This window comes from Phaeobacter sp. G2, from assembly GCA_025163595.1.
In the GTDB taxonomy this organism is placed as follows: Bacteria; Pseudomonadota; Alphaproteobacteria; order Rhodobacterales; family Rhodobacteraceae; genus Pseudophaeobacter.
Genome location: CP104100.1, coordinates 3321341 through 3433158, shown reverse-complemented (window position 1 = coordinate 3433158; position 111818 = coordinate 3321341). Strand labels below are relative to the sequence as shown.

Below are 111818 nucleotides of genomic sequence, written 5' to 3'. Positions count from 1 at the left end.
ACTCCGCTGAAGTTGCACAGGTTGGCACCATCTCCGCCAACGGTGAAGCCGCCATCGGCCAGCAGATCGCAGACGCGATGCAAAAAGTTGGCAACGAAGGTGTGATCACCGTCGAAGAAAACAAAGGCCTGGAAACAGAGACCGATGTTGTCGAAGGCATGCAGTTCGACCGTGGCTACCTGTCGCCTTACTTCGTGACCAACGCTGACAAGATGATTGCAGATCTCGACGACTGCATGATCCTGCTGCACGAGAAAAAACTGTCTTCGCTGCAGTCCATGGTTCCGCTGCTCGAGCAGGTGATCCAGTCGCAGAAGCCTCTGCTGATCATTGCTGAGGACGTTGAAGGCGAAGCGCTGGCAACTCTGGTTGTCAACAAACTGCGCGGCGGCCTGAAAATTGCTGCTGTCAAAGCACCTGGTTTCGGCGATCGCCGTAAAGCCATGCTGCAGGATCTGGCCATTCTGACCGGTGGTCAGGTGATTTCTGAAGATCTGGGCATGAAGCTTGAGTCCGTCACCATGGACATGCTGGGTACCGCCAAGAAGGTCGAAATCACCAAAGACGAAACCACCATCGTTGACGGTGCCGGCTCCAAGGCCGAAATCGAAGCCCGTGTTGGTCAAATCCGCGCTCAGATCGAAGAAACCACTTCCGATTATGACCGTGAAAAACTGCAAGAGCGCGTTGCCAAACTGGCCGGCGGTGTTGCTGTTATCCGCGTTGGCGGCATGACCGAAGTCGAAGTGAAAGAGCGCAAAGACCGCGTTGACGATGCCCTGAACGCAACCCGTGCGGCTGTGCAAGAAGGCGTCATCGTTGGTGGTGGTGTTGCTCTGGTTCAGGCCGGCAAAGCACTCTACGGCATGGAAGGTGCAAACACCGACCAAACCGCAGGTATCGTGATCGTGCGTAAAGCAATCGAAGCGCCTCTGCGTCAGATCGCTGAAAACGCTGGTGTTGACGGTGCTGTGGTTGCTGGCAAAGTGCGCGAAAGCGAAGACAAGAACTTTGGCTTCAACGCTCAGACCGAAGAATATGGCGACATGTTTGCCTTTGGTGTGATCGATCCTGCCAAAGTGGCACGGACTGCTCTGGAAGACGCGGCCTCGATTGCGGGTCTGCTGATCACCACCGAAGCCATGGTTGCGGACAAACCGTCGAAAGACGGCGGCGCAGCTGGCGGCGGCATGCCCGACATGGGCGGCATGGGCGGCATGGGCGGCATGATGTAATCATTGCCATCCTACCGGATGATTTTGGGGTCGCCTTTGGGCGGCCCCTTTTCTTTTGGTATCTACATACAGCACGGCAGCTGGACGACAGCGCCATTAGCGCGCTTTTGCTAGTGGACTGGCACCCAAAACCGATCCTGGCGCCATTGTGAAAAGGACAGCAGCTGTGGTCCCTGTGAGGAAAACAATATGAGCTCCGCGCGGCCGATCAGGGCGTCGCGTGGCACAAAACCTATGCCACCGGCCGCCTGAGCAATGCGGCTGTCGCTGGAATTGTCACGGTTGTCGCCAAGAAAGAAGTAATACCCTTTGGGCACTTGAAAAATTCCGGTGTGATCCAGGGCTTGATCTGCAATGTCCAGAACCGGGTATTCCCTGCCGTTGGGGAGGGTTTCGAGCCACTGGGATTTGATGCAGACATTCCCGGTTTCTCCGGGGGCATTTTGACAGCGAGGGTATTGCCCGTTGGCCCAAGTCGGCGCCATAGGTTCTTCAAATGGTGCGCGAGCGCTGTAGTCTGCCCAGGTCCCATTTATGGATACTTTGCCATTCGAAATTTGGACTTCATCACCGGGAAGACCAATCAACCGTTTTATAAATGCGGTGCCGTGGACAGGGTGCCGAAAAACCAGGACATCGCCATGTTGTGGATTTTGGGTTTTCCCATAGTGGGATACAATGAGGTAGTCTCCTATCAGTAGGGCGGGTTTCATGCTGCCGGCAGGGATCCAGTAGGGAGACCAATATGCCCGACTGAGACTGACACAAACGAGCAGCAAGAGCAGCGCTTGCCCAACTCGGTGTGAGGCTTTTGAAGGCCATGCATCGACAGGTTGATGCTTAGGCCGGCGAATTCCAAGCCACAGAAAAACCGGGATAAAAAGAAAGGGTACAACTAACAGGATGGTCCAGTACCCGCTGCGTCCCATCGCATGCAGGCGTTTTACGAATATGGGCCAGAGCGTAAATTGTAGGCAGCATAATACGGATAGCGGAACCCACGGCTCGACCTCAAATGACATGGTAATCAGGACCAAGCTGCCAAGGACACCAAGAGCGACCAGAAGAGAAAGCCAGAATTGTCGGCGTGATGCGGTGCCGCTCCAGTCGAAGGGGCATAGGAAAAAGCGGGTCATTCAGGCTCCAGGGTATGTGTTCATCTATGTACCGGGACCTAACAGATCCGTTATGTTATGTACTCTAAGGTTGTGGGAAATTGGAAGCGGAACACTCTATGGTATTTACATGCCCACGAGGCGAGTGCTGCCAGGGCTTGTCGCCTTCTCATAATTGTGACGTCGAAGTTCTGCAAAGCGGGGCTGGGGATGGTTGCTCTGCAGCGGAGCTTGCGGTAGCGGTCGCAGGGAAACTCCACTCTGCGCCGGGACTGTCGGCCTGACCGAGGCCCAGTGATGCAGCTTGTCGTATTTGTTCTTCTTGTATTGATCGCTTTTGCAGCCAATTCGGTTTTGGGCCGGATGGCGATCAGCTGGGGCTATATGGATGCGCTGGGCTTTGGGCTTTTGCGGCTGGCCTCGGGGGCGGCCATGTTGGGGCTCCTCTGTGCCTTGCGGGGGCGGAGCCTGCGCCAACCGCTGCTGCCCAGTGTAAAAGGTGGCGCAGCGCTGACGCTCTATATGATTGGCTTTTGTCTCGCCTATCAAGGGCTTGATGCCGGGATTGGCGCGCTTATCCTGTTTGGTGTGGTGCAGATTGCCATGTTTGGCTGGGGGGCTCTGCGGGGCAGTGACCCCAGTATCGGGCAGATGGTTGGCGCCGGGGTGGCCTTTGCTGGGCTGGCCTATGTGGTCTGGCCGGACCAGAACCTGCAGGTCACGCTGTGGGATGCGGTGCTCATGGGGCTCAGCGGGCTGGGCTGGGCCGCCTATAGTCTGCTTGGGCGCGGGGTGCGCGATCCCTTGGCCTCGAGCGCAGTGAACTTCATCTGGGCCACGGCGATGATACTGCCCTTTGTTTGGGCCGCGTGGGGCAGCGGTCTGATCACCGGGCTTATTACCGGACCGGGTATTGTTCTGGCGGTCCTTTCTGGCGCGGTGACCTCGGGGCTTGGCTATGCGCTGTGGTACCGGGTGTTGCCCCAGTTGCAACCAGCGGTCGCTGCAACCATCCAATTGAGCGTGCCGGTGCTGGCGATCCTGGGCGGTGTGCTCTTCCTTGCGGAACCTGTAGGAGCGCGGTTGATCCTGGGCACGCTGGTGGTTCTGGCAGGTATTGCCCTGGTGATCTGGACCCCAAAACGCCGGTAAACAAGGCGCCAGTAAAAAGGGGTTTTCTCGCGCCGCCGCAAACCCTATCTCAGGGGAATGAAAAACCTGATCAAACCTCTCATTCTGACCGCTTTGGGCATTGTCCCAGGCCAGGCGCTGGCCGATTGCGTGGTGCTGCTGCATGGGCTGGCGCGATCAGAGAGCTCATTTGTGGTGATGGAGCAGGTTTTTGAAGCCCGCGGCTATCAGGTGGTGCGACCGGGATATGAGTCGACGACCTTTCCTGTCGCTGCGCTTGCCGAGCAGACCCTGCCTGCTGCAATTGCTGAGTGTCATGCGAATGCGCCCATCCATTTTGTGACCCACTCCATGGGGGGGATCTTGTTGCGGCAGTATTTTCAGGTTGCGGCGCATCAGCCGCCAAACCTGGGGGCTACGGTTATGCTGGGGCCACCCAATCAGGGCAGCGAAGTGGTGGATGAGCTGGGGGATTGGGCGGTTTTTGACCTGATCAACGGCCCCGCAGGCGAGAGCCTAGGCACTGGGGCAGAGAGCCTGCCCAAGAAGTTGCCGCCAGTGGATTTTTTACTGGGTGTTATTGCGGGCGATCAATCCATCAGCCCGGTGTTTTCGGCGATTATTCCGGGGGAGGATGACGGGAAGGTCTCGGTCGCAAGCACCCGGGTTGAGGGGATGCAGGATCACATAGTCCTGCCCGTCACCCATACCTTTATGATGAATGACCCACTGGTCATTGCCCAGGTGATCGCCTTTCTGCAACAGGGGCGGTTTGATCCGGATATCACTTGGCTGGATGCCCTGAATGATGTGATCGCAGGCACCTGTATTGGGGCGGACTGCGGCTATGGTTTGACGCCAATTAAGTAGGAGCCCCCGGGCCAATGCCAATGACGATGCTAGAATTGACCCTTCAGGGGGCGGATGTGCTGACACCAGCGGGGCTGGACCAGGCGGGGGAAATTGCGCTTTCGGGTGGCGCAATTACCGCGCAGCCCTGCGGGCGCCGGGTGGATCTGACCGGGTATCTGGTGCTGCCGGGTATAATTGATCCCCATGGGGATGGGTTTGAACGGCATCTGGCGCCCCGGCGTGGGGCGATGAAACAAATGGCCGAAGGGGTGGTCGCCACCGAAGCAGAGCTGGCCGCCAATGGCATCACCACTGCCGTTTTGGCGCAGTTTTACAGCTGGGAGGGGGGCTTGCGCGGCCCGGACTATGCCGGCCAGGTTTTTGATGCCGTGGCGGAGGTGCGCGCAGATCTGGTGACGGATCTGCTGCCGCAGCTCAGGTTTGAAACCCATATGTTGGACGACTACGCCGCGCTGCCAGAGTTGATCGCGAAATGGGGTCTGTCTTATATCGTCTTTAACGATCATCTGCCCCATGACCGTCTGGCCCAGGGCAAAAAGCCACCTCGGCTGACCGGCCAGGCGCTCAAGGCCGGGCGCAATCCCGACAGGCATTTTGAAATGCTGCTGGATATGCATGGCCGTAGTGCCGAAGTGCCTGCTGCACTTGATGCACTGTGCATACAGCTGCGCAGCGCAGGGCTGCGCATTGGCAGCCATGACGATCAAACAGCAGTTGATCGCGCCACTTGGCGGGCGCGCGGGGCTGAGATCAGCGAATTCCCCGAAACGCTGGAGGCCGCCGAAGCGGCGCGGGCAGGGGGGGATCACATTATTTTGGGCGCGCCCAATGTGGTGCGGGGCGGTTCGCACAAGGGCAATGCCTCGGCGCTGGATCTGATTGCCATGGGGCTGTGTGATGCGCTGGCCTCGGATTATCACTATCCCAGCCCGCGCCGCGCCGCGCTGATGCTGGCACGCGCGGGCCTGTTGGATCTGTCTGCGGCCTGGGGGCTGGTATCCTCTGGTCCGGCAGGTCTGTTGGGGCTGGCGGATCGCGGCGATTTTGCGCCCGGGAAACGCGCCGATATGGTGATCCTCGACAAGGCGAGCGAACGGGTTGCTGCCACCCTGTCCGGCGGGCGGGTGAGCTATATGTCCGGCGAAATTGCCACCCGGTTCATGGGGTGAAGGGGGAGGAAAGCCCTGGAGAAGGTAACAAAAGTGCCCGCTCTTAGATCAGGGCGGACACTTGAGGTTTGTGCTGTGTATGCAGATTATTTCTGTGGCCGGGTAATCCGGTTTACATGGGCCATCTTACGGCCGGGCTTGGCTTCGGCCTTGCCATAAAGATGCAGGGCGCAGTCGCGCTCTTTGGCTAGCTCGGGCAGGCGGTCCATATCGTCACCGATGAGGTTTTCCATCACCACGTCCGAATGGCGCTGTCCATCGCCCAGGGGCCAGCCTGCTACCGCGCGGATGTGCTGTTCAAACTGGTCAACGGCGCAGCCATTTTGAGTCCAGTGGCCTGAGTTGTGGACGCGTGGGGCGATCTCATTCACCACCAGCCCCTGTGGAGTGACAAACAGCTCAACCCCAAGAACGCCAACATAATCAAGCGCGTTCAGCACTTTGGCCGCCAACAGAACCGCATCCATGCGCTGGCTGGCGCTGAGGCGGGCCGGCACTGTGGTGGTGTGCAAAATGCCGTCGCGGTGGACGTTTTCACCGGGGTCATAGCAGGCAACCTCGCCGGTGATGCCACGGGCCGCAATAACTGACACTTCATGGCTGAAATTGACAAAGCCCTCCAGCACCGACGGCGCACCTGCCATGGCGTTGAGGGCCTCATCGGCCTGATCTGGCGACATGATGCGGGCCTGGCCCTTGCCATCGTAGCCAAAACGCCGGGTTTTCAGGATCGCAGGGGTGCCAATCTCGGCAAGGGCAGCCTCTAGGCTGGCGGCATCGGTGATATCGGCGAAGGGGGCGATGTGCAGGTCTAGGCCTTGCAGGAAGGTCTTTTCGGTCAGGCGGTCCTGTGAAATCCGCAGGGCCTCGCGGCCGGGGCGAATGGGGCCATGGGACTCGATAATGTCCAGGGCCGCGGTGGGGATGTTTTCAAACTCATAGGTGATCACATCGACTGCATTGGCAAAAGCTAGCAGGGCGGCGCTGTCCTCATAGCCGGCGGTGGTGACCTGGTCTGCCACCTGGCCAGCGGGGGGATTGGCGCCGGGGTCAAAGATATGGGTCTTAAAGCCAAGGCGGGAGGCCGCAACCGACAGCATGCGGCCCAGTTGCCCGCCGCCCAGGATGCCGATGGTGGCACCGGGTTTCAGTGCATCAGTCATCGATGGGCTCCTCAGGGATCGAGGCAGACAGCGCCGCGCGCCAGGCGTCCAGACGCTCGGCGAGGGCGGGGTCCTGCAGGGCCAGGATACCGGCGGCCATGAGCCCGGCATTGGCAGCCCCGGCGGCGCCAATGGCCATGGTGGCAACGGGGAAGCCCTTGGGCATCTGGACGATGGAATAAAGCGAGTCGACACCGGAGAGCGCCCGGGTCTGAACCGGCACGCCCACAACCGGCACGCGTGTTTTGGAAGCCACCATACCCGGCAGATGGGCTGCGCCGCCAGCACCAGCGATGATCACCTGCAAGCCGCGCTCCGCTGCCGATTTGCCGTAGGACCACAGCCGGTCAGGGGTGCGGTGGGCCGAGACGATCTTGGCTTCATAGGGAACGGCGAGCTCATCCAGGAGCGTGGCGGCTTCTTTCATTGTTGGCCAATCAGATTGGCTGCCCATGATGATGCCCACTTTGATGTCGCTGGGGGTGTTTGGCATGTGATCTGTCCTGTCATGCCGCAGTCTCCACGGTGGAGAGCTGCTGGGGTGGAAGGAAGCCGCACTATAGTCAAACTTGCCTGTGGTGCAATGCGACAATGCTACGAGTGGGGGCTGCGCGTTTCGGGCTTTTGATTAAGGTTCTGATAGTGCGCCAAGGTGGCGCTAATGCCTGGGGAAGAAGGGGCGCTCCCGTTTGGGCAAGAAACAAGAAAAAAGGGGGGCTCCCGCCCAGGCAAAATGGCAGCAAGCTGCCATATGCCCGGTTGGGCATGGCACCGCGCGTTGCGCGGTGCGGCGCGATGAATAATCGCGCCAAGGCAGCGCGCCGACAGGCGCGCTGCCGGGCCCAAGGGGCGTGTGGGGTGGCTTTGCCGCCACTGCCGCCACGCGGGAGAGCTGGCTTGGCGGGGCCAATCAGGCGGGGTATCGCGATAGTACGGGGGAGGGTTAGGCAATAATATCAGGGGTCAGCCGGTCTTCGATTTGGGAAATTTTATCCTTCAGCCCCAGCTTTTGCTTTTTCAGTCGCCGTATCGTCAGCTGATCGCTGGTGCCGCGCTCTTGCAGTGCGGTGATTGCCTCGTCCAGATCCCGGTGCTGCCTGCGAAACACTTCCAGCTCCACTTTGAGAACCTCATCGGTTTTCATGGAAATATCGGCTGATTCATTCATTGGCGACTCAAAATACAGAAGGGCTCGGGTAGAGGACAAGATACTTCTTTAACGTCTTTTCCGCTAGACCTTGTCGCCATAGTCTTGAGAATTCGAGAGAACTTACCATATTCTATGCAAGCAGTTGCCGCCATGGGACTGCTGATTAACGTCGCTTTGAAGCAAAAGGACGATACACGTGTCGAAACTCACTCTGGGGTCTTACCCGCATATGCTGGGGTTTGAGCAGTTGGAACGCCTTCTGGAACGCTCAGCCAAATCCGGTAACGAAGGCTATCCGCCTTACAACATTGAACAAACTTCCGACTTTTCTTATCGCATCACCCTCGCGGTGGCTGGCTTTGCCGAGCAGGACCTGGCCATAACAGTTGAGGATCGCCAGTTGGTGATCCGGGGCCGTCAGGGCGAAGACAGTGACGGGCGGGTCTTCCTGCACCGTGGAATCGCTGCCCGGCAGTTTCAGCGCATGTTTGTGCTGGCCGATGGGGTCGACGTTGGCGAGGCCGTGATGGAAAACGGGCTTTTGCACGTGGATCTTACGCGATCGCGTCCGGAAACCGTGGTTCAGACAATCAATATCAAGAAGGGTTAAGAAACATGCATACTCCTTTTGACAACTCTACTTCCGACGCGTCTGGCGCGCGCATTGTCTATGTAAAAACGGTTGCCGTTGGTGATCTGCCAAAAGACATGCAGGCCAGTGCCGAAGGTCGCGAACAGCTTTATGCGGTGCATGATGCCGAAGGTGAACAGCTCGCCGTGGTGACCGACCGCAAGCTGGCCTTTGTTCTGGCCCGGCAAAACGATTTCTCGCCGGTTGCGGTGCACTAAGGCGCAGATCGCGACTGTCGTGCCTGAACTGAGCTGATCCCGGGCGATTGGCTTGGCTCTTGCGGGAGGTTTAACCTCAGCCCAATCTTGGCTAGGCTTCCCGCAAATGAATCAAGCAGATAGGGGCGGCTCGATGAGCAGATTTGATTTTGACTGGGTCGATGCCTTTTCGGACCGGGCCTTTGGCGGCAATGGCTGCGCTGTTGTACATGGTGGCGCCCATTTGCCAGTGGAGACCTGCACTGCCTATGTGCGTGAAACGTCTTTGGTTGAATGTACATTTACCGGCCCGTCTGATCTGGCCGACATTCGGGTGCGCTATTTTCTTGCCAGCCGCGAGATCCCCTTTGCGGGTCACCCCACAATTGCCACCGTGGCCGCGATGCGTGACCGTGGGTTGATTGGCGAGGGTCAGATCCGGCTGGAGACCGGCGCCGGCATCGTGCCGGTGACCATTGCGGGCGATCAGATTGAAATGACCCAGATTGCGCCAGAGTTCGGGCCAAAACCTGATCCCGCTCTGGTGGCAGCGGCAATTTCATTGCCGGTTGAGGCGATTTTGGGCGCGCCGCAAAAGGTATCAACCGGATTGCCCTTCTGCATAACGGTGCTCAAAGATCAGACCGCCTTGGCGCAGGCGCAGCTTGATCTTCCGGCGCTGGCCAGGCTGGGCCAGGCGCTGGGGGCGGATGGCATTGATATGATGGAGCCGTTTCTGGTGACCCTGCAGGGGGCAACCGATTTGGGGGATACCTATTCGCGGCTGTTGATGGCGCCGCCCAGCCCGCCCGAAGATCCCTTTACCGGCTCTGCTACCGGGGCGATGGCGGCCTATCTGTGGCGCAATGGCCTTATGCAACAGGACAGTTTTGTTGCGGAACAGGGCCACGGAATGGGGCGACCGGGCATGGCGCGGGTCACCCGGCTGGGCCCTTGTGATGCCTTGCAGGGCATAAAGGTGTCCGGCACCGGCTTCGTTTTGATGCGCGGCTCTGTTGACCTGCCGGATCAAACCTGATCTCAGATCCTGAACTGACGGGAACCGATGACTATGACAGGCCCAGAGACAGCCCATGTCGCGCCGCCGGCGATTGCAGTGATGCCCTATGGTGGCAAACTGGGCAAAGCCCTGGCCGAACGCCCGCTCAGCGAGATGGAGTGGCCTTTGGGCTGCCCTGATCGGCTGGTTGGAAAACAGGTCAAACACATGGCGCCGCAGGATCACCTGATCGTCTTTGCCAAGCGGGCCATGCATATCCAGTCGCATCGCTGCTGCCCGGCGCGGATTTCGATGATTGTGGCAGAACCCAAGATCATGTCTGCGGATCACCACCGCATATTGCGGCTAAGTGCGCGGCGCTTTTTCCGTGTCTTTACCTATGACCCCCAGCTCTTGGCGCGGTTGCCAAATGGGCTGATGCTGCCCTTTGGCACCACCTGGGTGCCGGAGTGGCAAGAGCTGCAGATCGCCAAAACCAAAGAGTTGTCGCTGATCGCGTCGGCCAAGAATGATCACCCTGGCCATAAGCTGCGCCATCAGATTGTGGCCTACCTGCAGGCGCAGATGCCCGAGGCGGAGATTCTGGGCCGTGGCTACAAGGCCTTTGAGGATAAATCGGAAGGGCTGGCACCTTATCGCTATTCCGTGGTGATCGAAAATGTGCGCGAGCAAAACTGCTTCACGGAAAAACTGATTGATGCGATTCTTTGTGAAACGGTGCCGCTGTATTGGGGCTGTCCGAATATCAGTGATTTCTTTGAGGGCGAGGGAATCATTCTTTGCCGCAACCAAGCGGAGTTCGAGGCTGCGTTTCAGCAGATCGGCCCAGAGGACTATGCCCGGCGATTGCCTGCTTTGCGGCGCCTGAAACAGGCCGCAGCAGACTATGGCGACCTGTCGTTGCGCGCCGCCCGTGCCCTGCGTGACAGTCTGTAGCTGCGGTCTGTTTCAGGCAGGGCTTTCGCAATTAACTGAAGTTTACTCAGGTCCGCCGGGGCGCGCCGTAATCGCGGAAAACCACGGTGAGACTGAGACTGACAAATAAACGGCCCGTCCTTGGGAAGGACGGGCCGTTTATCTGTTCAGGGCGATTGCCCAGGCTGCTCGGGTTGGCAGTTCGGGCAGGCGGCTTAGCCTGCGATCAGCCCCATGTTTTCCAACTTGAGCAGAACCTGATGGGCGCAGTTGTCCACATCAACATTTTCGGTTTCTACGCTCAGCTCTGGGTTGACTGGCACATCATAGGGGTCGGAGATCCCGGTGAACTCTTTGATCTTGCCTTCGCGAGCCAGCTTATACAGACCCTTGCGGTCGCGGCGCTCGCATTCTTCCAGCGAGGTGGCGACATGCACTTCAACAAAGGCGCCAAAGGCTTCCACGTCTTCGCGCACGGCGCGGCGGGTGGTTGCATAGGGGGCAATGGGCGCACAGATGGCGATACCGCCGTTCTTGGTGATTTCCGACGCGACATAACCGATGCGGCGGATGTTGAGATCGCGGTGCTCTTTGGAGAAGCCCAGCTCGGAGCTGAGGTTTTTACGCACGATATCCCCATCCAGCAAGGTCACCGGACGACCACCCATTTCCATCAGCTTGACCATCAGCGCGTTGGCGATGGTGGATTTACCCGACCCAGACAACCCGGTCAGGAAAACGGTGAAGCCCTGCTTGGAGCGCGGTGGCTTGGTGCGGCGCAGTTCTTTGACCACCTCGGGGAAGGAGAACCACTCGGGGATTTCCAAACCTTCGGCCAGACGGCGGCGCAGTTCGGTGCCCGAGATGTTGAGGATGGTCACATCATCCTTGTCTTCGATCTCGTCGATGGCCTCATACTGCGCGCGTTCCGATACCCAAACCATATGTTTGAAATCGACCATTTCGATGCCCATTTCTTCTTGATGGGTGCGGAAGAGTTCCTGCGCATCATAGGGGCCGTAGAAATCTTCACCGGCAGAGTTTTTGCCGGGGCCGGCGTGGTCGCGGCCAACGATGAAATGGGTGCAACCGTGGTTTTTGCGGATCAGCCCGTGCCAGACGGCTTCCCGTGGGCCGGCCATACGCATTGCCAGGTTCAGCAGGCTCATCGCAGTGGTCGAGGCTGGGTATTTGTCCAGAACGGCCTCGTAGCAGCGCACGCGGGTAAAGTGATCAACGTCGCCGGGCTTGGTCATGCCGACAACCGGATGGATCAGCAGGTTGGCCTGAGCTTCGCGGGCGGCGCGGAAGGTCAGTTCCTGGTGGGCGCGGTGCAGCGGGTTGCGGGTCTGAAAGGCGACAACCTTGCGCCAGCCCAGTTTGCGGAAATAGGCGCGCAGCTCATTTGGGGTGTCGCGGCGGGCGCGGAAATCATAGTGCACCGGCTGCTGGATGCCGGTGACAGGGCCGCCCAGATAGATGCTGCCAGCCTGGTTGTGCAGGTAGTTGACCGCGGGATGTGCGTCATCGTCGGCGCCAAATACCATTTCGGCCTCGCGGGCCTTGTTTGGCGTCCAGCGGTCGGTGACGGTCATGGTGGCGAGGATCACGCCTTCCTGGTCGCGCAGGGCGATATCTTCGCCCACTTCCAGGGTCTCGGCAAACTCTTCGGAGACATCCAGGTTGATCGGCATCGGCCAGAGCGACCCATCGGCCAGCCGCATGTTTTCCACAACGCCGTTGTAGTCATCCTCGGTCAGGAAGCCTTTGAGCGGGTTGAAGCCGCCATTCATTAGAAGCTCAAGATCGCAGATCTGGCGCGGTGTCAGGTCGTGGCTTTTCAGTTCGCCTGCGTCAATTTTCAGCTTTTGAGCAGAGTCATAAGAGACATAGAGCTCGGGGATAGGAGCCAGATTGTTCTGCATTGGATGAGTCCTGTGTTTAATGGGAGGCAAGCCGCTGGCTGTGCCAGTGAGTTCCGCATAAAGCGCGTTGTATTCAGCGAGCTTGCGGGAGAGGAATTGATCGGTCAGGCGACGTTTTTCGGAGGCGCCAGCCCTGGTCAATGTGTAGGTATAGCGCTGCCGTTTGTCGGGGCCGGGGCGGTCGCTGATTGCGATCAATCCGGCATCCGCAGCCGCGCGCAGCTGGGTGTTCAACCCGCCCAGGGACATACCCAAAGCCGAGGCCGTCGCGCGCTGCGAGGCCTCCGGCGCCAGGTCCAGCTGGCGCAGGAGTCGGAAGAGCAGGTCTTCCTCATCCGGGGTAAGATTTGAGTTGGCTGCAGTCATGGTGTCTTGATCAGTGTATGTTCACGCGTGAACGCATCGCATAAATTGCTGCAGCTGCAAAGGGGGAAAATCTCACAAATTGGTGCAAACGGCCCGCGTTGCAGGGCTGCAACGCAGTCTGGTTTGATTTATCGGGTGTTCTGGGGGCGCTGTTCCTGGTGGGCTCCCCAGAGGGGGACACAGGACCGCACCGGGGCAAAAGTTTGGAACGATAAGTTTGGCCTGTTTGCGCGTTTGGTGTTGGGGGGGCAACGCAAGGGCGGGGAGGCGAAGGTCAGCGCCCCTGGTCGGTTGCGACAGCAAATGTGGTTGCCTCTGGATCTGTGAGGGGAGACAGCAGTTGTTCCAGGGTGGAGGCCTGTGCAACCGGCAGGGCGCGGACGGGATGGTCGACGCCGCGCAGGGAAAAGTCCTGCAACATCGCTTGTGGCGCGACCATGCCCGCCGCCTGCACCACAGAGTCCGAGATCAGCAGCTCGACCCCCAGCTCTTTGGTTTTGGCCTCCAGCCGACTGGCGGCATTTACTGCGGAGCCGATCAACGTGCGGGGGGCGTTGTCGGTGGTGCCAATTTCCCCCAATACAACGGTTCCGGTATGTAGCCCCATGCCGATACGCACCGGGTCTTCGCCCTCTGAGGCCAGCATCATGTTAAAGCGGGCCAATGCGACGCCAATATTGCCCGCCGCAGTGATACCTGCTTGGGCCGACTGTTCCGGGCTGTTCATTTCAAACAGGGCCAACAGCCCATCGCCCATGTATTTGTCGACGGTGCCTCCGGCCATGGTGATTTCAGGCACAATAGCATCAAAGAAGCGGTTCAGCAGAAAGACAATGTCATAGGGCAGCAACCCGGCCGAGCGTGCGGTAAAGCCGCGAATATCTAAAAACAGGACCGCGATGGTTTTTTCCACGCCCTGGGCTGAATGGACCTGGCGGCGTCCTTTTGCCTGGTAGACACGCTGGATCGACAGCGAGGCAGTTGGCCTGATCTGGCAGGCCAGCCGCACATTATCACGGGCTTTGATCGCTTTCAGCGTCCGCGCCTCGGCGCTGCTGGGTGGGGCGAGGTTTTCCAGCCCCTTGGTCACTTCGATCCGGCAAGTGGTGCAGCGCCCCTTGCCACCACAAAGCGAGGTATGCGGCAAGCCGTTGAGCTGGGAAATCTCCAGCAGGGTAAGCCCGTGTTCGATGGTGATCTGGGTGCCATTTTCATAGCGGATCTGCAGGGATTTCCGTTTGCGGATAAAGCGGCGCAGATAAAAGATCAGCACGGCGGCGCTGAGCAGGGCAATGAACAGCCAAAAGGCAAAATCATAGATCTCATATAGGCGGGCAAAAGCCGTGTTATTCGGCCAGTTAAAACTGTCGCGGATCACCGAGGCATTGCCGGGGCGGATAAAGACTGACCAGATGCGACGGCCTTCGGTCAGCAGTCCGGCCAGGGCCAGAGAGGGCACAAGAACGGCCAGGCCGATCATGTAGGGCAACAGCCGGGACCACCAGTCGGTGATCCGCAGCCACATATGCAGCCCAATGCAGCCATGCACCCAGACCACCAGCAGCAGCAGATACTGTTGCCAGATCTCTGGGGAATTCCACATCAATAATATGATCGAGGGCATGTCGTCATCTAGCCCATAGGCGCTGGATGCATAGCTGGTGAAGATCAGGTGCTGGATCAATTGCAGAGGGATCAAAAGCCCCAGGATCAACTGCAGTGCTTGTGCCGGGCTCATCCGTAGGGTTCTGCGGCTGGCAACCTGCCACAGGGCCAGGGAGAAATGCGTGAAAAGCGCGGAAAACAACAGTATCTGGCCAGGTGGGTGGCCGGTGAGCAGGCGACGGAATTCCTGCACCTGAAACATGAAATCAGCAGAGACCAGCCCGGCGGCAATATTCAGGAAATGCAGCAAAGCATAGGTAAGCAGAAACACACCGCTAACGGTGCGGCTGCGTTGAATGAGATCCCCACGCCAGAGTACATGTGTCACGCGAACGGCCCCTTCAATTGCACCACGTCAAGGTGTTGGAACTCCCTGGGCAGGTCAAGGTATTTTGGCAGTCTGCAAAAGGGGCAGGGCAGACCGGTCCCGCGGTCTGATGCTCTGGTCGACCAAAAAAGCTATTGGTCGACCAGCAAACGCGCAGCTGTGTCCCCCGGCCTGTCGCAGGCTTCACTGGGGGATTGGGTTTAGTCTTCCTGTTCGGCCAGGAACCGTTCTGCATCCAGCGCCGCCATGCACCCCATACCGGCTGAGGTCACCGCCTGGCGGTATTTGTGATCGGTCAGATCACCGGCGGCAAAGACACCGGGCACCGAGGTTTCAGTGGTGCCGGGTTTAACCGAGACATAGCCGCCATTGTGCAGCTCCAGGGTGTCTTTCACCAGCTCATTGGCGGGCGCGTGGCCGATGGCCACAAAGACGCCCTTGCAGGGGATATCGGTGATTTCACCCGTCTTTACGTTTTTGACCTTGATGCCCTCGACGCCCAGAGGGCTGTCGGTGCCATAGACTTCTTCCAGCTGATGAAACCACAGGGGCTCGATCTTTTTGTTCTTGAACAGGCGGTCCTGCAGGATCTTTTCCGAGCGCAGCTCGTCGCGGCGGTGCACCAGGGTGACCTTGGAGGCAAAGTTGGTCAAAAACAGCGCTTCTTCAACGGCGGTGTTGCCGCCGCCGATGACCACGATCTCCTGACCGCGATAGAAGAACCCGTCGCAGGTGGCGCAGGCCGAGACGCCAAAGCCTTTGAATTTTTCTTCGGTTTCCAGCCCCAGCCATTTGGCACGGGCGCCGGTGGCCAGGATCACCGCATCAGCGGTATAGGTGGTGCCGCTATCGCCTTTGGCCACAAAGGGGCGCTGGGAGGTGTCCAACGAAGTAATGATGTCGCCAATGATGTCGCAGCCCATGGCCTTTGCGTGGTCCTGCATGCGGATCATCAAATCCGGCCCCTGCACCTCACTATCACCGGGCCAGTTTTCCACCTCGGTGGTGGTGGTCAGCTGACCGCCGGGCTCGATGCCCTGAACCAGAACCGGCTCCAGCATGGCGCGGGACGCATAGACGCCGGCGGTATAGCCTGCCGGGCCGGAGCCAATGATCAGAACCTTGGTGTGACGCGTGTCGCTCATCTCGTATCCCCAAATTTGCAAGCTAGGCTGCACATGATGCTGTAAGTGGTGGCTGCGGCCACCGTCGCCATAGCATATAGCGGCAGGGCTGCGGCTCTTAAACCCCTGATGACGCGCCAGGGGCACGGCAGGAGCCCGCAGGGATCACGCTTTTGCGATTTTGGCACTGCCCCGTTTGCCGCCCTTATTGGCGCTTGTATCTGGCTGTTGCAAAGATTAGGTCGCCTCTGTGAAATAATATTGCGTGGCCCTGCGGCGGTGCTATAAGAAACGAAAATCGACAGGAGCTTTACACATGGTCACAACCCGTCTTGATCCGATTGATCGCAAGATACTCTCGGAATTGCAGGCCGATGGGCGCATGACCAATGTCGAACTGGCCAAGCGGGTCGGCATTTCGGCCCCGCCCTGTCTGCGACGCGTCCGTGCGCTGGAAGAGGCCGGCCTGATAGGCGGCTACCACGCAGAGGTCAACGCCCGGGAGCTGGGCTTTGAGGTGCAGGTTTTTGCCATGGTCGGGCTGGAAAGCCAGGCCGAAGCAGAGCTTTCCGCCTTTGAGGAACAGTGCCGCAGCTGGCCGCTGGTGCGCGAATGTCATATGCTGAACGGGGAGGTGGATTTCATTTTGAAATGTGTCTCGCCAGATCTCAGTACCTTTCAGAGCTTCCTGACCTCAGAGCTGTTGACCACGCCCAATGTGGCCAGCGTCAAGACATCGCTGGTTATTCGCGGCGCCAAGGATGAACCAGGTGTTCCCTTTGATGTGCTGGAAGAGCGCCTGCAACGAGAAGCCTGAGGGCGGATAAGCCCCCAACCTGGTCCCAGACCGCAGCCTGGTATCGGCGCAGTGGTGCTTTATGCTTTAGGGCGCAAAAGCACAGGCTCCCCCGGCATCCCCCGAGTGCGCGCACTAGCCCCGCAGCGGGCTATCTGTTGCTTCGGCTGCCCGCGCGTAGGCCAGTGGGCCAAATCCGCTCAGCGAATCCACATGGCTAAAGAGATTGAAGTAGAGCGTCTTGATCGCATAACTCACCAGCTTTAGCGCCTCCGGGCCGGGGTGATAGGTCTCAAACTCTAGCCCGCCGACTTTGATCACCGCATGTTTTGGCAGACAAAGGTGGAACAGGTCCACCACGGTGGGGGGCGCGGTTTCAAAGATGTTCATGCCATCGCGGAATTCTTCTGCCAGGGTCAGCAGCAGCGGTGTGCCGGTGGTGCCGCGCATCTGCGGCGGCATGCGCAGCAGCCGTGCCGCCGGTCCGGCCACAACGCAGGAGGCGGGCTTTTGCAGCCCCAGACTGTCGGGCATGAAACTGGTCAGCCGATGGCAGCGCCCCTTGGCATCACTGCGGGAAGGAACCAGACTGGTGGAGCCTTTCCAGATCAGCGGCTGGCTGCCGCCACCCTGGGTGAGGATTTCGTCGCCGGGCAGCAGGTCTTCAACCGCAATGGGCCCTTGCGTGGTTTCCACCAGAGAGCCCCGTGTAAAGGCGCAAAAAGCATCCTCAAAGATCGGCAGGGCGGGGGCGATGTGGCGGGTCTCAGCGATGCCGCCATTGGGCAGCAGGCTGCTGACCTCATAGCGCCGCAACTGCGGTTTGTTGGGCAGGCGCAGCGCGGCAGGATCTTGCAAAAGTGCGCTGCTTTCTGCGGCCTTGGCAGCGGCTTGTTGCAGGGAATGCGGAAGTGTCATTGGCTTAAGACCTTTCTGGCAAAACACGTCAGGGGCGCGCGCCCTCCATCGGCAGAAAATGGAGAGACCTGGCGCCGGGGAGGCAGGCCAGGGATGGGGGCCTGAAACTGGCCAGAGAAGTGCGCTGTGTTCTGCATCGTAAAAATGTGCACGACGGTGCCTTGTATGTAATGTCTCAACGGCCCAGAAGGTGCTGCAAGGGAGCTGACCTGGAGGTTGGTTCCGTAAAGACTGTGGCGGGTATTGACTAAAAAAGGGTCACCGCAAACGGAGGGCCTTGGCGGGATCCGGGGGCTGCAGCGGGCTCATATAAAATTCCATGAGACAGTCTGACTTGGTCTGCGCGGATCTTTGGCCACAGGAATCCGCGCTTAGGCGCGTTTCAACCGCGCTGCAGCAGGCAGGTCTTTTTGCGATGTTCGACGCTGGACCAGATGCGCCTCACGGACCGATCCTCGGCTCCAGGGCATTTTCGTAGTCTCTGATTTTGCAGTCGAAATTACCGATTTCAAAAACCGTTCTCTGGCTTTCATTGGGCGTCTCCTACCTGGGATGAGCGGTGCTGTCGCGGCTCTGTTGGTCCCTTTATCGGTAATCATTACGCCCAGAATGTGGCTCATCGGTGGAATTGTGTGACTGCCCGCCAGGCAGAGCCGCACCAGACGCAGGTCAGGCGTGCGCGGCGTCAAGTCATTATGTTTTATATAAAATTCTTGGCGCTTTTAGGATAATCCCGGCTGGAAAACCGGGGGATTTGGGCAGAAATGGCGCAGCACTGCCCAGATCTGCCCTCACAGGGTGATGCAGGATATTAACCTTCCGTAGTCGGCTTCCCCAGCATGGGTGGTGCGGCGGTAGGAGTAAAACAGCTCTGCATTGCTATAGGTACAGTGGCGTGTCCATTCGGCCTGACCAATGCCCGCCTGGCGCAGCAGGTGCAGCCCCAGGCCAGGCAGGTCAAACTGATAGCGCCCCTCCCGGCCCTGGGCAAAGAAACGGCTATGATCCGGGTCTTTTTGCAGAAAATCGTCAAAGAACTCAGGGCCGACCTCATAGGCGCGTTGCGAGATCGAGGGGCCAATGACCGCGCAGGTCTTGGCCCGGTCTGCGCCCAGACCCTCCATCGCCTGCAATGTTGCCTCCAACACCCCGTCAAGCGCCCCGCGCCAGCCGGCATGGGCGGCGCCAATGACCCCGGCCTCTGCGTCGGCAAACAGCACGGGCTGGCAATCTGCTGTCAGAATACCCAGCGCCACACCGGGGGTGTTTGTGACCATTGCGTCAGCGCGGGGGCGCGCTGCGGTGGGGCCGGTGATGACGGCCACATCCGGGGAATGAATTTGATGCACGCCAACCAGCGCCGTGGGGGCCACATTCATTGCCTCGGCGACACGGGCGCGGTTGAGCGTCACTGCCCCACGTTGGTCGCTGGAGCCAACGCCGCAGTTCAACCCCTGAAAAATTCCCGAGGAGGCACCGCCGCGACGGGTGAAAAACCCGTGGTGCACAGTATCCAACAGCTCAGAGGTGAGTATTTCCAGCGTCATGCATTTAATCCTGGTGGTGGGGCGATATTGGCCGGGGTCAGACCCAGTACTTTGAACAGGTTTCCCATTTCCGTCGGATGCGTCAACCGTCGATGTGCCGCGATCAGGCTTTCCAGCGCCGCGCCCTCCAGCCCTGCGGCCAGCGCGCGGGCGCGATCGGTGATGCCGAGCCGTTCCAGAAACACGCCCTGCGGGGTAAGTTTGCTATAGGTGCAGCCCGCTCCTGCCGCGACAGAGCAGAGCACCTCAAAATCAACATGGGCGGTCAGGTCTGCCTCGCCGGGGGTTTGCAGCGGGTCGATGGGCGCATGGGCTTTCAGCGCCTGTAGAGTATCGCCCAAAGAGCGCCAATCGCCGTAGTCGATGATCAAGGCGCCGCCGCCCTGGCTGGCAATGCGCTGGGCCAAAGCGGCGGTGATGGGGGCGGTTGCCGGGCTCAGCTCGACCAGGTCATCGGCTTTGGTGTCCTGCAGACGATGCTCCAACGCAGGTTGCGGCGCTTCTGGTCCCAGTCCAAAGCTCAGAGTATTAGCAACCAGGCCGACACGTTTTTCGCGCCAGCCGTCGCTGTCGCGGACAAATTGGCGGATGGGCAGGGCGTCGAAGAACTCATTGGCGACCAGAAACAGCGGCTGATGTGGCAGCGCGTCCACGCTATCGACCCAGGTGACGTCATAGCCTGCCAGCGCCTGTGCCTGCTGCTGTTTCAGGGCGGGCGAGGCCTCAACCAGATGCAGCCTGAGCCCTGCGTGAAAGCCGGGCACACCGCGGGTGGCCCGCAGCAGATCCGCCATCAGGGTGCCGCGTCCGGGGCCGAGCTCTGCCAGGGTAAAGGGGGCGGGCGCGCCCTGATCCAACCAGCACTGGGCCAGGGACAGGCCGATGAGCTCGCCAAACATCTGGCTGATTTCCGGCGCGGTGGTGAAATCCCCCTGAGCGCCAAAGGGGGTTTGGCTGGTGTAATAGCCCAGGTCGGGGTGCAGCAGGCATTCGCTCATATAGTCGGCCAGGCTGATGGGGCCGTCGCTGCTGATCCGGGCTATTAACTGGTCTTTTAGCGTGCTCATGGGGCCGGATCCGGGCTGGGTTTGCGCCGCAGTGCAAAATAAAGCCCCAGCGCGATCATCGGCACGGAAAGGGCTTGCCCCATGGTGAGCCCATAGCCCCCCAGCTGCCAGGCCAGGCCCAGGGGATTGCCGGGGGTGACAAACTGCGCATCGGGCTGGCGAAAGAATTCGACAATAAACCGGGCCAGGCCATAGCCGGCCAGAAACACGCCCAGGTTCAAGCCGGGCCGCAGCAGGCTTTGGCGTCGCCAGGTCAGCCAGATCAGCACCGCGCCGAGCAGCAGCCCCTCCATCGCGGCTTCATAGAGCTGCGAGGGGTGGCGGGCGCAGAGCTCTCCCAGGGCCTGACCACAGGCCTGAGCCGCCTGTCCGGGAAAGGCGACGCCCCAGGGCAGATCGGTGGGGCGGCCCCAGAGCTCGGCATTGATGAAATTGGCCAGACGCCCCAGCAGCAGCCCGGCCGGAACCGTATAGGCCACCAGATCAGCCATCTGCAGTTTGGAAACCCCGTGGCGGTGAGCATAGGCCCAGGCCGCGACAATGACCCCGAGCAGGCCACCATGAAAGGCCATGCCGCCCTGCCAGATTCGCAGGATCTCGCTGGGATGCGACAGGTAGTAGCCGGGCTGGTAGAACAGCACAAACCCTAGACGCCCGCCGAGAATCACCCCCAGAATGATCCAGGTCAGCAGATCTTCGACCTGTTCGGGGCGCATCGGTGGCTTTTGCCCCGGCCAGAGCGCAGGTGATTTGAGTGCGCTGACAGCGAGGCGCCAGGCAATCACAATGCCTGCGATATAGGCCAAAGCGTACCAACGCAGGGCAAACTCCATGCCAAACAGGGGAATCGAGAAAATCTCGGGCGAAATATCGGGGAAGTGGATCATGGCCTGCATGTGGTCCTGAATGCCTTTGCGCGCAATTGAAAGTCAACGGCTTGCCCGCGACCCTTTGCGCCCCCATATAGGGGGAATGAGTGATACGGAGAAGATGATGCAGAGCCGAAACAAGATCATGGACGACATTTCGCAGCTGATGACCAATGCAATGGGCGTGGCCCAGGGTGCAAAGGACGAGGCAGAAACCGCGATGAAGAGCCTGATGGACCGCTGGCTGGCGGATCACGATTTTGTCACCCGTGAGGAATTTGATGCTGTGCGCGCTATGGCTCAGAAAGCACGGGAAGAGAATGAAGCCCTGAAGGCGCGCCTGGATGCGCTTGAGAATAAAGCCTGACAGTCCTGTGTATCCTGCCTGGCGTTCTGGCGGGAGAACGGCGGAGCTTTCAGTTTGAAATAGTTCCGGCTGGAGAAGACCGTGTTGTGACAAGTCGGGCCTGCGGGGCACCAGGAGGTGCCTGTCTTGCTGCAGAAGCTGCCTGTGCCGCTTCAGAGCTGTTGGCCGCATCAAGCCGAGATCTGGGTTGCCTCCGGCGGAGGTATTTTTAGAAAGATGAAACACAAGTCTCTGTAGAGGTCTCCGTTTCGGTGTTGACCAGTCTTGTTGTTGACCAGTCTTGTTGTTGACCAGTCTTGTTGTTGACCTGCGGTTGATGTGGCCTGTCCCCACGCGGGACCTGCTTGGGGGCTGGTGCAAAGCGCTGCGGCGCGTCACCGGGTGGGCGGCTGCCGATCAGAGCAGGGTAGGGGCCATTGGCCGGCCTGCCGCGCCCGTTACGTTAAGTGGCGTAATCTGGAACCAGGCGCTGGAGTTTCTCCAAACAGCATATTTCGCGCGCAATAGTGCCGATATCTTGCGGCCCACAGTTATTCGTCCACAACTTATTGAAGATATCCCCAAATAAAGGGTTGCCAGAGTCTACACCCCTTGCCACCATATCTAGTATGGAGACGGGGATGCTCCCCGGTCCGTTGACCAGAAACCTAGCTGTAGGGGGCAAAATCGGTCCCAACGGCTAGAGACCTGAGAGGTGAGACATGGCCCTTTCCGAATTTCATCTGGACGACGATATTCACCCGATTGATATTGTCGAAAACCTGGCGGCCCATCACGACTGGGATTTTGATCGTATCGGGGATGACCAGATTGCCATGGCGGTAGAAGGCCAGTGGCGTACCTATTCTCTCACCCTGGCCTGGTCGGCCTATGAGGAAACGCTGCGACTGGTTTGTAGCTACGAGATGGAACCGCCTGCGCCCAAGATCCCGCAGCTATATGAGTTGATCAATCTGATGAATGATCAATGCTGGGCGGGGGGCTTTACCTATTGGGCTGATCACAAGGTGATGCTGTATCGCTATGGGTTGGTTCTGGCCGGTGGACAGTCTGCCAGCCCGGAGCAGGTTGATGCGATGATCCATGCGGCTGTGTCCAATTGCGAGCGCTACTATCCGGCGATTCAGCTTACTACCTGGGCAGACAAATCCCCGCATGAGGCAATACAGGTTGCCATTGCAGAGGCCTATGGTCGGGCGTAAGTCTCTGTGCTGAGAAGACAATTGAGTGGCAAAGGGTGAGCGGATGATCACAAGTGATATTGAAACACGTGGGTTGGTGCTGCTGGGCTGTGGCAAGATGGGCTCTGCCATGCTGGCGGGCTGGCTGAAGGGGGGGTTGCCTGCCTCTTCGGTCTGGGTGCTGGATCCCAACCCGTCAGACTGGCTGCAGGCCACAGGTGTACATATCAATGTCGATCTGCCGGCAATGCCTGCCCTGGTTCTGGTTGCTGTCAAACCGCAGATGATGGGCGACGCCCTGCCAAAATTGCAGGCGCTGGGCAATGGCGAGACGTTGTTTGTTTCGGTTGCGGCGGGGACATCAATCACCAGTTTTGAGGAGACCCTGGGGGCGCAGACCCCCATTGTCCGCGCCATGCCCAATACTCCGGCGGCCATTGGTCAGGGGATCACGGCGATCATCGGCAATGACCATGCTTCGGCAGCAAATCTGGATATGGCTGAGGCCCTGCTGGCGGCGATTGGCCAGACTGTGCGGTTGGACAGTGAGGCGCAGATGGATGCCGTCACCGGGGTCAGTGGCTCTGGTCCGGCCTATGTGTTTCATTTGATTGAGACCCTTGCCGCCGCTGGCGAAGCACAGGGGCTGCCCGCAGATCTGGCGATGCAATTGGCCAAGGCGACGGTCGCCGGGGCCGGGGCACTGGCGCAGGCGGCCGAGGAAACCCCCAGCCAGCTGCGCGTCAATGTCACCAGCCCCAATGGCACCACCCAGGCGGCGCTTGAGGTGCTGATGAATGAAGAGAGCGGCTTTCCCGATCTGCTGACCCACGCGGTGGCGGCGGCAACCCAGCGCTCCAAGGAGCTGTCCCGTGGCTGAGATTACATTTGACGACTTTCTGCAGGTGGATATTCGCGTCGGCGAGGTGATCCGGGCCGAGGCCTACCCGGAGGCGCGCAAACCGGCGATCAAGATCTGGATCGACTTTGGGCCCGAGATTGGCGAGAAAAAGACCTCGGCCCAGGTGACGGCGCATTACACGCCGGAGGGGCTGATTGGCAAACAGGTGATGGCGGTGGTGAATTTTCCGCCGCGCCAGATCGGCAAATTCATGTCAGAGGTGCTGGTGCTGGGCCTGCCGGATGAGGCTGGCGAAATCCGGCTGGTCGGCCCCGATGGTCCGGTGCCTTTGGGTGGTAGGATGCATTGACGATGAAACTGTTGATTACCCGCCCGATGACTGCGGCGGTAGAGGCGCGGGCGCGGGCAGAGTTTGACGTGGTGATCCGTTCGGAGACCACGGTGCTAAGCCATGACGAGATGGTCAGCGCGCTGCGGGACTATGATTTGGTGATGCCAACGCTGGGCGATGGCTTTGATGCTGGGGTCTTTGCAGAGGTTGCAGAGCCGCGGTGCAGGCTTTTGGCCAATTTTGGCGTTGGATTTAACCACATAGATGTGGCGGCGGCCTCTGCTGCTGGGGTTTTGGTCAGCAATACGCCAGGTGCTGTGACCGATGCGACGGCGGATACCGCCCTGACCCTGCTCTTGATGTCTGCGCGTCGCGCCGCTGAGGGCGAACGTATGGTGCGCAGTGGCGACTGGCCGGGATGGCATCCGACGCAGATGCTGGGGCAGCATGTGACCGGCAAGACGTTGGGTGTGATCGGCATGGGGCGCATTGGTGCGGCTATTGCCCGGCGCTGCCACTTTGGTTTTGGCATGCAGGTATTTTACACCGCGCGCAGTGACAAATCCCCAGAATTCCCTGTCACGCGACTGCCGGATTTGCAGCAGCTGGCGGCGGCGGTGGATTTTCTCGTGGTGGCGGTCCCCGGCGGCGCAGAGACGCGGCATCTGGTGGATGAGCAGGTACTGGCAGCGATGCAGCCCCACGCCCATCTGATCAACATCGCGCGCGGCGAAGTGGTGCAGCAGCAGGCCTTGGTTGCCGCCTTGCAAGAGCAGCGTATCGCCGGAGCGGGCCTGGATGTCTATGAGTTCGAGCCAGAGGTGCCGCAGGCGCTGCGGGATCTTGATAATGTGACGCTGCTGCCGCATCTGGGCACCGCAACCGAAGAGGTGCGGAGCGACATGGGACATATGGCCTTGGACAATGTCGCCGCCTTTGTGGCAGGAGCGCCCCTGCCAAACGCGGTCTAGTTCTCAGCAGCGACAGCGGCGCGCCAGTGGCGGCGGCACAAAGAGACATAGCTTTCATTGCCGCCGATCTGGACCTGATCGCCCTTGGTGATGGCGCGGCCGGTGGCATCCTGACGGATCACCATGGTCGCCTTCTTGCCGCAATGGCAGATTGTGCGCACCTCGCGCATTTCATCGGCCAGCGCCAAAAGGGCAGCTGAGCCGGGAAACAACTGCCCCTGGAAATCCACGCGTAGCCCGTAGCACAGCACCGGCACCCGAAGATCGTCCACCACCCGGGCCAGCTGCCAGACTTGATCGCTGGTCAGAAACTGGGCTTCATCCACAAAGATACTGGCGAGGTCACTTTCAGCAAGACGTGCTTTGATTTTGGCAAACAGGTCTTCGCCGGGGGCAAAGGTGTCGGCGGCTTCGCTGATGCCAATGCGCGAAGCGATTCTCCCTTCGCCCGCACGCGAGTCGATCTGCGCCGTCAGCAGATAGGTATCCATGTGGTTTTCGCGGTAGTTATGAGACGCCTGCAACAGAACCGCCGATTTTCCGGCGTTCATGGTCGAGTAGTTGAAATAGAGCTTTGCCATGCCGTCCCTTTACTGCGTCACAGACAGCGGGAGCAAGAGGCAGGCGCGGGACAATTGCGAAAATCTCATAGTAGATGACCGCTGCAGCTGGGGGACTTTGGCAGGGTGAAAATCCCAGACCAAAAGGATCTGAACCTCTGGAGGATTTAGAATAATGTCACTTATTATTAATGTGTTAAGCGGATTTCAAATCGTTCTCCTGGCGTGATTTTGTAGGCGGCGCGCGATGGTCATACCCTCCCTGACACCCAGGACCTGCTGTCCAAGGCTTGGTCGGCATATGATGCCGACACATCAGGAAGGGTACTTAGGCGAATAACGTTGCCCACTCTAAAAGCACGGGGAAATGTATCCCGTGTCATAACCAAACCCACTCACTAAGTTGGCTCTGAAACACCTTGGCGGGCCAGAATATACCCACCGTTACTTGCTAAATCCCTGAAAACCTTAGGGATGGTGAAATATTAGCAAATACTTTACAACATCATCATGGGAAATTATTCCCGACCTTCCCCTTTTGGCACGGCATGGCTGGTGAGAATTTATGGCAGAGATTGGTACCTACCTGAAAAAGCATACTGAGGCCCTGGTAAAGGATGTTGGGATCGAGGCAGCCTGCCAGATCACCGGTAAGTCCAAGGCGACTTTGGGACGATATTATTCCGACAATTCAGAACATACGGACCGGTTTATGCCGGTTGATGCCGTGGCCAAGCTGGAGAAAGAGGCCTCCTATCCGCATGTGACCTCTGCGCTGGCGGATCTGAAAAACATCACGCTGTCCTATGGCACCACAGCCGGCAGCAACAGCGATGGCAGCAACACCGCCCGTAGCGGTGGGGTGAATGCCGATGTGATCGCGCTGAGCCAGCGATTTGCTTTTTTGATGAGCGAGTATCAAACCGCCATCGAAGACGGGATTATCACAGTGAATGAGGCCAAGAGGCTGCTGCGGGAAACAGTCATGCTGCAACATGTGCTGCTCGACATGAAGCTCCACCTCGAAGAAGAAAGCACCTAGACCAGTAGGGTTGAATGCTTTGCAGCAGGTTTTCTGCGCGCCAGTGGCGCGCAGTTTTTGTTTACGGGCAATCCTGTCTTAGGCGCTGTGGCGGCGCAGAATTACCGACCCGACGGAGTAGCCCGCACCAAAGGAACAGATCAGCCCCAGATCGCCTTCGCCGAGATCTTCGGAGTATTTTGAGAAGGCAATAATCGAGCCTGCAGAAGAGGTATTTGCATAGTCTTGCAAGATATTGGGCTGCTCATCCGCAGCAGGCGTCCGCCCCAGGGTCTTTTTGCCAATGAAGTCATTCATGGATTTATTGGCCTGATGCAGCCAGAGCCGTTTCAGCGCATCGCGCTGGATGCCTTCATCCGCCATATGGTTGGCAATATGCTGGCTGACCATAGGCAGCACTTCCTTGAACACCTTGCGGCCATTCTGCATGAACTGCATATCGCGCCGGTCTTCCACGCCATCGGGACGCGAGCGACGCAGAAAGCCATTATTGTTGCGGATATTGTTGGAGAACTCAGTGGCACAGCGGGTTGAGATCACCTCGAAATGGTCGCCTTTGGCATTCTCGATCCGTTCCACCAGGGTGGCGGTTGCCACATCGCCAAAAATGAAATGGCAATCGCGGTCGCGCCACTCCAGATGGCCGGAACAGATCTCTGGGTTGACCACCAGGGCGGCGCGAATGCTGCCCGAGCGGATCATATCAACGGCGGTCTGAATGCCGAAGGTGGCAGAGGAGCAGGCAACATTCATGTCAAAGGCAAAGCCCTTGATTCCCAACAGGTCCTGGATTTCGATGGCAACCGCAGGGTAGGCGCGTTCCATATTGGAGGCGGCACAGATCACCAGATCAACGTCCTCGGCGGTCTTTCCAGCCTGTTTCAGCGCCTTTTTGGCCGCGTCCAGAGCAATTTCTGCCATAATGCCGGGTTCTGAATCATCACGTTGGCGCAGCTGCGGGTACATGATTTCGGGGTCGAGAATACCCTTTTTATCAAGCACATAGCGCTGTTCGATGCCAGAGGCCTTAAAGATGAACTCCTCCGAGGACTGCGGCAGGGCGGTAAAGCTGCCTGCAGCGATGGCCTCGGCGTTTTCGGCGTTTATCCTGTCGGCATAGGCGTTATAGGCCTCGACCAGCTCAGCATTGGTGATGGTTTCGGAGGGGGTGAAGACCCCAGTGCCGGTAATTGCGGCTGTGTACATGACAGAGACCCTATGGGGAAGAAACGCTACATTTGTGGCGCTTTTTTTACCCAAAGGTCAAGGTTTACGACGGGGCTGGCTGCCGGGTTTTGGCAACAGAAGTGTGATGTTCATCACATGAAAGGTTCAGCGACTGAAGTATAGCATGGGAATCACCAGAAATTGATCCGGTCCAAAATGTCAAAAACCGCACCGCCCACCACTGTTGACCAACAGGCCAGCCCTGAAATGAGGGTATTGCTTGCGATGTTCGCGCTATACTGGCGTATGGAAGATGCCCTGGGAAAACAGGAAATCATCAGCGGCCTGGGACGGGCGGAATGCTATCTTTTGCTGCAGCTGGACCACCCGCGTCGCCTGGGAGAGCTGGCAAAGACATTGATGCTGGTGCCCTCTAGCGTGACCATGGCCGCCGACCGGCTTGAACAGGATGGCCTGGCAGTGCGGTTGCGTGATGCCCAGGACCGACGTGCCTTTTTGCTGCAGCTCACCGCCAAGGGCCGCAGCCTGCGCGCGGCGCTGGAAAAGCGGGCAGAGCAGGCCTTTCGCGAGATTTGTGACCTTAATGACGACGATATACAGAAATTTTCTGTGTTATCGGATAAACTACAAAAGACGTTTTTGGGGGCTGCCAACCGCTGTCCCGGCAAGGAGAGATAAGACATGCCCCTATTGCAAAAGATAGCCGTGGCTCTGATGCCGGTATTGGCCGGTCCAGCGTTGCTGGTGGCTGGGATCACTGCGCCCGCAGCTGTGCAGGCGGAAGAGGTGCTCAAGCCGGTGAAACTGATGACAACGCAATCTGGCACCCGCTTGCTGGAACGGCAGTTCTTTGGCCAGGTGGCGGCCAAACAGACGGTTGATCTGGCCTTTCAGGTGCCCGGGCAGGTGATGCGCTTTCCGGTTGCCGAAGGCTATATTGTGCCACAGGGGCAGCTGATCGCTGAATTGGATCTGGAACCTTTTGAACTGAACCTGGAACAGGCGCGGTTGCAAAAAGAACAGGCTGACAGAACTGTCAGCCGTCTGGAGCAGTTGAAAGGCACCGTGAGTGCGGTCTCGATTGAAGATGCCCAAACCCAGGCTGGGCTGGCGCAGGTGGCCCTGCGAAATGCGGAATATGAACTGCGCCATGCGACCCTGAACGCCCCGTTTGAGGCCCTGGTCTCTACCCGCGAAGTGGAGAATTTCACCACCGTTGCGGCGGGGGCGCCAATTGTGCGCCTGCACGACATGTCAGAGCTGCATATCGAAGTGGATGTGCCGGAGGTGCTGTTTCAGCGCGCCGATCGCGGTGACAATGTTGAAACCATCGCCATCTTTCCCGGCAGCGACGAAAGCTTTCCGCTTCAGATCCTCGAATTCACCGCGGAGGCCAGCAATATTGGCCAGACGTTTCGGGTGACCTTTAGCATGCAGCCCCCCGAGGGCCGCCAGATCCTGCCGGGGGCCTCTGCCTCGGTGCGGGTCAAGGTTGATACCGGTGAACAGGGAATTCTGGTGCCTTCCACCGCGATTGTGACCACACCGGAAGGCGACACCGGCGTTATGGTCTTTACCCCCAAAGGCGGCGAGACCGGCGAGGTGACTTGGGTCAAGGTTGAGCTGGTGGCAACCCAACATGGCGATTTTGCCATTTCTTCCGGTCTGCAAGGTGGGGAGGAAATTGTCTCTACCGGTGGCAGTGCCCTGATCGACGGACAAAAGGTCCGCCGGTTCAGCGGCTTTACGAACTGAGGCTAAGAACATGGATATCGCACGCGCCTCAATTGACCGGCCGCTTTACACCTGGATCATCATGCTGGTGGCCTTGCTGGGCGGCATCTGGGGGTTTTTGAACCTCGGACGGCTGGAAGACCCGGCCTTTACTATCAAACAGGCGGTGGTGGTTACCCACTACCCCGGGGCCAGCGCCGAACAGGTGGCGCGCGAAGTCACCGAGCCGCTGGAATCCGCCATTCAGAAAATGGGGGAAGTTAAAACCATCACCTCGATCAACCGCCCCGGCAACTCGTTGATCGAAGTGGAGATGCAAGACACCTATGATGGCACCGAGTTGCCAGCCATCTGGACCGATCTGCGCGCCAAGATCCGCGATGCCGCGCGGGGGCTGCCGGATGGGGTGTCACAGCCCTATGTCAACGACAGCTTTGGCGATGTGTTTGGCCTGTTTTATGCGGTCACCGCCGAAGGCTACACCGATGCGGAACGCCACGAGCTCGCCACCTTCCTGCGCCGTGAGCTGCTGGCAGTGGACGGTGTCGCCGATGTCGAGATCTCAGGCCTGCCGGATGAGGCGGTTTTTGTTGAGCCTGACATGGCGATTTCGGTCAATCAGAATATCTCGATTGCGGCCATTGCCAACTCTATTGCCACCTCCAATACGGTGCGCTCCGGTGGGTATCTGGACGGTGACGCCGCCGAAAACCGCATCAGCGCCCCGGAAGGCTCGGATACCGTGTCCGAGATTGCGGGTCTGTCTATTGGCGCCCAGGGGGAGGTGATCAATGTTGTCGACATGGCAAAGGTTTACCGGGGGCGAACCAGCAACCCCGACCTGATGATCCGCTTTAACGGCGTCGAAGCCTTCACGCTTGGGATCGCGGGTCTGGCCAGCGAAAACATCGTTGAGGTGGGCAACCGGGTCGATGCGCGTCTGGCAGAGCTGGATACACAAATTCCCTTTGGGGTGGCGCTTTTGCCGATTTACCAGCAGCACCTGGTGGTGGATCAGGCCTCCAATGACTTTTTGGTCAACCTGGCGACCTCGGTTGCAATTGTTGTGGCGGTTCTGGCCCTGTTCATGGGCTGGCGGGCGGCTGTGGTCGTTGGCGCCACGCTGTTGTTGACGGTTGTTGGCACACTTTTGTTCATGAACCTGTTTTCCATTGAAATGGAACGGATTTCCCTGGGCGCACTGATCATTGCTATGGGGATGCTGGTGGATAACGCCATTGTTGTTGCGGAAGGTATGCAAATATCCATGCAGCGCGGGCGCAATTCACGCGATGCGGCGCATGATGCCGCGGCCAAGACCCAGATCCCACTATTGGGGGCGACGGTGATTGGCATCATGGCCTTTGCCGGCATCGGGCTCAGCCCGGATTCGGCTGGTGAATTCCTGTTCTCGCTGTTTGCGGTGATTGCCATTTCGCTGCTGCTGAGCTGGGTTCTGGCCCTGACGGCGACGCCGATCCTGGGTCATTACTTCTTCAAACAGGGGAAAGAGGGGGGCGCCGATGCCTATGGTGGGCTGCTGTTTCGCGCCTATGGCGGCTTGCTGCGGATCTCGCTCAAGCTGCGCTGGCTGGTGGTGGCCGGGCTCATCGGCCTGACGGTTGTCTGTTTTGCAGCCTTTGGCACCGTCAAACAGCAGTTCTTTCCGAACTCCAATACGCCTTTGTTCTTTGTGCACTACAAGCTGCCACAGGGCAGCAAGATCGAGACGACCTCAGCCCATTTGAAGATTGTTGAGGACTGGCTGTCCAACCGTGACGATGTGGTGGATTTCTCAACCTATATCGGTCAGGGGGCCTCGCGCTTTTTGTTGACCTATAATGCGCAAAAACCAAACCCGAGCTATGGCCACTTGATCATTCGCACGGCGGATATTGCTGCAATTCCCCCCCTTCAGGCCGATCTCGAAGCCTTTGGGCAGGCACAGTTGCCGGAGGGCGAATTCCGTACCAAACGTCTGGTCTTTGGACCCGGTGGCGGTGATCCGATCCAGGTGCGCTTTTCTGGTCCCGACTCAACTGTGTTGCGGCAGCTGGGAGAAGAGGCGATGCGTCGCCTCGAGGCAGCCTCGCCCAATATCCTCAACACCCGGCAGAACTGGCGGGAGCGCGAGTTTGTCCTGACGCCGCGCTATGCCACTGACCGGGCACAGACCGCAGGCATTGCCCGCGAAGATATTGCCGATACGCTGTTGTTTTCGACCGATGGGTTGCAGGCGGGCGTGTTTCGCGAGCAGGACCGGCTGATCCCGATCGTGATCCGCCGTCACCAGGGGGACACCTACAACTTCATGGACCAGGTGGTCTATTCCACTACCGCCCAGAAGTTTCTGCCGATGGAGCAGATGATCGACGGGGTGGATCTGGAGCTGGAGGATACCCTGTTGCACCGCCGCGACCGGGTTCCAACCCTCACGGTCGGGGCTGATATCCCTGTCGATTTGACTGCGGCGTCGGTCTTTTCCGAGATCCAGTCCACCATCGAGGAGATGCAGCTGCCGCCGGGCTACACCATGGAATGGGGCGGCGACCATGAAAGCTCGGGCGACGCCAACAAGAGTCTGGGCAAGCAGCTACCGGTGACGGCGCTGATTATGGTGATGATCTCGGTGTTTCTGTTCAATGCCATTCGCCAGCCGATCATCATCTGGCTCTTGGTGCCGATGTCGGTAAACGGCGTGGCCATGGGGCTGTTGGGGACCGGACTGCCCTTTACCTTCACCGCACTTCTGGGGCTGCTCAGCCTGTCCGGCATGTTGATCAAGAACGGTATCGTCCTGGTCGAGGAAATCGACCTGGTGCGCGAAGAGGGTAAGCCCCTGCGCGAGGCCATTGTCGAAGCCTCGGTGTCGCGTCTGCGCCCGGTGATGCTGGCGGCGGTCACCACCATTCTGGGGATGATCCCGCTGCTGTGGGACGCCTTCTTTGTCTCCATGGCGGTGACGATCATGGGCGGCTTGGCCTTTGCCACCGTGCTGACCCTGGTGGCGGCGCCGGTGTTCTACCTGATATTCTTTGCCCGCGACGAAAAGCGCAGGTTGGCAAAGGCCTGAGAATAAAGGCCTGAGAATATTGATCAAAAAAACAAAAGGCCCCGTAGATCGGGGCCTTTTTCGGGTCAGGACCAGTGTGAAAGAGCTGAGCCAAGGTAAGGCGGATCAGTGGAACCCCAGCCTGATCAGCAGGTGAAAAGAGTGGCATAACCTACGCCAGATCCTGTTCTACGGACAGGGAGCAGCTCAGTCTGCGATACAGAGAGTTGCTGAAGCAGGTGCATAAAATAATCCAAGAAACTGGCAATAATACGAAAATTTAAGAGCCTAGGGATATACTGGCGGGCAGGCTATTTACGTCATAAGCCTCAGTATCCGGTCAGGGGACGCGCTATGCACAAAACGACATCTTTGATTTCCGCGACACTCGTCACGATGGCAGTTTGGAGTGGGGGGGCGTTGGCCGCGTCTGACGGGCATGGCGCAGAGGCGGAAGAGGTGCCGAACGCAGTTGTGGAAACACAGCGGGCACATCTGTTGGAAAACACGCTTTTTGCAGGTTTTGGCCCCCAGTCCCCGCGTGATATCGACAGCCCGGCCGGGAGTAACCGCGTGGAGTTTGAAGCTGCCCCTCCCTACACAGAGATGAACCTGTGCAACATCCACTTCCATGAGAATGCGGAACATCGCGGGGGGGAGTTCACCACATATGCCGGCAATGGGGACGGGCATGGTTATGGCAGTGGCTACAAATACTCAGGCACGCTGAGCCAGGCTGAACTCATGCCGCTGGAGCAGGACGTCGGGGTCACCGAACATGGCAGCCTGGTGCCCGGAGACACCATTGAGGTGCACTATGTCCATACCACGGCGCGGGTTGATCCAGGCCCGACCCTTGGGTCCTGTCTCAGCGATGCGATCAAGAACCCACAACTGCGCGTCGAGGCCCAGGTCTATGTGCTGGTCAACGACGAAGCCGCGCTGGATTTCACCAAACTCACCCGGCTGCAAAAGCAAAACGGCCTGACCCAGGCCATCAATATTCCCACAGATACCGGTCGGGTGGTGGAGTATTCCGGCTCAACAACCGGTCCCGGCTACAATGAAAAGGGCTCGCCCTTTCAGGTGACCTGGGGCGTGCGGCCCAAGGTCGCCAAGGTCAGCATCCAGTCCGTTGCCAAATGGCTGTCCTACAACAGGTTTGACGAAGACCATGCCCATGGGGTGCGCAATCTGGTGATCAACCGTGACCTGCTGTCTGTGATCGAGCACTAGCCCCCAGACTGATCCGCGCCCCAGTCAGATCCGGCCATTGGGTCTGACCAAGGCAAACACGGGTCTGACCAAGGCAAACACGCGTCTGACCAAAGCAAACATGCGTCTGACCAAGGTAAAACCGGCGGGCGTTGTTTCTTTGTGCAGCGAGGTTAGTATCTTGGCCTGTAAGACTGATGGACGCAGGAGTTCCCCCATGAGGCCAGAGAAAAAACCACTGTTTCGGCGGGTGAACACCAAAACTCACCGGGTTGAGCATGGTGATGGTGGAAAGTCCCGCTGGGAGCGCAACACCAAGGAGACCAAGAGAAATGCCTCCTCGCGCGGGTCGATGCATAAGAAACACCGCCACGGGTTGGACTACACGCCGCTGTATAGGTTCTTGCTGTCAAAGGTGGGGCAGGACTGGGATGATGTCTATAGCGAAGCGGTGGCGCGGCTTGACACGGAAGACCCCATTTTCAGGATGGTTGCGCTGCAGCCAGAGGATGGCGAACGCTACGTGCGCACGGGGGAAAGCACCTATTTCAGCGGCCTGTTTGTCGATGAGGACAATCGCCTCGCGCTGGTCGATCCCGAATTGACGGTGGATCAGATGAAGCCCTGGTGCCCCTGCTGCACCCATACATTTAACGGCGCGCGATTTACACAAAGCTTTGAAGGCCAGGATTGGGACCAGCCAAAAAACGAAACCCCGGCTCAATGAACCGGGGTTTGATAGTCTTGCTTGGTAGTGGTGCCGGTTAGCCCTGTAGGCTCTTCACTTCCACATCGCCTTCGGCCTGGGCCTTGATCGCCAGCGCAGCCGCATTCGAGGCGGCGGCGGTGGTGAAGTAGGGGATCTTGTCATACAGCGCGACTGAACGCATTTCCTTGCTGTCTTCCACAGCCTGGGCGCCCTCGGTGGTGTTCATCAACAGCTGCACATGGCCGTCTTTCAGCAGGTCCACCACATGGGGGCGGCCTTCATAGACTTTGTTGACCAGCTCACAGGCGACGCCGTGACCGTCCAGCCATTTGTGGGTGCCACCAGTGGCCATCAGGGTAAAGCCTTGCTCGATCAGCACATTGGCCGCTTCCAGCATTGGTGCGCCCTTGTCGGCGTCCTTGATCGAGATAAAGGCACGGCCCTCGCTTGGCAGCACCATGCCGGCCCCCATCTGCGCCTTGAGGAAGGCCCGCGGGAAATCGCGGTCCCAGCCCATGACTTCACCCGTCGAGCGCATTTCTGGCCCCAACAGGGTGTCAACGCCGGGGAAGCGGGCAAAGGGCAGCACCGCCTCTTTGACCGAGAACCAGGGCATATCGGGATCGGCCAGGGTCATCGGATCCGCCATTGGGGTGTCCACATCATAGCCCGCATCGGGCTTGTAGGGGCCACGGTGCGGGAAGGCGGTGAGCTTTTCACCTGCCATGACGCGGGCCGCGATGGAGGCGATGGCGCTGTCGGTGGCCTTGGCCACAAAGGGCACGGTACGGCTGGCGCGGGGGTTGACCTCGATCAGGAAGATCACCCCGTCCTTGATTGCAAACTGGATGTTCATCAGGCCGACAACATTCAGCGCCTTGGCCAGCGCATAGGTCTGGGTCTTGATTTCTTCGATTACGTCCTTGGACAGGGAGTAGGGCGGCAGCGAGCAGGCACTATCACCCGAGTGCACGCCGGCCTCTTCAATGTGTTGCATGATGCCTGCCACATGCACGTCAGTGCCGTCGCAGATCGCATCCACGTCCAGTTCCACCGCGCCAGACAGGTAGCTGTCCAGCAGCACCGGGCTGTCACCGGACACCACCACCGCCTCGGCGATGTAGCGGCGCAGCTGATCCATGTCGCGCACGATTTCCATCGCCCGGCCCCCCAAAACATACGAGGGGCGAATGACCAGCGGGAAGCCGATTTCTTCCGCGATTTCCAGCGCTTGCGCATCTGTCGAGGCAATGCCGTTATGGGGCTGCTTGAGGCCGAGGTTGTTGACCAGCTCCTGGAAGCGCTCGCGGTCTTCTGCCAGGTCGATGGCGTCTGGGGTGGTGCCCAGGATCGGAATGCCCTCGTCCTGCAGCGCATTGGCCAGTTTCAGCGGCGTCTGACCGCCAAACTGGACGATGACCCCGTGCAGGGTGCCGTTTTCCTGCTCAACCCGCAGGATTTCCATCACATGTTCAAAGGTCAGCGGTTCAAAATACAAACGGTCCGAGGTGTCATAGTCGGTCGACACTGTTTCAGGGTTGCAGTTGACCATGATGGTTTCATAGCCCGCATCCGTCAGCGCATAGCAGGCGTGGCAGCAGCAGTAGTCAAACTCGATGCCCTGACCGATCCGGTTGGGACCACCGCCCAGAATGACGACCTTTTTGCGATCCGAAGGCCGCGCCTCACATTCCACTTCGCCCATCATCGGGGCCTCGTAGGTGGAATACATATAGGGGGTCTGGGCCTCGAACTCGGCGGCGCAGGTGTCGATGCGTTTGAACACAGCGGTGACGCCCTGGGCCACCCGCGCATCGCGCACGGATTTTTCCGAAGCTTCGGTCAGATTGGCTAGGCGGGCATCGGTAAAGCCAAGCATTTTGAGGTGACGCAGAGCTTTCTCACCTGCGGGCAGGCCGTTGCTGCGGACCTCTGCTTCGGCGTCAATGATTTCGCGGATACGGTCGAGGAACCAGGGGTCGAATTTGGTGACGCTGTGGATCTCGTCATTGGTCAGCCCATGGCGCATCGCCTGGGCGATGGTGCGCAGCCGGTCCGGGGTTTGCTGGCTGATCGCCTTGATCACCGCAGCCTTGTCGGTCGCAATGTCCCAGGTGCCAATGGTCAGGCCGGGGATTTCAACCTCATCAAAGCCGGTGAGACCCGATTCCATCGAGGCCAGCGCCTTTTGCATCGATTCGTGGATGGTGCGGCCAATAGACATGGCCTCGCCCACGGATTTCATCGCGGTGGTCAGATAGGGCTCGGAGCCGGGGAATTTCTCAAAGGCGAATTTTGGGATCTTGGTGACGACATAGTCGATCGAGGGCTCAAACGAGGCCGGTGTGACTTTGGTGATGTCGTTGTCCAGCTCGTCCAGGGTGTAGCCGACCGCCAGTTTGGCGGCGATCTTGGCAATCGGGAAGCCGGTGGCCTTGGAGGCCAGCGCAGAGGAGCGCGACACCCGTGGGTTCATTTCAATGACCACCATACGGCCATCAGCAGGGTTCACCGCCCATTGCACGTTGGAGCCGCCAGTTTCGACACCGATCTCACGCAGCACGTTGATCGAATGGGTCCGCATGATCTGGTATTCTTTATCCGTCAGCGTCAGCGCCGGGGCCACGGTGATCGAATCCCCGGTGTGCACGCCCATGGGGTCGATGTTTTCAATGGCGCAGACGATGATGGCGTTATCCGCCTTGTCGCGGACCACCTCCATCTCAAATTCTTTCCAGCCCAGCAGGCTCTCGTCGACCAGGATCTGATTGACCGGCGAGGCATCCATGCCGGTGCGGCAGAAGTGCTCGTAGTCTTCCCGGTTATAGGCAACGCCACCGCCAGTGCCCCCCATGGTAAAGGCGGGGCGGATGATTGCTGGCAAGCCGATATCTTCGAGCGTTTCCAAGGCGATGCGCACGCCCTCATTCAGGTCGGCTTTGCCGTCTTCCAGCTTTGGCGCGGTGACGATGGTGGCACGGGGGTTTTCAATGCCCAGACGGTCCATGGCATCGCGGAACAGTTTGCGATCCTCGGCCATCTCGATGGCTTCGCGGGTGGCGCCGATCATTTCGACGCCAAATTCTTCCAGCACGCCCATTTCTTCCAGCGCCAGCGAGGTGTTGAGGCCGGTTTGTCCGCCCATGGTGGGCAGCAGCGCGTCGGGGCGCTCTTTCTCGATGATCTTGGCGACCACCTCGGGGGTGATGGGTTCGATATAGGTGGCATCCGCCAGACCGGGGTCGGTCATGATGGTGGCGGGGTTCGAGTTCACCAGGATAACCCGGTAGCCCTCTTCCTTGAGGGCCTTACAGGCCTGGGCGCCGGAATAGTCGAATTCGCAGGCCTGCCCAATGATGATGGGCCCCGCACCAATGATCATGATCGACTGGATGTCGGTTCTTTTTGGCATGGGTAAGCTTCCTTCGTTATGTGCGAGCGGCAGGCCCAAGCGGTGTGCTCAGGTCGGTCAGAGATCGTTAGGCGAGTCGGGCAGCCCCAAGCGCCCAAATTGTCCTGCGTTATAGGGGTAGCGCAAAAAGGTGCAAGAGGGATCGGACACGCGCTTCGAATTGCCGCTTTTATGGCTTTTGTTCGCATAGCGAACGGATATATGCGGAGGCAAGAGAAATAACCGAAATTTGAGAGGTGATCTGTGCAGATCCGTTTTGATCAGGGACCAGATCAGTGGAAACACCTGGGGAATCCACGGGGGAAACGCCGGGGGCAGGGGGTGCAGTTTTGCAATCCCCTGCGGGTGATCCGCGCTGATTCTGCCCAGCAGGTGCCCGCAGCACTGGCCGCCCTGGAGGCGGTGCAGCAGCAGGGGCATTGGCTGGCAGGCTACGCCACCTATGAGCTGGGCTATGCGCTGGAGCCCAGCCTGGCGCAGCGGATGCCCGCGGACCGTCGCCTGCCACTGCTGTGTTTTGGTGTCTATACGCAGCCGCAGGTTGTTTCGCGCGCGAAACACCAGCCAGAGCCCCCCGCGCGCGGGGAATTTGCTGGCCTGGGGGGCTTGCGTAGTCTGGGCGAGCTGCGGCCCCGCTGGGGTTTTGCCACCTACGCCGAGGCCTTTGCCGTGGTGAAGGCGGCCATCGGGGCGGGGGATATCTATCAGGCCAATCTGACCTTCCCGATTGATGCAGTTGTCAGGGGCCGCACGGAAGATCTGTATGCGGCTTTGGCGGCACGCCAGCAGGTGGACCACGGTGCCCTGGTGCTGCAGGAGGGATTGCCAGATCTGCTGTCGCGCTCACCCGAGCTGTTTTTCCGCACCGATGCGGAGGGGCGGATTGAGACACGGCCGATGAAAGGCACCCAGCCGCGCAGCGCCGATCCGGTTGCGGATCAAAAAGCGCGGGATTTTTTGCGACAGGACGAAAAGAACCGCGCCGAAAATCTGATGATCGTGGATCTGTTGCGCAATGATATCTCGCGCATTGCCAAACTGGGCTCGGTCACTGTACCCGAACTCTTTGCGGTAGAGAGCTACGCCACGGTGCATCAGATGGTCTCGACGGTGCAGGCGCAGCTGCGCCCCGGTGTGGGGCTGGGACAGATCCTGCAGGCGCTGTTTCCCTGCGGTTCGATCACCGGGGCACCCAAAATCCGCGCGATGGAGATCCTGTCAGAGCTGGAGCCCTGGGCGCGCGACATCTATTGTGGCAGCATCGGCTGGATGGCTCCGGATGGGGCCAGCAGCTTTAACGTCGGCATTCGCACGCTGATGGTTGAGGAGGGACAGGCCAGATTGAATGTCGGTGGCGGTGTGGTCTGGGACAGTACCGCCCAATCGGAGTATGAGGAAGCCCTATGGAAAGCGCGTTTTGCCCAGCTGATGTCCTCGCAGCCCTCAAAGAAGATGCCAGTTTCCGCCTGATCGAGACCTTTGGCCATTATCCGGGGCAGGGGGCAATCCGCCAAAACCTGCACCTGGCGCGTATGGCGGCCTCGGCACAGGTATTTTCAATCGGCTTTGACCGGCAGCGGGCCGAGCAGCAGATTGCAGCGCTGGCGGATCATAGAACTGCGCTGCGTTGTCGTCTGACACTGGCGATGGATGGTAGTTTGGCCCTGGAAAGCGCAGCGATGCCCCCCAGCCCCGCACAGTGGCGATTTGCCATTGCTGCCAGTACACTCCGGTCGGATGATGTGTTTCTGCGCCATAAAACCACCTGTCGCGGGCTCTATGATCGGGTGCGGCAAGAGATGCCGCCCGGGCTTGATGAGCTGGTGTTTTTGAATGAGCGCGGCGAAATATGTGAAGGCACGATAACAAACCTCTTTGTAACTCTGCGCTCTGGCAGGCGCGTGACCCCACCGCTGTCTTCGGGGGTGCTGCCTGGGGTGTTGCGCCAGGACTTGCTGCACAGGGGGCAGGTCGTCGAACAGGTGGTCACCCTGGGTGATCTGCGGCAGGCCCAGGCGGTTACCTTGGGCAATTCCCTGCGTGGCGAGATTCCGGTAGCCTACCAACGGTCACCAGACCTGCTGGCCTAAGTGTTCACAAAAAAGGGGGGAGCTCCCGCGCGCAGGCCATGCCCGGCTGGCGCCGGACCAGGCCTGCGCTTTGGGGGTGGCAGCGCGCCTGTGGCGCGCTGCGGTTGCTCTGTGATCGCCAGTGGTATTGGAACGAAACAAAACTGTAAGGCGCCAACAGCGCCGCGCCCCAGGCGCGGCGCCGGGCCCAAAGCCCGACAGCGGTGCCGCCTTGGCGGCAGGGTTTCAGGGGCTGCGGGAGCGCTACCTTGCAAAGGGGATCCCATCTACGCTTGCTCTGGACCATCAATCTGTGCGCTCAATAGGGGGAAAACGTCGCACATTGCTTGACAACAGCGACACAACCCTGTGTATCGGCCCAGACGAATTCTGCGCCGAATTCAGCGTGCCAATGCGCATACTCCGAATGACGGCCCGCCCCACGACTAGACCCGCATACCGAAAGGTCACGCCATGCACGCCTATCGCAGCCATACCTGCGCCGAACTGAACAAATCCAACGTCGGCGACACTGTTCGCCTTTCCGGCTGGGTCCATCGTGTCCGCGATCATGGCGGTTTGCTGTTCATCGACCTGCGCGACCACTATGGCATTACCCAGGTGATGGCGGATCCCGACAGCCCGGTTTTTGCCGAGATCGAAAAGGTGCGCTCTGAGTGGTGTATCCGCATCGACGGCAACGTTTTGGCCCGCGACGCAAGCCTGGTGAACGACAAGCTGCCCACCGGTGAGATCGAGGTCTTTATCCGCGATATCGAGATCCTCGGCAAAGCCGAAGAGCTGCCGCTGATGGTCTTTGGCGAGCAGGAATACCCGGAAGAAACCCGCCTGCGCTATCGCTACCTCGACCTACGTCGCGAAAAGATGCAGCAGAACATGCTGTTGCGCTCCAACATGGTGCAATCCATCCGCAAGCGCATGTGGGACAAGGGCTTTAATGAGTACCAAACCCCGATCATTACCGCGTCCTCTCCCGAAGGCGCCCGTGATTTCCTGGTGCCCTCGCGTCTGCACCCGGGCAAGTTCTACGCGCTGCCGCAGGCGCCACAGCAGTTCAAACAGCTGATGATGGTCTCGGGCTTTGACAAATATTTCCAGATCGCGCCTTGCTTCCGCGACGAAGACCCGCGCGCCGACCGCTCGCCCACCGATTTTTACCAGCTCGACCTGGAAATGTCCTTTGTCACCCAGCAGGATGTCTTTGACACCATCCAGCCGGTGATGCAGGGCGTCTTTGAGGAGTTCGGCGGTGGTCGCAAGGTCGACACAGACTGGCCGCAGATTTCCTACCGCGACGCAGCGCTGTGGTATGGCTCGGACAAGCCCGACCTGCGCAACCCGATCAAGATGCAGGTGGTCTCAGAGCATTTTGCCGGCTCCGGCTTTGCCATCTTTGCCAAACTGCTGGAGCAGGACGGCACCGAAGTGCGCGCCATCCCAGCCCCCACAGGCGGCAGCCGCAAGTTCTGCGACCGGATGAACGCCTTTGCGCAAAAAGAAGGTCTGCCCGGCATGGGCTATATCTTCTGGCGTAAACAGTCGCCCGACAGCATTGCCCAGGAACGCGGCATCACCGTCAAAGAGGTCAACGCCCTGGTCAAATCCGGCGAGATCACCCTGGGCAACGAGGCCGCAGGCCCCCTGGCCAAGAACATCGGTCCCGAGCGCACCGAGGCGATCCGCCAGCAGCTGGGGCTTGACGTGGGCGATGCCGCCTTTTTCCTTGGCGGCAAACCCAAAGCCTTTGAAGGCGTTGCAGGACGTGCCCGTAACGTCATCGGCGAAGAACTGGGCCTCACCGACAAAGACCGCTTTGCCTTTGCCTGGGTCGTAGACTTCCCGATCTACGAGGCTGACGAGGAAACCGGCAAGATCGACTTTGAGCACAACCCCTTCTCGATGCCCCAGGGCGGTATGGAGGCGCTGGACGGCAACCCGCTTGAGGTGCTGGGCTATCAGTATGATCTGGCCTGCAATGGCTACGAGCTGGTCTCGGGCGCAATCCGGAACCACCGCCCTGAGATCATGTTCAAGGCCTTCGAAATTGCCGGCTATGGCAAGGACGAGGTCGAAAAACGTTTTGGCGGCATGGTCAACGCCTTCCAGTATGGCGCTCCGCCCCACGGTGGCTGCGCCGCCGGTATCGACCGGATGGTGATGCTGCTGGCGGATGAGGCCAACATCCGCGAGGTCATCATGTTCCCGATGAACCAGCGCGCCGAAGACCTGATGATGTCGGCCCCCTCCGAGCCGATGTCGGACCAGCTGATGGAACTCGGCCTGCGGGTGATCCCACAAGACCAGTAAGCCGCACCGAAATAGCTTTGACCCCGCCCTCCGATAGCGCCGCTTTCGGGGGGCTTTTTTTGCTCTTACCCTTCTACCTGCCTTTTGCCGCCTGTCCCGCAAGCCTGCGGGGGGGCAAAACCGCGTTGAACCAGACTGGTTGCCCTGTTCATTTGGCCCAAAGCATCCCCGGGCGCGCGCCCCTGGGCGCGGGGGCCGTGCCGCCCAATCTAAGGGCCGAGGAATGTGCCTGGAAACAACTACTGAGCTGGATCACGCGGATTACGACAAAACGTGGTGCCTATCTGACGGCAACAGCCTAGGGTGAGCTGAGATCCACAGGTGATCCGGGGACGGGTCGGGTCAAACAGGGGAGTAAGGCGATGGCATTTGATCCGCAGTTGGCTGAAATACGCTTTGGCAGCGGCTTGTCGCCAACACTGGCGCCCGTCCCTTCGGTGGATACGATGCTGGCCAGGCTGCAGGGGCCGGACAGGGCCGCAGATCACTTTCCGATCGCAAAAACCGATGAGACCCTGGCCTTGGTACGTGTCTTTGCCAAGCTGCGCAAACTCGACCGCAGCAAGCGTGGCACGCCAGAGGCAAAACTGGCGGCAAAGACTTTTAAACGCTTTCGGCGGGAGTATCTGCAGCAGCGCGATCTGTGGTTTCGACAGCTGGTGTTGCGACATGTGACAACACAAGACAGCTTGCGGGAGCGGCTGACCCTGTTCTGGGCGGATCATTTCACCGCAAAGGGCAAGAACAGGGCGATGCGACCGCTGGCCTATGGCTATGTCGAAAGCGCTATTCGGCCAAATATCACCGGCCGTTTTGAGGATCTGTTGATCGCGGCGCTCACCAACCCTTTGATGCTGCACTACCTTGATCAATTTCGCTCGCGCGGGGGAAATAGCGCTCTGTCGCGGCGGCAGGGCGGGCGTGGTGGCTTGAATGAAAACCTGGCCCGCGAGGTGCTGGAGCTGCACACCCTTGGTGTCGGTGGCCCCTATGGTCAAAAGGACGTGCGGCAACTGGCCGAATTGTTCACCGGGCTCAGCTACCGGATCGAAAAAGGCTTTGTCTTTGATGAACGGATGGCGGAGCCTGGTGCAGAAACCATTCTGGGCCGGGTATACGGCGGCGGTGAGCCAAAGCTGGAAGCGGTGCTGCAGGTGCTGCGGGATCTGGCGCGCCATCCGGCGACCGCCGATCATATTGCCTTGAAGCTGGCGGTGCATTTCACCCAAGATCAGCCCGATCCGGATCTGGTTGCGGCGCTGAGTGCGAGTTATCGCGACAGCGATGGCGATCTGCTTCAGGTCTACGCAGCGCTGCTGAATCATGGCTCATCCTGGATGCCAGAGCTGCGTAATGTGAAACCCCCCTTTGATTTTCTCGCCTCTGCCTGCCGGGGACTCGGGGTTGCTCCAGCGCATTTGGCGGGGTGGGAGCCAAAGCAGATCCGCCGCAGCTTTATCGCGCCGTTGAAACTCATGGGGCAGGACTGGCAATCGCCCGTGGGGCCGGATGGCTGGGAGGAGGCGGATACCGCCTGGATCACCCCGCAGGGGCTTTCGGCGCGGCTGCGCTGGGCCATGGCCGCGCCACAGCGACTGGTGAAGGACTTGCCGGATCCAGCAGGCTTTGCGCAACACTGTCTGGGGGCGCGGGCCAATGCACGGGTGCAGTTTGCGGCGTCTGCGGCCGAAACCCGGGGTGAGGCGATTGGGCTGGTGCTTTGCTCCCCCGCCTTTCAGCGGCGATGACTGGGTAACAACAGGGATCTGACATGGTACATAGGGCTCTTTCACGTAGAACATTCCTTACCCGCAGTGGACTGGTGGGCTGCTCGCTTGCCGCCAGCCCGTTGATCACCCCGGTGAGCCTTGCGGCTGCGCCCTGGGATCAACGGCTGGTGGTGATCATCCTGCGCGGCGGCATGGACGGGCTGGATGCGATCCGGCCCTATGGGGACCCGGACTTTGCCGGTCACCGCCCGGGCCTTGTGCGACAGGGCGGGTTGGAGGCCGGGCCTGACCTGGATCTTGACGGATTTTTTGCGTTGCACCCGGATCTCGCCGAGGTGATGCCGCTGTGGCAGCAGGGAGAGCTGGCCTTTGTGCAGGCGGTCTCTACCCCCTACCGGGACAGGCGCAGCCATTTTGATGGCCAGGACCTGCTGGAGGCCGGGACCATGGGCCTGGGGGAGCGACGCGATGGCTGGCTCAACCGGATGCTGCAGGTGCAAAACAGGCCGACCGACCGCACCGCCTTTGCCATTGGCCATGGGGAGTTGCAGCTGCTGCATGGGGCGGCACCGGTGTCTGACTGGGCGCCGGATGCGGAGCTGGCGCTCAGCCCGCAGGCGGAACAGCTGGCCGGGGTGTTGATGCAGGAGGATCCTCTGTTCTCCGCCGCCCTCTCGGAGGCGCTGGCCCTGTCGCGCAGCGATATGGCACCGGGCAGGACGGGGGGCGCCGGGGACATGACACAGGCCGCGAGCACAGGCGGCATGATGGAGATGCCGCGCGCCAGCCGAGGACAGGCCCATTTGAAACTGGCGGAGTTCGCTGCAAAACAGCTGCGCGGGGAAACCCGCGTTGCCTCGTTTTCACTCAATGGCTGGGATACCCATAGCCGCCAAAAACGCAACCTGGGGGCGGCTCTAAAGCGATTGAGCGGCTGTATCTTGGCCTTGAAACAGGGCGTGGGTCCCGCCGTGTGGGATAAGACAGCGGTTGTCGCAATGACGGAATTTGGCCGGACCGTGCGCGAAAATGGAACTGGTGGGACGGATCACGGTACCGGTGGTACCATGGTCTTGGCTGGTGGCGCCATTCGGGGTGGGCGTGTCTATGGGCGCTGGCCAGGGCTGAAGGAAGCGGCGCTGTATAATCGCCGCGATCTGATGCCGACGGGAGACGTTCGTGAGGTCTGTGCCTGGATCATGCGTGGGATCACAGGAACCGGGATAAGCGACCTTGAAACTAAGGTTTTTCCAGGAATTCAGATGGCGCAGGATCCCGGTGTTCTAAGATAAAGCCGCGCCGCAGCTGTCACGCGGGCACTGTCGCGAGGGCTGCCGAAACGCAATTGGGCAGCCGCCTTGGGGCTGTTGTTCACCATCACCTATTGCGAGGGCTCACCGGGTCGATCTGCATGGATCGCAGAGGTTCTGGGGCGTTGGCACGGTTGCGGCGAATGATCCGCGCACAATGGCGGGCTTGAAAATAGAGCACAATTGCCAGCGTGGCGGCCGTTGTCGAAAAGACTTCGAACATGATCAGATGGCAATCCTTCGTTCCAGACGTTCTTGCACCAGCCCGGCAATCACCGCTGCATCGCTGGCGACGGGACGGCCTTCGGACCGGGCACGAGCCAGGTTTTCCGCCGCCTTGGCAAGGGGGGTGTCTCCGGCACTGCGGGCCACGCCGCCGACAAATTGGGCCACATAGTCCAGGGATTTTTCTTCCTGAGTATCGTTCAGCACATCTGCCGCATGGGCCATATCATCGAGGAAGGCAATTGGATCCGGCTCAACCGTCTCATCGGTGATCTGGCGCGGGCCACTGGGTTGGCGGTCGTCTGGAAGACGCGACAGAATGGCGTTCTGAAAGGCAGCCAAAGAGGTAATCGGCTTGGCAAGAAAGCCGTCAGCACCGGCGGCAAGGGTCTCTTCTTGGACGTTTTCATCGCCTGAAATGGCCAGAATGATCCGCACCCTTGGGCGGGCTGCATTCATTTCTTTGATCAGGTCGAGCCCGGATCCATCCGGCAGACCAACATCCGCAATGACCACCGAGGGGCGATAGACCTGCAAATGGCGGCGTGCAGATTTCAGGCTGTCCGCGCGTCGAATACGGGCGCCACTTCGCAGGCACAAAAGGCGCAGGGCCTCGCAGGCAAAGCGGCTGTCTTCGATGACCAGAATGGTCAGGCCCAACAACGGGCGGCGGGCGCTTGGTAGTCTTTGGGCGGCTGCAAACAGTTCCGAATCGTCCATTACTCATACTCCTTACCGAATACAAACCGACGCTATGAATTCGAGGCTAATTCAAAGTTAACAGCCGCGTGAGCTGCGTTTGAGGCGGCGGTGTCTTGACGGAGGGCAGCAGGGGAAGCGCGGGGCGGCGAAGTTTTGGTGATCTGCTGGTCTGGGCGCATTGGCGCACTTGCGCCGGATTGCTGCAATTGAGCATAAGGCTGCAACAGAAGTTTTACCAAGGAGAAGCAGATCATGATTGGGCGCCTGAACCACGTAGCCATTGCCGTTCCCGACCTTGAGGCCGCATCGGCCCAGTACCGCAGCACGCTGGGCGCCAAGGTTGGCGCGCCGCAGGATGAGCCGGATCACGGGGTAACGGTCGTTTTTATCGAATTGCCAAATACCAAGATCGAGCTGCTCTACCCGCTGGGGGAAAACTCTCCGATCAATGGCTTCCTGGAAAAGAACCCGGCCGGTGGCATCCATCATATCTGCTATGAGGTAGATGATATTCTGGCCGCGCGCGACCATCTGCAAGCCGAGGGCGCCCGGGTTCTGGGCAGCGGTGAGCCAAAGATCGGGGCACATGGCAAGCCAGTCCTGTTCCTCCATCCAAAAGACTTCAACGGTTGTCTGGTGGAACTCGAACAGGTTTGAGGTTAAACTGCAGCGGCTGCGCAGCTGGCGCAGCCCGTTGCTTTTGAGAAAGAGACATACATGGCCATTACATCTGGGTTGGTTCTGTTTGCGGTGATCTGGTTCATGACCTTTCTGGTCATCATCCCGATCCGTATCGAGACACAGGGCGAAAAGGGCAGTATTGAACCCGGAACCCATGCTGGCGCGCCAGAGAACCACTACCTGAAGCAAAAGGCGCTGATCACAACTGGGGTTACCTGTCTGTTGTGGGTGGTGATTGCGGGAATCATTCTGTCTGGGGTGATCAGCGTCAATGATTTCGACTGGTTCGATCGGTTGCCGGATCGATCCTAGGGTCCTGGCCCTGGGGCTGGCCTGACATTTTCCCGACAGACCCGTTTCTAGATCATCTGGCCTAGGCCAAGTGGGGTGCACGCTGAGCCCGCCTGGTGAGTTTGGCCTAGTGAGTTTGGCCTTATGAGATCAGCCTGTGCTGTTGCATGGATATTAGTAGCGCGGGGGGCTCCCGCCCGTCGTTGGCCTTTTTACAAAAGGCACGGCCTCCCGTTGGGCCCGGCAGCGCACCTTTGGTGCGCTGCCGGGCCCAAGGCCGCAAAAGGGGGGCGGCGAAGCCGACGCAGCTGCGGGCGCGGGAGAGCTGGTCGGGGGTTAAGTATTTGCCGTTGATAGATAAAATAGGCAGGGATAAAATGCTGCGGCGCTCTGGTTAGCCCTGGCGCCAGAGGGCATGAAACAAATGCGTGTAGGTGGCAGCGCCCAGGATTGGGATCACCAGGTTCAGCAGCGGGATCGACAGGGGCATCGCCATCAAAATACCCGCCATCCAGATGGTGCCTGTATGTTTACGGCATAGTTTCCTGGCTTCGACCGGGCCGATGCGGCGGCTGGCGGCGAGGGTGAAATATTCACGCCCCAGGAGATAGCCATTCAACGCCCAAAAGATAAAGGGCGCCGCCGGGGGAAAGAGCGCATAGAGTATCAGCGCCAGAATATTGGCACCGACCAAGACGCCCAGAAAATTCACAGTGTCCTTTATCGCCGACCACAGCGGCACGGGCGCGACCTGTGGCAGATGGGGGAAGTGCTTGTCTTCAACAGCCTGTGCCACCTCATCCAGAAACATCGAAGTTATGGCCGAGGCGACCGGCACCATCAGAAAAATTGACAGGATCATCATCAACACAACGGACCCGGCGGAGAACAGATCGTCGAGCCAGGTGACCTCCCCAATAAGCGGTAGGGTGACCGAGGCCGAAGTGAGCCATTGAACCAGAGCCAGAAAGCCCACCGTGGCGCCTATCAACAGCGCCAGCGTCAAGCCGATGCCAAGAAATAACACCCGCAAAAAGCGCGGATCTGTAATCTGGTTCAGGGTTTTGAAAAAGGCGTCAAAAATCATTTCGGAATCCAGGTTGTCAGGTCTGATAGGTTGGGGCGCGGGCGCTCCGGTGGCACGGTTTTCTGGGTGGCGATATGTATGATCCCGGCCACGCGTTCATTGTTCTCAAGGGCAAAGGCCTGTTGGCAGAACTGACGGTCATGGCTGGCCCAGCCCGACAACCAGTTGGCTCCCCAACCAGAGGCCAGCGCAGCATTGAGCAGCGCAAGGCAGACCGCCCCGGCGCTGTAACTCTGCTCGATCGCGGGAATTTTTGCGCTTTCTTTTTGCACCTCGACAACCACTACGGCCAATTGGCCCAGGTCGAACTGGCTGCGCGCCTTGGAGATATCTTCCTCTGATTTACCCAATCGGGCGCCCGCCTGCACGGTCAGCGCCGCCAATCGCGCCATGGCAGCTTTCTCGATGACCACAAACCTCCAGGGTTCAAGCTTGCCATGGTCTGGGCTGCGGGCTGCTGCGGTGAGCAGCGGCATGAGCTCTGCGCGGGTGGGGGCCGGAGCAACCAGCGTTTTGGCGGGGCGTGAGCGGCGCGACAAGAGGAAGTCCAGCGCTGCGGCATTGGCCTGGGGCAGAGAATTTGTGGTCATATGTAAAGCCTTTTTACATCAATGGGGCTAATCTCAACACCCGGAGGTCACAATTCAAGGGGCAGAGCCTGGGTTTCAGGGGCTATTGGTGGATTTTTCTGTGGTCAATGGCAGGATCAGCAGGCATCAGGGGCAACATGGGCAAGCCAAAGAGAAAAAACCTGCCAGACCTTTCCGATCTGGCCGTCACCGGCGCAAAGATTGCGGTGAAAGTGACGCCAAAAGCAGCTGCCAATGGCATTATACAGTCTGAGACCGGATTAAAGGTGACAGTTACCTGTGTGCCCGAAAATGGCAAGGCGACCGAGGCTGTGTGCAGCCTTCTGGCCAAGGCCATGGGAGTGGCCAGCTCAAACCTGGAGCTGCACCAGGGGGCGACATCGCGCAACAAGGTCTTTGTCTACACTGGCCGCGGCTGAGATCTGTCTTGGGAGGGCTGGCCGCTAACTGATTGCCCCTGAGAAAGGGCAGCCACCTGGCGGTTAGGAAACCTGACTGCGAGGTCTCCAGGATCGGCTATGCCTCGTCCAGCCTGGCCCTGGGCGCGACAGGGAGTCTGGCGGTAGGGTTTTAGGCGGGGCCTTTTGCCGTTTCCGGCACCAGCCGATAGACGCCTTCGGGCAGATCCAGAGCCGCAGCGAGATCGCGAACCTGTGTATAGGAGAGGGTAATTTTCTGCACCTGATCGGTGCGTGTATCCAATTGTTCGATGGTCACGCATTCGGCAAAGGCATGCAGCGTGAGATCCTCCAACAGCGGTTGGTCCCCTTCGTCGACAAGGGTCACCGTGGTGCAGTCAAAATCATGTTCGATGCTAAACATATAGGTCAGACTGCCCTCATCAGTGGCGATTTGCAAGCGCTGGGGCGGCAAAACAGTCCTGGTGGACCACTGCAATTCCCGCCGGAACTCGGATCGTATTTGCTCGTATTGGCCTGTAGCGCCCGCATGGGGAAAGGCAGAATAACAACGCGCTTTCTGGTGCTATACCGCTGTCCTGCTGCCGCTGGCGCCGAGCTGAATTGCCCGATAAGAAGGGGGAGCTCTTGCCTTTGACCAACGGATCCTTGCCACGATGACCTCTTCCGATATGTCGGCCATTCCCCTGACACAGCTTGGTGTCGTGTTGACGGACCGTGGGTCGCGCTACGCCGTGAGTGGGGCCAGGGTCACCTCGCGGGCAGAGGTGGATCAGGTGCTGGCAAATCTGAAACGGGATCGCAGCTATGCCAAGGCCACCCATAACACCTGGGCGGCACTGCTGCCGACAGGGGGGCTAAAGGCGGATGACGGCGAAAGTGGCGCGGGTATGGTGATTTTGCGGATGCTGGAACGCGAGGGTTTGCGGGACCATGTCATTATCGTAACGCGCTGGTACGGTGGCAAAAAGCTGGGCGGCGACCGGTTTCGCCGGGTTCAGGATGCGGTGCGGGCCTATCTGGATCAACACGCGGACTGACCCGGCGTTGATTTGCATCAAGGCAGGCGCCCCTCTGCTTTCATAGCTTTTGCCCATCATCATTGGCAGGAGATCCTCTGTGCGCGCGCAATCTACCCTCAAGACACATGCAGCCCTGTTTGACCGCATGAGCCAGGCCCTGGGACTGGATCTGCAGGAACAGGCCATCGCAGGCCATTTGGCGTTTGATGAAATTTCCGAAGCAGTATTGCGCTGTAGTCGATGTGCACACCCGCGGCAGTGTTCGGCGCGGCTGGCTCAGCTGGAGGGCGGCGCGGCAGATCCGGCACTGGTTGACGCGCCGGACTATTGCCGCAACCGGGATTTGTTGGGCTATCTGAAGGAAGGTGGCGTTTAATTAATCGGCGGCGCCATAGTTCGCAAACGAAAGGAGCTTTCTCATGCACCCACTTGGGGACGCGATGCTGCACTTGCAGCTGATGGCCCGGATGGGCAAACATCTTGGCGCGGATCTGGCCGAGGCTTTTGCGACCGGCAAAATCAGTGCTGAGGACTGGGCGGAGATGATCACCTCCTGTCGCGGCTGCGATGCGCCAGAAAGCTGCAAACGCTTACTGGACCGGCAGGACAGGCAGCACGAGCAGGACGGGGCAGAGAGGCCGGAGGGATCGGTTGAGCCCCCGGTCTATTGCTGCAATGCAGCGCGCCTACTGCGCCTGCGGGCAGACTGTAACTAACGCGTGACCCCTCAGCCGCCGGGAGCATGCATCCACCGTCCAGGCAAAGCTCCCACGTGGGGCTTTAGGGCCATACGGGAGGTCTGGACCTAGAGTCCGGAGTGACTGCCATCACACAGCGGCTGTTTGGCTGAGTGTTTACAGCCGCAAAAGAACAGTTTTCCGGTCTTTTCCGCAGTGTATTTCACTGGTGCAAAGGTGCTGCCCTTATGGCTGCCATCGCAAAACGGCTGCTTTTGCGATTTGCCGCAGGAACACCAGAAATAGCTTTTTCCTTCGGTGACCTCGATGGCAAAGGGGCTTTTCTGGGCGATCTCGGGGATTTCATCCGTCATGGCTTGGGTCTCTCTCTGGCTGAATACTCTGGCTGGTATGGCGAGTGTAGCAGCGTTTGAATAGAGAAGCCCAGGCAAAGCAGGTGCGCGTGGCTGACCTAAACCCACCTCAGGAGGCGCTTTTGCCTCCGGTGGTGGGAAAACATGCCGCGAAACAGCGGCTGGTGGGGGCTTAGCCGAGTGTCCCCCACAGATCGTAATCGCCGGCTTCGTCGACCTCGACCGTCACCAGATCACCGACAGATAGATCTTCGGTGCCTGCGTCGATAAACAGGTTGCCGTCGATCTCTGGCGCATCCGATTTGGTGCGGCAGGTGGCAATGCCGTCTTCGTCAATGTCGTCCACAATCACCTGCATGGTTTGGCCGACCTTGGCCTGTAGCTTGGCCTCGGAAATGGCCTGCGCCTTTTCCATAAAGCGCTCCCAGCGCTCTTGCTTGACGTCTTCATCAACATGATCGGGCAGGGCGTTGGAGCGCGCGCCATCGACGTTTTCATACTTAAAGCAGCCCACCCGATCCAGCTGCGCCTCCTCCATCCAATCCAGCAGGTGCTGGAACTCTGCTTCGGTCTCACCGGGGTAGCCGACAATAAAGGTCGAGCGCAGAGTAATATCGGGGCAGATCGCGCGCCAGGCGGCGATCTCGGTCAGGGTTTTGGCGGTATGAGCAGGGCGCGCCATGCGTTTCAGCACATCCGGGTGCGAATGCTGAAAGGGGATGTCCAAATAGGGTAGCAGCGCGTTGTCCGGGTCCGCCATCAGCGGGATCAGATCACGCACATGGGGATAGGGATAGACATAGTGCAGCCGGATCCACAGCTCATCCGCCGGGGCCAGTTTGCCCAGCTCGCGCGACAGATCCAGGATATGGCTGCGCAGATCTTCGCCGTTCCAGGGGTTCACATCATATTTGCGATCCAGCCCATAGGCCGAGGTATCCTGGCTGATCACCAACAGCTCACGCACCCCGGCCTTGACCAGCTTGTCGGCCTCGCGCAGCACCGCATGGGCGGGCCTTGAGGCCAGCTTGCCGCGCATATCGGGGATGATGCAGAATTTGCACTTGTGGTTGCAGCCTTCCGAGATCTTCAGATAGCTGAAATGGCGCGGGGTCAGCTGCACGCCGGTGGCTGGCAGCAGATCAATAAAGGGATTGGGATCAGCCGGCACGGCGGCATGGACAGCGTCCAGCACCTGCTCATACTGATGCGGGCCGGTGACGGCCAGAATACGCGGGTGATGTTCGCGAATGTAGTCCGGTTCAGCCCCCAGGCAGCCGGTGACGATGACCTTGCCGTTTTCCTTCAGCGCTTCGCCGATGGCCTCCAGGCTTTCAGCCTTGGCACTGTCCAGAAACCCACAGGTGTTGACGATCACCGCGTCAGCCCCGGCGTAATCGGGGGAGATGCCATAGCCCTCGGCCCGCAGCCGGGTGAGGATGCGTTCACTGTCCACCAGCGCCTTGGGGCAGCCAAGCGAGACCATACCAAGCGTTGGCTGGCCGGCACGGGGGCTGTCCCCCATCAGGGCTTTGGGGGCGAGGTCGGGGCGAAGGTCTGGCGGATTGCTGGTCATGATCGCGCATATAACAGGAATGCGGCGGTAGGCAAGAAAAACGGCGATGCAAGGCGTGCAACTCCCCCTGGCACGGGGCAGGTGCCAAGAGCCCACCGCCCGGCCGAAAGGCCGGGCAGCGCCCGCCCCGCCCCACAGGCGGGCACTTTACGGCCTCCTTCGGGACTAGGGCTGCCCTCACTTGCAAGTTGCGCTGCTGTAGGGGAACCTCATAGGTTGCACCAAAGTGATTTTAATGACGAGAACCCGAGATGAGCGACGAGACCAATGAGGGAGAGGGTCCCGCAACCCCTTCTCGCCAACTAAAGCACGCCGACTGGAACCCTTGGTATGTGCTGATGACACTGTACGGGGCTGATTCACACTACAATAGAAAGGTTTGGAATGCTTGGGCCGGGCAGGCCCTGACAGAAGAAGAGAAAAAGAAGCTCTCAGTGACACCGGGTGATCCACTAAATGAAGTAGGCGAGTGGTCGGAGTACAAGAGCGAGGTTGAAACATTTTTTGCAAACGAAACAAAAAGACGGGCAGGAAAAGAACTGAGGATCCCTGATCCTTTGCAAAGGGTGGATCTTTCTGGCCTATTGTTTGACCAAATTCTTGATCTGATGGGATTGGTATTTCCCAGGGCTGTGAGCTTTTCTGGTTCTGATCTTCGTTTCGGTCTATGGGCAAACAATGCCTATTTTTGCAAACACGCGTCGTGGTCACGAGCATCGGTTGAAATTCAGTGCATTTTCGATGGCGCAATATTTGAGAGTCAAGCAGTTTTTGAAACAACAAATTTTGTTTGCGATGTTGAATTTGATCAGGTGAAATTTTGCAGTTCAGCGATTTTTTCGAATTCAAAATTTGGTGCGAAATCCTCTTTTAGCCTCGCGAATTTTGAGCGGGAGGCAGTATTTTCCGGCTGCGTGTTTTCCGGAGTGGCTTCGTTTCGTGCCGTAAATTTCCTTGGGGCGGCTGATTTTCCCACAGTCACTTTTGAGAGTAGGGCCGATTTTGGTGAAGCACAGTTCTTGAGCGATGCCATCTCAAAACGATTTGGCAGAAGGACTAGTGTTTCTACTCCAGTCAGATTTGTTTCCACTGATTTCAAGGGGTCGACTGATTTTAGCAACGCTCGTTTTTCCTTTTGTTATCCCGATTTCTCTGGCGCGGTTTTGCATGAAAAAACTTCCTTTACGAAGGACAGCTTTGAGAAGAGTTTTTGGCCGGGACAGGGCGTAGAAGATGTGGAGAACGCGCAAAAAACCTGTGGAGCCATCCGCCATGTCTTGAGCAAACAAGGCCTACCTGAAGAAGCGCATTTCTTTTTCCGCCGGGAAATGTACTTCGCTGAAGCTGTGACAAAATCCCAGAGTGGTAGTTTTTGGCAGCGATTGCCCTATCTGCTGTATAGAGGTTTGTCTGACTATGGCCATTCCATTGCGCGGCCCGCGCTTTGGTTGGCAGGACTCTGGGCCTTTGGCTTTGTCGCTTTCTGGGGCTTTTTCGCGGGGTGCTGTGTGCCTGCGCCGCTGGCGGAGGTCACGCGTCCGATGGGGGCGGCGATGGGATTGAGTTTTTCCAATCTGTTTCCGTTGTTTGGCTTTGGACGGGTCTTCTTTGGGGCGGAGTTCATGGCGTCTTTGCCGCCAGTTTTGAAACTCCTTGCCGGTTTCCAAACCGTCGCCAGCCTGCCGCTGTTGTTTTTCCTTGGTCTTGGGCTGCGACAGCGGTTCCGGCTGCGGTAAGAGCGGCCTTTGGGAGCGCGGGTTTGGCTCAGTCTAGCATTGCGCCCAAGGGTGGAGCGGCTAAGCTGGCGGTAAGCCCCTAAAGCCAGGGGAAAAGACATGAGGAGTGGGCAAATGAAGCTGATTTTGCGGATCTTGGGGGCACTGATCGCGACGTTGGTGGTTTTGGTTGTGGTGCTGTTTATGCTGCCCGGCGAAAAGGTCGCGGGGCTGGCCGCCGATCAGCTTGAGGCACAGACCGGGCGCAAGCTGACGTTTCAGGGTGAGGTGCGCTTTACCCTTTGGCCGATGCTGGGGGTGAAATCGGACGGGGTGGTGCTGTCCAATGCGGACTGGGCCGGGCCAGAGCCGATGCTGACTGCCGAACGCCTGTCGATTGGCATCTCGGCTGGGGATCTGTTGCGGGGCAAGGTGCGGGTGACCGAGGTTTCGGCGGTGCTGCCGCATCTGAACCTGTCGGAGCGCGCGGATGGCCGGGGCAATTGGGTGCTGGGCGGCGAGAGCGACGGCGCGGCCGCGGCGGCGGGCGCTGGCGAACCCCAGGCGGCGGCTTTGCCGATCAGTATTGAAAAACTGACCCTGACCGGGGCGTCGCTGCGCTATCAGCCGCATAAGGGCGCGCCGGTGGAGATGTCTTCGGTGGATATGGTGCTGCGCTGGCCGGATCCCAGCGGCACGGTGAATGTTGATCTGACACTTAGGCCGGCCGGGGCACCTTTGCAGGTGCAGGCCGAGGTGGGCAGCTTTGCCGCCTTTCTGAACGGCGCGGTTTCTTCGGTTGGGGCGTCGGTCGCGGCTGACGGCGGCAGCCTGCGCTTTGACGGGCGCGCTGACCTGACCGGCGCCGCAACGGGGCGGGTCACCGCAAAGACCACTGATACGGAGGCCTTTTTGACGGCCTTTGGCCAGAACGGCATTACGTTGCCGCAGGGGCTGGGGCAAGCGATGGTGATCGGCGCTGATGCCACCTATACCACCGATGGACGTCTGGCGCTGCGCGATATGGCGTTGGATCTGGATGGCAATAGGCTGGAAGGTGGCCTGGATGTTGTGCTGTCGGATGTGCCGCAATTTACCGCGCAGCTGAATGGCGGCGATCTGACGGTGCCTGGTTTGACCTCTGCCGCAACAGCTGCGGCGGCAGGTGAAAGCTCTGAGGTGGCGGCTTCTGGTTGGTCAAAGGAGCCGATTGACGCCGCGGCGCTGGCCCTGGCCAACGGCACTGCCGTGGTGAGTTTTAACAGCCTGAAGGCGGCGGGGCTTGAGTTTGGCGCTAGTAAGCTATCGCTGACCCTGGACCGGTCGCGCGCGGTGCTGAAACTGCAACCTGCGGCGCTGTTTGGTGGTCAGGTGTTGGGGCAGGTGGTGGCCAATAACCGCAACGGGTTTTCTGCCGGCGGTAAGCTGAGTTTCAACGGCATCCGGCTGGAGAAGGGCCTGGGGCAGCTGGCTGGATATGACAGGTTGAATGGCGAGGCGCTGGGCGAGCTGGAGTATCTGGCCTCTGGCGCTAGCCTGGATGCACTGATGCGCTCGCTCTCGGGCAAGGGCTGGCTGGAGGTCAACAAGGGGTTCTTTACCGGGTTTGACCTTGAAAAGCTGATGCGCTCGGGGCGGGGCAATGGTGGCAGCACCGTGTTTGACCAGCTGTCTGGCAGCTATGCCATTGAAAAGGGTAATCTGGTGAACCAGGATCTGCTGGTGACGCTAAAAGGCATCCGGGCGGATGGCAGCGGGCGGATCGGGCTGGGCGCGCAGGATCTGGATTACCGGTTTGCGCCAACCATTTCCGGCCTCAAAGGGGCGGCGGGGCTGACCATTCCGGTGCTGATTACTGGCCCCTGGGCCGATCCCAAAATTCGCCCGGATCTGAAAAACGCCCTGCAGCCAGAGATTGATGCGGTGGAGCAGGAAGCCAAAGACCGGGTGATCGAAAAGCTCAGCGAGGAGTTGGATATGGAGGTCACCCCAGAGCAGGATCTGAACCAGGTGATCCGCGATCGTATCGAGCAAGAGGCCAAGGATCAGTTGCTGCGCTTGCTGGGAGGGGACTGAGTCCCGCCTGGCCGGACCCGCTCGCCTGTTCGACGGGGGGCGTTGCTCTAATGGCTCGCCCTTTGGGCGAGACAGGTTTGCAGGGGCAGGGACCCGCCTTTTGCTCCTTTCGGTCCCGTATCTCGCGGTTAGGTATCTTGGCCCCGTTTCCGTATTTCAATGGGCTCGCCTCACGGCGAGACAGGTTTGAAAAGAAAAGGGCCCGCCGTGAGGCGGGCCCGGGTCGCCTGCCGCAGGGCAGGGGAAACCATTTGGCATCGTTGAGAAGAGGCCCAGCCTTAGATCGTCTGGTCGTAGTCGCCCACCAAAGGTTCGGTGCGGATGACCGCATCAATATCGGCAAAGATGGCGCGCATTTCGTCTTCGCTGTCAGAGCTTTCACAGACCACAACCAGGTTAGGTGTATTGGAAGAGGCGCGCACCAGGCCCCAGGAGCCGTTGTCCAGGATCACCCGGGCGCCATTCACCGTCACCACCTCTTTGATGCGGCGGCCTGCCAGGGGTTCTGCGGCCTCATGTTTGGCCACCAGCTTGGCCACCAGCCGCTCCAGCACGGTGTATTTTTCGGTATCCGCACAATAGGGCGACATAGTGGGCGTTGACCAGGTCTTGGGCAGCGCCTTGCGCAGGTCTGACATCGACATGTCAGGATTGCGCTCCATCAGTTTGCAGATCTCGACCGCGACGCGCATGCCGCAATCGTAGCCGCGCCCGATCGGTTCCGCCAGGAAGTAGTGGCCGGATTTTTCAAAGCCCGCCAGGGCGCCGATTTCCTTGACCCGGCGTTTCATATGGCTATGGCCGGTTTTCCAGTAATCCGCCGTCACGCCGTTTTTCTGCAGCTCGGGGTCCGAAGCAAAGAGCCCAGTGGATTTGACATCGGCCACAAAGGTCGCATTGGGGTAAATCTTGCTGAGATCCCGCGCCATGATGACGCCAACCTTATCGGCAAAGATCTCTTCGCCTTCGTCGTCCACCACACCACAGCGGTCGCCATCGCCATCAAAGCCAAGCGCCATATCGGCGCCGGAGGCTTTGACGCTGTCGGCCATGTCGTGCAGCATCTCCATGTCTTCGGGGTTGGGGTTATAGTGGGGGAAGGTGTAGTCCAGCTCTGTGTGGCTGGGCACCACCTCAACGCCGATGCGCTCAAACAATTCGGGGGCAAAGGCCGAGGCGGTTCCATTGCCGGTGGCGCAGACCACTTTGAGCTTGCGGGTCATTTTGAAATCGCCCACCAGATCGTCGAGATAGGCCTCTTTGACCCCATCGACAAATTCATAAGAGCCACCGGTGCGGGCCGCGCCCTCGCCGTTCAGCACGATGTCGCGCAGTTCGCTCATCTCATCGGGGCCATGGGTCAAGGGGCGTTCAAAGCCCATTTTGACGCCGGTCCAGCCATTGGGGTTGTGGCTGGCGGTGACCATGGCGACTGCTGGTACGTCCAGGTGGAACTGGGCAAAATAGGCCATGGGGGACACGGCCGGGCCGATGTCTTTGACTTGGATGCCAGCCTGCATCAGCCCCAGAATAAGCGCCTGTTTGATGGCCAGGGAATAGTCGCGGTAGTCATTGGCCACAGCAATCACCGGCGGGATACCGCGCCGGTGCATCTGGGTTCCCAGACCCAACCCCAGGGCAGTCATGCCGGGCAGGTTGATTTCTTCGGGGTACTTCCAACGGGCATCATATTCGCGAAAACCGGTTGGAGTGATCATTGGATCGCGCAGAAAATTCCAGGTGTTTGGCTGCACCGGGGAGCTTGGTTTTTTCATTTTAATAATCCCTTGAGGGGTCAGATAATAATTGGGTTGGCTTTGGCGAGCGCGTCAAAAGCCATCAGGGTTTCAATAAGTTTGGGCATCTGATCGAGGTAAATCATATTGGGGCCGTCACAGGGGGCGTTGTCCGGATCCTGATGGGTCTCCATAAAGACCGAGGCAATGCCGGTTGCGACCGCGGCGCGGGCCAGGATGGGCGCAAACTCGCGCTGCCCGCCCGAGGCACCGCCCAGCCCGCCGGGCTGGGCCACGGCATGGGTGGCATCCATTACCACCGGATAGCCGGTGCGGGCCATTTCAGGCAGGCTTTGCATGTCGACCACCAGGCGGTTGTAGCCAAAAGACACGCCGCGCTCGGTCAGCATGATCCGGCTATTGCCGGTGCTTTCGATCTTGGCCACCACGTTGGGCATGTCCCAGGGCGCCAGGAACTGGCCCTTTTTGACGTTGATCACCGCGCCAGTGCGCCCGGCGGCCAGCAAAAGTGAGGTTTGGCGGCACAGAAAGGCCGGGATCTGCAGGATGTCGACCACCGCGGCAACCGGGTCACAATGGTCCGCCTCATGAATGTCTGTCAGCACCGGAACGCCGATTTCATCCTTGACCGATTGCAGCACCTTTAGCCCCTCGTCCAGCCCCAGGGCGGGTTTGGCGTTGATCGAGGTGCGGTTGGCCTTGTCGTAAGAGCCCTTGAAAACATATTGCGCACCAACCTTGTCGCAGGCCTCTTTGAGGGTGCCGGCGATCATCTGGGCGTGATCTGCGCTTTCCAGCTGGCAGGGGCCGGCGAGAATGGTCAGGGGGCGATCATTGCCAATGGTGAGGTTGGCGACTTGGATGTTTTTCATGACTTACGACGAAACCTGTTCCCGGAGAATGGATGCTGTGAGTGAACACAACAGGTAGATACCGGAAAAGATCAGGAATGCCAAAATCGTATTTTCGAATTTGCGCGGATAGCTGGGCTCTTCGCTGGCAACGGGGGCAACGGCGGTGGTCAGATAGCGGACCTGGCGGTTGGCCTCCATGCGGGTGGATTCCACTTGTTGTAAGGCGGATTGCAGCATCAGATCACGGGTGGCGAGATCGGCCTGAGCCATCTGAATCTGCACCCGATGATTGGCAAGCGAGTTTTCGCCTTCCGAGGCATCGGTCATCCGGTCATTCAGCCGCTCGATCACTGTGCTCAGGCGATTGATGTCGGCCTCGACACCGGCAACCTTGGCGCGGTTGGGGCGGGTGTTGTCCATCAAGGCTGCCAGTTCCAGCTCCTTTTGCTGCAACTGAACCTCAAAGGTGTTGATCTGTGAGCGCAGCGACAGGATGACGCCCTCGGGGTCCAGCACCATACCGTCTTGTTGCAGCTCCACCAGATGCCGCTGCGCCTCGCGGCGTTTGTTTTCCGCCAGCTCCAGAGCCGCCTCAGATTCGCTGACCTGATCAGAGCGTTTTTGTTCGGACAGGTGGTTCACCTCATCCTGGGCATAGCTGATCAGGCGGCGGGAAAACTCGGCAGACACCTCGGGGTCTGCGGCAGAAACCTCCATACGCACCACACCTTCGGTGGGGTCATAGCCGATTTTGACGTTGCGCTTGTAAACCTTGTAGGCCTGTTCATTGGTCGGATTGGGGTCAAGCCGCTGAATGGGGTCGATCCAGCCCTGGGTGAAATGATCCTTGAAGCCCATTTCATCGTCCAGCCGTAGCATGGCGCCTTTGGATTGCAGATAACCCTGCACGGCGATGGAATCCTGGCTGGTGGCAAACTGGGTGCCGCTCAGCAGGCCACTGACCGCGCCGGCGCCATCGGCCTTGAGCACCAAAAACTCGGATTTGGTCGCATACATCGGGGTGGCAACCGCATAAAAGAAATACCCGGTGATCAGGGTTGGCAGCATGACAAAAAAGCCCAGACGCGCCAGGAGCAGGACCAGCTTGCGACGACGCCGTCCGGCGATCTCGCGCTGCATTTCGGAAATTTCATGCTGGCGTCGCTGGGCAGGGCTGAGCTCGGTTGAGGGCAGGTTGGTTTTTGCGGCAGGCACAGTCTGGGGCAGCTGCACGGGCTGGCCCACGGCTGGCGTGTTGTCGGGCTGTGCCTTGTTTTGCGGCACCACCAGTTCCAGCATATTGGCCCGTTTGAAGGGATCTATGCCCTTTTCGCGCAGCAGGCGGACGGCATCAAAATCCGAGGTCGCAGGCAGGTCATGTTTTTGCGCCACGCGCCGCGCCATGCGCAACTGGCGCCCGGTGAGCCCCTCTTGGCGGATGGCGTCGATATCTGTCTCAAGGCGGGTTTCGCGCGCTGAGCTCACCTGCCCGGACAGGGGCGGTTTGCCAGCGGCTGCGGCGGCCTTGGGGGACTGTTCAGAGCCAGTTGGCTGCTGCTGGGCCGAGGCACTGGCCGCGCCCGCACTGCTTTGCGCATCGGGCGCCGGAATGGGGCGGGCGGCTGCAGTCTCACCTGTGGACCCGGCATCAGGAGAGGCTGGGTTACGGCGAATTCTGAACTTTTTAGCCTTGGGTTTCGTAGTCATAGAGCTGCTTCGCTTCTTCCAAGGTTTCAAACATATTGAGTTTCCCGTCCAGCAGAACGGCCGCCGAGCTGGCAAATTTTTCCAGCGTTTTGGCCTGGTGCGAGACGATAATGATGGTGGTTGTTTGCAGGCGTTCCTGCAGGATTGCCCCGGCCTTCTTGTTGAACTCCACATCCGTGGTGCTCGGCATGCCCTCATCAATCAGATAGACATCGAAATCCAGGGCCAGCATCAGCGAAAAGCTGAACCGGGCCCGCATCCCGGAGGAATAGGTGCCAAGGGGCTGGTCAAAATACTCCCCCAGGCCACAGAGCCAACGGCAATAGGCCTCGACGTAATCAGGGTCCAGCCCGTAGAGATTGGCGATGTAGCGGGCATTTGCCAGTGCCGAAAGTCGATTGACCACGCCGCCCATAAACCCCAGCGGAAAGGAGATCTTGCAGCCGCGCCGGATTTCGCCTTCGTCAGGTTTTTCCAGGCCAGCCATCATATTGATGAGCGTGGTCTTGCCGGTGCCGTTTGGCGCCAGGATGCCAAGAGATTTGCCCAGCTCAACCCGAAAGGACACCTGGTCAAGAATGACCTTGCGCTGACTTCCCGTCCAGAAGGACTTGCTGACATTTTCAAACTCAAGCATTGCTTGTCCTGGTGCTTCATCGGCTGCCCCAGTGGGGCGGGTCTAGGCGGGATGCTTGCCAGTCATAGTGACGGCCGGATCCCCCGCGTTTCTGGAATATCCTATGATTGTTAAGGGTATGGGTTCCGATTTTGGCTTTATTATGTCGAATTATGGCATAAATCTTCAAGGATTGATTAACCATTCTGGTGAGATCCAGCGCTCACTGCACTGGAAACGGTCTTGTTGCCTGCTTTCTAACTGTTTTCCTTTTGGAAACAATGGGAGTGGTGGGTTGCGTGCCGGCGTGAGGGGCGGTTTGTCCTGTGCGCCAGAACCTGGCAGGGTCGGGCAACACGAGGAGAAGGCAGTGCAGGCAGAAAAACTAGGGGACGAGATCAGAGCCTGCCGGATCTGCGCCGACCGGTTTGCCGCAACCCACACCCAGCATCAACCGCGCCCCGTCGTCTGGTTTGCCCCTTCGGCGCGGATCCTGATTGCTGGTCAGGCTCCGGGGCTGCGGGTGCATAAAAGTGGTCGGCCATTTACCGATCCGTCCGGTGATCGGCTGCGGCATTGGCTGGGGCTTGGGGAGGCAGAGTTTTATGACCGGGAGCAGGTGGCGATTGTGCCCATGGGGTTTTGCTTTCCCGGCTATAACGCTCAGAATGCCGATTTGCCGCCGCCGCCGATCTGTGCCGCAACCTGGCGGAACCGGGTGATGATAAGCCTGCCAAATGTGGCGCTGACCCTGGCAATTGGCGGCCCGGCGCAGGCCTTTCACCTGGGCGGCAAAATGCCGGTTGGCCAGCGGGTGGCGGCCTGGCGGGACCATGCGCCGCGCGTCTTTCCCTTGCCTCATCCCTCCTGGCGCAATACCGGGTGGTTGAAACGAAACCCCTGGTTCGAAGCCGAGCTGCTGCCGGTGCTTCGGGGGCGGGTAAAGGAGCTGATGAAATGAGTGAGACACCCCCAGAGGACATCACCCCGCTGGACCGGGCCTATGCGCAGATGCAGGCGGCTCCGGAGGATGGCGCGGCCCGGCTGCGGTTTTATGAACGCCTGGCCGATAGCGAGCTGTTCATGATGCTGAGCAAAGAGCCGGAAGGTGACAGGATCTCGCCAGAATTGTTTGAAACCCCCGATGGGCGATTTGTGTTGGTGTTTGACCGCGAGGACCGGCTGGCTCAGTTTGCCGGTGACGCAGTGCCCTATGCGGGGCTTGCCGGGCGCGGCGTGGTTGAAATGCTGGCCGGGCAGGGTATTGGCCTGGGGGTGAACCTGGAGGTGGCACCCTCGTCGACGCTCTTGTCCGCGGAGGCAGTGGGCTGGCTGCAGGAGACGTTGCAGAATGCACCGGATCAGGTGGAAGCCGCGATCGAAGAGCTCCTGCCACCCGCCGGGCTGCCAGAAGTATTGCTGAGCGCTCTGGATGTAAAACTGGCGACAGCTGCTGGATTGGCCACGGCCGCCTATCTGGTGTCGCTGCGCTACAGGGGCGGTGGGCAGGGACACCTGCTGGGTTTTGTTGCTGCGCAGCCAGAGGCCGAGGCGGCACTGGCGCAGGCGGTCAGTGAAGCTTTGACGTTCTCCGGGATTGAGGCCGGTGCATTGGATGTTGGATTTTTTGCGGCTTCCGATCCAATGGCTGCCAGCCTGGCGCGCGTCGGCTTGCGATTTGATCTGCCCAAGCTGGAAGAGCCAAAGATCTATCAGCCGGTCATCCCAGGCAGCGACCCGGAAAAGCCACCGATCCTAAAATAATCCCTCTTCCCCGTCTTAGCAGACGCCTATGCCCAACGGGCCCTGGCGCGTAAAGGCAAAAGGGGGGGGCTCCCGCCCGTCATCGCCCTTTGCAGGGTTCTTCCCGTTGGGCCCAGCGCCGCGCAAGGCGCGGCGCGCGCGTGGGGATGGGGCGTCGCTTTATTCAACAAGAGCGCCAGCATGCATTGCTTCGCCGTATGTCGCTGCAGCACTGCGCGCCTACGCGCAGTGCCGGGCCCAACGCCAGCTGCCTCTTTTGGCCTTGGCCAAAAGAGGCCTGGGGGCGGGAGCCCTCCCTTTGCTGGGGTCAGCTGTCGCTTTCGGCAGGTTCCAGTTTGTCCTGGGTCCGGGTGTCGAAATCACCTGCGTCATGGCGTTCACGCAGTTGGGTATGCAACGCGCCAAAGGCCCGGTTCACCATCCGGCCACGGCTGACCGCAGGGCGGGCGTCGATTTCTTTGGCCCAACGCATCACGTTGGTATAGCTTTCCACATCCAGGAACTCAGCCGCCTCATAAAGGCGTCCCAGCACCAGCTGGCCATACCAGGGCCAGATGGCAATATCGGCGATACTGTAGTCGTCACCCGCGATGAATGTGTTTTCGGCCAGCTGGCGGTCCAGTACGTCAAGCTGACGTTTAGCTTCCATGGAAAAACGGTCGATAGGATATTGCCACTTTTCAGGGGCATAGGCGTAGAAATGGCCAAAGCCGCCGCCCAGGTAGGGGGCGCTGCCCATCTGCCAGAACAGCCAGTTCATCACCTCGGTGCGCGCCGCACCGTCGTTGGGCAGGAATGCGCCAAATTTTTCGGCCAGATGCACCAGCATGGAGCCGGATTCAAACACCCGCAGCGGCGCCTCGCCGCTCAGGTCATGTAGGGCGGGGATCTTGGAGTTCGGATTGATCTCCACAAAGCCTGAGCCAAACTGGTCACCTTCGCCGATGTTGATCAACCAGGCATCATACTCGGCACCGGAATGGCCCTTTTCCAAGAGCTCTTCCAGCATCACCGTGACCTTGACCCCATTGGGCGTGGCCAGCGAATAAAGCTGGAACGGATGCTTGCCCACGGGCAGCTCCTTGTCGTGGGTCGCCCCGGCGATCGGACGGTTGATCGAGGCAAACCGCCCACCGTTGTCCTTTTCCCAAGTCCAAACCTGCGGCGGTGTATAGGTTGTATCACTCATCTGAAGGAGCCCTGTCTTTGCTAGTGGTGTAAGAGGCGCGCGACGCCCTGCGCCCATGCGCGATGTCTACTGAGAATAGGGGCTTTGTCCAAAATTCCAATGACTGGAAGGTCTGATCGCCGCAACTTTCTGCGTGTTCACGCAATTGCGCTGTTCAAACACAGTCGCGTGAGCCCCGTTTCGCGGCTGTGCACAACGGGCTAGTTTGATTCTCAACGGGGCTGTAGGGCAGAGCCCGCCCGATGTTTCGGACGTCTAAAGTCAGACGGTAATCTAACTCAGGAGTGTGACACAGATGAAGCGATTTGCATTTGCGGCCCTTGCGGCCATCAGTTTTGGTCTGCCCGTCTTTACCGGACCAGTCTTTGCCGGGCCGCAGTTTGTCGATCAGACCGGTTTTGCGGTGTCTGGCTACGACGTTGTGGCCTATCGCAGCCTTGACCAGAGTGCTGTTGGACAGCCGCAGGCGGCGGCAATCCCCGGGCGGGCTGATATCACGGCAGAATACAATGGCGCCAAATTCGCCTTTGCCAGTGAAGAAAACCGGGCCAAATTCCTCGAAAACCCTGCATTTTTTGTGCCGCAATATGACGGTCACTGTGCCTATGGTGTTTCCAAGGGCGGTAAGGTGCCCGGCAACCCCAACCTGTGGCGCATTGTTGACGATCGGCTTTATCTCAATATCACCAAAAACGTTGTTGGGTTTTGGGAAGAGGATATTGGCGGCAACATCAATCTCGCCGAAGGCAACTGGCCAGGGATCGAGCCGAAGGAGGCTTCGGGCAGACCTATCCCCAATTTCACATCCAAAGCCCCTGGGAACTGAGCTGTCTGACTTTTTGTGAATGGTCCTGACCTTGGCGCGGTGCCGAGGTCGGGCCCGCTTGATTTTGAAGTGCCATCACCCACCGAAATCCAGTCTAAATACCGGTTTTCCGGGGTGGGCTGTCGTATTGCTGCCTTGGCCAGTTACAGGCTATCTGCTGCAAACCGTCTAGGGCGGCTGAGATGGCGGCCGAACGCCATGTGTCGATCTGCGTAGATCTGCGCCGTCGGGGCTGTGCAGCGGAGAACTGTTCGTATTGAAAAGCCCCGCGCCGGAGGGGCGCAGGGCTTTTAGATCTTAATCTGTTGGTCGTGCAACTGCTGGCTACCGTTTGCGGTCGCGGCGGGCGCTCATCGGTTGGAAGGCAACGCCGACATGGGCTTCGCAATAGGGCTTGCCCTGTTGCACCGGCAGACCACAAAACCAGAAGTCCTCGGTGGCGGGGTCGCCAACGGGCCACTTACAGGTGCGCTCGGTCAGCTCCATCAGCGACAGCTTCTTGGCCTTCTTTTCGACCTCATTGACCTTGGCAAGGGCCTCGGGGCTGATTTCGTTGGCGGAGGGCTGCGGTGGCAGTGGCTGGCCTGCAGGGATGATCTGCTTGCGTGCGGGCACCATCGGGCGGGCGTCCGATGCGGGCGCTGCCGCTGCCGCAGGCGCCGGGGTTACCGGGCGGGCGGGCTCGGTCTTGGGCTGCGGTTTTGGCTTGGGCGCCGGTTTGGCAGCCGCCGCGGGCTTTTCTTTCGGTTCGGCTGCGGCCTTGGCGCCGGTGGTGGCGCGGTTGGACAGGCCGAGGCGATGCACCTTGCCAATCACAGCATTGCGGGTCACCCCACCCAGTTCTTTTGCGATCTGGCTGGCCGACTGACCTTCGCCCCACATCTTCTTGAGCAATTCGACGCGATCGTCTGTCCAGGACATCTGTTGCCTTTCCAAGCTAATAGCGGCCCCAGAATTCTGCGGCCGCCATCGAGTTCCGTATTCAGGTCCCTATCTTAGTCGATGGGCAGAGAGTTACAAGAGACCTTGCGCCTCAGAACCCAAGCGCTATGCAGTGAAAGCACAACAAATGCGGGGAAATCATGTCGGAGCAAGGGGCGAACAGCCAGATGGGCTATCAGAATGCACTCGGTGAGCGCCGGTTCGGACGGGTGAACTGGCTGGGGCTGCAGACGCTGGCGCAGCGCGAAATCACCCGGTTTCTGGTGGTCTGGACCCAGACCTTGCTGGCGCCACTGGTGACAGCGGCTCTGTTCTTGTTGATTTTCAACCTCGCAATTGGTCCCAAACGCGGCGATGTCATGGGAGTGCCCTTTCTGCATTTTCTGGCGCCGGGCATCATGATGATGACGGTGATCCAGAACGCCTTTGCCAATACCTCTTCGTCGTTGGTGATTTCCAAGGTGCAGGGCAATATCGTTGATACCCTGATGCCGCCGCTCTCTGGGCTGGAGATCCTGCTGGGCTATCTTGCCGGCGCGGTTGTGCGCGGCACTATGGTTGCCTGCGGGATTGCGGTGGGGCTGGCTGTGGTGCTGCAAATTGTTCCGGCGCATCCCCTGATTGCCCTTGTTTTCATCGTCTTGGGGGCATTGTTTTTGGGCGGGCTGGGTATCGTTGCCGGGATTTTTGCCAATAAGTTTGACCAGATGGCGGCGATCACCAATTTCATTGTCACGCCTTTGGCGTTTTTGTCCGGCACCTTTTATTCGATCAATGCGCTGCCGCCCGTTCTGCACGCTCTGGCGCAGGTGAACCCGGTGTTCTACCTGATTGATGGGCTGCGTTTTGGCATGATCGGCACCTCTGATGGGGCGCCTTTTGTTGGCATGGCAATCTGCGCCGGCGCGAGTTTTGCCATCTGCCTACTGGCCTGGGCCATGCTGCGCAGCGGTTACCGGCTCAAGGCGTGAGAGAGCCCTTTTCCACGATGCCTGGTGCTTTCACGGAGGGGTGCCGCCCCTCGCGCCAGGCAAGAATCGCAGCTCCTGACAGGATAACGGCGGCTCCGATGAGGGTGATCCAATCCGGGATCACGCCAAAACCAATAAAATCATAAAGCGTGGCAAAGATCAGCGTGGCATAGCTGAACGGCGCCACAAATGAGGCTTCGGCCCGCGCCATGCCATTGACAAAACAGGCCTGGGCGCAGGCCATCAGGGTGCCAAGCGCCGCCAAAGCCCCCCATTGCAGCGCGGTGGGCGCCTGCCAGACCGGCAAAACCGCTGCGCTGGCTATCATCATTCCCAGAGCGTTATTGAACCACAAAACCTGCAGCGGGCGTTCGCGCCCGGCGAGCTTTTTGATAAATATCAGCTCCAGCCCCATGATGGTCGCGGCCGCCAACGCCAACAGCGCCGCCGGTTGAAAGCTGTCCGGCGTTGGTCGCAACAGGATCATGGCCCCCACCAGGGCGATGCCTGCAGCCCCCCAGCGCCAGGGACCAACCCGTTCGCCGAGCAGCGGAATCGCCAGCAACATGCCAAAAACCGGGTTCAAAAAGGCAATCGCCGTGGCATCCGCCAGCGGGACATAGGCCACCGAGGCGAACATCAGCGTGATGCCCAGCCAGCCACAGCTGGTGCGCCCGATATGCAACCGCCACTGCGGCGGTCGCAATTTGAACCGCATTGCCCTCACAGCCATGGAAATCACCAGGAAGGCGAATAAAAACCGTCCATGGCTGATTTGCAAAGGGTGTAGCGCAGGCCCCAAAGCCTCAGTGCCCAGGGCCTTGGCCAACAGCGTGGTCGCAGCAATAAAAACGGTCGCTAGAATAATCAACGCAGCCGCAAGGCGGGGGTTCTGTGGGGGTGTGATGCTCATGGGGTCTCTGCTGCGCTGACTGGCAGGCATTTGCAAGAGCTATCGCAGCTAGGGCAGAGGCGTGGCCAGGTCGATAGCCCTGCGAGGGGGAGGTCAATTTGTTGGGTCTTGCTGGCGGAAAGGGGTTTCTTTATGTCAAATGCTCCGATATGGAGCCTACCTATGATCAAAGTTACGCATATCCCTTTGTTGCGACGCCGACGCCGATTGGCGTAATTTGCTGGCGTAGTTCGGCACCTTTGATCTATGGCTTTTGCGCTTTTGCGGCGTATTGGCACAAAACCAATCTCTCATTATTGACCCTCAGGCCCTGCTCATGCACTGCTTTGGCCTTAACTTTCCAAAAAGGATGATCCAATGATCCCGTCCGTACTGCCCACCTATAACCGTGCTCCGCTGGAGTTCGTAAAAGGCGAAGGTTCCTGGCTGTTCGAGGCGGACGGGCGCCGATTTTTGGATCTGGGCTCTGGCATCGCTGTCAACGCGCTGGGCCATGCCCATCCCAAACTCGTCGAGGTGCTGAGCAACCAGGCGCAGAAACTCTGGCATGTCTCCAACCTCTACAAGATCCCGCAGCAGGAAAAGCTGGCGGATCTGCTGGTGGAGCACACCTTTGCTGATACGGTGTTTTTCACCAACTCCGGCACCGAGGCCTGCGAGCTGGCGGTCAAGATGGCGCGCAAGTATTTCTATGAGAAGGACCAGCCCGAACGGGTAGAGATCATTACTTTTGACGGGTCGTTCCATGGTCGCTCTTCTGCGGGCATTGCCGCGGCTGGCACGGAAAAAATGGTCAAGGGCTTTGGCCCGTTGCTGCCGGGCTTTGTGCATCTCACCTTTGGCGATATGGACGGGCTGACCAATGCGATAACGGATCAAACGGCGGCGGTGCTGATCGAGCCGGTGCAGGGCGAGGGCGGTATTCGTCCGGTGCCCGATGCTGAAATGAAGGCGCTGCGTCAGATCTGTGATGACGCAGGCATTCTGCTGATCCTCGATGAGGTGCAATGCGGTGTGGGCCGGACCGGCAAGCTCTTTGCCCATGAATGGGCGGGCATCACACCCGACATCATGATGGTGGCCAAGGGCATCGGCGGCGGCTTCCCCCTTGGCGCGGTTCTGGCCACCGAAGAGGCGGCCTCGGGCATGACCGCAGGCACCCATGGCTCCACCTATGGCGGCAACCCGCTGGGCTGCGCCGTTGGCTGCGCGGTGATCGAAGAGGTGATGGCGCCGGATTTTCTGGCGGATGTGAACCGTCGTGCGGGTCTGCTGCGTCAGCGCCTGGACGGTCTGGTGGCTGCGCACCCGGAGGTGTTCGAAGAGCTGCGCGGCTCCGGGTTGATGCTGGGGCTGAAATGCAAGGCTGCGAACATGGATGTGGTGCAGGCCGGCTATGACAATCAGGTCATCACCGTGCCTGCCGCCGACAATGTGATCCGCCTGCTGCCGCCTCTGACGCTCAGTGAAGAGGACTTCGCCGAGGCCATCTCCCGCCTGGACAAGGCCGCCACCCAGGTGGAGCAAACGCTCGGTTGAACAGATGCCAGGCTGACATTCATCTTTCCCTAAATATTCCCGGGGTGCGGGGGCAGGCAGCCCCCGTCGTTTGACTGCCCCACACGTAACCAAAAAAGCGACATGTTATGAACCACTTCCTTGATATCCACACAACCAGCGGTGCAGATCTGCACGCCATTATTGACCAGGCCAAGGTGATGAAACAGGCACGCCAGGGCCGCCCCAAGGGCATGGCTGATGATGAACAGCCCCTGGCTGGCCAGATGGTGGCGCTGATCTTTGAAAAACCTTCCACCCGGACCCGCATTTCCTTTGATGTGGGGGTGCGGCAGATGGGCGGTCAGAGCATGGTCCTATCCGGCAAGGACATGCAACTGGGCCATGGTGAGACCATTGCCGATACCGCACGGGTGATGTCGCGCTATGTGGATCTGATCATGATCCGTACCTTTGACGAAGCAGTCCTGCACGAGATGGCTGAATATGCCTCGGTGCCGGTGATCAACGGGCTGACCGACCGCACCCACCCCTGCCAGATCATGGCGGATATCCAGACCTACGAGGAGCATCGCGGCTCGATCAAAGGCAAAAAGGTTGTCTGGGCCGGGGACGGCAACAATGTCTGTGCCTCTTTCCTGCATGCGGCAGCCAAATTTGGGTTTGACCTCACCTTCACCGGTCCGTCGCAGCTGGACCCGGAGGACGAATTTGTCGGCCTGGCCCGTCAGGCGGGGTCCAAAGTGGTGATCGAACGCGACGCCGTCAAAGCGGTTGAAGGCGCCGATCTGGTGGTTGCCGATACCTGGGTCAGCATGCATGACAGCCAGTCCTCCAAAGAGCGGCGCCACAACATGCTGCGCCCCTATCAGGTCAATGAGGAGCTGATGTCACATGCCAAACCCGACGCTTTGTTCATGCATTGCCTGCCTGCGCACCGCGAGGAAGAGGTGACTTCGGCGGTGATGGATGGCCCGCAGTCGGTGATCTTTGATGAGGCCGAAAACCGCCTGCACGCGCAAAAAGCCGTCATGCGCTGGTGCCTCGGAGTTTAATCCGGCGCTGTCCTTGACCCATTGGCCGGTGTCGTAGACGCCGCATGCACGTTCATAGGGCGTGACAGGGGACTGGTCATTTTGAAAAACATCTGCAACCCTCGCGTTATTCAGTTTAGCGCGAGGGTTTTATTGTGAACATGCATCAACCGCAGCAGATGGATCAAAGCTGGGCCCTCTTGAGTGTTGATATGCAGATGGAGATGGCAAATGCCACCGCCGCGGGACGCCCGCGGGCCAACCCGGATGCGGAAGACAACATTGCCCAACTTCTGGCCGGGTTTCGCGGTGCTGGCCTACCGGTGCTGCATGTGATGCATGATGACCCGCGCGCCGAGAGCAAATTTCGCCGCGATCTGCCCTCGGGCCAGCCCATGCCCTGCGCTGCGCCGCAAGAGGGCGAGGCGGTGTTTTGGAAAACTGGCTCCTCTGGCTTTGTTGGCACCGGATTGGCAGAGGCGCTGCAGGCCCGTGGCATCCGCAATCTGGTGATTGTGGGCGGTGTCGCGGCCTTCTGCGTCAACTCCACTGCGCGCTCCGCGGCCAATCTGGGCTTTGGCGTCTCAGTTGTCGAAGACGCGCTTATCGCCTTTGCCATGCCCGCCCGCAAAGGCGGTGATCTGGATGCAGCGGTGGTGTTGGAGGTGACGCTTTCAGCTTTGGCAGCGGGGTTCGGAGAGGTCTTGCCAAGCCAGGAGGTCCTCGCCCGGCTGCCCGCTGTCGTATGAGCGGCCAGCGGGCGAAATCACTGCGTATCGTGATTGCCGGTGCCGGATCTATTGGCTGCTTTTGTGGCGGGCTTTGGGCGGCGGCGGGCCATAGCGTCACGTTGCTGGGACGTGGCCGTATCTTGATGCCTATTGCGCAGCGCGGTTTGCTGCTGACGGATTACGCCGGGCTGGAGCAGCAGGTTGAGGCGCGGCACCTGCGGTGTAGCGAAGACCCTGCTGTTTTGGCAGAGGCCGATCTGGTGGTTGTCGCGGTGAAATCAAATGGCACTGCAGCCATGGGGCGTTTGATTGCCCAATATGCGCCCCCAGATGCGCCGGTGCTCAGCTTTCAAAATGCGGTGACAAATGTGGAGCTGTTGCGCCAGATGTTGCCGGGGCGGGATCTGCGCGCTGCGATGGTGCCGTTTAATGTGGTTCCCACAGGGCCTGCAGTGCCCCCAGAGCCAACAGAGACCCCAGGCGCGGCAGGGGCTGCATCCGCGCAGCCCGGATATCACCGGGCTTCCTCCGGGGAGATCCTGATCGCCAAAGGCCGCGGGCATTTGGGCCGGTTTCTGTCGGTGCCGGGGCTGCCGGTGGGGGAGACTGAGGATATAACCGGAGTGCAATGGGGCAAGCTGCTGATCAATCTCAATAACGCTCTGAATGCTCTTTCGGGTCTGCCTTTGATGACGCAGCTGCAAAGTCGCCACTGGCGACGGTTGATGGCCGATCAGATGGCCGAGGCCCTGCGGGTGATGCAGGCGGCGGGCCTGCGCCCGGTGTCGACGACACCGCTGCCCGTCTGGATGACCCCGCATATCCTGCGCCTGCCCAATTGGGCCTTTACCCGGATTGCAGCCCAGATGCTGACAATTGATCCAACCGCGCGCAGTTCAATGGCGCAGGACCTGATGCAGGGGCGGATCACCGAAGTGGATGCGCTGCAGGGCGAAATCCAGCGCCTGGGTCAGGCCCATGGTGTGGCCACGCCAGTTTGCGATGTGGTGATACAATTGATCCGGCAGGCGGAAATGAAAAAAGCCGGACTGCCAAAACTGCAGCCCGGCCAGATCTAGCCTTGGGTCGGGATTAGCCCAACGACGCCTCAGCGGGTCAATGGGTAAAGCTTGCCAGCAGCAGATAGATACAGCCTGACAGCAGCGCTGCGGCGGGCACCGTGATCACCCAAGCGGCGGCGATGGTCATAAAGTGGCTGCGCCGGACCAGTTTGCGGCGGCGGCGTTCTTCCGGTGCGATGCGCTTTTCTGCCGGGCGGCTGACCGCAGATTGACGCGAGCGGCGCTCGTGATGCCATTCGCGGAAAAAACCAACCCCAAATACCGCCCCAACCGCAATATGGGTCGAGGATACCGGCAGGCCCAGCCAGCTGGCAACAATCACCGTGATCGCAGCAGAGAGCGAGACACAATAGGCGCGCATGGGGTTCAGCTTGGTGATCTGGCTGCCAACCATGCGGATCAGTTTGGGGCCAAACAGGAACAGGCCAAAGGAAATCCCAAAGGCGCCGATGACCATGACCCAGGTTGGAATGGCCACCTTGGAGGCAAAGTCGCCAAACTCTGAGGCATGCACGATCGCGGCCAGAGGGCCAACCGCATTGGCCACATCATTGGCGCCATGGGCAAAAGACAGCAGCGCTGCGGAGATCACCAGTGGAATCCGGAACAACACCTTCAGGGACTTATTGCGGTTTTCCATGCCTTCGGATTGGCGTTTGATCAACGGGGCGGTGATGACATAGGCCAGCGCCCCAATCATGGTGCCAATCAAAAGCGCGGTCTGCAGGTCGATCTTGATGATACGTTTCAGCCCCTTGAGGGCCAGATAGGATGAGAAAGCGCCAGCCATGATCCCCACCAGCACCGGTACCCAGCGCCGTGCGGCGGCGATTTTGTCGTCCTGGTAAATGATCTTTGCCTTGATCAGGGCCAGAAACAGCGCGGCGATGATACCGCCCAGCACCGGTGAGATCACCCAGCTGGCCGCGATCTTGCTCATGGTTTGCCAGTTCACCGCAGCAAAACCGGCCGCAGCAATACCTGCGCCCATAACGCCGCCTACAACCGAATGGGTGGTGGAAACCGGTGCTCCGATCCAGGTGGCAAGGTTGACCCAAAGCGCCGAAGAGATCAGGGCGGCCATCATCGCCCAGATGAAGATTTCCGAGGTGGCAACCACCTGCGGATCAATAATGCCCTTGGAGATGGTCGAGACCACGTCGCCGCCCGCCAGCAGCGCTCCGGCGCTTTCGAACACGGCGGCGATGACAATGGCACCGCCCATGGTGAGCGCATTGGCGCCCACAGCAGGCCCCATATTGTTTGCCACGTCATTGGCACCAATATTGATCGCCATATAGGCGCCAAAGACGGCAGCAGCCACCACGATCAGATTGCTTTGACTGCCGCCAAAGAGCATGGCAGCCCCGAGGCCGGCCATAACCATGAACACCAGGGCGATACCGGGGGCGACCATGGGGCGGGCGACATATTGGGTTGCGGATTCGAGATGCGAAAACCGATGCAGGTCTCGGTCTAGCGTTTCGTGATGGTCAGCGTCGTTCGGTGGGGTGCTCACAGTGATCGTCCCTTTGGCAGGCAGTTGAGGGACGCACTAAGCGAGCACGCTCAATGAGGCAAGCTGGGCTGTTACAAAAGTGTCACCTGAGTGTCACAATTGACGCAGGATATCCTGCAGCTCGGGCTCGTTTACCAGATTTGCAGCCTCTTGAGCAGGGACCCATTTGCGTTGCCGCTGATGTGCCTCCGGGTAGGTGTCGGATAGCTCGACGTCGCCAACAGTGTAGACAAAGGTCTGCACCGGGATCGGCAGTCCGGTTTTCAACTCTTTTTCATAGCTGAAGGCTCCAATGGGATCGCCATCGACACGGCCGTTTTGCACACCGGCCTCTTCCCAGGCTTCCTGAAGGGCAGATTCGCCGCCATCCTTGCCATTGATTGGCCAGCCTTTGGGCAGAATCCAACGGCCAGAGCCGCGACTGGTGATCATCAGAACTTCTTTGTTGCCGGTGTTTGTTCGGTGGCACAGGGCCGCAACCTGAACGCGTTTAGGGCGAAACAGAATAGGCTTGATCATCTCTTCCCAAGCCTGGGCGATAATGTTGCTCATCTTGAACTGCCTTAATCGTACTTTTTTTGGCAGCTTTGCTGGTGAGTTTGACGTATCGCAGCCGCTGCATGTTTCTGAACTCCCTTTAAAATAGGGCTTTGTGGATAAAGTACAACCCTTGTGTCGATGAAAACGCCTCTGCCGATTAATTGCGCACCCGATTTATATGTTCAGCTGCCTAAATGTTGAGCGCCCCGTGGACTATGTGACCGGCAAAAAGACCTGGAGGGCAGTTGGTGGAATGCTGCTGTGTGGCAGGGTGGGGCTCAAAGGCATGATAAGGCACTATATTGACTCTTTTCAGGCCGACGGGCTCAGTGGCGGGAGTTAGATTTTGGATGGGCAAGACGGTATGAAAACAGCACTTATTACAGGCGCGGCGCGCGGAATTGGCCTGGCCACGGCGCGGGGGCTACACGAGGCAGGGTGGCAGGTCGCAGTGATGGACTGGGACGGGCCAGAGCTGGCAAAGGCCGCGGATCTGTTGCCGGAGGCCTTGGTGATTGAGGGCGATGTCTCTAAACCCCAGGATGTGGCGGCGGCCGTTGCCGAGGTCACCGCGCGGTTTGGCCGTCTGGATGGGTTGGTCAACAACGCGGGCGTGGCGGATTTTGGTCCGATCCGCGAGACGACATTTGATCGCTGGCGCCGGGTGATGGAGACCAATCTGGATGGTCCCTTTCTGATGACCCAGGGGTTTACCGATCTGCTGGCAGCTGACGGCGGTGGGGCTGTGGTGAACATCACCTCAATCTCCGGTCTGCGGGCCAGCACACTGCGGGTCGCCTATGGCACCTCTAAGGCGGCGCTGGCGCAGCTGACCCTGCAGCAGGCGGTGGAGCTGGGCGAGTTGGGTATTCGGGTCAATGGGGTTGCACCCGGGCCGGTGGCGACCAAGCTGGCGATGGCGGTGCACAGCCCCGAGATCATTGCGGCCTACCACGATGCACTGCCGTTGAACCGTTATGGCTCAGAGGATGAAATTGCCGCAGCGATCAATTTCCTGCTGTCCGACAAGGCGAGTTTTATCACCGGCCAGATCCTGGCTGCCGATGGCGGCTTTGAGGCGACGGGAATTGGTCTGCCCGCCTTGCGATCCTGAGGCGATACACCTTTTAATGGCTGAGCGCGCCTTGGGTGTGAGGGGGCAACGCCCCCCTTTGTTGGCAATGCCGGTGCTACGGCAGGGCTCGTGTTAGCGACGCTTCTTTGCCCGCAAGGTCGGGTCTTCTTGGGTCGGATCCTCGGGCCAGGGGTGGCGGGGGTATTGCGCGCGCATGTCTTTGCGCACATCTGCATAGGATCCGGCCCAAAACCCGGGCAGGTCGCGGGTGATCTGGATCGGGCGCTGGGCCGGGGAGAGCAGGGTGATCTTCAAAGCGACGCCGCCGACGCTCGGGTGGCGGGTGACGCCAAACAATTCCTGTAGTCGCACCGATATTTCCGGAGCTTCCGCACTATAGGTGATCGGGATCTTACGCCCCAGCGGGGTGGTGAAACTGCCGGGCGCCTCGCGGTCAAGCAGTTGCGTCTGCTCCCAGGTGAGTGCGGCGCGCAGCGCTGGCAGCAGGTCGAACTGTTTCCAGGCCGCGGCGGATTTTACTCCGCCCAGCATTGGCAGCAGCCAGTCGTCCAGTCGCGCCAGCAGGCCATCAAGCGAAAAATCCGGCAGGTCAAAACCATCGGCGCGCAGCAGTTCAACCCGCGCCGCCAGCCGCGCCGCGGCCCCGTCGAGACGCAGACCAAGATCGCGTACCCCGTCGAGCATGGCTGCGGCGATCTGATCCTCAGGGGCATCTTTCCACAGGCGCTGTTCCAAGGTGATGGCGCCCAGACACTCTTGCTGTTGTGCAACGACGCGGCGGTCGCGCTTGGACCAGTGGCAGTTGTCCTGCCAGACGATCTGATCGGCAAAGAGATCGCGGATTTCGCCGAGACTAATCTGCGCGGCCATGCGCACACGGGCCTCGCGCGGGTTGCCGTCAGTGTCCAGCGCCACGATGAAGGTGGCAGCGGCCAGGGGATCACTGGGGTCCAGCAGCACGCCCTTGCCGCCCGAGAGCACATAGCGCGGCTGATCGCCTTTGCGGCGCTGACCAATGCGATCGGGGTAGGCCAGCGCGGCCATGGCGGCGGCAGAGAGAGGCCCTGTTCTCTTCTGGGCAGTGGCGCCCTTTTTTTGCAAACGGCGTGTTTCGCTGCGAATACGGTCCAGCACCGGATAGGAGAGCTGATAGGGGCGTTTGCGCTGAAAGCCCTTGGAATCTTTCAGGGCCTCCAGGCGCAGCGCCAAATCTGTCGGCGCGCCGCGCAGGGGATCACGTTCGGCCAGCAGCGCGGCCAGCTCGGCGGCTCTGGGACCGGCTGTCAGCAGCATATGGCCCAAACGCGGATGCAGTGGCAATCGGGCAAGCGCCTTGCCGTGAGCGGTCATCTGGCCGCGCCCGTCCAGGGCGCCCAGCATCTGCAGCAATTTGCGGGCCTCTGCCATGGTGCCGCTGGGCGGTGCGGTGAGAAAACCGAGATCCCCGGCCTCTGCCCCCCAGAGCGCCAGTTCCAGTGCCAGACCGGTGAGGTCGGCTGAGGCTATTTCCGGTGGCGGAAAAGCGGCCAGCGCCCCTTCTTCGCCTTTGGTCCAGAGCCGGTAAGCGGTGCCGGGGGCCACACGGCCGGCGCGGCCCTGACGCTGGGTGGCCTCGGCGCGGGTGACTTTTTCGGTGATCAACCGTGACATGCCAGAGCCAGGGTCAAACCGGGCGCGCCGGGCCTGGCCCATGTCGACCACCACGCGGATATCCTGAATGGTGAGCGAGGTTTCGGCAATCGAGGTGGCGAGCACAATTTTGCGACCCGTGACGGCAGGGCGGATGGCGGCCTGCTGGTCCTTGAAGGGCAGGGCGCCAAACAGCGGCTGGATCAGGCAATCGCCGGGCAACCGCTTGTCCAGATTTTGCGCCGCGCGGCGGATTTCGCCTTCACCGGGCAGAAACACCAGAATGCCGCCGCCCATATGCGCGCCCTTGGTGGTGTCGCGGCTGTCCTTTTCCGCCTGCACCACCAGATCGCACAGAGCATCCAGCCGACGTGCCTGTGGCCCCAGTGGGCGCTCCAGCCAGCGGGTTTGCACCGGAAAGCTGCGCCCTTCGGAGGTGACAAGCGGTGCCTGCATCAGCGCCGCCACCGGGGCGGCGTCCAGGGTGGCTGACATGGCCAGCAGGATCAGATCATCACGCAGCGCCTCCGCCACCTCAAGGCACAGGGCCAGGCCAAGATCGGCGTTGAGGGAGCGTTCGTGGAATTCGTCAAAGATCACCGCACCGACGCCGGGCAGGTCTGGATCCGATTGCAGCATCCTTGTGAGAATGCCTTCGGTCACCACTTCGATGCGGGTTGCCTTGCTGGTCTTGGCCTCGCCACGGATCCGGTAGCCGACGGTTTGGCCCACCACTTCGCCCAGAGTTTCCGCCATGCGCTCAGCCGCGGCGCGGGCAGCAAGACGGCGCGGCTCCAGCATCACGATGCGCTGGGTGGTCAGCCCGGCTGACAGCATGGCCAGTGGCACCTTGGTGGTTTTGCCGGCACCGGGGGGCGCTTGCAAGACGGCGCGTTTGCCCTGTTGCAGGGCTGTGATCAGCTCTGGCAGGGCGTCATCAATGGGCAGGCGTGGCATGGTGGCTTTTGTCATGGCCTGCTTATCGCCAAAGAGCACGCCGGGGTCCAGCCTGCTGCATAATGCCCGCCCTGCGGCAGCTTCGCACTGGACAAGGGGTTCGGGCCTGCGTCAATTAGGGCAGAAATTTTGCGAGCTGTTCAATATTGGAGACCGGGCATGAAGACCGCCGAGCTGAGTGAGAAAATCCTAAGCGGGGATCGCCGGGCGCTGGCGCGGGCCATCACTCTGGTCGAAAGCGGCCGCGATGATCACCGGGTGGCCGCAACCGAGCTGTTGGATCTCCTGGCGAAATCCGGGCGGCAAGCGCTGCGCATTGGTCTGTCAGGTACGCCCGGGGTGGGGAAATCCACCTTTATCGAGAGCTTTGGCATGATGTTGGTGGCCCAGGGGCTGCGGGTGGCGGTGCTGGCGGTGGATCCGAGCTCTGCCCGTACGGGGGGGTCCATTCTGGGCGACAAAACCCGGATGGAACAGCTGAGCCGCCAGAAGGCCGCCTTTATCCGGCCCTCGCCGAGCCAGACCAATCTGGGCGGGGTGGCGCGGCGCACCCGCGAGGCGGTGGCTCTGTGCGAGGCGGCTGGATTTGATGTGGTTCTGATTGAGACCGTGGGCGTTGGCCAATCTGAAACCGTGGTAGCGCAGATGTCGGACCTGTTCCTGTTGCTGCTGGCACCTGCGGGGGGCGATGAATTGCAGGGGGTCAAGCGGGGGATCATGGAAATGGCGGATATCATTCTGGTCAACAAGGCCGATGGGGATCTGAAATCCGCCGCCATGCGCACCTGTGCCGATTATTCTGGCGCGTTACGGCTGCTGCGTAAACGCCCGCAGGACCCCGAAGGCTACCCTAAGGCGCAGACCGTTTCGGCGCTGCAAGAAGCCGGGTTGGACAGCGCCTGGGCTGATATGAAAACCCTGGTGGAATGGCGCCAGGACAAGGGCCATTGGAGCGGCACGCGTGCGCAGCAGGCGCGCTACTGGTTTGCTGAGGATGTGCGCCAGGCCCTGTTGGCGCGGCTCAAGACCCCCTGGGCGCAGGGCCGCATGACAGAATTGTCGGATCAGGTGGCGCAGGGGGCGGTGTCGCCAACGGCCGCAGCACAGGAGATGCTGAAAGGGCTTGGCGTTGCAGGCTAGGTGGCAACAGGTGCAGCTGGAGACAGGCACTGGCCAAATGGGGATGGCCAAGTGGGCAAGACAGGCCTATAGATCGGTTGAAAATCACAGGTTGGAGCGGGCCTGAGCCATTTCATTGGTGCAGGGCCATAAAACCCCAGCATATGGCTTGACCCTTGGGGCGATTCCTCCTAAACGCATCCAACCAGTTTTCGGGCGTTGGCTCTTGGCCGCGCCCTTTGAGATTTGCAGACGATTCGGGGGAATCCTCGGGTGCTGCCCCAGATACGAAGGATGAACCTATGTCGCGCCGTTGCGAACTGACCGGAAAAGGCCCGATGACTGGCAACAATGTCAGCCATGCTAAAAACAGAACTCGTCGTCGGTTTCTGCCAAACCTGAACGATGTGACCCTGCAGTCCGAGACTCTGGGTCGCGGCATCAAGCTGAAGATCTCAGCTGCTGCGCTGCGCACCGTTGACCACCGCGGTGGTCTGGATGCTTTCCTGGCAAAAGCCAAGGACGATGAGCTGTCCACAGGTGCCCTGAAAGTGAAAAAAGAGATCGCCAAGGCACAAGCCGCCGCAGCCTGATCTTTGATCACATGAGAATTTGCAGCGCCGTGCATCGAGAAGATGCGCGGCGTTTTGCCGTTCCGGGTTCAGGACATTTCACCTTGCGGCTCTGCTGCGGCAAAGGCATATCATTTGCCATGGCACGATTCCTGCGGATATCTCTGGCCTTGATGCTGGCCCTGGTGGTGACCCTGACGGGGCATGCCTCAGCCAGTGCGCAGGGCGCCCGTGATGCCAGTGGTCAGATGGTGATTTGTTCCGGAACGGGTCCGGTCACCATCTATGTCGATGAAGATGGCCAACCCACCAAGGCGCCGCATTTTTGTCCGGACTGTGTGATGCATCTGCTGGATGCTGTTGCGGGGCCGGATGCTGTGGTGCTGCCAGCCTATGCCGGGCAGGCCTTTGACCGCCTATTGGGCGCTGTGGGCTCCAGCCCTGTGATGCGGCTTGCCGCGACAGCACGGGCGCCGCCGCGCTGCGGCTGATATAGCTGTCCAACGAAGAGCCTGACCGCCTGTAATCCTGCCTGGCTGACGGGTGGACGGGCTGCAAGATCTACCCAAAGAATTTCCTAACCCTGAAAGAAAGGAGACAGAAATGTCCCTGAAATCCGTATTGTTTGCGGCAGTTGCCGCTGTGTCACTTGCTGGGGCGGCCACTGCTGAAGGCGCCAAGATCATGGTGCATGATCAATATGCCCGCGTGTCGGCTAAAATGTCCACGAGCGGCGCGGCCTTCATGGAGATCATGAATATGGGCACCGAGGACGATCAACTGATCGACGCGCGCTCTGACATTGCCAAGCGTGTTGAGCTGCACACCCATATGGAAAGCGGCGATGGTGTGATGAAGATGGTGCATGTGGAGGAGGGGTTTGCGATCCCCGCCGAGGGCAGCCACATGTTGCAGCGTGGCGGAGATCACGTGATGTTCATGGGGCTGAACCAGTCGCTGGAACATGGCGACATGGTGCCTGTCACTCTGGTGTTCAAAAACGCCGGTGAGATCAGCATCGAGATCCCAGTTGATCTGGAGCGCAAGCCGGGCCAAGGCGGTCATATGAAGCACTCTAATTAAGCGGCTGTTTGTAACAGTGGGGCGGGCGCGGCGTCAGGCTGCGCTGCAGCCCTCCTTCGCGCCCAAAGCCCGCCCTGGTGGCGGGCTTTTTGCCGTCCAGGCTCATAGGGCAGGCGGGTTTCAGTGGGTCGCCTGCGGCGGCCGAGGTTACCCTAGGATTTCTGCAACCCAGCGGGGCAGGGTTTTGCTGGCCGGGCCGTAGCGACAGTCGTCGAACCGTGTGGCCATGGCCGAGGGTTCGAGATTGAACTCGAGCGTTCTCGCACCGGTTTCTGCTGCGGCTTGGACAAAATTTGCAGCCGGGTAGACCTGCGCCGAGGTGCCAATCGATACAAAGAGATCGGCCTCCGCCAGATGGGTTTCGATGGTTTGCATGGCGTAGGGGATTTCTCCGAACCAGACCACATCGGGACGCGTGGTGGTGCCAGCGCAATGTGGGCAGCTGTCCTGTGGCTGCATCGCCAGCGCCGCCTGCCAGCGGTGGCCACAGGCGGAGCAGAGCGCGCCTGACAGGGTGCCATGCATATGGATAACCCCTTGGCTGCCGGCCTTTTCATGCAGGTCATCAACGTTTTGGGTGATCACAACGACCTCGCCGGGATGTTGCGCCGCCAGCTGCGCCAGCGCCTGATGACCGGCGTTGGGCTGTGCCTCGGCGGCCTGGGCCCGGCGGGCATTGTAGAATTCGTGCACCAGAATGGGGTCGCGGGCAAAACCTTCGGGGGTGGCGACATCTTCAATCCGGTGTTGTGCCCACAGGCCGCCTTCGTCGCGAAAGGTGCCAAGGCCACTTTCTGCGGAGATCCCCGCCCCGGTCAGAATGACAATTTTATCGGACATCACTTGCATTTAGATGTAACCTTTACCTTGATAAATTCCCCAGGAGGAGAGGTCATGCGCCAGCGTCCCACAAGGCTTGAGGCCAGTCAAAACCTGGATCAAGACTTCGGTCAAAATTCGAGAAAAATTCTGTTTGTCTGCTTGGGCAATATTTGCCGCTCGCCTGCCGCGCAAGGGGTGTTTCGTGCGCTTTGTTCCAGTGTCACATGCGACAGTGCGGGGACTGCCGACTACCACGTGGGCGCGCCGCCCTACGGGGCAATGCAGCAGGCCATGAAGCGGCGTGGCCTTGATGTTTCAGATCTGCGGGCGCGCCAGTTCAGCCCGTCGGATTTTAGCGATTTTGACCTGATCCTGGCGATGGACCAAAACAATCTGGACAACATCGAGGCCCTGCGCCCCGCTGGCAATCAGACCCCGGTTCAGCTGTTCACCCGTTTTGCGCCAGAGGCGGCAATGGATCATGTCCCGGACCCCTATTACACGCGGGATTTTGACGGCTGTCTGGACCTGATTGAACTGGCTGCAGCGGGGCTGGTGCGGGCTGTGACGCAGGGTGAGGCGGAGCCGGGGCGGTGAAACGCCAGCTCAGCTCAACTCGTCGAGCACTTGAAAATCCTGCGCCAGCCAAGGCAGCTTGACGATGGCTGGATTTACCATCTGGCGCTTAATCAGGCCTTTGGTGGTTTGGGCAACGGTGCGGGGCAATTGGTCGGCCCAGTCCTTGCTGGCGAAGAGGGAAATCCGCCGCGCAGCCTTGCCAAAGGGCAGCGGCAAGGCGTCGATGTCATCATGGAACCGGGCCGCCCGCATATAGCCAAGTGGCGTTGTCACCGCCCAGCCAATATGGCGGGCCACCATGGCCATCAGCGCCAGGTGGGAGCCAACCTCAAAGCGGTTTTCAAAGGTGATGTCTTGCTGGCTGATCTGCGCCTCGATTTGTTGCGAGATCATCTGGTCGGCCGCATAGCGCAGAAACGGCAGCTGTTCGAGCTGGCCAATCGGCGCCTGTGGGTCGTGAATAAAGCCCTTGGGAGTGACCAGAATAAACGGATCACGCACCAGGGGGAACTCGATCAACCCCTGCTGTGGCTCGTCGGTGGTGGCGGTCACGGCAAGGTGGATCTCATCCGCCTCAATGGCGCGCAGGATGTCATGGCTGGAGGCGGTGATCATCTTGAAGCGGCACTCGGTGAGGCTTTCGGCGAGGGCGGTGGCCAGGCGTGGGGTCAGGTCGTTGTCAAAGTCATCAATCAACCCGATGGAGAGCGCCGGCAGGTGGCTCAGATCCATCATCGACAACTCGCTCTGCGCCAGGCGCAGCTCGGACAGCACCGCCTGTGTGCGGGCCAGGAAATTGCGCCCGGCGGAGGTTGGCACCATGGGGCGGCGGCCGTGATCGACAAGATCCGTTCCGAGCGCCTTTTCAAGGTTTCGCAGTTGTTGGCTGACAGCAGGTTGGCTCAACCCTGTCACTTCGGCGGTCTGAGCAACGGATCCGGTCTTTGCCAGGGCCTCGAACACCTCGAGCCCCCTGAGGGTGACCCCTTTGATCAACATACCGTTACTCCAACAAAACTATTATCTCAGCGTAGTTTCCCCACCGCCTGCCGCAGGGTCAAGGGGGCTAATCTGGCTGCTGTTCCCCCTAACGTGGCGCAGGGCAGCGCAGGAGCAGCCTAGCGGCGCCGTACCTGTGGGGGCATGGGGAGAGGCAGTTGCACAGGCGCAGCGATTTGGTTTTGTAAAATCTATTGCGTTGCGCAGCAGGGGCAAAGAGCTGGTGGTTAACCGCAGGTTTTGGCAGCGGTGTCGCCAAAGAGCTTATAGCGCTGCCACAGCTGTTCATCGCGGTGGTTGCTGGACTGGCGCACCACCTGGGCCTGATGGGGATCGCCAAACCATCTGGAGACGGTTTTGCGCTCAGAGGAGGTCAGCTGTACATTGGCCACCTTCTGGATGCAGCGACACAGGGAGGGGCTGACGGCAGAGCGATCAGAACTGCGGCAGGCGCGTTCAATGGCACCAGCCTGGGCAGGCTGCACCAGAACCATCTGCGCGGTGAAAACTTGGGCGGCCAATACGGCACAAAGCCCCGCAGAGCGCAGGGAGGTGGGCAGCAATGTCATCAGATGTCCCTCGAAATTTAGCCCCGGATCGCATGCCCGGATTTGAGCGAATATGGCGAAAGGTGCGACGAGATTCAATATTGGTTAAAAACCATTCAGAAATGCGCAGGATTTTGCCGGGTTCGGGACTGAACAAGTGATATGCGAGGGCAGTGCCTGACCTTTGGGAGGTGCAACGCTATAGTGGAAGCTGGTTGAAATAGGCTGATTTCGATAGGTTTAGGTGGTTTGGGTTCGAATTCACGATGAGCGTTCGTCCGGGTGGGTGCGGAACGCGCCCGCCGTGGGGCGGACGGACGCGTGCCCTCCACATGCGTGACGGGCGGGGTTCCAAGAGAGAGGTGTACAAGTCCAAGGTTTATCAGCGGGCGGCGTCTTCTATTCGCTTCATATCTGGGGTTGGGCAGGTGCTCCCAACCCCAGATATGAGCGTCGCCCGTAGTCCAGCTAAAAGCAATTCGGCGCCTGCGGTTTTGTTGATGATTTGATCGGACACTGCCATGAGCGCGGGCAGACTGCGCAGGGATGCGCGGGCGGCGATGGCGCGGCTGATCCGCACATCCTGGGTTTGCAGCCAGGTTTCCAGCTGGTCTAAATCTACGATCTTGTCCTCATCTGTCACGTTCAAATTCGCCTTTGACTGTCGATTTGGTGAAATAACTTCACCGCAGCATAGACGCGCGCTTGACCAAGACAAGAATCCAAATCATATGCCTGATCATGACTGATCTCGCCAAAATCCGCAATTTCTCCATCGTCGCCCATATTGACCATGGCAAATCCACCCTCGCTGACCGGCTCATCCAAGAGACGGGCACGGTGGAGGATCGTGATATGAAGGCGCAGCTGCTTGATAGTATGGATATCGAGCGCGAGCGTGGCATCACCATCAAGGCCAACACAGTACGGATTGATTACAAGGCGGATGATGGCGAGACCTATGTGCTCAACCTCATCGACACGCCGGGTCACGTCGATTTTGCCTATGAGGTCTCCCGCTCGATGCGCGCGGTTGAAGGCTCGCTTTTGGTGGTGGACAGTACCCAGGGCGTTGAGGCGCAGACCTTGGCCAATGTCTATCACGCCATGGAGGCCGACCACGAGATCGTGCCTGTGCTGAACAAGATCGACCTGCCGGCCTCGGATTGTGACCGGGTGGCGGAACAGATCGAAGATGTTATCGGCATCGAGGCCACTGGCGCTATTCAGGTTTCGGCCAAGACCGGCCAGGGCATCCATGAAACATTGGAAGCCATCGTCAATGAGCTGCCTGCCCCCAAGGGCACCCGCGATGCGCCGCTGAAGGCGATGCTGGTGGACAGCTGGTATGACGCCTATCTGGGCGTGATCGTTCTGGTGCGGATCATGGACGGGGTGCTGAAAAAGGGCGAGCGGATCAAGATGCTCTCCAATGGCTCCACCCATCATGTAGACCGGATCGGCGTGTTCCGCCCGTCAATGGCGGTGATTGACGAGCTGGGACCCGGCGAAATTGGCTTCCTGACGGCCTCGATCAAACAGGTGCGCGACACCCGTGTGGGCGATACCATTACCCATGAGAAAAAAGGCACCGACGATGCCTTGCCGGGCTTTAAGCCTGCGCAGCCGGTGGTGTTCTGTGGCTTGTTCCCGGTTGACAGCTCCGAGTTTGAAGACCTGCGCGATGCCATTGACAAGCTGGCGCTGAATGACGCCTCCTTTAGCTTTGAGATGGAAACCTCGGCGGCGCTGGGCTTTGGCTTCCGCTGTGGCTTCCTTGGCCTGTTGCACCTTGAGGTGATCCGGGATCGGGTGGAGCGCGAGTATGATATCGAGCTGATCACCACGGCGCCCTCGGTGGTCTATCATATCTATATGCGTGACGAGACCATGATCGAGCTGCACAACCCGGCTGATATGCCCGACCTGACCCATGTGGACCACCTGGAAGAGCCGCGCATCAAGGCGACCATTCTGGTGCCGGATGAGTATCTGGGTGATGTGCTGAAGCTGTGTCAGGACCGGCGCGGTATCCAGCTGGATCTGACCTATGCCGGCAGCCGTGCCATGGCCGTCTATGACCTGCCGCTCAACGAGGTGGTGTTTGATTTCTACGACAGGCTCAAGTCGGTGACCAAGGGCTATGCCTCCTTTGACTACCAGCTGACGGGCTATCAAACCGACAATCTGGTCAAGATGTCAGTGCTGGTGAACGACGAGCCAGTGGATGCGCTGTCGATGATGGTGCACCGTGACCGCGCTGAGGCCCGTGGCCGGGCCATGGTGGAAAAGCTGAAAGACCTGATCCCGCGTCATATGTTCAAGATCCCGATCCAGGCGGCCATTGGCGGCAAGGTAATCGCGCGCGAGACCCTGTCAGCGATGCGCAAGGACGTGACGGCCAAATGTTATGGCGGCGACGCAACCCGGAAGAAGAAACTGCTGGAGAAGCAGAAGAAGGGTAAGAAGAAGATGCGTCAGTTCGGCAAGGTCGACATCCCGCAAGAAGCGTTTATTTCAGCCCTGAAAATGGATAGCTGAGCACCAGTCCGAGCGTGCTCGGTAAACGCTTCCCCATAGCGTGGTATGGCTGAGGGCTTGGCTAAATATCTATACGAATGGCTGGTCGTCAGACCGGGCAGCGCCTCCCCTCCCCAGGGGAGGGCACCGACCTGCGCTTTGATGTCGAGCCACTCTGGGGCCGCAAGCCGTATTCCACTCTCAATAATCCGCCCCAAATTTGGGCGAGCGGATCAAGGATCGCGCATTTGCGGGCTTCTAGGTGTCAAGCGTGCACAACACTCCCCAGATCCCGCGAGTGTTTTTGACATCGGTCAATGCCGTAACATTGGCCTTAGGTATGGTGGCCCAATGGCGCTGATTTGGGAGGATTAGAGATGGATTTTGCAGCACGTAAGGACGCACTTGAAACACGCAGGTTGGCTTTGGCCGGGCATTTGCGCGAGGTCGAACATGCTTTGGATGCGCCGATGCCAAAAGACTGGGAGGATCGCTCGTCTGAGCGCCAGGGGGATGAGGTGCTGGAAACGCTTGGTCTCAATGAGATGGAAGAGCTGCGCCGGATTGATGCAGCGCTGGCGCGCTTGGCAGAGGGGACTTACGGCTATTGCCAGATCTGCGGTGATCAAATTGCGGAAAAACGTCTGGATTTGCTGCCCGCGACGCCCTTTTGCAGTGGCTGCGCCGCCTGAGGCAGGGGGGCTTTCGGGGGCGGCAAGAGCGCTGCGCGTTTGGTCGCGGCGCAGTTGCTCTGGGTGGCTTTTCATCCCGGTGGGGAGGCGGTAAGGCAGGGCAGGCTTTTCTTTTGGAGATTTCCCCATGTCTTGTGATTTGTGCTCTGCCGAGGGTTCGACCCGGTTTTTTACTGTTGTTGGTGGCCCCGAAGAGGCTGGCGTGCAGATCTGCGATACCTGTCAGACACAGATTGAGGGCGAGCTGAACCCCGATCACTGGCGCTGTCTGGCCTCGTCAATGTGGTCACAGGAACCCGCAGTGCAGGTTCTGGCGACCCGGCTGCTGGCGCGGCTTGCGGAAAATGACTGGGCGCGGGATCTGGCCGATCAGCTGTGGCTGGATGAGGAAACGCGGGCCTGGGCCGACAATGAGAGCACCGGTGGCGGCCATGTTGACAGCAACGGCGCGGCGCTTGCGGCGGGTGACAATGTGGTCCTGATCAAGGATCTGCCGGTCAAGGGGGCGGGCTTTACCGCCAAGCGCGGCACGGCGGTGCGTGGCATTTCGCTGGTGCAGGACAATCCCGAACATATCGAGGGCCGGGTTGAAGGCCAGCGGATCGTTATTTTGACCAAGTTTGTGAAAAAGAAATAGGTGCTGCGGCAACATGGTTGGCAATTCGCCCTTAGGGTCACTATGGGCCGTTGCCGTATATGGAGCGATATGGCACAACTCCTGCAAACAGACTGAACAAAAGAGTTTAGCTTATGACTGACTTTGCCGAACGTCGCCGTATGATGGTTGACACCCAGGTTCGTCCTTCGGACGTGACCAAATACCCGATCATTGAGGCCCTGCTGTCTGTTGCGCGTGAGGATTTTGTCCCTGATGCACAGCGTGAAGGGGCCTATGCGGATCGAAATATGGACCTTGGGGGGCAGCGCACCCTGATTGAAGTCCGTACGCTGGCAAAGATGCTGGATGCGTTGGATATTCAGCGGGATGAGCTGGTATTGGATGTCGGCTGTGCTTTGGGCTACTCCACCGCCGTCGCGGCGCAAATGGCCGAGATGGTGATCGGTGTCGAAGAAGATGAGACCATGTCCGCCGATGCGCAGGCGCAGCTGTCCGAGGCTGGCGCCGACAATGCCATTGTGCACGTCGGCCCGCTGAAAGAAGGCGCCGCTGAACATGGCCCCTATGACGTCATCATGGTGCAGGGCGGCGTCGAAGAGCTGCCCGACACGCTACTGCAGCAGCTCAAGGATGGCGGTCGTATTGCCGCGATCTTCATGCGCGGCTCGCTGGGCGAGGTAAAGGTTGGCTATAAACAGGGGGGGCAGATCTCCTGGCGCTTTGAATTTAATGCCGGCGCCGAGGTCATGCCTGGGTTTGAACGCGCCCCAGCCTTTTCTCTGTGAGGTCGGGGCAAAAGGATCAGCCTAAATGCGGGGCCATATTTTGGACCAGCACGGGCGGATCTGGCCTGTGACATCCTGTAATAGAAACGGGTTGGCAGTTTTTTGCCCGTGATGCCGTGCCCAGATCTACTGGCACTGCATGAGGTGAGGACAAAGAAGACGAACAGCCCATACAGCAGGTATGAGCTGAAGCATAACAAAACTCCCGCGGCTGGCGGCGCGGCAAACGAATAGGGCGACCGATGTTGAAGAAGAATTCGGCAAGTTTGTTAAAGACGTTTGTATTTGCAGGCTCTGTAGCGCTTGCTTTTGCGCTGCCAAAACCCGCGAGTGCGGACAATCTGTCCGACGCGCTGATTGGCGCTTATAAAAACAGCGGGTTGCTGGAGCAGAACCGGGCCTTGTTGCGGGTTCAGGATGAAAACGTCGCAGCCGCTGTTGCTGGCCTGCGTCCGATCGTCAACTGGACCATCAGAGCCAGCACACAGAACACACATACTGTGAATGGCCAGTCGCCCTCTTCGAGTGTGGACCAGCTGACGACGGGCCTGGCTTTGGAACTGTTGCTCTATGATGGTGGGGCGACAAAGCTCAAGCAGCTTGCGGCGCAACAAACCGTTCTGGCGACCCGCCAAAGCTTGCTAAACGTCGAACAACAGGTGCTGTTTGGTGCAGTGCAGGCCTATGTAAACGTCCTTTTGCAACAAGAGACGGTGCGGCTGCAGGGCAACAACCTGCGCCTGTTGCAGGAAGAGCTAAAGGCTTCGCAGGATCGATTTGAAGTGGGGGAGGTGACCCGCACGGATGTTGCATTGGCGCAGAGCCGCCTGGCTTCTGCCCGCGCGACCCTGATCCAAAGTCGCGGCGATTTGCTGTCGGCGCAGGCCTCTTATGTGGAGGCGGTTGGTCACCCTATTGGCGCAACAGCAGGACAACCTCCCTTGCCCAAACGGGTTGCGTCCCTGCAGGCAGCAGAATCCATTGCCGTGCGCAATCATCCAAATCTGCTGGGGCAGCAGCATGCTGTTAAGGCAGCTGATTTCGCCACGGATGCGGCGCGAAAAGGTCTGGGGCCAAGTATCAAACTGGGGGCGGAAATCTCTGCCACAAGCAGCTTGAGCAATAGTTTTGAATCTGACAGCACTGGCGGCAGCATCACCTACAGCCAGCCGCTTTATGCTGGTGGTGCTCTGGCCTCATCGGTGCGGTCTGCCATGGCGAGCGCTGATGCGACGCGGGGCGTGTTGATTTCGACACAGCGTGCGGTGGCTCAGGATGTCGCCGAGGCCTATGTTACCTTAGAGGCCGCGACCGCCAGTCTGGTGTCCTCAAATGAGAGCGTACGGGCCGCACAGGTGGCCTTTGACGGTATCCGGGAAGAGGCCACATTGGGGGCGCGCACCACGCTGGACGTGTTGCAGGCGGAACAGGATCTGCTGAACGCGCTGACAGCGCGGGTGCAGGCACGGGCCAGCCAGGCCACGGCGGCCTATTCCTTGCTGCAGGCACAGGGGCTTTTGACTGCGGAACATCTGGGTCTTGCCGTCGAGATTTATGATCCGACCCTATATTACAATCTGGTCAAAGACGCGCCAGCGCAGCTCAGCCGTCAAAGCCGGGATTTGGATCGGGTGCTGCGGGCCTTGGGTAAAAACTAGGCCGGGCAAAAGGGCCTGTTTAGAAACCATCCCGTGTCGAAACTAAAAGTCTCTCTAAATGTTGTGCGATTGCGGCAGGAGAGCTACACTTGTCGCAAAGGCTAGAGTGGTTCAAATACAATGTCCGATCCTGTTACACAGGCTGAAATCGAAGATGTCCTGTCCTCAATCCGCCGTTTGGTGAGTGAGGATGGGCGCTCTGGGCCGCGCCCGGTGACTGGGCCAGCGGTGGGCAGCCAGCAGGACAGCCCGTCGGCTTCTGTGCCGCAAGAGCCTGCAAAGCCAACATCGCGTCTGGTTCTGACACCTGCTTTGCGGGTGGCGGAGGATACCTGCGATGCAGCCGAGGTGGGTCCGGACCAGCCTGAAGCCGTCGATGTGTCGTCTGAGGCTGAGGTTGAGGCGTCATGGGGGATGGAGGCAGCCTATGACCTGCAGGGTGACAGCCATTTGGATCTTGAGGTTGAGCCAGAATTAGACCCCGGCGAGGTTATTGCCTTTCGCTCCAATGACACCGTTGAGGCAGACGGGGATGCCGACCTGGCTGCCGATCAGTACAGCGCAACTGAGCAATCAGAGGCTGAGCCCGCGCAGGCTGAAGAGGGCACGGAACCGGCGGATGCTGCGCCATGGCGCGACCCTGATGCGACGCTCTTTGGCAGCGTGGATAGCCCGCCCATGGACGCAGCCGAGGCGGAAATGCAGCTTTCTCCACAGATAAGCGAGACTGTTGCCGAGCAGGGCCAGAACGCAGATGACGCGCGCCTGGATCTGGATGAGGCCGAGGTGGCTGAGCCTGAAACTGATGAACTGGATGGCAGCCAGCGGGTGTCTGCAGTGGTGCAGAAGATTGCCGAGCTGGAGGCCAAAGTGGCGCGCTCAACCGGGCAGTGGGAGCCAGATGGCGCTTCCAGTGATCCCTATGCCGGCACCAATATCGAAACGCTTGAGTGGCAGGATCACACGGACGAGGCCGACATTGAGGTCGAGGCCGAAAGTGAGGCGGAGGTCGCAACAGGCCAGGTGCCGCAGCCAGAGAGCGGGGCCGAGGCTGAATTTGACGCCGCAGCGCTGGCCGAAGAGGCCGTGACCCGTGCAACGATGGACGCCCTAGGGGACGATGCTGCGGAAGAAAGCTATCTCGATGAGGAGAGCCTGCGCGAGCTGGTTGCTGATATCGTGCGCAGTGAATTGCAGGGCGCCCTGGGCGAGAGAATCACCCGCAATGTGCGCAAACTGGTGCGTCGTGAAATTCAGCGGGCCCTTGCCGCTCAGGATTTGATCTGACCGGACCTCGCCTGGCTGTTTCAAGCAGACCTGGAGTGCGGTCCAGTGGAATCTGACCCAGTGAAATCTGGACCTGTGAAATCTGTTTGCTCCGCTCAGACACCCGCTTTTTCGATGCGGTTGCCAAAACCAGTGGGTTCCTTCGCGCCTATGGAGCAGGCACCTCTGTCGCCAGCGAGAGCAGATGATCCAGATCCATATGCTGTTCCAGATGGTCCGCCAGGGCATCCAGCGTGTCTTCAACGCTGTCTTCATATTGGGTGGAACTGTCATAGCCCAGCTGGGATAGGTAATGCGCCCGAAAACCATCGGCGCTGAACAACCCGTGCAGATAGGAGCCCAGCACCCGCCCATCCGCAGAGGCCGCGCCTTCAACCCGATCAGCGATCTGTAGCCAGCCCCGTGTGCAATCGGCCCCCGTGGTGCGCCCCATGTGAATTTCATAGCCCTGCACGGGCAAGCCGCCCTGCAGGCTGCTGGCCTCTGTCAGGGTGACGCGTTTGTCGTCTGACATCACGGTGTGAACATCAAGCAGGCCCAGCCCCGCCACCTTGCCCGATGCGCCCTCAACCCCCAGGGGGTCGTCGATGGTTTTGCCCAGCATCTGATAACCGCCGCACAGGCCCAGCACATGGCCGCCGCGCCGGTGGTGGGCCAGAATGTCGATATCCCAGCCCTGGGCGCGCAAATAGGCAAGGTCACCAATGGTGGATTTGCTGCCCGGGATCAGCACCAGATCCGCGTCCCCCGGCAGGGCACGCCCCGGGGGCACGATCTCAACCGTGACCTCGGGTTCGGCGGCCAGCGGGTCCAGGTCGTCAAAATTCGCCATGCGCTCCAGCTGCGGCACAACCACCTTGCAGGCTCCGCCCCGGCGCGAGGCGATATCCATCATGTCTTCGGCCGGCAGTTTCCAGGCCTCCCAAAACCACGGGATCACCCCCAGCGAGGGCCAGCCGGTGCGCCGGGCAATATCATCGCGCCCCGCATCAAACAGGCTGACATCGCCGCGAAAGCGGTTCACCGCAAAGCCGACAATGCGCTCTAGATCCGTTGGGTCAAGCACCGCCTGGGTGCCGACAATCTGGGCAATGACGCCGCCACGGTGGATGTCTCCGACCAGAACAACAGGCGCCTGCACGGCGCAGGCAAAGCCCATATTGGCGATATCGCCCCGGCGCAGGTTGGTTTCAGCTGGTGAGCCTGCGCCTTCGATCAGCACCAGATCAACGCCCGCCGCCAGACGGTGATAGCTCTCCAGCGCCGCCTCCAGCAGCCCGGACTTATCGCGCATAAAGGAGCCCGCTGACTGGGTGCCGCGCCGTTTGCCCTGCACGATGAGCTGTGCCCCGGTGTCGGTTTCGGGTTTCAGGAGCACCGGGTTCATGTCCACATGGGGCGCCAGCCCGGCGGCCCGCGCCTGCAGCGCCTGGGCGCGGCCAATTTCGCCGCCCTCTGGGGTGACGGCGGCATTGTTGGACATGTTCTGGGATTTGAACGGCGCCACTGTGAGGCCCCGGCGCACAAAGGCCCGCGCCAGCCCCGCCACAAGGAGAGATTTCCCGACATTACTGCCGGTGCCCTGGATCATCAGTGCGCGTGCCGTCATGGCGTTCTCCTCGTGCGGTCTGGTCTTTGCTGTCTGATTGCCGATTGAGCCAGCAAGGAAAAGAGTTTTTTGATCAATCTCGTAAATTGCGCGGGCAAGCGCGGGGAAAACCGCCTTTGGGTGGAGGATCTGCGACAGGTTGCCTTTGACCGGTTGCCTGTGACGGGGTGGGGCGCAAAAGAAAAACGCGCCCCCCAGGACGCGCTTTTCTATAGATCTGTGATCATTTGTTCGGCCTTTTGGGCCTTGGTCGGCTTCAGGCGGCTTCGGCCTGAGCAGCGTTGCGCCGTTCGCTTTCTTCGCGCGACAGGGCAACAGAGGTGCGCACACCCCGACCAACAAAATCCATCAACCCACCGACAACCCGCTCATTGGGGTCAATGCCAGCACAGCTGAGCACTTCGCGACCATCGCGCGAGCGCGCCCAGCGGGCGATCTGTTCGGGGCCGTTGCCGTATTTTTTATCATCGGCAATGGCATCATCCAAGGCAGCCAATACAACAGCGGCAAAGAGCTTGCGTGCTCGGTTGCCCTGTTCATTATTGTATGCAGTGCCGTCAACGAAATCTCGCATCCCGTTTCCTTTATTGTTCTTGCTATTGCAATTCTCGGCGTGGCGTTCCTTATGACGGAACTGTGACGATTCGGATAGCCTGTATATGCATAGCTTTCATGCAAAAATCGCATAGCTTTTCTGGCGTAACTACGAGATATCGTTGTCTTGCCAGTTGTGACCACGACAGATATAGGGACGCTTAATATATCATCAACCTTCCCAGATGGATTTTTCAGATGCCCAAGATCAATGGTAACGAGATCCGCCCCGGCAATGTTCTGGAGCACAACGGTGGTCTTTGGGCCGCAGTCAAGGTCGATCACGTAAAGCCCGGTAAAGGCGGCGCCTTTGCCCAAGTCGAGCTGCGCAACCTGCGCAATGGCTCGAAACTGAACGAACGTTTCCGCAGCGCCGACAAGGTTGAGCGCGTGCGTTTGGAGCAAAAAGACCAGCAGTTTCTCTATGAGAGCGACGGCATGCTGGTGTTCATGGATACCGAAACCTACGAACAGATCGAATTGTCCGCCGAGCTGCTGGGCGATCGTCGTCCTTTCTTGCAGGACGGCATGACAATTGTGATGGAATTCTACGAAGAAGAAGCCCTGAACGCGACATTGCCACAAAAAGTGACCTGCAAAATTGTTGAGACCGAGCCGGTGGTAAAGGGGCAGACTGCTGCCAACTCCTTTAAGCCTGCGGTTCTTGAGAATGGGGTCAAGGTCATGGTGCCACCGTTTGTTGGCCAGGACGAAATGATCGTGGTCAATACCGAAACCATGGAATACGCCGAACGCGCCTGATCGAAGGTGTCGTCGACGCATTTGACCCTCGCAAACCGGACTGGTTTGCGGGGGTTTCTTTTTTGCACCTGTTATTGCGGGAGGGCGACCTGGATGGTCCTGCATCCTGATGCGGCGCATTTTTTGCGTAAACTTTCTGACAGCTCTGCACCCGTTACCACCACATCGTAGTCCCAGAGGTGCTGCATCTGGCAGGGTAGGTCACGGTCGAACTTGGCGCTGTCCACCACCAGGATCTTTTGTTTGGCGCAGGCGGCGATGGCCTGACGGGCGGTGATTTCTTCCGTATTGTAGTCCAGCACTTCGCCACTTTGGGAGATGCCACCACAGCTGAATATGGCCTGTTCCATGCGGTAGCGGGCAAAGAATTCGATGCTTGCAGGGCTGATCACGTCCAGATCACGCAATCGCACCGACCCGCCCGCCATTTCGACCCGCGCCCCCGGCGCATGTTGCAGCGCCACGACCGCGTGAAGCGAATTGGTGGCGACCAGGAGATCTTGCCGGGCGGCCAGCAGCCGGGCGCATTGGGCGACGGTGGTTCCTGTTCCCAGCGCCACCCTGGCACCATGGGGGACCAGCTGCTGAACCGCCTGTGCGATTTGGTGTTTTTCGCTGTGGGAGACCGTGAGACGGGGCAGATACCCGATATTTTCGGCCTGCTGGCGCAACCGGGCGACGCCATTGCGGCGTTGCACCAAAGAGGCCTCGTCCAGATCGCGCAGATCGGCGCGGATCGTCTGCACCGAAACCTTGAGGCGCTGGCACAGCTCTTGGGCTGACAGGCTGCCGTTTTCTGCCAGCAGGGCAACAATCTGGTCGCGTCGAATGTCCAAGTCACTGCGCTTCATCAGGTTTCTTTCGAAAGTTGTTCTGCCTGTCACTTACAGTAAAGCATTCGTTGCGAAAACAGTAATAAAATATATACATGGCTGTCATAAACCTGTTGCATCAGGCGGCAATAAGCTCCCCATCACGTGTCTTTCGTTCGAAAGGCAAAATCTCTGGAGATTTATGATGAAGAGCTTTCTGACCGCCGCTGCCCTGGCCTGCGTATCCACTGCAAGTTTTGCGGATACCCTGACGCTGTATACCTCGCAGCCCAATGCCGATGCACAAAAGACCGTTGATGCCTTTATGGCTGCCAACCCGGGCACCGAGGTAGAGTGGGTGCGCGATGGCACCACCAAGCTGATGGCCCGTCTGCGTGCCGAAATCGAAGCGGGCAATCCGCAGCCCGACGTTTTGCTGATTGCAGATACCGTGACCCTGGAAGGCATGGCGCAGGAGGGGCTGCTGACCGCCTATCAGTCCCCCGAAGCCACAGCCTATGATCCGGCGCTGTATAGCGCGGCAGGCTTCTACCACTCGACCAAGCTGATCACCACCGGCATCGTGTATAACACCGGTGTTGAGACAGCGCCGACCTCCTGGGCCGATCTGAACGATGCGGCGCTGAAGGGGCAGATCGCCATGCCATCGCCGCTCTATTCCGGTGCGGCGCTGATTCACCTGGCAACCCTGACCGGCGACAAGGACCTGGGCTGGGACTACTACAGCGATCTGGCCGCAAATGACGCCCGTGCCAAAGGCGGCAACGGCGGCACCTTCAAAGCTGTTGCTGCGGGCGAAAAGCCCTACGGAATGGTTGTTGATTTCCTCGCCATCCGCAACCAGGCCAAGGGTTCCCCGGTTGAGTTTGTCTTCCCCAAAGAGGGCGTTTCTTATGTGACCGAGCCAGTGGCCATCCTGTCCACTGCCAAAAACACCGATGCGGCCCAACGCTTTGTTGATTTTGTGCTGAGCCAAAAGGGCCAGGATCTGGTTCTGGAGATGGGATATATCCCCGCGCGCAACGACATGGGCGTACCTGCAGGCTTTCCTGCCCGCGCCGATATCAAGCTGATGGATTTTGACCCGGCGGTTGCCCTGGAAAATGCCGAGGCCAACAAGGCCAAATTTGCTGAGATCTTTGGGGCCAACTAATGTTCATGCCCCAAACAGCGGGAGGCAGCCGGTCCGAGCACCGGCTGCTTTCCTTTATCCTCTTTGTTGCGATTGCCCTGACGCTGACCCCTGTTTTGCGGCTGTTTGTTGAAGGCGTCACCATCGACGACCAACTGAACCTGAGCCTGTTTTCAGAGGTGTTGATGCAGAGCCAGACCCAATTGGCGCTGAAACACTCGTTGATCACAGCGGGATTTGGCACTCTGGTTTCGCTGCTGATCGGCAGCGCCTTTGCTTTTCTGGTGGCCCTGACTGACCTGCGGGCAAAGACAACCCTGGTGTTCTGCCTGATGATCCCGATGATGATCCCGCCGCAGATTACTGCGCTGTCCTGGACGCAGATCATGGGGCCGTCCTCGGTGTTGTTAAAAACCCTCGGACTGGCGCCAGCCATGGGCACACCGCAACCGCTGTATTCGCAGGGCGGCATCATCCTGCTGCTGGGGATCCAGCATACTGCGATCATCTTTTTGACCCTGCGCGCCGGTCTGCGTGCCATCCCACAAGACGTGGTCGAGGCTGCCCGGATCAGTGGTGCCAGCGGGCTGCGGCTGTGGTGGCATATCATTCTGCCGCTGTGTCTGCCCAGCCTGGCGGCGGGCATTGCCATTACCTTTGTGACCGCCTTGGGGAACTTTGGCATTCCGGCGATGCTGGGCATTCCAGCGGGGTATTCCACCCTGCCAACGCTGATCTACCAGCGCCTGTCCGGCCTGTCCTCGACTGTGCTGGCCGAGGTGGCGGTTCTGGCCATGGTCATTGGCTGTGTCGCCATCTGCGGCATCCTGTTGCAGCGGTTTTTCCAGTCGCGCCAAAAGGTGCATCTGGTGGGCTCCACCGCGCGGCCGCTGGCTATGCCGCTGGGATCTGCGCGCCTGCCCATCGAGATTGGCCTCTGGCTGGTTGTCTGCGCCATTCTGGTGCTGCCGATGCTGGGGCTGATTGCGACCTCGCTGGTGCCCGCCTACGGTGTGCCGCTGAGCTTTGAGACCGTGACCCTGGCCTCCTGGCATGAGGCGCTGTTTCGCCAACCAGCCACGGCGCGGGCCTTTGTGAACTCACTGGGCCTGGCCAGTGGCGCCGCTGTGGCGTTGGTGCTGATCTGCCTGCCGCTGGCCTGGCTGATGGAGCGCAACCCGTCGCGGTTGGGGCGGGTGTTTGATGCGCTTGTGGATCTGCCCTATGCGCTGCCGGGGGTGGTGCTGGCGATTGCGATGATCCTGTTGTTGATCAATCTGCCGTTCACCGATGCGACACTCTACGGCACCATCTGGATTATATTCCTCGCCTATCTGGCGCGGTTCCTGGTGGTTATGTTTCGTCCCATTCAGGCCAGCATCCGTCAGCTTGACCCGGCGATGAACGAAGCCGCGCAATCCGTCGGTGCCACGCTGTTTCAGCGCCTGCGCCTAATCATCCTGCCGCTTTCTGCACCGGCGGCGGCGGCGGGGGCGATCCTGGTTTTCCTCACCGCCTTCAATGAGCTGACCGTTTCCGCGCTGTTGTGGTCCTCGGGGACTGAGACCCTCGGCGTGATGATTTTTAACCTGGATGACAGCGGTGAGACGGTGATGGCGTCGGCGCTTGCCATGACCATTGTTCTGGTGGTGATGGGCTTGATGGCCGGCCTGCAGATCTCGGCGCGTCACCTGCCAAAAGGAAGCCTGCCATGGCAGACATAAAACTGGACGCTGTTGAAAAGCAATTTGCAGGCATCCCCGCCTTGCATGCCATCAGCGCCACCATCCAAGACGGTGAATTTGTCGCCCTTCTGGGCCCATCGGGGTGTGGCAAGTCAACCTTGCTGCGGCTGCTGGCGGGGTTTGAGGCCCCCACCTCTGGCGCCCTGTCCATCGGTGCACAGGAAATGGCAAATGCGGCGACGGGTCATGCGGTGCCACCCGAGGCGCGCAATATCGGCTTTGTCTTCCAGTCCTATGCGCTCTGGCCGCATATGTCCGTGCGCCGCAATGTCTCCTTTGCGCTGGAGGTTCGCGGCCTGTCAAAATCCGAGCAAAGCCGCCAAACCGAAGCCGCCTTGCAGGCCACCGGGCTGGTGGCTTTTGCCGACCGTATGCCTGCGGATCTGTCCGGGGGGCAGCGGCAGCGGGTTGCCCTGGCGCGCTGTCTGGTGTCGGACCCGCAGGCGGTTTTGCTGGATGAACCCCTGGCCAATCTGGATGTGGCGCTGCGCGCCTCGATGCAGGAGGTGTTTTTGGATTTCCACCACCGTACCGGCGCCACCATGGTCTATGTGACCCATGATCAGGCCGAGGCCATGGCGATGGCCGACCGGATCGCGGTGATGCATGAGGGGCGCATCGTACAGTTCGACACCCCCGAGGCGCTGTACAGTCGGCCCTGCAATCGCTTTGTCGCGGGTTTTGTTGGCGACGGCACAGTGCTGCCGATCAGCGATTTTACCCCGGGCAGGGGCAAGGGGCAGGGCGCGGCGCGGCTTTTGGGCACGCAGATCTCGGTGCAGACCAGCACGGACCGGCCCAACCAGCTCTGCCTGCGCCCCGAAGATATCACCATAACCGAAACCGGTGATCTGCGGGCGGCAGTGATCCGCAGTACCTATCTGGGCGGGCGCTATCGGCTCATGCTTCGAACCCCTGAGGGGGCCGAGCTGATGGCCGAAAGCCGGGTGCGCTACCCTGAGGGCAGCCAGCTGGGGCTCAGCATTGGATCTCCCTGGGCGTTTTGCGAGGACTAGATGAACACGATTGAAGTATTGTCGGGCATTGGCGACAAAGGCCCAGCCTGTATGCGCCTCTGTGTTGAGGGTAAAACCTGGTTGTTGGACTGCGGGTTCGGACCAGAGGCCAACGCACATTTTGACCCGGCCTGGCTGGTCGGGGCAGATGCGGTGTTTATCACCCATGACCATATCGACCACATAGGTGGTGCCGCCTATGCGGTTGAGGCAGGACTGCCGATCTATGCCACGGCGCAGACGGCGCAGGCGCTGCCCCCGGCGGCAGAGGTGCGGCTCTTGCCGGAACAGGGCGCGGTGCTGATTGATGGCATTCGCCTGACCACCGGCCGCAATGGGCATGCACTGGGCGGCATCTGGATGCATTTTGATATTGGCGCGGGGCTGTTTTACTCCGGCGATTGGTCCGAGGAATCCAACTGGTTTGCCTTTGATCCGCCGCCCGCCGCAGCGACGGCCATTCTGGATTGCTCTTACCAGCTGGATCCGGTTGCGCAGCGCGAACGCTTTGCCGCTTTGGATCAGTTGATCGACCAGCTGCCAGGGCAGATCCTGCTGCCGGTGCCGCCCTCGGGACGGGCCGGGGAAATGGCACTGCATCTGGTGCAGCGTTTTGGGGTGGAGGCGGTGATCCTTGACCCGGAATGCCGGGCAGCGCTGACGGCAGCGCTGGCGCGCGGCGGTCTAAGCCCGCGGGCGCAGGAGATTGCACCGCTGCTGCAGCGCGGCGATCTGGAGCAGGCACGGTTTTTGATCTGCGACACCCCCAATGCGGATGGGGGCGCGGCTTGGGGCTATGTGCGGGCCTGGCGAGAAAGTGGACGACTGGGGGGCGATGCCCATGTGATTTTCACTGGCCATATGACCGCCCATGCCCGTGGCATCTGCGCGGTGCCCGGCGGCTATTTCCAACGCTGGAATGTGCACCCTCCGCTGGGGGATCAGATCAAGATGCTGCGCCGCCTTGGGGCAAAACGGTTTGCCCCTGCCTTTTGTATCAGCCCCGAGGACTATCTGGTGGAAGAGGGTCTGGGCGCCGAGGTCTTTATGCATGAGAGTATCCCGCTATGAGCGCGGCCTCCCCATCCTGGCCAAAGCTGCCGTCGCAGAGCATTTGCCTGATCCGCCATGGGCAGACCACCGCAAACCGCGACAGCATTATCGCCGGGCGGTTGGATGTTGCGCTCACGGATTTGGGCCGCCAGCAGGCGCGGGCTTTGCGCGGGCATCCATGGAGGGGGGCCATTGCGCTGTTTTCCAGCCCCTTGGAGCGCGCGCAACAGACCTGCCAGCTGGGGTTTCCAGATCAGGAATTCCACTGCCACCCCGGCCTGCGAGAAAGAGACTGGGGTCAGTTTGAAGGCGCGCCGCTGGCAGAGCTGCCACCGCGCGCGGGGCGGCCGGAAGGCGGCGAAGACTGGTCAGAGATGATCATCCGGGTGGCCGAGGCCATAACCGCGTGCTGTGCGCAGGCGCAAGATCGCCTGCCGGTTCTGGTCTGTCATTCCGGGGTGATCCGCGCCACCCGCCTGTTGGCGGGACAACACAACACCGGTGCTCGCGCGCCAAACGCCCATCCGATTTCGTTTGTCTGGGTGAATGATAGCCATAAGGAGGTTGCACATGCGCTCTGAAACCGGACGGCCCTGTGTCGTTTTTGATGTCGATGGCACCCTTGCCCAATTTGATGCGCCCCGGCTGGGGCATCTGGTGCATGGCGAGGTGAAGAACTGGGAGGCCTTTCATCAGGCCATGGCCGAGGCCGAAGTCATCGCCCCGGTGGCGCATCTGCTGCGGCGGCTCAAACAGGTGGGCGAAACCATCGTGATCTGTTCCGGGCGCCCCGCAGGCTGGACAGAGTACACCCAGGCCTGGTTGGCGGCAAACGACCTGGCCTGTGATGCGCTTTATCTGCGGCCAACGGGGCAGGACGAAATGAGCGACCCGGATGTGAAGCGGCGGTTGCTGGCAGAGATGCGGGCGGATGGCTTTGAGCCCTGGATCGTTGTGGATGATCGCAGCTCGGTGGTGGATCTGTGGCGCGCAGAGGGGCTGACCTGCCTGCAATGCGCGCCGGGGGATTTCTGACCCAAGGCAAAACCTGCCTCCGCGTGCCAGACTTCTGGGGGTAAGGCTGTCAGAAACACTGCCGGTGGCACGAACTGGGACCGGGTCCAGCTGTTAGCTGGGATCGGTGATCTCGATCGAGAAGCCACATTCATCCATCATCTTGCCATAGGCGGCAGTAAATCCTCGCAGCGAGGCCTGCATGACCGGTTGGCCGGGGCCGTAGGGCTGGACTGTGCGGATATCAATGGACTGGCCAGCCTTCATCCAGCGCAGCATGTTGATAGTGTCTTGCCAGCGCGGGGCGGCTTCAGCCTGGGCAAAGCCATCGGCGTCGAAATAGCCATTGGCGATGGCATAAAAGGCGGCTTGCTGGTCAAAGACAAAGCCCACCGCCTGGCCGTTTTGCACCTGCGTAGGATAGCCGCGGACGGCGGATTCGTAGAGCGTTGGCGCCGGATAGCTATCAGGAGGGCCGCCATCCAGATCATAGACCGACAATCGCAGCGAGGGGTCGCCATCGCCACCGGTCGAGGCGGTGCAGGTATGGCTGGTGTGTTCGGTGGATTCATGTGTTTCAACAAAGACACGCCAGTCGCCAAATTCCCAGTACTGGGCTGTGGCGGGCAGGGCTGGCAGGATGGTCAGGGCAAGAGCAAGGCAATGGCGGCGCATGGGGACTCCGAGAAAATAGGTTTGCTGAAACGTACCTCTCTGGGGAAAATAGAGAGAGGAGCCGTCCTAGGGAACAGGCTTGGCTGTAAAGGTGTAACAAAATGATAAGGCGAGAAAAAATTTGCAGTCTGTCGAGAAATAGAGCCTAGCCCGTCAGGTCTGCCAGTGCAACTGGGCCTCGCCTGCGGCCATCTCTTCCTTGGCGCGGTCAAAGCGCAGATAGGCAATCGCGCGGCCACCGGATTGGCTGAACAGGGTTCCGACCACCTTTCCACCGGCGGTGATGTCGCTGCCCACAGGCGCTGCGCCGCTGATTTCCACCACGCGCAGCCCTTTGCGCAGCTCGGTCTTGTGTTTCATGCGGGCGGTGACCTCTTGGCCGACATAGCAGCCTTTGCGGAAATCCACCCCGTTCAGGGCCTCAAATCCGGCCTCCAGAATATAGCTGTCTGGTCCCAGCTCGATACCGCTGCGCGGGATGCAATGGGCAACATGCAGCGCCTCCCAGTCGCTGTCATCCTCGCCGCCCTGGGTTCCGATCAGCCGCCAGCCCAGATCCCCATGGCGCGGATCCGCCAGGGCGCCTGCGGGGGCGGGGCCGGTGCCGCGCATCACCTGTAGGTCAGTTGGGGTGATGTCGACCTTGGAGCGCAAACGATACATGGTGAGCCGCTTGAGCAGGGCCTCGGCCTGATCCGCATCTGCATCCAGCAGCACATCCGCGCCATCAGCGGCCAGAAAGAAATCGGCGAGATATTTGCCCTGGGGCGTCAGCAGGGCGGCATAGACCAAACCCTGGTCAATCTTGCTCACATCACTGGTGATCAGCCCCTGTAGAAAATCGCGGGCATCTGCCCCGGATAGGCGAAGAATTTTGCGCGCGCGCATGCTGTTGTCTCCAAAGCTGCCCGGGCTTTCATGCCTGCGGGCGGTGGTGTGGTCTTAGTCTCAGGGCGGGTCTGTCCGTCGAGGTATGGTCAAGCCCATTCCTATATCCCGTAGCCTAGTGATATAGGAATGAGATCTGAGTTGAACCAGGAAAACACCATGCCCGCGCCGATTACTGTCGTGATACCCACCCTGAATGCGGCTGCCGAGCTGCCGCGCTGCCTGGAAGCCTTGATGGAGGGGCTGGCGGAGGGGCTGATCCGGGAGCTGGTGATCAGCGATGGCGGCTCTGGCGATGCAACACTGCAACTGGCAGAAGAGGCCGGGGCGGAGCTGGTCAGCGGCGCTGCATCGCGCGGTGGTCAGCTGCGCCGGGGCTGTGCTGCTGCCCGTGGGGAGTGGTTGCTGGTGCTGCATGCGGATACGCAACTGGCCCCGGGCTGGGCTGCAGCGGTGGCGGCACATCTGCAGGCGGGCGCGGGAGACGTGGGACAGCCTGGCTACTTCCAACTGAAATTTCGCACCAAAGGAGCCTGGCCCGCATGGGTGGCAGGCTGGGCAAACTTTCGGGCGCGGGTTTTTGGGCTGCCCTATGGCGATCAGGGGCTGCTGATCCCGCGTGCGGTCTATGTGTCGGCCGGAGAATACCCTGATCAGCCCTTGATGGAGGATGTGGCCCTGGTGCGCCGCCTCACCGGCCTGACGGCGCTACCGATCACCGCCTTGACCAGCGCCGCGCGCTATCAACGGGACGGCTGGCTGCGCCGCGGTGCGGGCAATCTCTGGACCCTGTTGCGCTATTTCCTGGGGGCTGAACCCGACAAACTGGCGCGCGACTATCAAAAATAGCCACTGCTCGGAATAGCGCCGCGCCGGGAAGGGCGGCCGGGGGTCAGCCCAGGATCCGCGTCATCAAGCGCCGGATCCAGCCATTTGGCACCGTTTGCTCCTGTGCCCGGGCTGTAGGCTGCTGCGCGGCCATGCCTTTTGGGTCGAGCAGGGTTTTGCCATCCTGAAACTGCAACCGGTAGAGATCGGCATAGATGCCACCGCGTTCGATCAACTCCTGGTGGGTGCCCTGATCGGCCACCTGACCCCGCTCCATCACGATGATCTTGTCGGCGTTGCGCACGGTGGACAGGCGATGGGCGATCACCAGGGTGGTGCGCCCACCTGCGAGGCTGTCCAGCGCCTGTTGCACCACCTTTTCGGACTGTGCATCCAGCGCCGAGGTGGCTTCGTCCAGCAACAGTACCGGCGTATCGCGCAACAGGGCGCGGGCAATCACCACCCGCTGGCGTTGCCCACCAGAAAGCGCTGAGCCGCGCGGACCCACGAGGGTCTCCAACCCATCAGGCAGCTTTTCCAGAAAATCCGCCACATGGGAGTCTTCCAGCGCTTTTTTCAGGTCTTCATCGCTGACATCGGTACGGCCCAGAACGATGTTTTCACGCAGGGTTTCGTCAAACAGCAGGCCTTCTTGGGTGACCACGGAAAACATGCCGCGCAGATCCTTGGTGGCCAGATCGGCAACGCTGGTGTCATTGATCTGCACGGTGCCGTGCTGAGGATCGACCATGCGGGTCAACAGGTTGAAAATGGTGGATTTACCAGCCCCGGAGGCGCCCACCAGGGCGGTGGTCTTGCCCGCTTCGGCGTCAAGTGTCAGCGCGCGCAGGATTTCCGCCTCGCCATAATTCAGCGTGACATCTTTCAGGTGAATGCCAGGCAGGCCTTGGGGGGCGGGTTTGGGGCTGTCGGGGGAGGTGAGCAGGATTGGCGCATCCATCAGCGCCTTGATCCGTTCCAGGGCGGCGGCGGCGGCCTGCCAGATGCCGGAGATATTGGCCAGACGGCGCATGGGCTCAAAGGAAAGACCAATTGAGGTGAAGAAGCTCATGAATTGGCCAACGGACTTTTCGCCGGCAATGATTTCAGAGCCGCCATAGAGCAGCACCGCCATAAAGCCGACACCGGCCATAATATCGGTCATGCCGGAGATCGCCGAGGTGCCAAAGGCGGATTTCACCTCGGCTTTGACAAAATTGTCGGTGTGATCGGAGAACCGCTTGAGTTGATACTCTTCGAGATTGTTGAGCTTGATCGGCACGATGCCATGAAAGATCTCATCCAGCCGGGTGGCCAGGGTAGCGCCAAGGTCGCGCGCCTCCGAGGCCCTGCGGCGGACATATTTCTGCAACAGGGAGATCGGCAGCAACAGCCCTGGAACGCCAATGAGCAAAATGGCGGTCCAGCGCCAATCAATGCTGACGGCGACACTCAGCACCGCGACCAAGGCCACCAGATCGCGGCCCGCACCGGTGATCATCGCCTGCCAGACCGCATTGATCGCGCTGACATCGCTTTGCACCCGCTGCAACAGCAATCCGGGGGCATGGGACTGGTGAAAGGAGGGATCCTGGCGGATTAGGCGCGCCAGCATGTCCTTACGCAGACCCGCAGCAGAGGTCTGCGAAACCTTGCTGAGCAGCACCTTCTGGGTGACGCTGGAAATACCACGTAAAGAGAAGATGGCCAGAAAGGCCAGGCTGACCCAGAACAGCGCATTGGTATTGCCGGCGACAAAGACCAGATCGAACATCGGCTGCATCATGTAGCCAAGCGCGCCCATTGTGGCGCCTTCAACCAGCATAAAGACAACCGCGATGCCCAAGAGCCCCATGTACTGACGCAGATAGCCGCGCCAAAGCCAGCCCAACAGCTCGCGGGAGGAGGTGTGTTCATTGCTCATAATGGGATTGCCCGGCTGGAGAGCGTCGAAACTGAGGTGTCATCTGGCGCCTTCTCGTGACTTGATTGGGCCATTTAAGCAGCTCATGGCCGGGGTGCAAGCGTTGTGCTGCTCCTCTTGGCGCTCCCACCCCCGGCGCTGAAAGCAATTGCCGGGCTGCGGACAGGGGATTTCCGCAATTGACCTCGCCAAAGTGCAGGCTAGGGTTAGCCCGAAATTCACCTGGTCGGGGGCCGCAGGAGGCGGGGCCGATCCTATTTGGGACAATACAGATGCGTGCAACCTCAAACCCATCGGGCGGTCGGCCCTATTTGGCCATTCCGGGCCCCTCCGTGATCCCGGACCCGGTGCTGCAGGCAATGCATCGGCCTTCGCCCAATATTTATGCAGGCGAACTTGTGACCCTCACCGACAGTCTAGTGCCGGATCTCAAGGCCTTGGCTGGCACCGCTCATTTTGTGGCGATCTATATCGCCAATGGCCATGGCGCCTGGGAAGCGGCGCTGATGAATACCCTGCAGCCCGGGGACCGGGTGCTGGTGCCGGCCTCGGGGCGCTTTGCCATCGGCTGGTCAGAAATGGCCGAGGCCCTGGGGATCGAGGTTGAAGTGCTTGACTTTGGTACGGCTGCGGCCTGGGATCTAACCCAGGTGGCGGAGCGGCTGACTGCGGATAGGGCGCATGACATCAAGGCGGTTCTGGGGGTGCATGTGGATACCTCCAGCTCCATTCGCAATGACATCGCGGCCCTGCGCGCGGTGATGGATGCGGCGGGGCACCCGGCCTTGCTGATGACGGATTGCATCGCCTCCTTGGGCTGTGACCGTTTTGAAATGGATGCCTGGGGCGTCGATGTCATGGTTGCGGCCTGTCAGAAGGGGCTGATGACCCCGGCGGGGGTGAGCTTTGTGTTTTTCAACGACAAGGCGGCCGAGGCCCGCGCCGGTCTGCCAAGGATCAGCCGCTATTGGGATTGGACCCCACGGGCCACCCCGCAGGAGTTCTACCAGTATTTTGGCGGCACCGCCCCGACACATCACCTGTACGGGCTGCGCGCCGCTTTGGACCTGATCCACGGCGAAGGTCTGCAGCAGGTCTGGGCCCGACATGCCACCCTGGCCCAGGCAATCTGGGCCGCCTGTGAGACCTGGGGACAAATTGATGCGCCCGAGCAGGGGCTGCGGATGAATGTAACGGATCCTGCGTTGCGTTCGCATGCGGTCACGGCGTTGCAGCTGCCTGCGCCGCGCGCCAGCGAACTGCGCGCGTGGTTGGAGCAGAACCTGGGGCTAACGCTGGGGATTGGCCTGGGCTTGGCGCCCGCGGGCAGCCCTGCGTGGCACGGCTATTTCCGCCTTGGCCATATGGGGCATGTAAACGGTCAGATGATCATGGGGCTGCTGGGCGGCATCGAGACCGGGATGCAGGCGCTGGAGATCCCCCATGGGGCTGGCGGCTTGAGCGCGGCGGCGCAGGCCTTGGCAGCGGGCGCGCAGGGCTAAGCGGCGCCTATGGCGTTTGCGCCAGTGCCTGACCACTGGCTAGAACTCGGTGGGCAGACCTCATGGTCTGGCTCCCCGGGGCCACACCTGCGGTGCAGTGTCCCTCAGGCTCCTGAGCCGGGGGAACAGCAGGCGCGCGGGTTGCGCCTGGGCGTTGCTTGGCGGGCACCGGGTTGCAGGTCGTCAGGTGTCGGGGTGCTGCAGGTGGTCTTCGAGGCGGTCAATGAGGTGATTGAGAAACAGTGCAAACATCAGCACTGGCACCATGCCAAACAACATCCAACCGGCAAAGAATACCCACATCAGGTTTAAGCCGATAAAGGAGAGTGCGGCGGCAAAGAGATCAATCGGTTCCGGCGCCTGGGCAGAGCCCGTTTGCGGCGGATTTCTGTTGTCCTGATTATAGTCCATGGCGTGGCCTCCTGAGGGTCTCCCCCTAGAACCTAGCGCGCCAGGGATGAAAGTCCGGTAAAACCACCGCGATTTTTGCAGCTGGTCTGATTGGGCTACCCGATTGGGTCGGCTTTCTAGGCAATTGCCTGTGTGACCGGCTGGACGTAACTCTAGGAGGCAATATCCGCAGCGCAGGCAGAGCGGGCCGCTGCGAGCGCAACGGGCAGAGCAGCGGCAAACAGCGCCAGGTCTTCGTCGGGGCCACAGCTGACCCGGATGCAGCGATTTTGCGGCGCCGCAAAGGGCATGCGCACAAAGACATCCTGCGCCAGAAGAGAATCCAGCACGGCTTTGGCAAAATCCCCGTCCTTGCCACAGTCTACCGCCACAAAATTGGTGGCCGAGGGCAGGGCGGTGAGGCCGTTTTCCGCAGCAATCTCGGTGATATGGTTACGGGCGGTGGCAATTTCACCTTGAACATGGGTCAGCCAATTTTGATCCTGCAGGGCGGCCAGCGCCCCGGCCTGGGCCGTGCGGTTCATGCCAAAGTGGTTGCGCACCTTGTTGAAGGCAAGGATCAGATCTGCCTGCGCCAGCGCATAGCCCACGCGGGCGCCGGCCATGCCATAGGCCTTGGAGAAGGTGCGCATGCGGATAACACGGGGGTCGTTGATATCGACCGGTGCTGCGGTACCTTCAGGCGCACATTCCACATAGGCTTCGTCCAGCAAAAGCAAAGCGCCCTCAGGCAGATCCGCCAATGCTGCGACAATGTCCTGCCCCCGGTGCCAGCTGCCCATGGGGTTGTCGGGATTGGAGAGATAGACCAGTTTTGCATCCACGTCGGCCGCCTTGGCAAACAGCGCCTGGATGTCTTCGTGATCGTCCCGATAGGGCACCATATGCAGGGCGCCGCCAAAGCCGGCCACATGGTAGTTGAAGGTGGGGTAGGCGCCTTGCGAGGTGACAACCGCATCACCGGGGCCAATCAGCAGCCGCACCAGATAGCCCAACAACCCGTCGATACCTTCGCCAACTAGGATGTTTTGCGCTGGAATACCGTGATGGGCGGCCAGCGCCTGGACCAGATCATGGCTTTGGGCATCGCCATATTTCCAAATCTCTTCAGCGGCCTGTTGCATGGCGTTGATTGCCAGTGGCGAGGGGCCAAAGATGTTTTCATTGGCGCCAAGCCGGGCAGCAAAGGCTTTGCCACGGCTGCGCTCCTGGGTTTCGGGGCCGACAAAAGGCACGGTGGAGGGCAGCGACAGGGCAAGCGGGGTATAGCGAGGCGTTTTCATGCAGCGCAGATAGCGCAAATTGCCATCCTGCGGCAAGGCTTGCGTGTTGCTTCAACCCAGAGCAGACTGGCGCAAATTTAAGGAGATATTTAATGCGAAAGACTTTGCTGGCGGTGCTCGCCTTGGGGCTGGGCCTGGGCCTGGGCTATTTGGCTTTTTGGCCGGTTCCCTTGACCCCCCAGGTCTATCGGCCTTTGCAGCCCCCTGCGTTGACCGGTGAATTTGAAACCAATGACGCCATGGCGGCGCTGGAGCTGATTGTGCTGCCAGACGGGGCCGTTGGTCCCGAAGACCTGGCGGTTATGCCGGATGGCAAGGTCTATACCACTGATCTGGCGGGCAAACTGTACCGAATCGACGGTGCTGCCCCGCAGGTGGTTGAGGATCTCGGGGGGCGTCCGCTGGGGCTCAAAGCGGGGCCGGATGGGGCGCTCTATATTGCCGACAGCTATCGCGGCATTCTGCGCTGGACCGGACCGGGCAGCCTGGAAACCCTGGTGACAGAGGTAGAGGGCGCGCCGCTTATCTATGCCAATCAATTGGATATCGCGCGCGATGGGACGATCTATTTTTCCAACTCGTCGGATCGCTTTGACCCGGAAACACTCGGCGGGACCAAACCGACCTCGGTGATGACAATCTGGGAGCAATCCGACAGTGGCTATGTTGCCCGCCGTCTGCCCGATGGCAGGGTAGAGAAAATCGCCAGCGGCTTTGTATATACCAATGGGGTCGCCCTGTCCCAGGAGGAGGATTTTCTCCTGATCAATGAAACCGGGCGGGCGCGGGTGCATAAGCTTTGGCTGACCGGTGACAAGGCTGGCGAGCAGGAGCTGTTTCTGGGCAATCTGCCTGGTTATCCCGACAATCTGGAACGCCAGGGAGACGGAACCTTTTGGCTGGCCTTCGCCAGCCCGCGCCTGCCCTCGGAAAAGCTGATGCCCTATCCCTTCCTGCGCAAGGTCATCTGGCGGCTGGGAGATCTGGTGCGCCCGGCTCCGGTGCATCGGGGCATGGTTATCCAATTTGACGAAAGCGGCAATATCCTGCGCAACCTGCAGGATCCTACAGGACGGTTGGGCGTCACCACCAGCGCCCTGGAGGTGGGGGAACAGTTTTACGTGATGTCACTGGACGGACGTGGCTTTGGGCGCGGGGCGGTCGGTGATCTACCTGCCATGCAGTAATAAGGGCGTGATGGGATGCCAAGCTGACTGGCGCCGGGGCTGCTTTGCCCCGGCGTTAGGCTGGATCACAGGCAGCAATCGGGGCAGTCTGGCGCAAATGAAATAGTCTGGAGGTGCCACAATGGCGCGGGTTTCCGTAGAGATCAAAGATCATATTGCCCATGTCACGCTGACGCGGGGTGACAAGATGAATGCCTTGGATGATGCCATGGTCAAGGGCATCCTGGCCGCTGGTGCGCAGGTGGCGGACTCGGACGCGCGGGCGGTGGTGCTGTCGGGCGAGGGCAAGAGCTTTTGCGCCGGGCTGGACCTGATGAGTTTCATGTCGATGGGCCAGTCTGATCCAGAGACCTGGCTGATGGAGCGCAGCCACCACGATGCCAATGAGATGCAGGCGGTATCGATGATCTGGCGCCGCCTGGAAATCCCGGTGATTGCAGCCCTGCAGGGGGCCACCTATGGCGGCGGTTTGCAACTGGCGCTGGGCGCCGATATCCGCATTGCCGCCCCCGACACCAAACTGGCAGTGATGGAAATGAAATGGGGGCTCATCCCCGATATGGGCGGCATGGCGCTGTTGCCCAAATTGGTGCGCTCTGATGTGCTGCGCCAGCTGACCTATACGGCGACGCCGATCTCTGCGCAGCAGGCTGCGGACTGGGGGATGGTGACCTCCATCTCAGACGATCCCCTGGCTGCCGCCCAGGCCCTGGCGACAGAAATCGCGGGCAAGGGACCAACCGCCATGCGCGCCGCCAAACGGATGATTGAATATGCGGAATCCGGTGCCTCGCAAGCCGAAGTGCTGCTGCGCGAGAGTGCCGAACAGGTCAAGTTGATCGGCAAACCCGAACAAATGGAAGTGATCGCCGCGCAAATGCAAAAACGCGCTCCGGTCTTTAAATAGCTCCGGGTCGACCTATATGAGTTTTAACAGTCCTCCCTCCCAGACTGTTTTGACGTCTCTCCCTTCCCCGAAAGGGATGAAGACGAAAGCGGCGGCGTCAACCCCCTGACGCCGCCGCCTTTTCCTCTACCGAATCAGCCTCAGGTTCAGCGCATGCGTTATCCTGCGCCTTATTTGCCCTGGGGGATCACCTCATAGCCAGGCTCTTCGGGTTCGTCATCGGTCATTTCCGACGGGAAGCCAGGGGCCAGGATGGACAGGCCTGTGGCGTCTTCGAGGCGGCGAATGATATTGGGCGAAAGTTCGCGCGCGCCGTATTTGGCAATGCCATCCTCAAAAATCTGCACGATCATCGGGCTGATCTCCAGGGGCACATTGTTGCGCTCGGCGATCTCCTGAAACAGGCCCACGTCCTTTTTCACCAGATCCATGGTAAAGGAAATATCGCGGCTGCCGTTCAAAATGACCTGGCTTTCGGTGACATGACTAAACGAATTGCCTGAACTGATCTTGATCGCCTCATAGGCGGTGTTGAGATCCATGCCGGCGGCCTTTGCCGTCACCAGGGCCTCGGCATTGGCCACCAGATGTACCGTGGCCAGATAGTTGGTCAGCACCTTCAACACCGAGGCAGAGCCGAGCTCCCCCGTGTGCAGGATGCGCCGCCCCATGGTGGTCAGCAGGGGCAGGATGCGCTCGAATGTGGCGCGCTCACAACCGGCAAAGATGGCGATATTGCCGGTATCCGCGCGGTGGCAGCCGCCAGAAACCGGGCAATCCACCGCCGCGCCACCCGCTGCAATAACCATGGTGCCCAAGCGTTTGA

The 111818-nt window shown here is 59.9% G+C and carries 109 protein-coding genes and 1 pseudogene (2 of these 110 running past the window's edge); 64 read left to right on the top strand and 46 right to left on the bottom strand.

Going from position 1 to position 111818, the window contains the following annotated elements:
* Nucleotides 1-1235 carry the 3' portion of a chaperonin GroEL gene (gene groL / locus N1037_16365; protein UWS78825.1) on the top strand. The gene continues 418 nt to the left of window position 1, outside the view, so 1235 of the gene's 1653 nt are visible here — the last part of the coding sequence; the start codon falls outside the window, past its left edge; its stop codon occupies nt 1233-1235.
* 110 nt (nt 1236-1345) lie between these two features.
* On the opposite strand, the gene lepB is transcribed toward groL, so the two are convergent.
* Nucleotides 1346-2164, bottom strand: a complete 819-nt coding sequence (gene lepB, locus N1037_16360) for a signal peptidase I (protein ID UWS81381.1) — start codon at nt 2162-2164, stop codon at nt 1346-1348.
* Nucleotides 2153-2371 (bottom strand): annotated as a pseudogene (locus tag N1037_16355) (DUF805 domain-containing protein). Before N1037_16355 ends, lepB begins: the two are co-directional and overlap by 12 nt.
* A gap of 276 nt (nt 2372-2647) precedes the next feature.
* Between N1037_16355 and N1037_16350 the strand changes: the two are divergent.
* The 3 genes from N1037_16350 to N1037_16340 are packed head-to-tail and all read left to right on the top strand — an operon-like array spanning nt 2648 to nt 5523.
* A complete protein-coding gene (locus N1037_16350; GenBank protein ID UWS78824.1) occupies nt 2648-3502 on the top strand; it encodes a DMT family transporter in 855 nt (284 codons plus the stop codon).
* A 57-nt stretch (nt 3503-3559) separates the two neighbouring features.
* The gene (locus N1037_16345; GenBank protein UWS78823.1) at nt 3560-4351 is read left to right on the top strand and encodes an alpha/beta fold hydrolase; all 792 of its coding nucleotides are present in this window, start codon (nt 3560-3562) and stop codon (nt 4349-4351) included.
* Nucleotides 4352-4371: 20 nt separating this feature from the next.
* Nucleotides 4372-5523, top strand: coding sequence for an alpha-D-ribose 1-methylphosphonate 5-triphosphate diphosphatase (locus tag N1037_16340; GenBank protein UWS78822.1), 1152 nt, complete (start codon nt 4372-4374; stop codon nt 5521-5523).
* Between the two features lie 86 nt (nt 5524-5609).
* Here N1037_16340 and N1037_16335 read toward each other — a convergent pair whose 3' ends face one another.
* The 3 genes from N1037_16335 to N1037_16325 all read right to left on the bottom strand — a co-directional run bounded on the left by N1037_16335 (nt 5610) and on the right by N1037_16325 (nt 7854).
* Complete coding sequence (locus tag N1037_16335; protein UWS78821.1) at nt 5610-6686, bottom strand: 5-(carboxyamino)imidazole ribonucleotide synthase; 1077 nt, start codon at nt 6684-6686, stop codon at nt 5610-5612.
* Nucleotides 6679-7179 carry a 5-(carboxyamino)imidazole ribonucleotide mutase gene (gene purE / locus N1037_16330; GenBank protein ID UWS78820.1) on the bottom strand — a complete coding sequence of 167 codons (501 nt, stop codon included), beginning with the start codon at nt 7177-7179 and terminating at the stop codon, nt 6679-6681. The genes N1037_16335 and purE overlap by 8 nt, the downstream gene beginning before the upstream one ends.
* Before the next feature lie 450 nt (nt 7180-7629).
* Complete coding sequence (locus tag N1037_16325) at nt 7630-7854, bottom strand: DUF465 domain-containing protein (protein UWS78819.1); 225 nt, start codon at nt 7852-7854, stop codon at nt 7630-7632.
* 178 nt (nt 7855-8032) lie between these two features.
* Here N1037_16325 and N1037_16320 point away from each other — a divergent pair, with 178 nt between their 5' ends.
* The 4 genes from N1037_16320 to N1037_16305 all read left to right on the top strand — a co-directional run bounded on the left by N1037_16320 (nt 8033) and on the right by N1037_16305 (nt 10621).
* Nucleotides 8033-8446 carry an Hsp20 family protein gene (locus N1037_16320; protein UWS78818.1) on the top strand — a complete coding sequence of 138 codons (414 nt, stop codon included), beginning with the start codon at nt 8033-8035 and terminating at the stop codon, nt 8444-8446.
* Nucleotides 8447-8451: 5 nt separating this feature from the next.
* On the top strand, nt 8452-8685 hold the full coding sequence (locus N1037_16315; protein ID UWS78817.1) for a DUF1150 domain-containing protein: 234 nt from the start codon (nt 8452-8454) through the stop codon (nt 8683-8685).
* 133 nt (nt 8686-8818) lie between these two features.
* Nucleotides 8819-9703, top strand: a complete 885-nt coding sequence (locus N1037_16310) for a PhzF family phenazine biosynthesis protein (GenBank protein ID UWS78816.1) — start codon at nt 8819-8821, stop codon at nt 9701-9703.
* Nucleotides 9704-9736: 33 nt separating this feature from the next.
* A complete protein-coding gene (locus N1037_16305; GenBank protein UWS78815.1) occupies nt 9737-10621 on the top strand; it encodes a hypothetical protein in 885 nt (294 codons plus the stop codon).
* Between the two features lie 194 nt (nt 10622-10815).
* Here the strand turns inward: N1037_16305 and N1037_16300 are convergent, their stop codons facing one another.
* From N1037_16300 to trxB, 3 genes are all read right to left on the bottom strand, one after another.
* Nucleotides 10816-12891 (bottom strand): bifunctional sulfate adenylyltransferase/adenylylsulfate kinase, encoded by a 2076-nt coding sequence (locus N1037_16300; protein UWS78814.1) that lies wholly within the window; start codon nt 12889-12891, stop codon nt 10816-10818.
* A gap of 274 nt (nt 12892-13165) precedes the next feature.
* Nucleotides 13166-14884 (bottom strand): adenylate/guanylate cyclase domain-containing protein, encoded by a 1719-nt coding sequence (locus N1037_16295; protein UWS78813.1) that lies wholly within the window; start codon nt 14882-14884, stop codon nt 13166-13168.
* Nucleotides 14885-15084: 200 nt separating this feature from the next.
* Nucleotides 15085-16029 (bottom strand): thioredoxin-disulfide reductase, encoded by a 945-nt coding sequence (trxB, locus tag N1037_16290; GenBank protein UWS78812.1) that lies wholly within the window; start codon nt 16027-16029, stop codon nt 15085-15087.
* Nucleotides 16030-16324: 295 nt separating this feature from the next.
* Between trxB and N1037_16285 the strand changes: the two genes are divergently transcribed.
* Nucleotides 16325-16825: an Lrp/AsnC family transcriptional regulator gene (locus tag N1037_16285; GenBank protein UWS78811.1), complete on the top strand. Its 501-nt coding sequence runs from the start codon at nt 16325-16327 to the stop codon at nt 16823-16825.
* 114 nt (nt 16826-16939) lie between these two features.
* Here the strand turns inward: N1037_16285 and N1037_16280 are convergent, their stop codons facing one another.
* From N1037_16280 to lgt, 5 genes are all read right to left on the bottom strand, one after another.
* Nucleotides 16940-17722: a Hint domain-containing protein gene (locus N1037_16280; GenBank protein ID UWS78810.1), complete on the bottom strand. Its 783-nt coding sequence runs from the start codon at nt 17720-17722 to the stop codon at nt 16940-16942.
* A gap of 371 nt (nt 17723-18093) precedes the next feature.
* Nucleotides 18094-18255 carry a hypothetical protein gene (locus N1037_16275; protein UWS78809.1) on the bottom strand — a complete coding sequence of 54 codons (162 nt, stop codon included), beginning with the start codon at nt 18253-18255 and terminating at the stop codon, nt 18094-18096.
* 258 nt (nt 18256-18513) lie between these two features.
* Nucleotides 18514-19269 (bottom strand): peptidoglycan editing factor PgeF, encoded by a 756-nt coding sequence (gene pgeF / locus N1037_16270; protein UWS78808.1) that lies wholly within the window; start codon nt 19267-19269, stop codon nt 18514-18516.
* A complete protein-coding gene (locus N1037_16265; protein UWS78807.1) occupies nt 19266-20336 on the bottom strand; it encodes an SAM-dependent methyltransferase in 1071 nt (356 codons plus the stop codon). Before N1037_16265 ends, pgeF begins: the two co-directional genes overlap by 4 nt.
* Nucleotides 20333-21232 carry a prolipoprotein diacylglyceryl transferase gene (gene lgt, locus N1037_16260; GenBank protein UWS78806.1) on the bottom strand — a complete coding sequence of 300 codons (900 nt, stop codon included), beginning with the start codon at nt 21230-21232 and terminating at the stop codon, nt 20333-20335. The genes N1037_16265 and lgt overlap by 4 nt, the downstream gene beginning before the upstream one ends.
* Nucleotides 21233-21329: 97 nt before the next feature.
* Between lgt and N1037_16255 the strand changes: the two genes are divergently transcribed.
* The 5 genes from N1037_16255 to N1037_16235 all read left to right on the top strand — a co-directional run bounded on the left by N1037_16255 (nt 21330) and on the right by N1037_16235 (nt 24917).
* A complete protein-coding gene (locus tag N1037_16255; protein ID UWS81380.1) occupies nt 21330-21572 on the top strand; it encodes an accessory factor UbiK family protein in 243 nt (80 codons plus the stop codon).
* A 701-nt stretch (nt 21573-22273) separates the two neighbouring features.
* Nucleotides 22274-22774, top strand: coding sequence for a YbjN domain-containing protein (locus N1037_16250; protein UWS78805.1), 501 nt, complete (start codon nt 22274-22276; stop codon nt 22772-22774).
* A 43-nt stretch (nt 22775-22817) separates the two neighbouring features.
* Complete coding sequence (proC, locus tag N1037_16245) at nt 22818-23633, top strand: pyrroline-5-carboxylate reductase (protein UWS78804.1); 816 nt, start codon at nt 22818-22820, stop codon at nt 23631-23633.
* Entirely contained in the window at nt 23626-23964 is a 339-nt protein-coding gene (locus N1037_16240; GenBank protein ID UWS78803.1) for a tRNA-binding protein, read from the top strand. The genes proC and N1037_16240 overlap by 8 nt, the downstream gene beginning before the upstream one ends.
* A 2-nt stretch (nt 23965-23966) precedes the next feature.
* Nucleotides 23967-24917 carry a D-glycerate dehydrogenase gene (locus tag N1037_16235; protein UWS78802.1) on the top strand — a complete coding sequence of 317 codons (951 nt, stop codon included), beginning with the start codon at nt 23967-23969 and terminating at the stop codon, nt 24915-24917.
* Here the strand turns inward: N1037_16235 and N1037_16230 are convergent.
* Nucleotides 24914-25498, bottom strand: coding sequence for a thymidine kinase (locus N1037_16230; GenBank protein UWS78801.1), 585 nt, complete (start codon nt 25496-25498; stop codon nt 24914-24916). The genes N1037_16235 and N1037_16230 overlap by 4 nt on opposite strands.
* A gap of 544 nt (nt 25499-26042) precedes the next feature.
* Here N1037_16230 and N1037_16225 point away from each other — a divergent pair.
* The gene (locus N1037_16225; GenBank protein UWS78800.1) at nt 26043-26519 is read left to right on the top strand and encodes a hypothetical protein; all 477 of its coding nucleotides are present in this window, start codon (nt 26043-26045) and stop codon (nt 26517-26519) included.
* 78 nt (nt 26520-26597) lie between these two features.
* On the opposite strand, the gene N1037_16220 is transcribed toward N1037_16225, so the two are convergent.
* Nucleotides 26598-27725 carry a beta-ketoacyl-ACP synthase III gene (locus N1037_16220; GenBank protein UWS78799.1) on the bottom strand — a complete coding sequence of 376 codons (1128 nt, stop codon included), beginning with the start codon at nt 27723-27725 and terminating at the stop codon, nt 26598-26600.
* 228 nt (nt 27726-27953) lie between these two features.
* Between N1037_16220 and N1037_16215 the strand changes: the two genes are divergently transcribed.
* The 5 genes from N1037_16215 to N1037_16195 all read left to right on the top strand — a co-directional run bounded on the left by N1037_16215 (nt 27954) and on the right by N1037_16195 (nt 34435).
* Nucleotides 27954-28385: a MarR family transcriptional regulator gene (locus N1037_16215; protein UWS78798.1), complete on the top strand. Its 432-nt coding sequence runs from the start codon at nt 27954-27956 to the stop codon at nt 28383-28385.
* 3 nt (nt 28386-28388) lie between these two features.
* Nucleotides 28389-29462 carry an efflux RND transporter periplasmic adaptor subunit gene (locus N1037_16210; protein UWS78797.1) on the top strand — a complete coding sequence of 358 codons (1074 nt, stop codon included), beginning with the start codon at nt 28389-28391 and terminating at the stop codon, nt 29460-29462.
* Between the two features lie 10 nt (nt 29463-29472).
* On the top strand, nt 29473-32514 hold the full coding sequence (locus N1037_16205; GenBank protein UWS78796.1) for an efflux RND transporter permease subunit: 3042 nt from the start codon (nt 29473-29475) through the stop codon (nt 32512-32514).
* 333 nt (nt 32515-32847) lie between these two features.
* A complete protein-coding gene (locus N1037_16200) occupies nt 32848-33729 on the top strand; it encodes a delta-class carbonic anhydrase (GenBank protein ID UWS78795.1) in 882 nt (293 codons plus the stop codon).
* A 196-nt stretch (nt 33730-33925) separates the two neighbouring features.
* Nucleotides 33926-34435, top strand: a complete 510-nt coding sequence (locus tag N1037_16195; protein UWS78794.1) for a hypothetical protein — start codon at nt 33926-33928, stop codon at nt 34433-34435.
* A 37-nt stretch (nt 34436-34472) separates the two neighbouring features.
* On the opposite strand, the gene carB is transcribed toward N1037_16195, so the two are convergent.
* Nucleotides 34473-37829, bottom strand: coding sequence for a carbamoyl-phosphate synthase large subunit (gene carB, locus N1037_16190; protein ID UWS78793.1), 3357 nt, complete (start codon nt 37827-37829; stop codon nt 34473-34475).
* A gap of 285 nt (nt 37830-38114) precedes the next feature.
* On the opposite strand from carB, the gene N1037_16185 reads away from it, so the two are divergent.
* The 5 genes from N1037_16185 (at nt 38115) to N1037_16165 (ending at nt 45248) form a co-directional block, all read left to right on the top strand.
* Nucleotides 38115-39299, top strand: a complete 1185-nt coding sequence (locus tag N1037_16185; protein ID UWS81379.1) for an aminodeoxychorismate synthase component I — start codon at nt 38115-38117, stop codon at nt 39297-39299.
* Nucleotides 39233-39919 (top strand): aminotransferase class IV family protein, encoded by a 687-nt coding sequence (locus N1037_16180; GenBank protein UWS78792.1) that lies wholly within the window; start codon nt 39233-39235, stop codon nt 39917-39919. Before N1037_16185 ends, N1037_16180 begins: the two co-directional genes overlap by 67 nt.
* A gap of 453 nt (nt 39920-40372) precedes the next feature.
* Nucleotides 40373-42226, top strand: a complete 1854-nt coding sequence (gene aspS, locus N1037_16175) for an aspartate--tRNA ligase (protein UWS78791.1) — start codon at nt 40373-40375, stop codon at nt 42224-42226.
* Nucleotides 42227-42588: 362 nt separating this feature from the next.
* The gene (locus tag N1037_16170; GenBank protein ID UWS78790.1) at nt 42589-43974 is read left to right on the top strand and encodes a DUF1800 domain-containing protein; all 1386 of its coding nucleotides are present in this window, start codon (nt 42589-42591) and stop codon (nt 43972-43974) included.
* A 23-nt stretch (nt 43975-43997) separates the two neighbouring features.
* A complete protein-coding gene (locus tag N1037_16165) occupies nt 43998-45248 on the top strand; it encodes a DUF1501 domain-containing protein (GenBank protein ID UWS78789.1) in 1251 nt (416 codons plus the stop codon).
* A gap of 85 nt (nt 45249-45333) precedes the next feature.
* Here the strand turns inward: N1037_16165 and N1037_16160 are convergent, their stop codons facing one another.
* Both N1037_16160 and N1037_16155 read right to left on the bottom strand, forming a co-directional pair.
* On the bottom strand, nt 45334-45489 hold the full coding sequence (locus N1037_16160; GenBank protein ID UWS78788.1) for a hypothetical protein: 156 nt from the start codon (nt 45487-45489) through the stop codon (nt 45334-45336).
* Between the two features lie 2 nt (nt 45490-45491).
* Nucleotides 45492-46211, bottom strand: a complete 720-nt coding sequence (locus N1037_16155; GenBank protein ID UWS78787.1) for a response regulator — start codon at nt 46209-46211, stop codon at nt 45492-45494.
* 234 nt (nt 46212-46445) lie between these two features.
* Here N1037_16155 and mce point away from each other — a divergent pair, with 234 nt between their 5' ends.
* Complete coding sequence (mce, locus tag N1037_16150) at nt 46446-46850, top strand: methylmalonyl-CoA epimerase (GenBank protein ID UWS78786.1); 405 nt, start codon at nt 46446-46448, stop codon at nt 46848-46850.
* A 60-nt stretch (nt 46851-46910) separates the two neighbouring features.
* A complete protein-coding gene (locus tag N1037_16145) occupies nt 46911-47186 on the top strand; it encodes a DUF1467 family protein (protein ID UWS78785.1) in 276 nt (91 codons plus the stop codon).
* Between the two features lie 373 nt (nt 47187-47559).
* On the opposite strand, the gene N1037_16140 is transcribed toward N1037_16145, so the two are convergent.
* Together N1037_16140 and N1037_16135 are read right to left on the bottom strand one after the other, a co-directional pair.
* Nucleotides 47560-48252 (bottom strand): EI24 domain-containing protein, encoded by a 693-nt coding sequence (locus N1037_16140; protein UWS78784.1) that lies wholly within the window; start codon nt 48250-48252, stop codon nt 47560-47562.
* Complete coding sequence (locus tag N1037_16135) at nt 48249-48827, bottom strand: nitroreductase family protein (protein UWS81378.1); 579 nt, start codon at nt 48825-48827, stop codon at nt 48249-48251. Before N1037_16135 ends, N1037_16140 begins: the two co-directional genes overlap by 4 nt.
* Before the next feature lie 152 nt (nt 48828-48979).
* Here N1037_16135 and N1037_16130 point away from each other — a divergent pair, with 152 nt between their 5' ends.
* Nucleotides 48980-49261, top strand: a complete 282-nt coding sequence (locus tag N1037_16130; protein UWS78783.1) for a DUF167 domain-containing protein — start codon at nt 48980-48982, stop codon at nt 49259-49261.
* Between the two features lie 151 nt (nt 49262-49412).
* Here N1037_16130 and N1037_16125 read toward each other — a convergent pair whose 3' ends face one another.
* Nucleotides 49413-49664 carry a hypothetical protein gene (locus N1037_16125; protein UWS78782.1) on the bottom strand — a complete coding sequence of 84 codons (252 nt, stop codon included), beginning with the start codon at nt 49662-49664 and terminating at the stop codon, nt 49413-49415.
* Nucleotides 49665-49917: 253 nt separating this feature from the next.
* Between N1037_16125 and N1037_16120 the strand changes: the two genes are divergently transcribed.
* The 3 genes from N1037_16120 (at nt 49918) to N1037_16110 (ending at nt 50999) form a co-directional block, all read left to right on the top strand.
* Nucleotides 49918-50301 (top strand): YigZ family protein, encoded by a 384-nt coding sequence (locus N1037_16120; GenBank protein UWS78781.1) that lies wholly within the window; start codon nt 49918-49920, stop codon nt 50299-50301.
* Nucleotides 50302-50380: 79 nt separating this feature from the next.
* The gene (locus N1037_16115; protein UWS78780.1) at nt 50381-50659 is read left to right on the top strand and encodes a DUF6455 family protein; all 279 of its coding nucleotides are present in this window, start codon (nt 50381-50383) and stop codon (nt 50657-50659) included.
* Between the two features lie 43 nt (nt 50660-50702).
* Nucleotides 50703-50999: a DUF6455 family protein gene (locus tag N1037_16110; GenBank protein ID UWS78779.1), complete on the top strand. Its 297-nt coding sequence runs from the start codon at nt 50703-50705 to the stop codon at nt 50997-50999.
* 89 nt (nt 51000-51088) lie between these two features.
* On the opposite strand, the gene N1037_16105 is transcribed toward N1037_16110, so the two are convergent.
* Together N1037_16105 and rimO are read right to left on the bottom strand one after the other, a co-directional pair.
* On the bottom strand, nt 51089-51334 hold the full coding sequence (locus N1037_16105) for a CDGSH iron-sulfur domain-containing protein (protein UWS78778.1): 246 nt from the start codon (nt 51332-51334) through the stop codon (nt 51089-51091).
* A 172-nt stretch (nt 51335-51506) separates the two neighbouring features.
* Nucleotides 51507-52910 (bottom strand): 30S ribosomal protein S12 methylthiotransferase RimO, encoded by a 1404-nt coding sequence (rimO, locus tag N1037_16100; GenBank protein UWS78777.1) that lies wholly within the window; start codon nt 52908-52910, stop codon nt 51507-51509.
* Between the two features lie 251 nt (nt 52911-53161).
* Between rimO and N1037_16095 the strand changes: the two genes are divergently transcribed.
* Nucleotides 53162-54646: a pentapeptide repeat-containing protein gene (locus tag N1037_16095; GenBank protein UWS78776.1), complete on the top strand. Its 1485-nt coding sequence runs from the start codon at nt 53162-53164 to the stop codon at nt 54644-54646.
* A gap of 114 nt (nt 54647-54760) precedes the next feature.
* Nucleotides 54761-56701: an AsmA family protein gene (locus N1037_16090; GenBank protein ID UWS78775.1), complete on the top strand. Its 1941-nt coding sequence runs from the start codon at nt 54761-54763 to the stop codon at nt 56699-56701.
* Nucleotides 56702-56979: 278 nt separating this feature from the next.
* Here the strand turns inward: N1037_16090 and N1037_16085 are convergent, their stop codons facing one another.
* Genes N1037_16085 through N1037_16070 form a run of 4 tightly spaced genes read right to left on the bottom strand, consistent with a single transcriptional unit; the run spans nt 56980 to nt 61656 of the window.
* Nucleotides 56980-58476, bottom strand: coding sequence for a phosphomannomutase/phosphoglucomutase (locus tag N1037_16085; protein ID UWS78774.1), 1497 nt, complete (start codon nt 58474-58476; stop codon nt 56980-56982).
* A 20-nt stretch (nt 58477-58496) separates the two neighbouring features.
* Nucleotides 58497-59330, bottom strand: coding sequence for a 3-deoxy-8-phosphooctulonate synthase (gene kdsA, locus N1037_16080; protein UWS78773.1), 834 nt, complete (start codon nt 59328-59330; stop codon nt 58497-58499).
* Between the two features lie 3 nt (nt 59331-59333).
* Nucleotides 59334-61019 (bottom strand): capsule biosynthesis protein, encoded by a 1686-nt coding sequence (locus N1037_16075; protein ID UWS78772.1) that lies wholly within the window; start codon nt 61017-61019, stop codon nt 59334-59336.
* Nucleotides 60997-61656, bottom strand: a complete 660-nt coding sequence (locus N1037_16070) for an ATP-binding cassette domain-containing protein (GenBank protein ID UWS78771.1) — start codon at nt 61654-61656, stop codon at nt 60997-60999. Before N1037_16070 ends, N1037_16075 begins: the two co-directional genes overlap by 23 nt.
* Nucleotides 61657-62005: 349 nt before the next feature.
* On the opposite strand from N1037_16070, the gene N1037_16065 reads away from it, so the two are divergent.
* On the top strand, nt 62006-62596 hold the full coding sequence (locus N1037_16065) for a uracil-DNA glycosylase family protein (GenBank protein ID UWS78770.1): 591 nt from the start codon (nt 62006-62008) through the stop codon (nt 62594-62596).
* Entirely contained in the window at nt 62593-63399 is an 807-nt protein-coding gene (locus tag N1037_16060) for an SseB family protein (protein ID UWS78769.1), read from the top strand. The genes N1037_16065 and N1037_16060 overlap by 4 nt, the downstream gene beginning before the upstream one ends.
* Nucleotides 63400-63706: 307 nt before the next feature.
* On the opposite strand, the gene yghU is transcribed toward N1037_16060, so the two are convergent.
* Nucleotides 63707-64588 carry a glutathione-dependent disulfide-bond oxidoreductase gene (gene yghU, locus N1037_16055; GenBank protein UWS78768.1) on the bottom strand — a complete coding sequence of 294 codons (882 nt, stop codon included), beginning with the start codon at nt 64586-64588 and terminating at the stop codon, nt 63707-63709.
* Nucleotides 64589-64883: 295 nt separating this feature from the next.
* Between yghU and N1037_16050 the strand changes: the two genes are divergently transcribed.
* Entirely contained in the window at nt 64884-65414 is a 531-nt protein-coding gene (locus N1037_16050; protein ID UWS78767.1) for a hypothetical protein, read from the top strand.
* 324 nt (nt 65415-65738) lie between these two features.
* Here N1037_16050 and N1037_16045 read toward each other — a convergent pair whose 3' ends face one another.
* Complete coding sequence (locus N1037_16045; GenBank protein ID UWS78766.1) at nt 65739-66335, bottom strand: GcrA cell cycle regulator; 597 nt, start codon at nt 66333-66335, stop codon at nt 65739-65741.
* Nucleotides 66336-66496: 161 nt separating this feature from the next.
* Here N1037_16045 and N1037_16040 point away from each other — a divergent pair, with 161 nt between their 5' ends.
* On the top strand, nt 66497-67327 hold the full coding sequence (locus N1037_16040; GenBank protein UWS78765.1) for an ABC transporter permease: 831 nt from the start codon (nt 66497-66499) through the stop codon (nt 67325-67327).
* Here the strand turns inward: N1037_16040 and N1037_16035 are convergent.
* A complete protein-coding gene (locus tag N1037_16035) occupies nt 67317-68240 on the bottom strand; it encodes a DMT family transporter (protein UWS78764.1) in 924 nt (307 codons plus the stop codon). The genes N1037_16040 and N1037_16035 overlap by 11 nt on opposite strands.
* A 357-nt stretch (nt 68241-68597) precedes the next feature.
* Between N1037_16035 and N1037_16030 the strand changes: the two genes are divergently transcribed.
* The 4 genes from N1037_16030 to N1037_16015 all read left to right on the top strand — a co-directional run bounded on the left by N1037_16030 (nt 68598) and on the right by N1037_16015 (nt 72602).
* Entirely contained in the window at nt 68598-69779 is a 1182-nt protein-coding gene (locus N1037_16030) for an aspartate aminotransferase family protein (GenBank protein UWS78763.1), read from the top strand.
* A 107-nt stretch (nt 69780-69886) separates the two neighbouring features.
* Nucleotides 69887-70813 carry an ornithine carbamoyltransferase gene (gene argF, locus N1037_16025; protein UWS78762.1) on the top strand — a complete coding sequence of 309 codons (927 nt, stop codon included), beginning with the start codon at nt 69887-69889 and terminating at the stop codon, nt 70811-70813.
* Between the two features lie 140 nt (nt 70814-70953).
* Nucleotides 70954-71541: an isochorismatase family protein gene (locus N1037_16020; protein UWS81377.1), complete on the top strand. Its 588-nt coding sequence runs from the start codon at nt 70954-70956 to the stop codon at nt 71539-71541.
* Complete coding sequence (locus N1037_16015; GenBank protein UWS78761.1) at nt 71538-72602, top strand: 2-dehydropantoate 2-reductase; 1065 nt, start codon at nt 71538-71540, stop codon at nt 72600-72602. The genes N1037_16020 and N1037_16015 overlap by 4 nt, the downstream gene beginning before the upstream one ends.
* A gap of 37 nt (nt 72603-72639) precedes the next feature.
* Here N1037_16015 and N1037_16010 read toward each other — a convergent pair whose 3' ends face one another.
* Both N1037_16010 and N1037_16005 read right to left on the bottom strand, forming a co-directional pair.
* Nucleotides 72640-74124 (bottom strand): inorganic phosphate transporter, encoded by a 1485-nt coding sequence (locus N1037_16010; protein UWS78760.1) that lies wholly within the window; start codon nt 74122-74124, stop codon nt 72640-72642.
* A gap of 93 nt (nt 74125-74217) precedes the next feature.
* Nucleotides 74218-74676, bottom strand: coding sequence for an NUDIX hydrolase (locus N1037_16005; protein UWS78759.1), 459 nt, complete (start codon nt 74674-74676; stop codon nt 74218-74220).
* Nucleotides 74677-75028: 352 nt separating this feature from the next.
* Here N1037_16005 and N1037_16000 point away from each other — a divergent pair, with 352 nt between their 5' ends.
* The gene (locus N1037_16000; protein UWS78758.1) at nt 75029-75778 is read left to right on the top strand and encodes an SDR family oxidoreductase; all 750 of its coding nucleotides are present in this window, start codon (nt 75029-75031) and stop codon (nt 75776-75778) included.
* A gap of 93 nt (nt 75779-75871) precedes the next feature.
* Here N1037_16000 and hrpB read toward each other — a convergent pair whose 3' ends face one another.
* Nucleotides 75872-78346, bottom strand: coding sequence for an ATP-dependent helicase HrpB (hrpB, locus tag N1037_15995; protein ID UWS81376.1), 2475 nt, complete (start codon nt 78344-78346; stop codon nt 75872-75874).
* A gap of 159 nt (nt 78347-78505) precedes the next feature.
* On the opposite strand from hrpB, the gene meaB reads away from it, so the two are divergent.
* The 4 genes from meaB (at nt 78506) to N1037_15975 (ending at nt 81120) form a co-directional block, all read left to right on the top strand.
* Nucleotides 78506-79486 carry a methylmalonyl Co-A mutase-associated GTPase MeaB gene (meaB, locus tag N1037_15990; protein UWS78757.1) on the top strand — a complete coding sequence of 327 codons (981 nt, stop codon included), beginning with the start codon at nt 78506-78508 and terminating at the stop codon, nt 79484-79486.
* Nucleotides 79487-79767: 281 nt separating this feature from the next.
* Complete coding sequence (gene rpmB, locus N1037_15985; protein UWS78756.1) at nt 79768-80058, top strand: 50S ribosomal protein L28; 291 nt, start codon at nt 79768-79770, stop codon at nt 80056-80058.
* 119 nt (nt 80059-80177) lie between these two features.
* Complete coding sequence (locus N1037_15980) at nt 80178-80528, top strand: hypothetical protein (protein UWS78755.1); 351 nt, start codon at nt 80178-80180, stop codon at nt 80526-80528.
* 112 nt (nt 80529-80640) lie between these two features.
* Nucleotides 80641-81120 carry a copper chaperone PCu(A)C gene (locus N1037_15975; GenBank protein UWS78754.1) on the top strand — a complete coding sequence of 160 codons (480 nt, stop codon included), beginning with the start codon at nt 80641-80643 and terminating at the stop codon, nt 81118-81120.
* A 147-nt stretch (nt 81121-81267) separates the two neighbouring features.
* Here N1037_15975 and N1037_15970 read toward each other — a convergent pair whose 3' ends face one another.
* Complete coding sequence (locus N1037_15970; protein UWS78753.1) at nt 81268-81969, bottom strand: NAD-dependent deacylase; 702 nt, start codon at nt 81967-81969, stop codon at nt 81268-81270.
* 45 nt (nt 81970-82014) lie between these two features.
* Here N1037_15970 and N1037_15965 point away from each other — a divergent pair, with 45 nt between their 5' ends.
* The gene (locus N1037_15965) at nt 82015-82539 is read left to right on the top strand and encodes a low molecular weight phosphotyrosine protein phosphatase (protein UWS78752.1); all 525 of its coding nucleotides are present in this window, start codon (nt 82015-82017) and stop codon (nt 82537-82539) included.
* Nucleotides 82540-82548: 9 nt separating this feature from the next.
* Here the strand turns inward: N1037_15965 and N1037_15960 are convergent, their stop codons facing one another.
* The 3 genes from N1037_15960 to N1037_15950 form a co-directional block, all read right to left on the bottom strand.
* Complete coding sequence (locus N1037_15960) at nt 82549-83520, bottom strand: LysR family transcriptional regulator (GenBank protein UWS78751.1); 972 nt, start codon at nt 83518-83520, stop codon at nt 82549-82551.
* Nucleotides 83521-83747: 227 nt separating this feature from the next.
* Nucleotides 83748-84089: a hypothetical protein gene (locus tag N1037_15955; GenBank protein ID UWS78750.1), complete on the bottom strand. Its 342-nt coding sequence runs from the start codon at nt 84087-84089 to the stop codon at nt 83748-83750.
* A 361-nt stretch (nt 84090-84450) separates the two neighbouring features.
* Complete coding sequence (locus N1037_15950; GenBank protein ID UWS78749.1) at nt 84451-84711, bottom strand: hypothetical protein; 261 nt, start codon at nt 84709-84711, stop codon at nt 84451-84453.
* Nucleotides 84712-84809: 98 nt separating this feature from the next.
* Between N1037_15950 and lepA the strand changes: the two genes are divergently transcribed.
* From lepA to N1037_15920, 6 genes are all read left to right on the top strand, one after another.
* Nucleotides 84810-86609 (top strand): translation elongation factor 4, encoded by a 1800-nt coding sequence (gene lepA / locus N1037_15945; protein ID UWS78748.1) that lies wholly within the window; start codon nt 84810-84812, stop codon nt 86607-86609.
* A 356-nt stretch (nt 86610-86965) separates the two neighbouring features.
* Entirely contained in the window at nt 86966-87280 is a 315-nt protein-coding gene (locus N1037_15940; GenBank protein UWS78747.1) for a TraR/DksA family transcriptional regulator, read from the top strand.
* A 127-nt stretch (nt 87281-87407) separates the two neighbouring features.
* Entirely contained in the window at nt 87408-87917 is a 510-nt protein-coding gene (locus tag N1037_15935; protein UWS78746.1) for an alkylphosphonate utilization protein, read from the top strand.
* 113 nt (nt 87918-88030) lie between these two features.
* Entirely contained in the window at nt 88031-88684 is a 654-nt protein-coding gene (locus N1037_15930; GenBank protein UWS78745.1) for a protein-L-isoaspartate O-methyltransferase, read from the top strand.
* A 242-nt stretch (nt 88685-88926) separates the two neighbouring features.
* Nucleotides 88927-90342 (top strand): TolC family outer membrane protein, encoded by a 1416-nt coding sequence (locus N1037_15925; protein UWS78744.1) that lies wholly within the window; start codon nt 88927-88929, stop codon nt 90340-90342.
* Between the two features lie 120 nt (nt 90343-90462).
* Nucleotides 90463-91629, top strand: a complete 1167-nt coding sequence (locus N1037_15920) for a hypothetical protein (GenBank protein UWS78743.1) — start codon at nt 90463-90465, stop codon at nt 91627-91629.
* 148 nt (nt 91630-91777) lie between these two features.
* Here the strand turns inward: N1037_15920 and N1037_15915 are convergent, their stop codons facing one another.
* Nucleotides 91778-93238: a cobyric acid synthase gene (locus tag N1037_15915; protein ID UWS78742.1), complete on the bottom strand. Its 1461-nt coding sequence runs from the start codon at nt 93236-93238 to the stop codon at nt 91778-91780.
* Between the two features lie 256 nt (nt 93239-93494).
* Entirely contained in the window at nt 93495-93812 is a 318-nt protein-coding gene (locus N1037_15910) for a DUF6280 family protein (protein UWS78741.1), read from the bottom strand.
* 218 nt (nt 93813-94030) lie between these two features.
* Here N1037_15910 and efp point away from each other — a divergent pair, with 218 nt between their 5' ends.
* Entirely contained in the window at nt 94031-94594 is a 564-nt protein-coding gene (gene efp, locus N1037_15905) for an elongation factor P (GenBank protein ID UWS78740.1), read from the top strand.
* 71 nt (nt 94595-94665) lie between these two features.
* Here the strand turns inward: efp and N1037_15900 are convergent, their stop codons facing one another.
* Complete coding sequence (locus N1037_15900; GenBank protein UWS78739.1) at nt 94666-95445, bottom strand: DeoR/GlpR family DNA-binding transcription regulator; 780 nt, start codon at nt 95443-95445, stop codon at nt 94666-94668.
* 166 nt (nt 95446-95611) lie between these two features.
* Between N1037_15900 and N1037_15895 the strand changes: the two genes are divergently transcribed.
* The 6 genes from N1037_15895 to N1037_15870 are packed head-to-tail and all read left to right on the top strand — an operon-like array spanning nt 95612 to nt 101408.
* On the top strand, nt 95612-96580 hold the full coding sequence (locus N1037_15895; protein UWS78738.1) for an ABC transporter substrate-binding protein: 969 nt from the start codon (nt 95612-95614) through the stop codon (nt 96578-96580).
* Nucleotides 96580-98283, top strand: a complete 1704-nt coding sequence (locus N1037_15890; protein UWS78737.1) for an iron ABC transporter permease — start codon at nt 96580-96582, stop codon at nt 98281-98283. Before N1037_15895 ends, N1037_15890 begins: the two co-directional genes overlap by 1 nt.
* Nucleotides 98271-99320 (top strand): ABC transporter ATP-binding protein, encoded by a 1050-nt coding sequence (locus tag N1037_15885; protein UWS78736.1) that lies wholly within the window; start codon nt 98271-98273, stop codon nt 99318-99320. The genes N1037_15890 and N1037_15885 overlap by 13 nt, the downstream gene beginning before the upstream one ends.
* Nucleotides 99321-100391 carry an MBL fold metallo-hydrolase gene (locus N1037_15880; GenBank protein UWS78735.1) on the top strand — a complete coding sequence of 357 codons (1071 nt, stop codon included), beginning with the start codon at nt 99321-99323 and terminating at the stop codon, nt 100389-100391.
* Nucleotides 100388-100954 (top strand): histidine phosphatase family protein, encoded by a 567-nt coding sequence (locus N1037_15875; protein UWS78734.1) that lies wholly within the window; start codon nt 100388-100390, stop codon nt 100952-100954. The genes N1037_15880 and N1037_15875 overlap by 4 nt, the downstream gene beginning before the upstream one ends.
* A complete protein-coding gene (locus tag N1037_15870; protein ID UWS78733.1) occupies nt 100944-101408 on the top strand; it encodes a polynucleotide kinase in 465 nt (154 codons plus the stop codon). The genes N1037_15875 and N1037_15870 overlap by 11 nt, the downstream gene beginning before the upstream one ends.
* Nucleotides 101409-101501: 93 nt before the next feature.
* Here N1037_15870 and N1037_15865 read toward each other — a convergent pair whose 3' ends face one another.
* Both N1037_15865 and N1037_15860 read right to left on the bottom strand, forming a co-directional pair.
* Entirely contained in the window at nt 101502-102062 is a 561-nt protein-coding gene (locus N1037_15865; GenBank protein ID UWS78732.1) for a hypothetical protein, read from the bottom strand.
* Nucleotides 102063-102215: 153 nt separating this feature from the next.
* Nucleotides 102216-102950 (bottom strand): folate-binding protein, encoded by a 735-nt coding sequence (locus tag N1037_15860; protein UWS78731.1) that lies wholly within the window; start codon nt 102948-102950, stop codon nt 102216-102218.
* 159 nt (nt 102951-103109) lie between these two features.
* Here N1037_15860 and N1037_15855 point away from each other — a divergent pair, with 159 nt between their 5' ends.
* Complete coding sequence (locus N1037_15855) at nt 103110-103799, top strand: TIGR04283 family arsenosugar biosynthesis glycosyltransferase (protein UWS81375.1); 690 nt, start codon at nt 103110-103112, stop codon at nt 103797-103799.
* A gap of 43 nt (nt 103800-103842) precedes the next feature.
* On the opposite strand, the gene N1037_15850 is transcribed toward N1037_15855, so the two are convergent.
* Nucleotides 103843-105702 (bottom strand): ABC transporter ATP-binding protein/permease, encoded by a 1860-nt coding sequence (locus tag N1037_15850; protein ID UWS78730.1) that lies wholly within the window; start codon nt 105700-105702, stop codon nt 103843-103845.
* A 272-nt stretch (nt 105703-105974) separates the two neighbouring features.
* On the opposite strand from N1037_15850, the gene N1037_15845 reads away from it, so the two are divergent.
* Nucleotides 105975-107204, top strand: coding sequence for an aminotransferase class V-fold PLP-dependent enzyme (locus N1037_15845; protein UWS78729.1), 1230 nt, complete (start codon nt 105975-105977; stop codon nt 107202-107204).
* A gap of 183 nt (nt 107205-107387) precedes the next feature.
* Here the strand turns inward: N1037_15845 and N1037_15840 are convergent, their stop codons facing one another.
* Both N1037_15840 and N1037_15835 read right to left on the bottom strand, forming a co-directional pair.
* A complete protein-coding gene (locus N1037_15840; protein UWS78728.1) occupies nt 107388-107615 on the bottom strand; it encodes a histidinol phosphate aminotransferase in 228 nt (75 codons plus the stop codon).
* A gap of 152 nt (nt 107616-107767) precedes the next feature.
* Complete coding sequence (locus tag N1037_15835) at nt 107768-108898, bottom strand: pyridoxal phosphate-dependent aminotransferase (GenBank protein ID UWS81374.1); 1131 nt, start codon at nt 108896-108898, stop codon at nt 107768-107770.
* A 92-nt stretch (nt 108899-108990) separates the two neighbouring features.
* Between N1037_15835 and N1037_15830 the strand changes: the two genes are divergently transcribed.
* Nucleotides 108991-110085 carry an SMP-30/gluconolactonase/LRE family protein gene (locus N1037_15830; protein UWS78727.1) on the top strand — a complete coding sequence of 365 codons (1095 nt, stop codon included), beginning with the start codon at nt 108991-108993 and terminating at the stop codon, nt 110083-110085.
* Between the two features lie 121 nt (nt 110086-110206).
* On the top strand, nt 110207-110992 hold the full coding sequence (locus tag N1037_15825) for a crotonase/enoyl-CoA hydratase family protein (GenBank protein ID UWS78726.1): 786 nt from the start codon (nt 110207-110209) through the stop codon (nt 110990-110992).
* 170 nt (nt 110993-111162) lie between these two features.
* On the opposite strand, the gene N1037_15820 is transcribed toward N1037_15825, so the two are convergent.
* Nucleotides 111163-111818 carry the 3' portion of an NAD(P)-dependent oxidoreductase gene (locus N1037_15820; GenBank protein UWS78725.1) on the bottom strand. 292 nt of this gene lie beyond the right edge of the window, so only the last 656 of its 948 coding nucleotides appear in the window; its start codon lies beyond the right edge, outside the window — the gene reads right to left on this strand; it ends in the stop codon at nt 111163-111165.

Excerpts from the sequence above, each read along its gene's own strand:
- N1037_16265 (UWS78807.1), bottom strand. The coding sequence starts at position 20,336 with ATGAGCACGCTAAAAGACCAGTTAATAGCCCGGATCAGCAGCGACGGC.
- N1037_16235 (UWS78802.1), top strand. The coding sequence starts at position 23,967 with ATGAAACTGTTGATTACCCGCCCGATGACTGCGGCGGTAGAGGCGCGG.
- N1037_16005 (UWS78759.1), bottom strand. The coding sequence starts at position 74,676 with ATGAGCAACATTATCGCCCAGGCTTGGGAAGAGATGATCAAGCCTATT.
- N1037_15940 (UWS78747.1), top strand. The coding sequence starts at position 86,966 with ATGGATTTTGCAGCACGTAAGGACGCACTTGAAACACGCAGGTTGGCT.
- N1037_15920 (UWS78743.1), top strand. The coding sequence starts at position 90,463 with ATGTCCGATCCTGTTACACAGGCTGAAATCGAAGATGTCCTGTCCTCA.
- pgeF (UWS78808.1), bottom strand. The coding sequence starts at position 19,269 with ATGACGCTGGAAATACTCACCTCTGAGCTGTTGGATACTGTGCACCAC.
- lgt (UWS78806.1), bottom strand. The coding sequence starts at position 21,232 with ATGCAGGCCATGATCCACTTCCCCGATATTTCGCCCGAGATTTTCTCG.
- N1037_15865 (UWS78732.1), bottom strand. The coding sequence starts at position 102,062 with ATGCGCCGCCATTGCCTTGCTCTTGCCCTGACCATCCTGCCAGCCCTG.
- N1037_16310 (UWS78816.1), top strand. The coding sequence starts at position 8,819 with ATGAGCAGATTTGATTTTGACTGGGTCGATGCCTTTTCGGACCGGGCC.
- N1037_16280 (UWS78810.1), bottom strand. The coding sequence starts at position 17,722 with ATGACACTTCCGCATTCCCTGCAACAAGCCGCTGCCAAGGCCGCAGAA.
- N1037_16040 (UWS78765.1), top strand. The coding sequence starts at position 66,497 with ATGTCGGAGCAAGGGGCGAACAGCCAGATGGGCTATCAGAATGCACTC.
- N1037_16275 (UWS78809.1), bottom strand. The coding sequence starts at position 18,255 with ATGAAAGCCAGAGAACGGTTTTTGAAATCGGTAATTTCGACTGCAAAA.
- N1037_16195 (UWS78794.1), top strand. The coding sequence starts at position 33,926 with ATGAGGCCAGAGAAAAAACCACTGTTTCGGCGGGTGAACACCAAAACT.
- N1037_16165 (UWS78789.1), top strand. The coding sequence starts at position 43,998 with ATGGTACATAGGGCTCTTTCACGTAGAACATTCCTTACCCGCAGTGGA.
- N1037_16170 (UWS78790.1), top strand. The coding sequence starts at position 42,589 with ATGGCATTTGATCCGCAGTTGGCTGAAATACGCTTTGGCAGCGGCTTG.
- N1037_16210 (UWS78797.1), top strand. The coding sequence starts at position 28,389 with ATGCCCCTATTGCAAAAGATAGCCGTGGCTCTGATGCCGGTATTGGCC.
- N1037_16305 (UWS78815.1), top strand. The coding sequence starts at position 9,737 with ATGACAGGCCCAGAGACAGCCCATGTCGCGCCGCCGGCGATTGCAGTG.
- N1037_16230 (UWS78801.1), bottom strand. The coding sequence starts at position 25,498 with ATGGCAAAGCTCTATTTCAACTACTCGACCATGAACGCCGGAAAATCG.
- N1037_15895 (UWS78738.1), top strand. The coding sequence starts at position 95,612 with ATGAAGAGCTTTCTGACCGCCGCTGCCCTGGCCTGCGTATCCACTGCA.
- N1037_16140 (UWS78784.1), bottom strand. The coding sequence starts at position 48,252 with ATGATTTTTGACGCCTTTTTCAAAACCCTGAACCAGATTACAGATCCG.
- N1037_16160 (UWS78788.1), bottom strand. The coding sequence starts at position 45,489 with ATGTTCGAAGTCTTTTCGACAACGGCCGCCACGCTGGCAATTGTGCTC.
- N1037_15840 (UWS78728.1), bottom strand. The coding sequence starts at position 107,615 with ATGGACTATAATCAGGACAACAGAAATCCGCCGCAAACGGGCTCTGCC.
- N1037_16095 (UWS78776.1), top strand. The coding sequence starts at position 53,162 with ATGAGCGACGAGACCAATGAGGGAGAGGGTCCCGCAACCCCTTCTCGC.
- N1037_16335 (UWS78821.1), bottom strand. The coding sequence starts at position 6,686 with ATGACTGATGCACTGAAACCCGGTGCCACCATCGGCATCCTGGGCGGC.
- N1037_15885 (UWS78736.1), top strand. The coding sequence starts at position 98,271 with ATGGCAGACATAAAACTGGACGCTGTTGAAAAGCAATTTGCAGGCATC.
- N1037_16225 (UWS78800.1), top strand. The coding sequence starts at position 26,043 with ATGGCAGAGATTGGTACCTACCTGAAAAAGCATACTGAGGCCCTGGTA.
- N1037_16020 (UWS81377.1), top strand. The coding sequence starts at position 70,954 with ATGCATCAACCGCAGCAGATGGATCAAAGCTGGGCCCTCTTGAGTGTT.
- N1037_15935 (UWS78746.1), top strand. The coding sequence starts at position 87,408 with ATGTCTTGTGATTTGTGCTCTGCCGAGGGTTCGACCCGGTTTTTTACT.
- N1037_16050 (UWS78767.1), top strand. The coding sequence starts at position 64,884 with ATGAAGCGATTTGCATTTGCGGCCCTTGCGGCCATCAGTTTTGGTCTG.
- N1037_16090 (UWS78775.1), top strand. The coding sequence starts at position 54,761 with ATGAAGCTGATTTTGCGGATCTTGGGGGCACTGATCGCGACGTTGGTG.
- N1037_15850 (UWS78730.1), bottom strand. The coding sequence starts at position 105,702 with ATGAGCAATGAACACACCTCCTCCCGCGAGCTGTTGGGCTGGCTTTGG.
- N1037_15830 (UWS78727.1), top strand. The coding sequence starts at position 108,991 with ATGCGAAAGACTTTGCTGGCGGTGCTCGCCTTGGGGCTGGGCCTGGGC.
- N1037_16155 (UWS78787.1), bottom strand. The coding sequence starts at position 46,211 with ATGGACGATTCGGAACTGTTTGCAGCCGCCCAAAGACTACCAAGCGCC.
- N1037_15980 (UWS78755.1), top strand. The coding sequence starts at position 80,178 with ATGGCACGATTCCTGCGGATATCTCTGGCCTTGATGCTGGCCCTGGTG.
- aspS (UWS78791.1), top strand. The coding sequence starts at position 40,373 with ATGCACGCCTATCGCAGCCATACCTGCGCCGAACTGAACAAATCCAAC.
- carB (UWS78793.1), bottom strand. The coding sequence starts at position 37,829 with ATGCCAAAAAGAACCGACATCCAGTCGATCATGATCATTGGTGCGGGG.
- proC (UWS78804.1), top strand. The coding sequence starts at position 22,818 with ATGATCACAAGTGATATTGAAACACGTGGGTTGGTGCTGCTGGGCTGT.
- N1037_15855 (UWS81375.1), top strand. The coding sequence starts at position 103,110 with ATGCCCGCGCCGATTACTGTCGTGATACCCACCCTGAATGCGGCTGCC.
- hrpB (UWS81376.1), bottom strand. The coding sequence starts at position 78,346 with ATGCCACGCCTGCCCATTGATGACGCCCTGCCAGAGCTGATCACAGCC.
- N1037_15925 (UWS78744.1), top strand. The coding sequence starts at position 88,927 with ATGTTGAAGAAGAATTCGGCAAGTTTGTTAAAGACGTTTGTATTTGCA.
- N1037_16000 (UWS78758.1), top strand. The coding sequence starts at position 75,029 with ATGAAAACAGCACTTATTACAGGCGCGGCGCGCGGAATTGGCCTGGCC.
- N1037_15835 (UWS81374.1), bottom strand. The coding sequence starts at position 108,898 with ATGAAAACGCCTCGCTATACCCCGCTTGCCCTGTCGCTGCCCTCCACC.
- N1037_15910 (UWS78741.1), bottom strand. The coding sequence starts at position 93,812 with ATGCGAGATTTCGTTGACGGCACTGCATACAATAATGAACAGGGCAAC.
- N1037_16105 (UWS78778.1), bottom strand. The coding sequence starts at position 51,334 with ATGACGGATGAAATCCCCGAGATCGCCCAGAAAAGCCCCTTTGCCATC.
- N1037_16350 (UWS78824.1), top strand. The coding sequence starts at position 2,648 with ATGCAGCTTGTCGTATTTGTTCTTCTTGTATTGATCGCTTTTGCAGCC.
- N1037_16070 (UWS78771.1), bottom strand. The coding sequence starts at position 61,656 with ATGCTTGAGTTTGAAAATGTCAGCAAGTCCTTCTGGACGGGAAGTCAG.
- N1037_16125 (UWS78782.1), bottom strand. The coding sequence starts at position 49,664 with ATGTTTAGCATCGAACATGATTTTGACTGCACCACGGTGACCCTTGTC.
- N1037_16030 (UWS78763.1), top strand. The coding sequence starts at position 68,598 with ATGATCCCGTCCGTACTGCCCACCTATAACCGTGCTCCGCTGGAGTTC.
- N1037_15880 (UWS78735.1), top strand. The coding sequence starts at position 99,321 with ATGAACACGATTGAAGTATTGTCGGGCATTGGCGACAAAGGCCCAGCC.
- kdsA (UWS78773.1), bottom strand. The coding sequence starts at position 59,330 with ATGAAAAACATCCAAGTCGCCAACCTCACCATTGGCAATGATCGCCCC.
- N1037_16345 (UWS78823.1), top strand. The coding sequence starts at position 3,560 with ATGAAAAACCTGATCAAACCTCTCATTCTGACCGCTTTGGGCATTGTC.
- argF (UWS78762.1), top strand. The coding sequence starts at position 69,887 with ATGAACCACTTCCTTGATATCCACACAACCAGCGGTGCAGATCTGCAC.
- yghU (UWS78768.1), bottom strand. The coding sequence starts at position 64,588 with ATGAGTGATACAACCTATACACCGCCGCAGGTTTGGACTTGGGAAAAG.
- N1037_15965 (UWS78752.1), top strand. The coding sequence starts at position 82,015 with ATGCGCCAGCGTCCCACAAGGCTTGAGGCCAGTCAAAACCTGGATCAA.
- N1037_16300 (UWS78814.1), bottom strand. The coding sequence starts at position 12,891 with ATGACTGCAGCCAACTCAAATCTTACCCCGGATGAGGAAGACCTGCTC.
- N1037_15975 (UWS78754.1), top strand. The coding sequence starts at position 80,641 with ATGTCCCTGAAATCCGTATTGTTTGCGGCAGTTGCCGCTGTGTCACTT.
- N1037_16340 (UWS78822.1), top strand. The coding sequence starts at position 4,372 with ATGACGATGCTAGAATTGACCCTTCAGGGGGCGGATGTGCTGACACCA.
- N1037_16205 (UWS78796.1), top strand. The coding sequence starts at position 29,473 with ATGGATATCGCACGCGCCTCAATTGACCGGCCGCTTTACACCTGGATC.
- N1037_15825 (UWS78726.1), top strand. The coding sequence starts at position 110,207 with ATGGCGCGGGTTTCCGTAGAGATCAAAGATCATATTGCCCATGTCACG.
- N1037_16315 (UWS78817.1), top strand. The coding sequence starts at position 8,452 with ATGCATACTCCTTTTGACAACTCTACTTCCGACGCGTCTGGCGCGCGC.
- N1037_16200 (UWS78795.1), top strand. The coding sequence starts at position 32,848 with ATGCACAAAACGACATCTTTGATTTCCGCGACACTCGTCACGATGGCA.
- N1037_15875 (UWS78734.1), top strand. The coding sequence starts at position 100,388 with ATGAGCGCGGCCTCCCCATCCTGGCCAAAGCTGCCGTCGCAGAGCATT.
- N1037_16215 (UWS78798.1), top strand. The coding sequence starts at position 27,954 with ATGAGGGTATTGCTTGCGATGTTCGCGCTATACTGGCGTATGGAAGAT.
- N1037_16285 (UWS78811.1), top strand. The coding sequence starts at position 16,325 with ATGGTCACAACCCGTCTTGATCCGATTGATCGCAAGATACTCTCGGAA.
- meaB (UWS78757.1), top strand. The coding sequence starts at position 78,506 with ATGAAGACCGCCGAGCTGAGTGAGAAAATCCTAAGCGGGGATCGCCGG.
- N1037_16015 (UWS78761.1), top strand. The coding sequence starts at position 71,538 with ATGAGCGGCCAGCGGGCGAAATCACTGCGTATCGTGATTGCCGGTGCC.
- N1037_16045 (UWS78766.1), bottom strand. The coding sequence starts at position 66,335 with ATGTCCTGGACAGACGATCGCGTCGAATTGCTCAAGAAGATGTGGGGC.
- lepB (UWS81381.1), bottom strand. The coding sequence starts at position 2,164 with ATGGGACGCAGCGGGTACTGGACCATCCTGTTAGTTGTACCCTTTCTT.
- N1037_16085 (UWS78774.1), bottom strand. The coding sequence starts at position 58,476 with ATGAAAAAACCAAGCTCCCCGGTGCAGCCAAACACCTGGAATTTTCTG.
- N1037_15955 (UWS78750.1), bottom strand. The coding sequence starts at position 84,089 with ATGACATTGCTGCCCACCTCCCTGCGCTCTGCGGGGCTTTGTGCCGTA.
- rpmB (UWS78756.1), top strand. The coding sequence starts at position 79,768 with ATGTCGCGCCGTTGCGAACTGACCGGAAAAGGCCCGATGACTGGCAAC.
- lepA (UWS78748.1), top strand. The coding sequence starts at position 84,810 with ATGACTGATCTCGCCAAAATCCGCAATTTCTCCATCGTCGCCCATATT.
- N1037_16255 (UWS81380.1), top strand. The coding sequence starts at position 21,330 with ATGCAGAGCCGAAACAAGATCATGGACGACATTTCGCAGCTGATGACC.
- trxB (UWS78812.1), bottom strand. The coding sequence starts at position 16,029 with ATGAGCGACACGCGTCACACCAAGGTTCTGATCATTGGCTCCGGCCCG.
- N1037_16075 (UWS78772.1), bottom strand. The coding sequence starts at position 61,019 with ATGACTACGAAACCCAAGGCTAAAAAGTTCAGAATTCGCCGTAACCCA.
- rimO (UWS78777.1), bottom strand. The coding sequence starts at position 52,910 with ATGACCAGCAATCCGCCAGACCTTCGCCCCGACCTCGCCCCCAAAGCC.
- N1037_16120 (UWS78781.1), top strand. The coding sequence starts at position 49,918 with ATGACCTCTTCCGATATGTCGGCCATTCCCCTGACACAGCTTGGTGTC.
- N1037_15845 (UWS78729.1), top strand. The coding sequence starts at position 105,975 with ATGCGTGCAACCTCAAACCCATCGGGCGGTCGGCCCTATTTGGCCATT.
- N1037_16220 (UWS78799.1), bottom strand. The coding sequence starts at position 27,725 with ATGTACACAGCCGCAATTACCGGCACTGGGGTCTTCACCCCCTCCGAA.
- N1037_16130 (UWS78783.1), top strand. The coding sequence starts at position 48,980 with ATGGGCAAGCCAAAGAGAAAAAACCTGCCAGACCTTTCCGATCTGGCC.
- N1037_15970 (UWS78753.1), bottom strand. The coding sequence starts at position 81,969 with ATGCAAGTGATGTCCGATAAAATTGTCATTCTGACCGGGGCGGGGATC.
- N1037_16110 (UWS78779.1), top strand. The coding sequence starts at position 50,703 with ATGCACCCACTTGGGGACGCGATGCTGCACTTGCAGCTGATGGCCCGG.
- efp (UWS78740.1), top strand. The coding sequence starts at position 94,031 with ATGCCCAAGATCAATGGTAACGAGATCCGCCCCGGCAATGTTCTGGAG.
- N1037_15870 (UWS78733.1), top strand. The coding sequence starts at position 100,944 with ATGCGCTCTGAAACCGGACGGCCCTGTGTCGTTTTTGATGTCGATGGC.
- N1037_15915 (UWS78742.1), bottom strand. The coding sequence starts at position 93,238 with ATGACGGCACGCGCACTGATGATCCAGGGCACCGGCAGTAATGTCGGG.
- purE (UWS78820.1), bottom strand. The coding sequence starts at position 7,179 with ATGCCAAACACCCCCAGCGACATCAAAGTGGGCATCATCATGGGCAGC.
- N1037_15930 (UWS78745.1), top strand. The coding sequence starts at position 88,031 with ATGACTGACTTTGCCGAACGTCGCCGTATGATGGTTGACACCCAGGTT.
- N1037_16145 (UWS78785.1), top strand. The coding sequence starts at position 46,911 with ATGGCCATTACATCTGGGTTGGTTCTGTTTGCGGTGATCTGGTTCATG.
- N1037_15890 (UWS78737.1), top strand. The coding sequence starts at position 96,580 with ATGTTCATGCCCCAAACAGCGGGAGGCAGCCGGTCCGAGCACCGGCTG.
- N1037_16250 (UWS78805.1), top strand. The coding sequence starts at position 22,274 with ATGGCCCTTTCCGAATTTCATCTGGACGACGATATTCACCCGATTGAT.
- N1037_16180 (UWS78792.1), top strand. The coding sequence starts at position 39,233 with ATGGAAAGCGCGTTTTGCCCAGCTGATGTCCTCGCAGCCCTCAAAGAA.
- N1037_15900 (UWS78739.1), bottom strand. The coding sequence starts at position 95,445 with ATGAAGCGCAGTGACTTGGACATTCGACGCGACCAGATTGTTGCCCTG.
- N1037_15860 (UWS78731.1), bottom strand. The coding sequence starts at position 102,950 with ATGCGCGCGCGCAAAATTCTTCGCCTATCCGGGGCAGATGCCCGCGAT.
- N1037_15960 (UWS78751.1), bottom strand. The coding sequence starts at position 83,520 with ATGTTGATCAAAGGGGTCACCCTCAGGGGGCTCGAGGTGTTCGAGGCC.
- N1037_16035 (UWS78764.1), bottom strand. The coding sequence starts at position 68,240 with ATGAGCATCACACCCCCACAGAACCCCCGCCTTGCGGCTGCGTTGATT.
- mce (UWS78786.1), top strand. The coding sequence starts at position 46,446 with ATGATTGGGCGCCTGAACCACGTAGCCATTGCCGTTCCCGACCTTGAG.
- N1037_16060 (UWS78769.1), top strand. The coding sequence starts at position 62,593 with ATGAGTGAGACACCCCCAGAGGACATCACCCCGCTGGACCGGGCCTAT.
- N1037_16325 (UWS78819.1), bottom strand. The coding sequence starts at position 7,854 with ATGAATGAATCAGCCGATATTTCCATGAAAACCGATGAGGTTCTCAAA.